Raw genomic sequence first — 115,343 nt, forward strand, 5'->3', positions numbered from 1 at the left:
TCTTTCGTTAAAGTAAAGGTGAGATCCTGTGTAGATAGAATCTGAGCGTTATCTACATTGTTCAAAAGCTGCACGAGTGAATAAAAAATTGTTAATTACTTTTGGTTTTCTTTAGTAGGCTATTATTCAGTTTAAGCCCAAAAGGCTGGGGTTGAACTCCGGTGTTTTTATGTGTTGAAATTTCAATTTGGCGACAAAACCATAAAATCGAGTATTAATCTCAAACTATACTATGTTTAGCAACATGCGTACCCTTACTCATATTATGCGTAATAACTTCCCTTTTCGTTTGACGATATTCTTGTAATCCCACTGAATTACCTTTGATTTTTTTAGCCAGCGTTTTAGATCAGTTGTATTTATCTGCATTGCCTCTGTATAACGAATAGAAGCATCTTTAAATTTTCCTGTCCCTTGTTCGAGCTTAGGTTCGTCAAAGTCTATACCGCTCCAGAACATCAGGCGAATACAGTCTTTGAGTTTACTGTATCCTACAATTGGATTGCCCTCTAAAAACCATACAGGGTGGCCATGCCAAATCTTACTTTCAGCTTTTGTCAGGCCATTATCAATTAGCTGTCGTAAAGTATCGCATATCAGCAGCTCTTCACCGACCTGTGCTGAATTAAAATCATCGATCGTTTCATATTTCATGGTTATCAATCTTTCAACCTCGTCCAGCTCTAACGCCGATTTCAGATATGTCTAGAGTAGCGGTGTTGAGGTATTTTTTATAAGTGGTATATACATATTAAAAAAATGTTAGATACTATCATCCTTAAGCATCTATTCTAGCATCTAGAGCTTGGTTTAGAGGGTGAAATCTGAACCAATGTTGATCAGTCGTTATCTATCATCTGTCAAGGGTAAAAATATTTGCCCCTTGTATCACCTGATTCTTAGTATCTTAAGTCCCAAAACATATCGTTACACTTATCGAGATTACCGGAGTCACAAATATACGGGGCTTGGTACAGGGTGCGTCAATCCACAAAGTAAATAAAGAGCCAGTTGCTCCACGCTTGATACAATCCCAAGGTATTATGGTATCTATCGCAATAGATCAAATAAAACCTAATTTCTAAATCTGGGGAGAGTGAATTTTCTAGGCGATGATGGCATTACGAATATTCGAATTGTAGTTGGTGATGGTACCAGTAATAGTTTTCGCTGACCAATCACGATAGTTCTCTAGTTTTTGACCTCCAGCAGTTCTTGAGTGATTTGTTGGCAGAATAGCGTGGTGATATGGTGGTTTTCGCAGCTGGAATCGAAAGGATGGTGGAAAATCCTTACTTGGTAATATTTGAGCTACTTTGGTCTTCAGGCCTCTCTGAAAGCCATTGTTCTGTCATGATCTATCTACAATGTGCATCTTATCGCTTTATTCGGTTTGTTTGACGCATTATCTAGAGCTAATGGTTGTGCTTTGTTTAAGGGCATAGTGAAAATAGTGGCACAAATTAGGAGGATCTAATAATGATAAAAACAACAGCCAAGTGGGTTGGCGGGATACTATTGCTTGGGATGGTTGCAATCTCGGTCTTTGCCGTCAATGCAATTTATTTTAAACCATGGTCTATCAATGTATATTTTGAGCGAGCCTTTATAAAAATTCAAAGTACCAGCCCGGAAACACTTTCAATTTTCCGCATACTGGAACGATTTGGGATTGATGGCCATAATGCCCATCTTGATGATGTTTCTGAAAAGATGAAGCAACATGAGATACAGATAGTTAAGGATGAACTATCTACTTTAAGGAGCTATGACAGATCTAGTCTCAATGACCGGCAGGCAATTTCCTATGATATTCTGGAGTACTACCTGGAAAGTCTAGTAGAAGGGGAGCGCTGGAGGCATCATAATTACCCTCTCAATCAAATGTTTGGTGTGCAAAATACTCTTCCGGAGTTTCTTGTTGAGTTGCATCAAATTAACAATGTCAAAGAAGCGGATTATTATCTCTCCCGCTTAAGTGAAGTAGATAGAAAATTTTCTCAAGTATTGGATGGGTTGAAAATTCGGGAACAGAAAAAGATCCTGCCTCCACGCTTTGTAATTGATCGTGTGTTAAGCGAAATGCAAGGGTTTATTAACGTTCCGGCGCATGAAAACATACTTTATACCTCTCTGGAAAATCGCTTGGATACTCTTGAAACTTTACCAGATCAAGAGCGTACACGTATCCTTGATAGAGGAAAAATATTAATTGAAACAGATGTCTATCCTGCGTACGCAAGCTTGATCGCTTACTATCAAGAATTACAGTATAAGGTTTCAGAGAATAATGGCGTTTGGGCTCTCCCGGAAGGTGATGAATTTTATGCCTATCAAATACGTATTCATACCACTACAAATCTGACTCCCGATGAACTGCACAATACGGGCTTGATGGAAGTAGAACGTATAGAAGACGAAATGAAACAGATCTTTGCTTCTGTAGGTCTTGATACGGGAAGCATTAACTCCCGTTTCTCCGCTATAAATAATGATCCTCGGTTTCTTTATGAAAATTCAGATAAGGGCCGTGAGCAAATTATCAAAGACTATCAATTGATTATCGATGAGATTAACGCAGGTATTGACGATTATTTCAACATAAAACCAACTGCGGGCGTTGAAGTTAAGCGAATTGCAGGGTTCAAAGAACAAGGCGCACCGAAAGCATACTATATGCCCCCGGCAATTGATGGGTCTCGCGGAGGGGTGTTTTATGTAAACCTGCGCGATGTCCATGAAACAAAGAAATTTACCATGCGAACTTTAGCTTATCATGAGGCAATTCCAGGGCACCATTTTCAAGAGGCAATTGCAAAAGATTTAGAGGGATTGCCTACTTTTCTTAAAGCCGTATCAAATACAGCTTATGCGGACGGCTGGGCTCTTTATACAGAGAAGCTAGCCAAGGAGATTGGTTTTCAAGATGATCCCTATGATGATCTTGGGCGATTACAAGATGAGATGCTTCGTGCTGTTCGTTTAGTGGTAGATACCGGTATACATCACAAGCGCTGGAGTCGAGAAGAGGCAATTGAATATATGGTGAAAACGACCGGTTTTCCGAGAACTGAAGTCACCACTGAGGTTGAGCGCTACTTCGTGATGCCGGGTCAGGCTGTAGCTTATAAAACTGGTATGTTAAAGATATTGGAGTTGCGAGAACGTGCTCGTCAAAAGTTAGGGAGTAAATTTGATATACGTGAATTCCATGATGTGGTACTAACTAATGGTGCCGTACCGCTGATGCTGTTAGAGCAACTTGTTGACCGCTGGATTGCTACTAAGAAAGTCTAAGAGAGTTAATAAAGAGGCATTTCAAGCGGTATCATTTGCTATTAAGAGTGAGCTCGCGTTAATTGTAATAGAGATCAACAAGATCATTGTAGCGCCTGAAAGGGGGTTGAGTTCAACTCATACCCCACTACTGAATCCAAACAGATAATGGCCTGCTTTCTGCGGGTCATTTTTTATTTATCCCTTAGAATCTCCATCGCAGCATTATGCCCAGGCACTCCAGTAACGCCGCCTCCCGGGTGGCTACCGGAACCACAGAGATACAGGCCCTGAATCGGCGTGCGGTAATCCGCAAAGCCCATAAAAGGGCGGTTGCTCCACAGTTGGTCCAGGCCTAAGGCACCATGGAAGATATCGCCACCCATCAAGCCAAACTTGCGCTCTAAATCCAGCGGTGAGTGGATTTGTTGGGCGATGATGGAATCACGGAAATTGGGTGCATAGTTGTTGACGGTATCGATAATGGTCTGAGCTGCCTGCTCACGGTAGTTGTCCCAGCTCTTACCCTCCGGCAGTTCTGGAGCAAATTGTTGGCAGAATAGGCTGGCGACATGTTGGCCCTCGGGGGACAGGGAGGGATCGATGGTGGAGGGGATCAATATCTCGACAATGGGTTGCTTTGACCAGCCGTATTGAGCCGCATCTATATAGGCCTGCTCCAGGTAATCCATGGTAGGGCCAATGACGATTCCCGACTTGTGGTGCGGTTGTACGTGAGTACCGGGTTTGCATGTAAAGTCTGGCAGTTCAGACAGTGCGACATTCATACGGAAAGTGCCGGACCCCACTCTAAAACCACGTACTCTGCGGTGAAATTCCGGCTCCAGATGTTGTTCGTCAATCATCTGGGAATAGAGCAGTTTAGGGCCGACATTGGCGATTACTTTATTAGCTGCAATAGTTTCCCCGCTACTTAGCCGTGCTCCGGTAGCGCGACCACCATCGATAAGCACCTCTTTAACTTCAGCGTCTGTGCGAATAGAGACCCCAAGGCACTCTGCCTCTTTACGCATGGCTTGAGTGATAGCACCCATACCACCCATAGCATGGCCCCAAGCGCCTTTCTCACCGTTTACCTCGCCAAACACATGGTGCAAGAGCACATAGGCGGAACCGGGAGTGCTGGGAGCGGCATAGTTGCCGACAATAGAGTCAAAGGCGAACGCAGCTTTTACATGGTCATTTTCGAACCAGGCATCCAGCACGTTGGTAGCACTCTTGGTGAACAGGTCCAGAGCGTCTCGGCGTGATGCCATACTTAACTTTTTCGCTCTAAGCCCAAATCCACCAGCGCGAACCAGGTCTATAAGGCCACCACCCACGTTGGGGGGAGCGCGCAGTAGCTCTTCGCGTAAAATATCCGCAACGGTTTCCAGCATGGCATAAAAGTCAGGTAAGGTAGCTGCGTCTCTCTCAGAGAAACGTGCTACCTCTGCCTGTGTATCTGCAAGATTCTTATGGAAGGAAAGACTATTGGCTTCTGAAAGTGGGAAGAAGTTTGATTGCGGCCGTAATTTGATTTCCAGGCCATGCTCTCGTAGATGGAGGTCTTCGATGATCTTGGGGTTAAGCAGACTCACGGTGTAGCTTGCCACAGAGTTTTGGAAGCCTGGGTAGAATTCTTCAGTAACCGCAGCACCACCAACAATCGACCGGCGCTCAAGAATCGTTACATTTTTTCCAGCTTTAGCCAAATAGCAGGCACAGACAAGGCCATTATGGCCACCGCCTATAATCAAAAAATCCTTCATTATTATTCTCTGAGTAGGAAAAGGTTAGGATCAATTGTCGTCAAAAACCGCAGAAAAATAAAGAGTCCAAAATCAGATTATTATCGATACCATTTTGTCTATTGCTAGATCTAAAGTTTTAAAGATAAATTAAGGTGGGAGAAATGCTTGTACAAAACTCTATATTATTTCCGCTTTAGTGCAAAATTAGTGTTTACTGTATCCTTGATTAAAACTATGCGGCTTCAAAAAAACTGTCCAGTTAAATATACTGAGCTCAAGGAGCCTAAAGGGGAGCACCCGTAGTATTATTGGTGAAGCGTTAATCTATATCACTTCTTATTAGATTTTCTCTGAAATTAATTTGTGTACTGCCGTCATGTACGCAGATATTCTGGGAGGCGTATTGGCAACTATCTATAACGAAGGTTTATATCGGGTTTTTAAATAACCCTGTCCTTTTGGTAGGCTGAAGCCAAGTTGAGTTTAACTCAATACACGAGAAGTATGAATTCAGTTTCGTAGATTAATTTCCTGGTTGATGCTAAAAAGTAAAAAAATATTGCAGCTATTAAGTGTGAAATGTATGAACAAAATCACTTTTCAATGCTAAATTTTCTTTGTTATTACCTCCTATAGGAATTACTTTAGTTAGCATAGACATGCCTTATAGAGATGATATTTCGTGTCCAGTGAAAACCTTTCCAGAGTGTTAGGTGCTCAAGAAGCAATATTCACAGAATTAGCCAGGAGGACCTGTGGAGGTACTTTAGTTATTTCCTTCATTAAAGTTCTTACACCACTAAGCGTTGAGCAATTAAAGTCTGGGTTTGCATCTATTCATAAAATTTATCCTCTATTACAAGCACGTGTGGAGTCTGGAGAGCAACTTCGTTGGCGTTGCGATGTATCATTCGATTCTATCCCTTTCGAAGTTGTGAAATTAGATGGGCCTCTTGATTTTGAAGAGGAGTTTACGCGTAGAGGCGAGGCTGGACTTGATGTTGAAAAATGTACTTATACGCTCTCGTTCTATATAAATTCCCAGGATAAAGTTGACTGGATATCCCTGGTAAGCAGCCATGCAGCCCTGGATGGCCGGTCAGTAATGACTCTTTTTTGTGTTTTAGATATATATTTTAGGGAGCCTGAGACATTCAAATTAGGAAGGCAACCCTTGTATGAAGCGGTTGAGAGCTACTTTCGCTCCTCCAAATACTTCGCAAGACAGGAGTCATGTAACGCTAAAGATGATTTATTTAAATGGCCAGTTGAAGAGTCAGCCTTTGCTGCAGAGCGTGAGGGGCACGCTATTTATAGACAATTTCCTATGGAGGATCTTTCAAGTATTGTAAAGCAGGGGAAGAGCTACAAAGTTAGACCTAGTGCACTTTTTTGTGCTGTTGCTATTAAGGCCTCAAAAATTTTACCTAATCATAGGGACTGGATTAAAATTCTCTTACCTTTAGATGTTCGAGATTTATGTGGATCGGAAATCGGTTTAAGCGCAGTGGGTGCATTTTCAGCAGTAACCACTTTAGAAGTAATACCTAATATTGATACTAGTAATATTTGGCAGCTAGCAAGATACTTGCAAGTTGAGCTTGATCGCCAAGCCGCGGAGGGAGAATCATGTAAGTTCGCCTTTCCTAAAAATTATATCCTAGGGGATATTATCGGTTGGGCTCAAGAGTATGAAAATAATAAACCAGTTTTTTCTGAAGGGTTATGTATTTCAAATGTTGGAAGCATGAAAGCTTTGGGCACGCACATGAAATCTTTTGAAATTGTAACAGCTATTCCTTTCCAGACACATGGTGCTCACCCAATATCACTGTTAACCTATTCAACGGTTAGGAACTCAGTATTTATTTTCTCTTACTGTTCTCCCCTTACTAAGAAAGATAATGTTTTAAACTTCGCGGAAAAGTTTATCAATACGCTTAGGGATCTTGTCAGTAACACTTGAATAATTTAAAGTCTACAGTCTGCTCAACTAAAAGAACTCTGATTGGATAGGTCACATTATATTTTACATGTAAAGTAATTTTGAGGATGTCTGGTTGCTTTATTTAGATTTATGTCTCTAATAATAATTTGTAACCAAGGTATGGCTTTGCAGGGCTATCTAAGTCTTTAAATTCATAATGGTGTATACAAATCTTCCTGAAAGATCGGTATAACAAACTCTGAACGGCATAATTATGCTATTAAAGATTTTCCGAAGGGTTTTGGCTATTCGCGAAGTACTGCCTCTAACCTCTGTACCCTTACAACCTCTATAATATTTTTCTACCTGCTCGAACCTATACTTGAGCTCTTTGAGTAATTTTATTCTGGTGGGGTATTATTTGTCTTCCTGCTGAGATATGTATGATTTATACATTAAGTGAGATTTGGCGAATCAAAATATACATTAAAACTCTTGGGATAATTTTCTATCTCAGTTGAATGTTCACATTTTATAGAAGAGGCTGAAATTTCTGGTGTTTCCTTGTTAAAGATAGGGGCAGAGAGACGCTACTTACGTATACACTGAGAGCTGTATTGTCATTGAATGCATTTTTTAAAATACTAGAGATCCGACCTGTTGGTATCCAATTCCACAAAAAAATAGAAGAAGTCTGATCCTAAACAACGGAATACAAAAAAATCAGGTATATTGGAGTAAAGTTGTATGTTGATTTATAGGGTTCTGGCGGACTAATATATAGCGTCGAAACAATAGCTGCCAATAAGTACGAGATATAAGTTTCTGTATGATCAGGTAAACCCTGACTAGGCATGTTCTGATTCTACTAGTGTAGAAAAACATGATGAATTAGAATCTATAGAAGTGAAGTGGAACACCATAAAGAAACCAGGTCGCTTTAAGCGTAAGTAAAGTCGTGTAGGGTAGGCAGGGTAAGGGGAAGAATGTTGGCACCAAAGTAAGAAGTTATTGCGTCATTAAGAAATACTCAGCACATGGATATGTTCGATTTTTCTAACTTATTGGTTGTGGGAAGTCTGCAGTTCATGGTGTTAGTCACTTTCCCTAAAAAGTAGATTTTGTACAATACAAAAGAGGGAAATACATGTTAGAGCCTGGTTTCGACTAATGAAGTGTAGGCTCTTTATTGCGTGAAATTTAACACTTATTTAGTGGGCGACTACTCATAGGTATTCTCGAATCATTGGTATGAATGCTAATGTTAAATATGGGTTTCATTACTAATAATAACCGTGGCTTTAGACTCCCTTTGTGTATTAGGGCAAGTTTGATCATGATTACTTAATATTTCATAATAATTGTGATATAAAAAATCAACATCCTCTTGGTATATGCCGGATTGTCCTTTAAGGGGTAAGAATGTGAACCCCTAAATTCTTGAGATGCAATCTATAGTTGAAAGGCGAAATATTGGTTTCTGTATTCATGGATATAACACTAGTGAATATCTATAGGTTGTGATCTGAATTGATCTGTGTACAAGCCCGACTCTATTGTAGATCGCTAGCTGTCAAGCTGCATGAATTTCATCTTGAGTAGGCAAATATTATGTTTATACTACTGCACAAGTAAGATCCCAATGAATAATATTGTTTAAGAAGTTGACACCTTGATAATCATTAGGCGTACACGGATGATAGGCGAGAATGGGAGCTTACCCATAAGGTAAATCTCTGAATTACAGCTACAGGGAGGAAGTTAAATTTGCTTAAATATTTTATTGAGCATTATGTAGTGAAAGTGAACTTAATGGTAGCAAGGGAACGATTGATATTATGAAGTCTAGATTTAGCATAATCGCCCCTTGTTATAATAATTCGGGTCTCTTGCGCAACATGCTGAAAGGGTTCTCTGTCCAAAATTATCCAAAAGAAGATTTCGAAGTTATTGTTGTCGATAACAATTCAAGTGATTCAGGTATTTATTCTTGTTATAAGGAATACAAAGACAAGTTGAATTTAACCTTACTTTATCGCCAGATCTTAGATAATCCTTTTGCCCTTAATTCTGCTCGAAATTTAGGGGTAAGGATTTCTAAATATGACTGGTGTGTTTTTACAGATAGCGACTGCATTCCATCCTCCAATTACCTAATGCTGATTAATAATATAATTAATAAAAAGGGAAAGAACATCTGTATGACTGGGTTGAGGGAGTTCATTCACTTCAAGGACGTTGAGGTTGATATGATCGACGGCACTGATACACATCTAAGTGCCTGCCCCAGATTTAAAAGCCCATCGAATTATGGGTTAACAAAAGATAGAAGGATAGGTAAGATAGAAGGCTTACCTGATACGGAGCAACCCTGGGGCCATTTCTATGGTTGTAATATGATTTATAAAAAAGAAGATATTATCAAAGTGGGAATGTTTGACGAATTTTATGATGGTACATGGGGGTATGATGATATTGATATGGCTTACAGAATTATCAGTGAATTAAATGTTGAACCAATTTTTGCAGATAAAGCCGTTGTTTATCATCAAGATGAGGTTGCACCGGCTGAGAAAAATGACAAGTCAGTCTCAAAGACTGAAAAGCTAAATAACCCAAACTACCAGTACATTTGCCAGAAAATTAACGGATACTATGAATTTAGTACTCGTGAGTTCAGGCGATTTGGATTAACTGATTTTTAATTGGCTGAGGTGGTTATAATTCTTCCTGAGATATTTTTATTGGAATCTAGAATTATATCAAAATAGAAATTTACTGGTTCTTATTAAGATATGATTCACAATATCCGTGAAAAATACGCCTCCAGCCATTAGATGTCCGCCACATTACATTCAAGTGAGAATTGCCTTAAGAAAAAGATTATTTTTTTATGTCAAAGGCCGCTTTATTGGCTGTGGTGTTTATCCAATACCCCTTGTCACATTTATTGATAGTAAAATTCAAAGTATCTCTAGCGACTGCATAGACTGCAATGCAGTCATCATCGTCAATGGGTAAGTAACTCAGCATAAAATCTACTTTTTCCGGCTGGTCAGATCTTTTCTTCACTCCAAGAACATCAAGTAAAACCATTCCGTAGTAGGCTATATCATATTTCTGCAATAGATGAATCTGCTGACGCGCAGATTTATTGAGTGTGCTGAAGGAAAATTTAAACCCGCAAGCAGTATTGCCGATTTTTTTCTGAATGATGTGTTGTTTGGGTAAATTTTGTGTAAATTCCTGTGTTATTATTATATTTGCCTTTTTCCTGCCCATAAATTCTGTAAAACAAACGAGTAACTTTTCGGTGATATCCTCAAGAGAAGGTTCTTCAGCTCTCACTTTAGCCGATATCATTACAATATCGTCAACGTCTCCTTTTGTATTTCTATACCCCTTCAAATGAAAAGGATTTTTTTTAGGATCCCTCCTGTTGTACAAAATTAGTCCAGAAATGATAAATAAGGCCTTGAGAAAATCTATTGAGTACTTCAAAAGTGAGCGATTTCTACTCCCATGGTAGAGTCTTTTTAACTTTAAATAATATTTTTCGGATCTGGCTTTTTCTCCTTGTAATATATATTTTGCACATTTAACAACCAGCAGCCCCGTATATCCTGAGAAGAATTCGTGATTAATAATGAAGTAGGTGCTGTCCTCGCTGAAATGAATGTAAATTGGGATCCTCATCTTTTCTAGGTTTCTATAAAAAAAATTTCTACTTGAATTTTTGGTTGCCTGATTTTGTAATTCTTTTATTTGAGAAAGATAATAAGGCTTAGAGCGAGGAGCAGAAGTTAGCTCTACTAGGTCATAAAGTATGCTCAAGCAACTCGTAATTTCTTCCTTTCCATATTTTTTAAAGCGATAAACCATTAATGTTGTTACAGTATCATTCTCTTTTAAAAACTGCTGTACAAAACTTTTTGGAGTTTTTACTGGAGTAAATACATTGGTCAATATTTTGGTAAAAAGTTGCATTAGATCTCTCTGCGAGTGCGAGCTAATATCTCAGTTATAAGAAAACCATATTTTAAAGCTCTAAATAAGCTTAGTTTGTCATTAGAAGAATTGGAGGTCTCCTTATAGATCATTATTAAATTTATAACATTCAATGTGGAAAAAATTTCATCGAGTATTTCATTTAGCCTGTGTGTCAGATATTGTATTTAAATAGGTGTCGATAACTCTTATTCCAAAAAGCTATTTCCAAGTTTCTTAAATCTCTTTTAGTTATTTATAATGATATCTTTGATTATTGAGAGCTATTACATAATTTGAAATTGGTTGGCCTCACGTAATCACAAAAAAATAAGACCGACAATTAAGAGCCGATTCATGTCAAGATTAACAGGTGATCATTGGCAATGATCAAACCTTGCCTTTCTGCGCTTAAAAGAGGCACAAAGCCCACTGATCGGCTAGAAAGCATGTTATGAATTTTTCCCTCCTGAGCCCAATGGAAACGTCTTCTTTTATACTATCCCCATCGAGCACTTGCTGGCAAAGGTACTAACTATAGGAAGAGCAAGGTACTTGTTTAGGGGGGCGGTGAAAGTTTCTGGGACAACTTAATCAAAGGTTTCTGTTTGAAATGGGGCATCATTTCCGATTACAGATTTTCTACAGCAAGAAAAGGAGGGCTGAAGTTGGGAATCTATTCGGAGTTAGGGTACAAATTAGATGGTAGTAGTCGGCTGCGAAGACATTTTATTACGGGTTACCGTTACCTCATTAGCTGAAGTAAATTTATTGCATTCAATAATTCATATTACGCATTGAAGTACAGAAATTGGTCGCTTTTTAAATTTTAAAGTGACCGACCATAACTTTCGTCGAGATTATTTAGTGGGTTATGAATTGTATCTTACTTGCCGGCAGAGGAGAAATAGGAAACAGCACAAGACAGGATGGTGAAAAGCTCAGAAGTTATTAGATAGCTTCGTAGTCTATCTGTTGGTTGGCTATATCGTGTTTATGCTTTTGATAGGAAATCCTCTTCTTCTCCAATAATTTTTTGGGGATGTGCCATTTAGCAATAAAATGTACTACTTTTGTGCAAGGTTTTACATAATTATTTGTTGCTGTAACATTTATCTTAATAAATTTCTCGATAGCTGTAGTTTTAGATTCTTTAACAATGTTTGAAATCTAATGCTCAACAAAAGTAAGGGGTTCTGTTTTTTAGTTTGTGTGTATAGGTATTTCATTTCCTTGAAATATTAAGCTAGGGAAGATGTTTGAATGGAAGTTGAATCAATCCTTGATTGATATTAATTGGTTGAAAAATAACTTAATAATTTTTCAGAGGAAACCTTACAATACTTCACTGTCTTGCATAATCAATTTAAGGTGGTGATCGTACAATTTTTTAAAACCAAAAGATGAACTTGTATGCCGATCTATTGAAACAGTTGCAGATAGTTAAATTAATAGTATTACATTGCCATATGAGCTGCCGGTTTTTTTAGTTTTATAATTATTAAGATGATGGCTATATTTTGTTGATACTTACTTAAAGTCTTGAATCCAATGTTAGCCAATACAGGTGAGTTCCCCAAAAGTTATTTGCTATCAATTGTGACCCTAATACGTTTGCAATATGTTTGTACCAGTATAGATATTTTAATCAAATATATTTTTCTTATTGGGTAGGCTAAAGGTAGATAGAAAATATAAATATATCAGTAGATAAATGACGAATTCTATGCCTTTTAGAGGTATTACACGACGAATGATCCTTATTTGATGTCGGTTGATAGTTAAACAGTATACTAGGTGCTTCAATTAATCGGTATTGAATTTGTTAACCACAGAATATCTAGGGTCAATAGTTAAATATTAGGCTTTAAAACTTCTTAGAGGTTATGAATCTGGTAATTTTATATAAGGTCGAAAAAAACTATTGGACGCTACGAACTGTAGATAAGTAGATGCAAAAGCTTGTGTGTATTTTTTTGATCAGATGGGTGAATAAGAACTATTGATATTCTTCGATTCGTAAAATGGTGATCTACTCAAAATATAAATTATAAAAATCTACCAAATATGCATCATAAGAAGGGTGGTAAGAAAAAAGCGACGCTGCTAAGCGCAACATTGCTCAGTGCAACTTGCATGATAGGCTCGGGCTGGCTGTTTAGCGCCCAATTAACGGCTAGATATGCAGGTAACTGGGCATTTGTAGCATGGATACTCGCAGCAGTTTTAGTTTTGATGGTAGGTTTGTGTCTTGCGCGTGTCGTGTCGATTTATCCGGTCCGAGGTGCACTAGCTCAAGCCTGTGCTTTTTCTTATAACAGTATTTTTGGTATGCCTTTTTCCTTTGCCAATTGGTTTGGCATTCTAATGGTAGTTGCAACGGAGGCTCAGGCTACTACACAATATCTTTCTTCTGCTATTGGCTCTTCTTTACTGATTGAAAGTCATAGTCTTACCATTTGGGGAAAGTTACTTGCCCTTAGCATCTTAGCGCTATATCTACTGATTAATTTTTATGGTATTCGTTGGCTAACTAAAATCAATAATATTGTAACTGTACTCAAGATTTTTACTCCACTATTTGCTCTGACAGTATTACTCATTGTAGTTTTTACCCGAAATCACATAGGCTCAAATTTTTCTCTTCCTTCCAGTCAGGAGTTTGAGTTCCATAGTGCCTTTTCAGCCATTATTGGTGCAGGTTTGATCTATTCCTACAATGGATTTCAAGTAAGTGTTGCTTTTGCTAGTGAAATCAAAAATCCTAAACGCAATATCCCTTTGGCGATAACACTATCGATAGTAATCATTACTTTGGTTTATTTGTCATTGCAATTTGCTTTTATGGAGGCCGTTCCACATCAGGTGTTGATAGAGAATGGTGGCTGGCAGGGGTTGAATTTTGCTTCACCACTGTTAGATCTAGCCACTCTGCTTGGCCTGCACTTTTTGGCGTTAATATTACTTGCAGATAGTATCACTAGCCCCTCAGCTTCTGGATATACGTACCTTGGAGCTTCATCAAGGATTTTATTTGCGATGGCCAAGGTAGGGCAAATGCCTCGCTGGCTAGCGGTGCTAGATCCAGTGCACAATATTTCCAGACGATCCATTCTAGTTAACTGGGTATTGGCAGCTATTGTTTTGGCTAATGCGGATAGTTGGGCAGCACTTATGGTAATAGTAACAGGGTACCATATTGTTAGTTATATGGCTGCGCCTATCAGTATGGGAGCCCTTGAGCCTAACACCCGTTGGTTTGGGCTGATAGTTTTTATCCTACTGGGTTTATTAATGCAGACATTACAGTCTTCTTCGCTGCTTTTAGTATGTGCATCTTTATCAGTTTTGGTCTCTATATATGCAGGGCTTCATATAACAAAAGCTGGTATTCATAAGCTAATTATATTTACTTTTCCATTTTTGGCATACTTATGGAGCTTGTACCTTATATCAAATGTTTGGTTGATAATAAGCGCATCTACATCTTTTTATCTGTTGATATCTTCGCGTTATTATGTTGAATTCTGCAAAAGTTATAAGGCAAGAGATTGAGGATAAAAGATGTTTTCATAAAGTGGGCATCTTCATAAAAATTGGGTCTGAAAGGTTTGACCTGACAGCAGTGGTGAGATATCTGCCAGGTCAAATTTTGAAGGTCAAAACATAGAATTAATCATCTTGTTGGCTTTCGAGTTGCCTGAACCATGATTGAGATCATCCCAGGTTACTTTTCCGCTGGCGAGATCTAACTTAACACCCTGATGTCCAACATAATTTCCACCTTGACGTAAAGTCATCTCAGTGAAAACTCCCTGGGTAGTGAAATTAAATCTTTCAGTATTCGTAATGTTAAAATTAACATCAAACATGCGATTAAATTCCAACACGCCACGTACGGTATCAACTAACGCTCGTGTGTGTGTCAAGCTAGATCCATTTCCAAGCATGGTTTGATGTGAAGAGCTACCATTGAGTGATACGCCACCAAATACCCATCCCCGCCACTTTCTACCCGGTGCAATAGGGCAGACTGCTGCCATTATCTCAAGGGCATCATTTCTTACCTGCGGAGCTTGCATTGATCCTGAAAAATGAGCGACTACACCAATCTTTCTAGGGGCGCCGCTATAGAGTACTAGACCTACACAGGAACCATAACCGTCAGAACGCAGCTCTCCTGCATTGGTGCCTGTCACCCAAGTACATTCCGGTCTGAATCGATAAGCAGCATAATTACCACCTAGCTGAACTGCCATAACATTGCCTCCATATCGGATAATTATCAATTATGTGACTGTTTGGTCACTGTCAATATAACCGTACATCACGCAGTGACCTTGATCAATATCAGTTAATTACAAATTGAAAGAGAAATATTGCTTGGGATTTTGCTGGTGAGTTCTTTCAGTTTTTAAAGGTGGAGATCATGTCCTTCCTGTTCGAAAGTATAGGCGTGTGGTTTCAGTTAGTGGTTTTGGGTTTTTCACTTAGAAGGCAGAGTTCTCAGGGTACAATTGACGTTATATAGATCTATTTATTTACACTTGCAGACTTTCAACTATACGTAGATGCGCTTGCTCAGATTTTATTTTATTTCCCAGTTCGAATTGGACCGAAGTAGAGTTGTGAAATATCTTTTGTGCGCGGTTTGCCTGTCAGTCACCAGGATTTATTGTACTTGAGGGCAGAAGATAACTATTGATGGGCCTCCACATGCGGATATTTTACAGCGTAATTGTGCAGGAAATATGGAAAACATGGCTACTGCTCCTTGTTTTTTATTGGCTTGTTTTTTTGCGCCACTAATCTGGCCGTAATTGTCGTTAGTGTTCATTAATTTTATCCAGGCATTGTGAATTCGAATCATAATTTCAGTTTTTTATGCTCTCTTGGCTTTTTTAAGTGGTTTTATATTGCTTTTAATGAATTTTAGTGAGAGCAGGGTTCTATTTTCAATCTAAATGGTTTTTTGCTTGGTTTCTAGGAACCGTGTTAATCAGTGGCGGTCCATAGCTTTGTCGCTAACGCTACTTCTGAAGTAAAACCTGCTTCGGTAAGTGAAGGATCTAGCTTAACTGGGGAAGGACGTCGGACAAGATTGAATAACAGGCAAAGATATGATTTACCGAAAAACCAAACTAGCTTCTGTATTTAAACAACCTTTTTTTAGTCATACATTAATGGCTGTAGTTTTAACTGGAATTAGCTCTAATGTACTTGGCCATGGTTATGTAGAAGCTGCTGATGGCGGGGTTGCATCCGCACGTGGGACACTATGTAAATATCCTCTCGACTCTGGAGAGATGAATATAAACTGCGGTGCAGTTCAGTGGGAACCACAAAGTGTAGAGGGTAATGAAGGTTTCCCGGAAAGTGGACCCGCTGATGGGCAGATTGCCAGTGCGGGGAATAGCTCCTGGTCAGAGCTAAATGAACAGTCTTCTGATCGCTGGGTTAAGAATTATATCAGTTCTGGTTGGCAAACCTTTAAATGGCACTTCACTGCGAACCATGTAAGCAGAGATTGGAAATACTATATTACCAAAGAAAACTGGAATCCTAACGCGTCGTTAGCCCGTGATCAGTTTGATCTTGATCCCTTCTGTGTAGTGGATGGAAACTATGAGCAACCTCCAACAAATATGACACATGAGTGTCAGGTTCCAGATCGTGAGGGTTACCATGTCATCCTCGCTGTTTGGGATGTTGGTGATACAGTGAATGCTTTTTATAACGTCATCGATGTTGAGTTTGATGGTGATAATGTTACCAACACTGCGTGGAGTGCTGTAGGCACAATTAATCCAACACAAGACTTAAATATTGGAGACAAAGTATATACCCGTGTGTTTGATAGCTCCGGAGAAAATAGCTCTTATTCTACACTTCTGGAGATTATGTCAAGTGAGCAAGGGATCGCAGAAAATTGGTCTCACGACTTGGCTGAATTAATTAACCGAGAGCAAACCAGTATAAGAGCTGGTGATTATGATGGTAGCAGCAGCTTTGAACCCTTGTACGGTATTAATAGTATTTATCTGCTAGAAAATAGTGGCCTGAGAAACGTTGAGATTGGGTACGAACTTAGTGCTGATCAGGGGGATGGTACTTCAGATACCAATGACAACGATTCAGATGATACTGGAAACACCGAAGGTAGTGGGAATACTGGGACTACCTCTTGTGCAGTATTTGAGCAGCCCTACGCTGGTGATCCGGGTTACGCGATTGGGGATATCGTTATTTTTGATGGTATCGCTTACGAATCCAAACACGAGCCCAATTGGTGGTCTCCAAGCTCGGCGCCATCACTTTGGATTGAAACCACTTGTGAAACGGCAGGGGGTGAATCAAACAGCGATTCTGATACGGGATCAGGTAATATCTCTAATAACAATTCTGATGACATTACCAGTACAGAGGGCGACTCGGCAGCTTCCTGTCCGGAATTTCAGCAGCCCTACGCAGGCGATGAGGCCTATCAGTCTGGTGATCGTGTAACTTTTGAGGGCGAGGTATATACTTCCACCTACGGGCCAAACTGGTGGTCTCCCACTGCTGCACCCCAGTACTGGGAGCAGAGTTCATGTCAGTAACATAAATATTCTCAACCGCTTCCATATAATGAGAGGGAGGCGGTTGAATATAGGTGGCCCATTTCCTTAGTATTGACAGCATGAAATACTGCTTTCCAAGTCATTTCTTACCAGCCTCTTTGGCCGGTTATTACATGTAAATTCATTACGTACATAAAGGTGGCAACCGATGGCAACCTTCGTTTTGGTACATGGCGCTTGGCAGGGAGGTTGGTGTTGGCGGCGGGTTGCAGATCGCTTGCGTAATTTTGGCCATTTAGTATTTGCTCCCACATTAACAGGTCTAGGAGAGAGAGTTCACCTTTTAAATGATAAGATTGACCTGGACACACATATTCAGGATGTTCTTGCTGTCATTGAATCGGAAGAACTCTCTAACATCATTTTATGTGGTCATAGCTATGGGGGAGTGGTCATTACCGGTGTTGCTGATAAGGTACCCAGCAATGTCCGCACTCTTGTTTATCTTGATGCCTTGGTACCGGAGAGCGGGCTATGCACTTTAGAACTCTTACCTAAGGAAATAGGTTCTACCTTACTTGAAAGTGCGAGATCTACAGATAAAGGCTTTCTGGTAGCCCCAGATCAGGCTAAAAACTTTGGAGTAAATATTCATGATCAGGCCTGGGTTAATAGGCGCAGTGTAGACCAGCCCCTCAAGACCTTTGAGCAACCAATCTTTTTAGAGGGGGCTTGGAAACTAATTCCTGATCGCATTTATATCTATGCAACAGGGTGGGCTCCGGGAATTGGTAAGCCATTTTATGAAATAGCACAGCGGGATAGCGGATGGCAGTCCAGCTCTATTCAATGTGGACATGATGTAATGATTGATAAGCCAGAGGAGTTAACGCAGATGCTAATAGATTGTATTTAAATATCGTTGTCAGGTTACTACTTTAGAAACTTTGGACTTGTTTTTATAGCCTAAGTCACAAATGTTAAAGGGATTGATATGATAAGAAGTGCACAGGTTTTAACTTCCAGGATCACCTGCCCTTTATGTGGTCATAATCATACGGAAACTATGCCGATTGATGCCTGCCAATGGTTCTATCAGTGCAAGAGTTGTGGAGAGCTATTAAGCCCCAAGAAAGGCGATTGCTGTGTATTTTGCTCTTATGGAACGGTTGCATGCCCACCGGTTCAAAAAGATGGAAAATCCTGTTGCTCCTCGTAAGGGGCAGCCATAATTTTAGTGGTAAGAAAATATAAATAGGTAGGCTTGTTGGCTCAAGCGGGGTCGAAATTATAGGCGTTTAGCCCATTCTATTCTGATCTCTCCTTTAGGTGTTCAGTGGCTTGATCAATTTCCGGCTTATTTTCTTCTATTAATCTATCTGCATGAATTTTTCATGAATGGATTGATTCGTAGTCAAAAATTCCGACTTTGGGATTGTTTACTTTTACGTTTAAGTAGTCAAATTCTATCCTCCCTTTTGGAGATAATAATTTTGCAATTCTTAGAGCGTAGAGCTGCTGCGTATCCATAGATCGTTGTACATCTGTGATGATGTCAGGAAACCATTGCAGTCGCCTCCAGTTTTTTATGTCTTGATAACTGTCCTTTGCGCTACGCAGAGGCGGGGTGCCCGATCCCATTATAAGTATGTAATAATTTTTATTTGGATATTTTTCAACAATGTTCAGTAATATCATGCTGGTCGGATCATTTTCTGATACCGCTGCATCCGCAAAATATCGATGACTGAGGTCCCTGCTTGATGTTATAAAGTCTACAGGAGGGAATACCCCTTCCGCGCTGGATGCAGCAACCACTAGCTGATAGACACTGTTTGAAGGGAGTTCAGCAATTTCTTCACCATAATTTTTAAAAAGATGTACCCTTCCAGTGTAGATATCAAGAGAAGGCACAATGACTGGCTTTTCTAAATCAGTAAATTTTAAGCTTTCTGAGTAATGAAATTTTAAAACTTGATGGAGTCGATCTCCCATGAACCTCGGTGAAAACATTCCAGCTCCAGTCAATATTTTATGATACCAGGGTGTTGAGAATAAATATTTACTTTCAGATTTGTAAAGTTTTATCAGTAGGTCTATTTTTGAGCCGTAGTCACCATATTGTTCACGTAGTTGTTTCATGGGAATGTTGATTCCTGTAGCAATAATAGCTCCGGTGGATACTCCACTGAAAACATCAAATATTTCATTTATAGGCTTGCCTACTTGGCGTTCAATATATTGAAGAACATATAGTGGGATAAGACCTCGAACCCCTCCACCATCCAAAATTAGGATGTTGATTGTTTCTTTATCCTTGAGGGGGGCTTCATAGATAATGGCTTCTTCAGTAATCGGTATCCTATGGAACTTAGTTTTTTCAGTAAAGCGGTTATTGTAGATATAAATTGTGATGCCAATTGTGGCTAACAATAGAAGTGTAAAGAGTGTAAGTTGCCAGGTCTTCATTGTGTCACCCAAGTAGCCTGCCGACAATTCAGGCATAATTTGAGCAATAATATTTATTTCCAAGTGGTTTTTAGTGAAGTTTTTGATTTAATTTTTATTTTTCTTATTCATAAATTATATTGTTGGTAGGGTTGTTGGTGTTTTGGTCGGAGTGGCTGAGATGGCTATTCCCTCTGGAATTCTATCGAAATGCATATATTGCAGAAGAGTATATAATCTGGTTGGTCTTGTGATATCTACATAGTCAATATTCTGACTGTCTATTAACGTTTTGCACAGGTATTGAGAACAACTACCTTTCAAAAAGATGATATTTAGGATAACCTCCTAGACTCACTGTATTCTGCTGATCGAATTATGACTTATGCTAAGATAGTGTCATTATAGATGTGTACCGAACCCTAGATATAGACCCACTGGTTTTGTAAAGAATTCTAAGCTGTGAGCTCTAGGCTAATAATTATGTTTAAATATTTTTTAGTGGCCCTTTTGTTGTTGATTTTGGCTTCATGTGGCAGGCCCGAGTCACTTTCAGTTGAATCTGGGGGGGAAGCTAGGCTTGGTACTGAAGAGGTCGTTGAGGGGACGCTGGAGCAGGAAAAACAATTACAGGACTTTGTTAGTTCCTCTGAGCTATCTAAAGATGATATTTCAAGTGTAGAAGATCACACTGAAACTCCTGATAACCAACATGGCCCTCAAAGCGCTCTCGCCACTGAAAAAAGCGCTAGGCCGATAGATATCAGTGCAGCTTTCGAGAAGGGCGTATCTTCAGTTGAGAAGTATGATTTCTCCAGAAAAAGCACATTGCCTAATCTTTTTGAGACGCAGCAAAAGGCTGAGAATGTCTCTTTTAGTGGTAAGCTAATAAACGATCCTGAAAATCCTGATTACCTTCAGTCATTGGAGGGGGTGGAATTCTCAATAGAAATTAAAACACGATAGAATAAAATAGAAAGGCAATTCGCTGTATCTAAGGTGGTTGCTTTAATATATCAATATAATTGGTTTCTTCAGTGTCTGTTTGAGTTTTGCCTCTCTTTGATTAACGATTTTTTCTCTATAGGTTAGATGCAGCCGCTAATGTCTTGTGTTACTTTATTTCGGATAGTGCGCTCTTTATCTTCCTGGGCTAATATTTTATTTGCAGGAGCGGGGCTCAGAGTTTAATACAAGGAGTGTATCCAGAATGTCAGGAAGTTATCCAGATGGAATTAAGCAGCTACCTCTTTATGATGGTCGGTTTGATGCCTACAAGTTGGAGGCAAAAGGAAGTGATGTTCTTTTTGCATCATATCCGGCGGGAACGGTTATTCCAGATCATACGCATGCGACTGATAATTATGGGGTAATTACGAAAGGCGAGTTGATACTAAGTATGAATGGTGCTGTTCAGCGCTTTGGAATTGGCGATTGGTACCATGTTCCGGCAAATACTGAACATGCTGCTTCATTTGAAGAGGATACAGATGAAATCGAGTTTTGGTTTCAAGCTAAAGATAAAGATAAAGAGTAAAGCCTTTAATTTCTCCAGAAAAATCTATTGAGTTCAAACAGATTGAATAACCCGAATACGGTCATTCATGGCTCTAATGGAGATTGGGATTGTAGGTGCAAATACCTCCCATGCGTGATTAACGCCTGGACGCAAGTGGAACTCTGTACTTACCTCGTCATTGGCGAGTAAGCGTGCATATTCAATATTTTCATTGCGAAAAATGTCCAATTCCCCAATTTCAATATATGCGGAGGGCAATCCTTCCGCGTTTTTTAGGTGAGCTGGAGCGGCAACAGCGGTTACTTTACTTGTACCCATTGTTTCTCCGAGATAAGCCTGCCAAGCGGTAAGGTTGTCATCATTAGTCCAAAGTACATAGGGAGCCAGCTTTGGGTCCTCCACAGTATTCCGGTCATCAAGCATTGGATATATAAGAATTTGTTTTGCTAAAGAAGGGCCATTCCTGTCCCTTGCTAGGATGGTCAGTGCCGCAGACAGCCCTCCACCAGCACTATCGCCCATAACAGCTAACCTGTTGGGGTCTACTTGCAGCAATTTGGCATTCTTATGGAGCCAGCACAATGCCGAGTAACAATCCTCAATGGGGGTTGGAAAAGGATATTCTGGCGCTTTGCGGTAATCCACTGAGAGAAATGGCACCCCACTCTTTGAGACATAGTTTTCGACTAATCGGTCGTATATTCCTACATCATTGAAGATCAAGCCCCCACCATGTAAGTAGAGTACCGCTGACCCCGGCGTTGAGTTTTGTTTACAGTACCACCGCAATAAGATGCTGGATTCATCGGGCAGCTTTACCAGAAAATCTTCTATTGATACATCGGTTGGCATGGGGTGGGTTTGAAATACCTCTCTGAGAACATGCTCACCAACCTCACGTCTTGTGGCCACATCACCTACTGCTATTGGCTCTATGGATTCCAGTAAAGCCCTAAATTGCTCGATTGCTTGGCTGAATTGGCTGTCAACGGTATAGGCCATGATTTTTCCGTATCTTGTGGCTTGGTACTGACGGTAGGGTATTTCTATTGGAAAAGGTTGGACACTTATAGCTTCGTCTATTTTTTCATCCATGTGTTGGAAATGCTGCCTGAATCCAGTGTTGCCTCGGGGGGTAACATTCATCCAGATGGGACGTTCAGAAGTAAAAGTGAAACTTTACAATCATACCTAAATGATAGCGTTCAGCGATAATTCATTTGTGCCTATTGTGAAATTTTATGAAAAATAGCTTTATAGATTGACTGTGAGCAGCTACTAGGTGTGTGAAGTAATAGTTAAAAAATAAGAAAGACCCAGAGTAATAATTTTCAAATTACCTCTCAACCCTCCTATCCAAAAATGTGTATGCATTATGGAATGGTTAAGTAACGTTAAGGATTCACTTTTACTGCGGTCTTTTAGGGTAATTTTCCTATTGAATCGCCAGCGCTAGCCAACCTCCGAAAAACTGGAGTGACACTCTGTATTTTTTGTTTTCACTATCAAACGATCTGTCAGGGATAAATAATGCTAAGAATAATTAACTCGTTATCTATTTTTTTACCGGGAATCTCAGTATCGATGATGGCTGCTGGAGAAATTGATTCAGGGGATGCAAAGGTGCATCGGTTGGATTTGCAGGGACAAATTGATACTAGGGCACCGTTGTCAAAAACGCTATGGGCAGGGGCACATAATGCCTATGCTTCTTTCCAGTGGGATCAAGGAGTATATACCGATGTTAATCAATGGTATGCCCCTGAGAAGCTGTTCCATCGTGGTATCCGCCTAGTGGAGTACGATAGCTACCCTTCATCCACGTTTAGTTCTACTCCACACATGTGTCATATGGGACTTGAAGAGGCCACTATGTGCATATACATGGTAGGCACAGCGGCAACTCTCGGGGATGGCTTTGATGAGATCACGGATTTTCTTGAGGATAATCAGGATGAAGTGTTATTTATAAAATTCGAAGCTTATGATTCAGATTATCATCAGAATTTTAGGAACAAAATTGGTGAAAAGATTGAGAGTCGCCTGGGGGACTATGTTTTCAAGCCAACTGACTGGGGTTACGCGGAAGGGGATTGCGCTTCATTGCCAGTGCAAACTTTAAGCAAGCAAGATGTGCTGGATGCAGGGCGAAACATTATTTTTTTTACTCAGGTACCTAGAGAGTATCCGCACACAGGGGATAATAATCTTTGTGATTATCACGATGAATCCAAAACAAGCAAGTATTTAAGGAATGTCTGGATTGGCGTAGATGAAATGGATGCTGCTGGCAATCTAACCTCCAATGAACCTTTGGCTAAAAATTCCAGCCAGTTGACAGCGGATTCTGATGGTAATAGCAGCGCTACCACCCACTATAAAATGGAAATTTCAGTGTCGCACTGGATGCGACTACGGAGTACAGTAAGAGTGATATCAAAATTTATGGTGATACCGTCCAAGAAAAAGCACAGGCAGGTTACCAGCTGATAGAGTTGGCTTTGGTTGAAGCCAATGCAACAACCATTGGAGCATCTAAAGCTCCACAAATTGAAGATTACCTTTGGTCTTGGCGAGATGACTCACCGGGTACCGAGCACAGTTGTAGTTGGCTAACTAATGATGGGGAGATTAGAGATTATGATTGCTCTACGATCCGTGTATTTGCGTGTGTAGATGCTAATAGAAATTGGCACATCAGTGAGTCCACCGGTGTCTGGATTGATGGCTATAGCGCTTGTGCTGCAGAGGGCTATCAATACGGTATGCCTTATAATGCCCTTGAAAGTACTGAACTCTATGCTGAAAGAAATACTAAGGGCATAACAACTTCGGTTTGGGTAAATTATTATAAGGTATTTGAGGATTTTTGGCTTGCCAGCCAGGATGCTTACTCTGATTATGGTTACCTCAAAAAGGATGCGATTGGTGGCACTGGTGGTGCTGCATTTGATTCCATCGATTTAATCAAGCGTAAATTGCTTGGTAGCGGCACTATGAATTTGAAATCGGTACAAATTCGCTCTGGAAGTCGTATTGATGGGTTAAAGGCTTGTTATGAATTCCAGCAGGCTGTCAGCCATGCAAATGCGAGCGATCATGAACTTTGCATTGAGTATGGTGACGGAGATGGTGGCTCAATGGGCTCTGTCCTTAGTATTGACTCCGCCAGTGGTGAATACTCGATGATGTTAAAATCTGCTGGGATGATGAAAAGTACAGTTCCGGTAGTATTTATTATTTAAAACTGACTTCCAGTACAGGGGAGACAGCTTCAGGTGGCATGCAGCAGGGTTCCTGTAAAAGCTATTCTTCTACCTCTACCCAGCAGATATTTGCTTTCCATGGGCGCCAGGGGGATGAAGTTATTGCTTTGGGTGTGCACAAGCTTTCCAGTTCTTTGATCAATGCTGGCTATTACGCAACGGAATGGCTCAATAATGACAACCCCTCCTCTGGTGGCATTGACTACGAAAGCTTTAATGAACACAAAGCGGCAGGTAATATCTCACAATACCTGTGACGTGAAAGATGTCGTAAATGTTGTTGCTCGCTTGGCTGATTCCAAACTGGATTACAGGTTTACAGGAGAGAGTATATTAGTGGGGAATCTCGGTTCTAATTATCGTTTCTTCTGTGCAACAGAGAATTGTAGTGATTACGAGGTAAAATACTTCTTTACTACGCCTTCTTGTTTGCCCTAGGTGGCGGAGGTGAGGGCGGGTTGGGAGGCCCAATCCGCAATTACTCTAAAACCTTATTGAATATTTATGGGCACATTTGCTTGCTTCTTTTTGCTCAATTTCACTTTATCCCACTTTATGACTCCCGCAATGAGCCCAGAAATGATCAATAAGCTTGAACAGATTTTCACTATCCCCAGAGGCTCTTGATAAACAAGCCAGCTAGCTAGGAGACCAAAAATTGGTACCAGCAAGGTAAGAGGAGCGATAGTCGATAAAGGGTAAATGACAACCAAACGATTCCAAATCCAATAGCCTAGTAAGGTGGTGGGCCAAGCCTGAAATAGAATTGAGGCTAGGGTAAGCTTATCAATTTTAATAAGGTTGTTTAAAACCTCTTTACCTTCCAGAGCCAACGCAAGAACCAGTAAAGGGATGGGAGCAAACAGAAGGCTCCAAACAATAAAAGCGAAAACCTCCTTGGTATTGGCCGCTTTGACAATCAGACCACTGATACCCCAGCAAGTTGCTGCCAGAATCACTAGCACCACCCCGAGGGGGCTGACACTGCCATCCTCAATAAGGAAAGCAATCCATAATCCTAAGATTGCCAGGCTGGCTCCCAATATTTTTTGTGCACTGACCGTCTCTTTAAGGATCAGCCAGCCAAGTAATACGCTAATTGCTGCATTGAGCTGGAGCAGCAGTGATGCCATACCTGGAGAGAGCCCAGCAGTAAGTGAGCAAGTAGCAAGTCCCCAGATGCCTGTGCCAAAGACCAGGCTATAGCTGAGGATATAGCGCCAGGCAACGGGCGGCTTGGGAATAAAGAAAATGGCCGGTATTGCTGCAAGAGTGAAGCGCAGCGCGGTAACTAGTAGTGGATTGAGATTAGTCGTACTCACTTTAATGGCAATAAAGTTGACTCCCCAAATAGCCATCACGAAAATTCCAAGGCTCAAATCTTTGTATCTCATAACTACTGTCCCATTGATATCGGGATAGTTTCTGTGCATTCTGAGGTTAGGGACAGATACAGATTTCAATTAAAAAAAGTATACAGTTTGTTACTTTCTGCCCAATAAGGGGCTGGAAGGTTAATTGAGTTTGGGGAGTATGATGCGGTACAAGAAAATGGCTGATCATTTAGTGGAAGATATTCGCCAGGGAAAGGTGCAGCCAGGACAAAAGCTTCCTTCTCTACGTCAGCTTGCTAGGGTGAATGAGGTTAGCCTGACTACCGCATTGAATTGTTATCGTTATCTGGAGGAGACGGGATGGATTCAGGCTTTACCGCAGTCAGGTTTTTATGTAAGAAAACCTTTGGATGTTTCTGGGCCTCCTGAGATGCCCGCTTTTTCTTGCCAGACTACGACACCGATTGCGGATCATTTCTTTCATTCGGAGGAGCCAGGCCCACTGGGAATAACTCAGCTATCTGTAGAGTTGCAGCCTGTTTCTAAGTTAGAGCGAAGCTTACGTCGCGCTTCACGTAGTCAGGGGAGCGGGGTGTGTCTTTATCCTAATGTGCAAGGAGAATTGCCTTTGCGTCGTTCTCTCAGTGAGCACTTTGGCGCTTCGGGTTTCCATTTCCAAGCTTCTGATCTGGTGATAACCAATGGCTGTCTTGATGCTGTACGTACAGCACTGGAAGTAACGACAAAACCTGGGGATGCAGTAGCGGTCAGCTCTCCTTGCTATAGCGGTTTACTTCAGCTCCTGGGGGGAATGGGGCGGACTGTCGTAGAGATACCATCCACAATGGATGGTTTAGATTTGCGACAGATGGAGTTACAGATGCAAAAAGGCGGTGTTCGGGCTGGGCTTTTTACCTCTAGCCATATGAACCCAACCGGTATTAGTCTCAGTGTCGAACAGAAACAGCAGCTGGCTGGGTTAGCGAATAAATACCGAATCCCGATTATCGAGGACGACGTCTACCATGAGTTAGATCACCGGGGAGCCCCTCCACTCCCTGCATACCATTGGGATACCGGGGGATACTTATTATGGTGTGGATCTATATCAAAAACACTGAGTGCTGGTTATCGACTGGGTTGGTGTTTGCCTGGACGATATTTAAATGATTACAGGCAGCAACGTCAACTCGAGAGCTTGGGGGTAAATTCACCACTCCAATTGAGCTTGGCTGATTTTATCAGTAGTGGGCAATATGCTAAGCACCTGGCGACATTGAGACCCCGGTTGCGGGAGCAAGTTGATCAGTATCGTAATTTCCTGGCCGACCATCTCATCCCAAAGGTGCGGATTAGCATGCCAACAGGAGGATTGGTTTTATGGCTTCAAGTTCCCGGGTTAAATGAGGATGAATTCGCGATTCTTTTAAAGAGGCAACTCTTGGATATCCGAACCGGAGTATGCTTTAGTACCTTGAATTACTATAAAGACTGCTTGAGGATTAATTGTGGTTTTCCATTGATGGATAATAATGGTGAGTATTCCCAGGCAAAAAAACAGCTGGAGCAGTTGGTCGAACTGATCAATCGAAGTGTTGCTGCATAAGCTATACAGCTTAGTCCGGAAGGCATTCGTAAGTTTATTGTTATGTGCCTGCACCAAGTAGCTACTGACTTCAGAGGGATCAACTTTAGTTAGCAATGGCTGCTCTGTCACCATATTACAAAAATGTTTCATTCGATTGCTTCCCTTTGCTAGAATCCGCGACGATTTTGAGAGAGTAAGTTCATGGAGGATTTCGAATGAAAACCATTGCATCCTTATCTGTAGTAGCTATGGCTGTTGCTGCTGCTATTCCTGCACAGGCCAACACAACGTTTGATTTGCCGAATTTTAGCCAATGCTCCGAGGCTGCGACTCAGAGCAATACAAATGACCGTGAGGTGTATCGCATTTTTTCAGATTTCTACTATGAAATTGAAGATAAGCGCGAGTATGCCGTTACCGCGGTGAAAAACTGGGCAAAAAACTTTGCCTCTAGCTGTATCACTTCGACCACTCAAATCACATTAGATGATGTACAGTGTGATGATTTTATCGGTGGTGCGCCAGTTTGCCGTATAGAAAGTGATGAAGGTGACTATGTTGTTGTAAAAGACTACGTTGATTCCACCAATGTAGTCCTTTCCAAGCATGACCAGCAAAACTGGCCTGCAGTTCACACCTCTAATGACATGGACATGCTGTGGATGGCCAATCCTGCGAAGTGTTACTCAGACCTTCTAAAGTCTGGTGTGGATTCCCAGGCGTATTACCTGGATACCTATAATTACCGTTACTTTGGTGATTATCGATTTGTGTTGGCTAGAACTACACGTGATCTGGTGCAAAATCTGGCGGGACAATCTAATCAATGTGCCTATGAAACGATAGGTATTGAAGCCAATAAAATGGAGTGTTCTGAGACCTCTGGCGGTACTAAAATATGTGCTTCCAGGCATACCAATGCAGGTTATTTCGTATTTGTTAGTGATGACAACCACGGAATGCATGTGGTATTTAATCGCTGGGACTGATAAGTATTGATGGTTGTGAAAGCTCCTCAAGTGGGAGCTTTTTTTGTGTCTTTGTGATATTTCCCTGTTTTCCTTGGCCCAATAAGATAGGCTTGTTATTCGCTAATACACCTGACTGTCCCTGGTCCCATTTCAAAGTATTCTCTAACTTTTTAAGCTGAGGGAATAAACAACTGGTTTCAGCTACTCAGTATGAAGGTAATTCCTGAGAAGCTTTGGCTACCGCCTCTCCCCTTGTTCTGAAAAATACCCCTTTTGCTGAATATAGATTTTAGGGACAGTATTTTGTTTCCCCTTGCTATAAGTGCTTTAGGCTGATAGCCTGAAAATGTGATCACATTTTCAGGCTTTTGAAGGTTCTTATTTTTTGATACATAAATTCAGGGAGTAGAAGTATGCAGGGTGAAATAATAACTGCCACGCCAAAGCATGCCGATACAGTAGCGCATCTAGTTGCCAAACTATTAATGGCTTTGGTGGGGTATAAGCGTGAAATCAAGCCTGATCAACTCATTGAGGCAAGTAACAAGCTGCTGGTAAGGGAGAGTGCTTATAATGCTTTTCTTTATAGAGTTGAGGGTGAGATTGTTGCTGTTATAACAGTTTCTAGGTCTACAGCTATTTATGCTGGAGGGTATTATGGCGTAATTGAAGAGTTTTACGTAGAACCTGAATACCGAAGTCAGTCGATTGGTAATAAAATGCTGGACCGATTGGTTCAGTTTGCAAGAGAGCAGGGGTGGCCACGTTTGGAGGTGAGTACACCAGAGAAAGACAAGTGGAGCAGGACGGTAGATTTTTATCGTCGGGAAGGATTTTCAGATAACTCTAATGGGGAGAGGTTGAAGCTGGAATTATAGTCCTTATTTTTCTGTAAAGTTCGGTACCTTCTGCATGTCTATTTTCCTTGCGGTTTTTATTGATTGTATCGGGCCCTATATAGGCTGAGAAATCGATGTGTATTAAGGTGGGAAGGTTTATATTAATTCGCTCTCATCCTTTAAATTTAGGACTTTGTAAGGGTGCCTCAACAAGCTTTCTGCAAATAATACTTCTATAACATTGAGCGTTGAGAGTGGACGGGGAATATATGCTATGCCGATTAATGTAAATATTTGTTTGGTGGTGAAAAACTCCCTGTTTTAGTCTTTAAGGTTGAATGAATCGTTGTGGCGTCATTAAGTTGCACGATTTTTTAGTGGTGAATATTTAGGGGTTTATGGTGGTTGTAATAAAAATAGAGTTTGGCTCTTTGAGATTTTCTAACCTAGACGTTCGGAATTACAATAAGTACTGAAAAAGATTCTCATTTCCGTCTGAGTTAACGCTCGGAAATATGATTTAGTAGATGTTTTATTGATATTATTTTGCCTGACTGTTTAGTTCTGTGGGGCGCTTATGCTTTACGGAAAAACTGGTTAACAGTGTCATCATCTCGTTCTTGATTTTTGCGGTTTAATATAATTAACTGCCGCTCAGGTTTAAATATTTTCACCTTTGGTGTGCTCGCCAAGCTGGGAAATGATAAATAAATATCGCTTGGTGAAAAGGGTGTTAAAAGTCAAATATGAATACATTGCGCTAAATTTATAAACATAAGGTCAGTTAAAGCAGTCGGCCGTTTTTATTACAAGGAAAATAATGAAACGTCGCGATCTTCTGAAAGCCGCAGGTGCTCTTTCGGCACTGCCACTGGCTGGTATGACCAGTTCTACAGCTCAGGCAAGTAATCGCCTAGAGGATTCCATCTTCCCAAAGTCGATTATGGATGGCAGCCTGCAGGATTCTTCCGGTTTCCTTAAGGTGGTTCAAGGTAACTTGCCTGATGATGTTACCGGTCATTTATTGATGGCCGAGGGGATTCCTCTCGCTCCTAACCATTTGACTCCAAATGGAAAAGGTGCGCTTACCCGGTTGGATTTCAGTGGTAGAGCCAGTAATGGCAGTGTGGCTTATACGCGAAAAATGATCAGAACCGCCTCTGCAATTATGCAGGAGCAAGATTTGAGTGGTTTCGATAAGTTTAATTTGCTGGGGGGAACTATCTATTCCAGCCCAAATCTTGGCTTTATGAATTATTGCAATACGGCCCCCAATTATATGGGGGAAAACCGCTTTGCGATGAGCTATGAGGGGGGGGTGCCCTATGAGTTCGATGCTACCACTCTGGAAATGATAACCCCTATTGGTGAGGTGGGAGAGTGGGAATCCAGTCTTCCTCCTCTGTTGGATAACCTAACGCCAAAGAAGTGGTTGTTCCCACAAATTCGCACTACTGGTCACCCCTTCTTTGATTTGGCGTCCGGTGAGTGCATTACCATCAATTATGGTGGCAATATGGGTGACTCCGGTCGCTCGGGCTTTATTCGCTTGATTTCCTGGGATCAGCGGGGGGCTTTCAAAAGCTGGAATATTCGTGATCGCCAGGGAAATAACGCTTATATCGCGGCCAGTTCCCACTCCCTGGGGGTTACTCGTAACCATGTCATTATTTTTGAGACCGCGGCGAGGGTCGAATCCACTCGTATTCTCGGTACCCATATTGTGCTGCCGCAGGAACACAAAACCCGCTGTTGGGTGATACGCAAGTCGGATATGGTACCTGGGCGTGAGGATATTATTGCTGACTACCTGGAGCTGGGCTTTGATACCTCCGATATTGTTTGCAACTATGACGACAGTGCCGGTGAAATCACTCTCTATGGCCAGTATATGGGAGCCATGGACAAGTCTGAACAGCTGTTCCGCTATGAAATATTCCAAGAGGGTGGGCTAGTGCCCAAGTGGTTGTCCGGCTATCCGGCGGCGCCTGTGGATGTTGGAGGTCTGGTGCGGGCTAGAATTCAGGTGACGTCTGACTTTGCACGGGAGATCAAAGACGATTACCGGGTTATCCGCGATGAAAACCTCCTTTGGGATATGAATGACCCAGCTTATCGAGGGCACTTTCAGTTTCCAGAGACATTTGAGCATCTGTATTGGGCTGCGGTGGGCTACCGCCCAGATTTGGTTTCTATGCGCGTTTCCTGGGCATACCGCAATTACCCAGAACGTTTTTATAGTTATTGGGATATGCCCGAGCAAAGTAAGCCATCTGCTTTGGTGCATATGGATTGCACCCGCATGCAAATTGCCGATGCTTATCAGTTCCCCGATGACTGTGTGATGCGGACTCCGCAGTTTATGGCGCGGCCTGGATCCACCGCGCAGAATGATGGTTATCTAATTGCTGCGGTTGTTCGGAAAAATCCGAGTAGTGCGCAATCCAACGGTAAAGAGTTCTGGATATTTGATGCTGCCGCACTCAGCCGGGGGCCACTCTGTATCCTCGCCAGTGAGTCTTTGGAATTTGCTACCACTAACCATGCCCTGTGGGTGCCCTCTATAGGTCGCCGTCCAGCTATGGCTTACCGTTCTGGATATGGGGATTTCCTGCGCAGTAAAGCGCCTGATCACAGTCGCAATGTTCAGGAAATAATCGATCGGGAGCTATTACCTAGATTTGGTTAATTTTTTCATTAATTGAAATACAACAACTCAGTAATGCAACAACAAGGAAGCAAAGGCATGTACCATCCACTTCTCTCCGGGCGAAGCCATTTGTTGCGCCGGGCTACCAATTTCTTGTGTGCGGCAGGTTTGTTTTTTGCTGCGGGGGCTTCGGCGGAGCAGTTACCTCCCCCCATTGATGTACCTGAGGTTTTGAAAAACTATCAGGACACCCAGGATTGTTTTCCCGGTGTTATTCATGACCCTTCAACAATCGCTGAGGTACAGTCGATAGTGCGCGATGCTGCCGCTCAGGGGCGCAAGGTCATGACCGGTACCCGGCGCTTTAACAGCCAGATAGACGCGGCTTGTGCGGGCAACGGCGAAGTGCAAATCACTCTGGAAAATATGAACCAAGTGGTTAGCCTGGATAAAGAAAACCGCTTGGTAACTGTTCAAGCTGGTATGCGTTTTAATGATCTAGCAGCCTATTTGCGTGAGCATGAACTCAGTGTACCGATGGTTACTGAGCTGGCGATCTTCTCGATTGGCGGGATGCTTGGCAGCGGCACTCATGGATCCACCTTTACTCAGAAAAGCAATATGATTTCTGACTATGTCACCGAGATAAAGCTCGTTGATGGCAAGGGGAATCTGCGTGTAATCACTGGTGAACTACTCAATGCTGCGCGGGTTAACCTTGGTGTTTTGGGGGTTGTGGTGGAAGTGACTATTGAAGCCGAACCCGGCTACAAGGTACAAGCCAAAGTGAAGGGACACCGGGATGACAGCGATCTGGAGAATGTAATTTTGGGCTTGGCTCGGGATAACCACTCCGCAAATATTGCCTGGTTCCCAGGTCTCGGCCGCTATACGGTTACTACTTATAATAAGGTTCCTTTGGACACCCGAGGCAATGCTTATAACGCTCAAGCTGATGTCTCGGATTTTTCCGAGTATCTCTTTGGCCTGATTTTTGATAGCTTGCATGAAGCCGACAGTGCTGCCCTGCAGTGCTTTGCCGCATCTCTGCGCTATACGGCCCGCTCCAGTTCTTATTTCCGCGATGTAAATACCGGTCTAAAGAAATTCATCAAGCCCACGGGGCACGCGGATCTGATGCAGCATTTTGTCTGTAAAGAGCCGAACAATTGTGTCTGGGATAAGTTGCCGATTGCCTTGCAGGAAGTGGCCATACCTTTTGAGGAGCTGCCCAACTGGATTGCCGATGTGCGCCAGATTATTGCCCACAGTGAGCGCACCTGTTTCCCCTTGAACGGTATTTACTTCCGCTTTGGTAAGGCCTCCGATAGCTATCTGGGAATGAGTGCTGGGCGCGACACCGCTTTTGTAGGTATCGAGTATACTCTGCGCCAGCGCGGTGAGGCCGTGCCTAAAAACTACTTTGTAAACCTGGAAATTGAGCAGATGTCGCTGCGCAAATATGGCGCCAGACCGCACTGGGGTAAGAATTCGGTGGCTATTTTTGAGGATATGCCCTCGCGCTTCCCGAAATGGTCTCAGTTCCTTGATGCCAAGGCGGAATTGGATCCTGAGAATGTCTTTACCAATCCATTCTGGCAGCGGGTTAGTGGCCAAGACCCTCTTGAGAATTACCTAACGCCCCAATGTAATGCTGACGGTCAGTGCTATTGCAGAACCGATGCACATTGTGAGCAAGGGGCAACTTGCCAAGCAGGTAATTGGTATTCCGAGGCGCGGATATGTAAGAAAGATTAGGCTTGTATTGATACAAAAGGAGTGGTGGTTTCACCACTCCTTTTTATTTTATTGATGATTGAATGTTAATTCTTTGAAAGGTGCTCTTTAATATACAGGCAAAACTTTTCTGGATTTTCTATTGGCAACATGTGATTTTCTGAAGCCGCTTGCAATAATTTAGATGAAGGCGTGTGACTGGCAGCAGATTTGGATACTATCTGAAAGAGATTTCTGGTATTACTGCCGTATCCAATCGTAGTGGGGATTTGGATTTTCGACAGGTGCTCTTTATCCAGGCAGGGCTTTTCAGTTTGAGAGAGTTGTAAGGGCAGGGTGTGAGCATTCTCCAGTTGCTGGGCCCGAAGTACTGGTGCTTGTGAAGAGAAATAGCCAGCTCTGTTCCCGGAACCATCAATAAGAAACGCCACAGCCTCCTCAAGCTTACCATTGTCAACCGCTTCGAATACCTTGCCAAACATGGCTTCGGCATCCTGCATAAACGCCTCCATTTTCTTGGCATCCAGATGTCCTGGATAGCCAGGCTCATAGATAAATAAGCTTTTGAACAATTTGGGGGCTTTTATTGCTGCGTTTAAGGCAACATCAGCACCATAAGACCATGCGATCAAGTGAATGGGGCCATCGCCAAGCGTGGCTGAGAAACTAATTAAATTATTGGCATGAGTTTCAATGCCAAAACTTCCACTCGAGCCTTTATTATCAACACCAAAATGTCTTTGGGTGAGAGAAACAACCCTGTATTCTTTTGCGAGTATACGATGGTGTGGTTCCCACATTCTTTCATCGGCAAGTGCACCATGAAGAAAGAGGACAGTTTCTTTAGGTTTTTCTAGTGAGTGCTTCATCTTTGGTATATAAGCTTTATTATTTATTCCTAACTTTTCACTCTCTGAATTAGAGAGCGCTAATAGCTTGGGCCTGCGCTTCTATGCCTTAAAGTTTTACTCTTTGTAAAGTCTGATAAGGGCCAAGAAGCTGATAGCGGCCAAGTTTACTCCAATCCCCCAAGTTTGTTCACTTAATGGGGAGAGTGAGTATTCAGCACCGATACTCAGGCGATATGTATCACTGAAGGGTGGATATATCAATAAAAAGGATGCGCCTACTCCGGTGGCAAGTTTAAAACTCAGAATAGGAGATGTGATCCAGGGGATCTGTGCAATAAAAACCCGCTCAAGGTGCTTAATGCTTGAAGGGAATCTCAAAAATTTTATGCCCGCGTATACTGAGTATACAAAAAAGGCAAATACTAGGCTGTTACCAATTACTTTATTGAATGTTAATTCTCGTGAAATCATGGTATCTGCTGCAACCATAATGCTTCCTATAGAGCCGCCTGCAATTGACGTGGCCAGTAAGATCTTTCTGATTATTGCTTTCAATGACTTCCCTTAAAATACCAGTTATTCATATTCTTTTTTGCCGATAGCTTTTCCCAGACCAAGTACATTGATAATTCAATGATCTATGAGAGCCTGTCTCTCAATGAGTTAGCCTGATCGGCCCCATTAACAAGAGTAAGATTGATTAATAAATGATCTGCATCGCGAGAGCGCCCGGGTATAACTCAGGCGCTTTAAACTGGAGGATTGCCTTAAAAATTTATCAGGACAGTGGCAGGAGGGTATTTCTATCTAATTTATTTTTCCAACAACTGATCCAACGGTAATTCAGTGCGGTAACGTACCTGTTTTAGGGAAAAGCTACTCTTAATATGATCAATACCCGGTAACTCCGTCAGTTTTTTATCGAGAAATTCCTGGTAAGCCTGTAGGTTGGGAACAACCACGCGGAGCAGGTAGTCGAAGTCACCGGTCATTAAGTAACATTCCATAACCTCCGGCCATTGGCCGATAACAGATTCAAAATCCTGTAGCTCTTTTTTCACTTGGTGGTTTAGGGTTACCTGAATAAAGACACTAACTGGAAGGCCTACTTTTTCGGGCTCCAAAAGGGTCACGGCGCGCTTGATAAATCCCTGTTCATTGAGATTTTTGACCCGCCGCGAGCATGGCGAGGGGGAAAGGCAGACTTTTTCTGCCAGCTCAATATTGGGAATAGTGGCATCCTCCTGGAGGATCTCCAGGATTTTTTTATCGATGGCATCCAGTAAATAGGCCATGGTTTTTTCCGTATCTCTTCTCTCTGAACGAACACCGGATTATCCGGCTGCTTCACTGCCATGCCGGTATGACAAAACATCCCGGTTGAGTCCTTTCTGGGCAATTATCCTGTTTTATGACTGCGCCGTGAAACCGTTTATTCTTTGTTATCAATATCCGCTCACTAGATCTGTGCTGAGTGACTAGCCACCACCTACTCGTTCACTCAGCTTTCCTGTAACCGACTTGCAAACTAGGAAGGTGGTTACGTGTAGGGGTAGATTCTGCGTCTCTTACAGTGGCGCCCCCGTGTAGGGCCTATTCGATGAATCCCTAAAAAACTGACTTTTTGAGTGAATTGTTGCTGGTAGTTTGTGATCTTTAGCGAGTTGTGTCCGTATTATGCCCTAGCCAGGCTTATTTTGGTATGACCTGCCCGGCCGGGCGGTGTTAATTTTAGCGGCAAGTAAGCAGATGCTTCGGTTTGGCTTTGAGCTGTTTCAGTTTGTGCCGAGAGAAATGTGGCACCGTTGCTATCGTCATCAAACCGGGCAAAAGAAAAGCAATAATGAATTAATAGGTGGTACCCATGGCAATGGTCGAAGGCGATCAGGAGCTGGGCTTTGATACCGAGTATTCTCTCAAAGCCGCATTTACCCGTGATTCTGGCCGAGTCTTTCTGACTGGTATTGATGCGCTGGTGCGCCTGCCGCTCATGCAGAAACGTATGGATGAGCTGGCTGGCCTGAATACTGCGGGCTTTATTTCCGGCTATCGGGGCTCCCCTCTCGGCGGTTACGACCAAGCGCTCTGGCGTCATAAGAAGCTACTCGCTGGGCACGATATCCACTTTGAACCGGGTATTAACGAAGACCTTGGGGCCACCAACATTTGGGGTACCCAGCTAGTCGATCACTACCGAGAGCAGGCTACCCGCGATGGGGTCTTTTCCATTTGGTATGGCAAGGGCCACGGGGTGGATCGCACTGCGGATGTATTTCGCCAGGCGAATATCCAGGGTACCGCCAAACTCGGCGGTGTGCTGGCATTGTGTGGCGATGACCACACCGCTGAGTCCTCCATGTTTTCCCACAACACCGATCAGATTTTTGAATCGGTAATGATGCCGTTGCTGTTTCCCGCCAGTATCGACGAGTATCTCACTCTCGGTCTCGCTGGTATTGCACTTTCGCGCTTTTCCGGTCTGTGGGTAGGGTTCAAGGCCATTACCGAAACGGTAGAGGCCGGTGCCTCTCTGGTGGTTCCAAGCTTGCCACAGTTCACTATTCCGGCGGACTTCCCCATTCCTGCCCATGGCTTGAATTATGACCCACACCTGAATTGGCCCGCTGAGCGCCTGGAGTACGAGCGCCGTATGCTGGAGGAGCGTTTGCCGGCGGCGCAGGCCTTTGCCTATGTCAATCGCCTGGATAAAACAACGCATGAAAGCGAGCGCAAGCGCTTTGGAATCGTGACTGTGGGCAAGGCCCATGGGGACCTGCTGGAAGCGTTACAACTGCTCAACCTGAGCGAGGAAGATCTGCGCCAGGCGGGCATTGCCATTTATAAGGTGGCGATGTCATGGCCCCTGGAGCCTCGCGGTATCAGTGAGTTTGCCGACGGTATGGAACGGCTGCTGGTGGTGGAGGAAAAACGCCCGCTGGTGGAAGACCAGTTGAAGAACCTACTGTATGGCTGGGAGGACAACCGCCGCCCGAAAGTGGTCGGTAAGAAGGACCTCAATGGTGAAGATCTGCTGCCGGCGATCTGGGGTTTTGGACCAGATCAGGTGGCCAAGGCGATTACCCGCTGGCTGGCAGATACTGACCTCGCACAGCGTTTGATCCCCCTGGCAGAAAAATTGGGAGGCAATGTACCTCAGCGAGCACAAGGCCTGTTGGCGCGGGAGCCAATTTTCTGCGCTGGCTGCCCCCACAATACTTCCACCAAACTGCCGGAGGGCAGCCTCGGCAGCGCCGGCATTGGCTGTCATATCATGGCGCTGGGCAAGGGGCTGCGCACCGATACTTACTCCCATATGGGCGGTGAAGGCGGCCATTGGGTGGGGTTGCACCGCTTCTCGAATGCCGAGCATATTTTCCAAAATATGGGAGATGGTACCTATAACCACTCCGGTTTATTGGCGATTCGCCAGGCAGTCGCCAGTAAGGTCAATATCACTTACAAAATCCTTCTCAACGATGCGGTGGCTATGACCGGTGGCCAGCCTGCCGATGGCGAGGTAAACGCTCCAAGTCTGGCCGCGCAGCTGCTGGCAGAAGGCGTTGGGGTGGTGGTTCTGCTCAGTGAAAACCCCGATCACTGGCATCAGCACCGCGGCCAGTTGCCGGCGAAAGTGGAAGTGTTAGACCGCTCAGAGCTGGATGCCGTCCAGCGCCGTCTGCGTGAAACGCCGGGTGTCACCGCCATTATTTACGAGCAGGTGTGCGCCGCAGAAAAACGCCGGCGCCGCAAGAAAAAACTGATGGTGGATCCGCCCAAGCGCCTGCTGATTAACCAGCGCGTGTGCGAGGGTTGTGGTGATTGTAGTGTGCAGTCGAGCTGTATCGCCGTGGAGCCCCTGGAAACCCCCTATGGCCGCAAGCGTCAGATCAATCAGTCCAGCTGTAACAAAGATATGCGCTGTGCCGATGGCTTCTGTCCCAGTTTTGTCACCATCGAGGGTGGTGAGCTGAAAAAACCGCCGGTTCAGTCTCTGGCCGAGTCCCTGGATTCTGCCATTGTCGATTTGCCGCCAGCGCCGGTGGCAGCCCTGGAACAACCTATTAGCATCTTGGTGGCCGGCATCGGCGGCAGCGGTGTACTCACTGTGGCGGCACTTTTGGGTATGGCTGCGCACCTGGAAGACAAGGGCAGTACCACGCTGTATTTCACCGGCCTATCACAGAAAAATGGTGCGGTGGTCGCCCACGTAAAAGTGGGTGCACGCCCGGAAGCCATTACTACTGCGCGTATCCGCGATGGCGCCGCTGAGCTGCTGCTCGGTTGCGATATGGTCACCGCTGCGGGCCAGCGCCCGAAATTTGCCACGGGCAAAATGCGTGCGCTGGTGAATACGGCCGAGGTGCCGGTGGCGGCCTTTGTGCGAGACAACGAACTAGCTTTCCCGGCGGATGCCACCCAACAGAGTATTGAGTCCCTTTGTGCTGAGTATTTCGCCTTCGATGCGAATAAGTACGCACAGGCACTGTTTGGCGATACGGTTGCCAGCAACCTGATGATTATGGGCTTCGCCTGTCAGAAGGGACTGCTGCCAATTGGTGAGGCGGCACTGGAGCGGGCCATCGAACTGAATGGTGTGGCGGTGGAAAATAACCTTCGCGCATTCCGTGCAGGGCGCTTGTTGGCGACGGATCCGAGGGCGATAGAAAAGCTGGCGGTACCGGCGCAGCCCGTAAAAATGATCGAGCCGCAGGAATCTGTGGAGCAATTGATCGCGCGTTTGAGCCGCGAGCTGGTTGAATATCAAAATGCCGCTTACGCTCACCAGTTCACACAGGGTATCGAGCATTTATACCGAGCGGAGCTGGCTCTTGCCGGCACGACGGGGGAATTGACCCGCACTGCAGCCAACAGCTTGTTCAAAGCCATGGCCTATAAGGATGAGTACGAGGTAGCGCGCCTGTACAGCGGCGAGGATTTCCAGCGTCAGTTGCGCGAGACTTTTAGCGGTGATTATTCCCTCAAGTTCCATATGGCCCCGCCATTGCTGGCACGTCCCGATGCCAGTGGCCGGGTGCGCAAGATGCAGTTTGGCCCTTGGATGGGCCGCTTAATGCCATTGTTGGCGCGTGGTAAAGCGTTGCGTGGTTCCGTGCTGGATGTGTTTGGCTACACCGAAGAGCGCCGCGCCGAACGGGACTGGGCACGCCAGGTGGCGCGAGCGGTACAATCGGTAGCGGCTCAGCTGAGCGCTGACAATCTTGCCGAAGCCCAGGAATTGCTGGCAATTCCTATGCAAGTGCGCGGTTACGGGCATGTGCGTGAGCAGAAATTTGCCCAGGTACAGGAGCGCTGGCAGCAGTTATTCAGCCAGTTTACCGCGGGGAACAAGGAGCAGGCGCCGGTGGCGGTTTCCTGAGCCCCTGGGTAAGCAACGGAAAGAGTGCATCGGAAATAAGTAAGGAATGGATGTATGGCAGGGACGCCAGTGATATTTTTTACCGTGTGCCTGGAGGCAAAATCTATCGGGTCTAACCCGGCCGAAAGGGGATCAGCGGATTGAGAAACAGACCGCGGACTCCAGTGAGTGAAACCGGAGCTTCTACTGCGGAAAAACACAGGCAGTCCATGTCCTGAGTGGCGATGGGCCTGTGTACCTGCCCCGGTTCGCGCAGGACGAAATCCCCCCGCCCATAGATACCATTGTGATCGGAAAAGCTGCCGTGCAGTACCAGGGCAAATTCCCGCCCGCGGTGATCGTGTTTCGGTAGTCCGCTGCCGCTGCGCAGGCTGTGAAAAGCCACTTCATACTCTCTCTGTCCAGACTTGAGCCGGCATATTTGCAGGTTGCGAGTCAGGGTCTTCCAGCGCCTGTTTGGATTGCTGGCCAATAATTTATTTAACACTTTGGGTAAGTGCTCCATAGCCGGTTCCCTGCTGACCGGGGCCGGGGTGGAGCTTTCTTCACTTTTTTGGAGGATTTTCTCCGGGATCTGGCTGATACGTTCCATCAGGCGCTCGAAGGCGTTGGCTTGCAATGGCTGCGCCGGGCTCCCATTTAGGAGGGAGCCACCGAGATTGTTCAGGGTATGCAATTGGGATCGGCAATCAGCACACATCTGCACATGGGCTGCAACAACCAGGCTGGGGCCCCTGGCCAAGCTGCCTGAGGCGTATTCCAACAGAAGGTTTTCATCCGGGTGATGGCGAATCATTGGATGTTTACCTGACGAACCGAGCTTGCAATTTCTTCATGGCCAGGCGCACCCTGGATTTGACCGTGCCCAAGGGGAGGCGTAATTCTTCGGAGATCTCGCTGTGGGATTTTCCCTCCATATAGGCCTTTTCCAAAATGTGGCACTGCTCAGCGGGCAGGGCGCTGAGGCCATCGGCAATATCGCGCTCGTTGCGCTTGTGTTGTAAGAACAGCAGCGGCTGGCTTTCCAGGTTCTCATCCCAAATATCGGCCACATCAACATCGTTGTCGCGATTTTGATGGCGCTGGTTGCGGCGCAGCATGTCAATACGGCAATTGCGCATAATAGTGAATATCCAGGTGCTGGCCGAGGCCTTGCCCTGGTCAAAGCGGGGGGCTTTATGCCATACCTTGAGCATAACTTCCTGTACCAGCTCATCGGCTGCTTCGGCGTTGAGTGCCTGGGTACTGCGGCTGTGGTGGAAGCCCTTAATGAGCGGGGCAAAATGTCGGAAAACACGCTCAAACGCCTGGCGGTCGCGCTGAGCGCCAACCTGCGTTAGCAGCCTGCTCCAGTCATCCTTGTAGTCCTGGGAAGCTTTCACCGCAATTCCATTGCCGTTTTGTCTTTGCCTATGCGCCATATTAGCGCTCTCTAATGTTGTGTCGATCCTTACTACGCATCTGCGCACTAAATGGATTGGGTTATTTTTATTTTGGCGCTGTGATCTGCCATTGGCAGGCTAACGTAAATCAGAGGGGTAGCGCCGCGGAATACAGTGGAAGGGAAAATGAGCAGCCGCACATTGGTAAAAGAAGTCCAGTCTTATTATCGGGATTTTTTGGTTAGAGATCCGGCGGAACTGTCAAATATGTACAGTGACAAAATTGTGTTTCGCGATCCTCTGCACCGAATCGAGGGGCTCCCCGCCCTCAAGGCCTATTTCTCTGATATGAGCCACGGCCTTACCCAGTGTCGCTTTCGCTTTGAGGAGGCTTCCATTACCCGTGATAGTGCTTGCTTGCCCTGGTATATGCACTATGCGCACCAGTCTTTGAAGGGCGGCCGGCCGCTGCGTTTACGCGGTTGTAGTTTGGTGCGCTTTTCCGACAAAGTGTTTTATCACGAAGATTTCTATGACATGGGGGCAATGGTGTACGAGCAGGTGCCCCTGCTGGGCTCACTGTTGCGCAGGATTAAGTTGCGTCTGGAGCGGGGCTGACTGGTGACGGAGATTCGCAACAGGACACTATGGGTTACTGGAGCCAGTTCCGGCATTGGCCGCGCCCTGGTCTTGCGCCTTGCCGAGCATAATAACTTTGTAATTGCCAGTGGGCGCCGGCGTGAAGCGCTAGAAGAGCTGCAACAGCTCGCTCCCACACATATTCGCATACTCGACTGCGATGTGGCCGACGACAGCGGTATGGCCTCTACCTTCGAGCGCCTCAAGGATTTAACCGATCATCTGGATACGGTAATTGCCTGTGCTGGCACTTGTGAGTACGACGATGATTTACAGCTTGATACCACAATGTACCGGCGGGTTTTTGATGCCAATTTCTTTGGTGTAGTGAATACATTGCATTGTGCTTTACCGCTGCTGGCTGTCAGTGCTTCTCCGGTTTTTGCCGCATTGGGCAGCTTATCTTCGCTAGTGCCATTTCCCAGGGCAGAGGCTTATGGCAGCTCCAAAGCCGCGCTGGATTATTTTCTGGCATCGGTACGTGGGGATGTCTGTCATACCAATCTCAAGGTCGTGTTGATCCGCCCTGGTTTTGTCGACACCCCGCTCACCGCGCAGAACGACTTTGACATGCCTTTTTTGATTAGCGCGGAGCAAGCAGCGGAGTATATTGAGGTGGGGTTGGCTCGCAGAAAATCCATAATCGATTTTCCTTTGCGCTTGAGCCTGCCACTGCGTTTTCTCGGATTTTTCCGTTCTCTTTGGTTTCGTTTTTGCACACCAAAAATAAGTAGGATTCGTACCTTAAGGAAGAGTTGATGCGTATTGCCATCGTCGGGAGTGGAATTGCCGGCATGACGGCGGCTTATCTTTTGAGCCGCAAGCACGAGATTACCTTGTTTGAATCACAGGACCGCCTGGGGGGACATACTGCGACTATTGATGTAGAGGAAGAAGGCAAACGAACCCTGGCTATTGATACCGGCTTTATCGTGTATAACGACTGGACCTACCCGAACTTTATTCGTTTACTCAATGAGCTGGGTGTCGAATCCCATCCAACCTCTATGGGTTTCAGTGTGCGCTGTGATCGGGAGGGCTATGAGTATGCCGGCAACAATCTCAATACATTATTTTCCCAGCGCTCCAATCTTCTCAGTGCCGGCCACTGGCGCATGTTATGGGATATAGTGCGGTTTAATCGCACTGCTATGCGAGATTGGTGCGAGGGGCGTCTTCACGAGGGCCTGACCCTGGGTGAGTATTTACCGGCAAATGGCTATTCGGCCGAATTTGCCAACCGTTATCTGGTGCCCATGGGTTCGGCAATTTGGTCGGCCAGTGTGTCGCAGATGCTGGAATTCTCGGTGAGCTTTTTTGTGCGCTTCTTTTTCAATCACGGGCTGCTCAATCTGCTGCGGCGGCCACAGTGGCGCGTGATTAAAGGGGGCTCTCGCTCTTATATTCCTGCGCTGAGTGCGCCCTATGCCGACAGGATTCGGCTCTCCACTAAAGTGAAATCCCTCTGGCGCAAGGAGCAAAGCGTAGAGCTAGTGACCAGTAAGGGGGAGCAGCTGGCGTTTGATCAGGTAATCCTTGCCTGCCACTCGGATCAAGCGCTGGAATGCCTTAAAGATACCTCTAATCTGGAGCGACAACTGCTCAGTGCCATCCCCTACGCGTGTAATAGTGTGGCTCTACATACCGATTCCACTTTATTACCACAGCACAGGCGCAGTTGGTCCAGCTGGAATTACCGCTTACGTGCCGAAAGCGATGAGCTGCCGGTACTCACTTACAACATGAATATCCTGCAGGGATTGGCAACGGATAAAACCTATTGTGTCACCCTGAATGCTGAGGAGCGTATCAACCCCAAAAAAATTCTCGCTCGCTTTGAATACGCGCATCCCCAGTTTTCTGTGGCGGGTAATCGTGCCCAACAGCAGTGGGAGAGGATAAACGGAGTGAATCGTACCTGGTTTTGTGGCGCTTACTGGGCCAACGGATTTCATGAAGATGGGGTATGCAGTGCGCTGAGGGTTGCCAAAGGGCTTGGGGTTGATTGGTGAAGGAAAAGCCAAAGGCTATCGTTGCGGGCGCGGCCATGAAGAGCGCTATTTATACTGGTTGGGTTCAGCACCGTCGTTTTGCGCCCCGTCAAAATCAGTTCCGCTACAAAGTGTTTATGGTTTATTTAGACTTGGCGGAGCTGGATGATTTTTGCTCGTTATCGCGCTGGTGGTCCAAAAAGCCCTGGGCACCGGCTCGATTTCGTCGCGAGGATTTTTTTGGCGATCCGAAACTCAGTGTCGAAGAGGCTGTATGTCTCAGGGTTGAGCGGGTTGCGGGAGAGCGCCCGCAAGGGCCCATACGCGTGCTCGCTAATTGGCGCTACTTTGGCTATAACATGAATCCCATCAGTATTTATTACTGTTTTGATGCCGAGGGCAGGGAAGTGCATTGGCTATTACTGGATGTTCATAATACTCCCTGGAAGGAGCGTCATAGCTATGTACTCGATTGCCGCTCTGGGGCTCGTGTACAGAAAGTAGCTTTTGCAAAGACTTTTCACGTCTCCCCATTTATGCCGATTTCCCAGGGATATCGCTGGAGAAGTATTACTCCCGGCGATCGCCTAACCGCTTATTTACAGAATTTTGATTTAAGCGATGAGGCGCAGGAAGAGCGTCCCTTATTTGATGCCATTCTCAGTCTGCGCCGCAGTGAGCTGAGTGGTGGCCTGCTCAATCGTATCCTGATCCAGTATCCATTTATGACCGTAAAAGTGATTGCCACAATTTATTGGCAGGCGCTGAAATTATGGTTCAAGCGCACACCTGTCTATGCCCATCCCGGTGGCAGGGGTGAAGTCCAGGGAGGGGAGAAGCGTTTATGAATGCAAAAGAATCTTCACAGGTTATTGTCGAAGGAGAGAGCCAGTCCTGGTTGATCAGGCTCGCCCGCAAGCTGGTTTTGGGCAAGATGCAAGTGATAGAGCGCGGCCATCTATTGATTGAAGAAGGGGATAGCCATTACCGTTTTGGTCAACCAATCGAACAGGCAAAAGTTCGGGCGCATATTCGCGTGCGGGATCCCATTGCCTATGTACAGGTATTGTTAAACGGCACTATTGGTTCCGGTGAAGCCTATATGGAAAAGGTTTGGGACTCCCCGTGCTTATTGGATGTCATTCGCCTGATGGTTGACAATATGTCCCTGATTGAAAGTATGGATAGCCGCTGGAGTAAATTGCCCCGTGTGCTGCTGCGTGCCCTGCATCGTCTCAACAGTAACAACCGCCGTGGCTCGCGTAAAAACATTGCTGCACATTACGATCAGGGAAATGATTTTTTTCAGTTATTCCTCGATAAAACCATGCTCTATTCCTCGGCGATATTTCCCTCAGAGCAGACAACCTTGTACCAGGCTTCCATCCATAAAATGGAGCATATTTGCCAAAAACTGCAATTAAAGCCCGGAGACCACTTGCTAGAAATAGGCACTGGTTGGGGGGGCATGGCCATTTATGCGGCAAAACACTACGGCTGCCAGGTAACCACTGCGACTATTTCTGAAAAACAATATCAATACGCTCGCCAATGGGTGGAGCGTGAAGGACTGCAAGATAAAGTACACGTGCTGCTACAGGACTACCGGGATTTAGAGGGACGCTTTGATAAACTGGTCTCTATTGAAATGGTTGAGGCAGTAGGGCACGAATACCACCACAAATTTTTCTCAATTTGTGGGCGCCTGCTTAAAGAGGATGGCCTGATGTTGATGCAGGCCATTACCATTTCGGATCAACGCTACCATCAATATCGCAAAGACATTGATTTTATCCAGCACTATATTTTTCCCGGCGGCTGTCTGCCATCTAATCAAGTCATTGCTCAGCAGATTGCCACGGCTACCGATATGCAGATTGTGGGGTTAGAGGATATTACTGCAGACTATGCGCGTACCTTGCAACATTGGCGCAAAGCATTTTTGAATCAGCTGCCGCAAGTGCGCAATTTGGGCTTTGACGATCGCTTTATCCGCATGTGGGAATTCTATTTGTGTTACTGCGAGGGTGGCTTTATGCAGCGGGTGATCAGTACTGCTCAGTTCGTCTTCGCCAAGCCACGCGCTCTTATCGGCTGATATGTGGCGGTTGATAGTCAACGCTTTATTATTTGATATTGCCTGGCCTCTCTGTGTGATTGTCGCACGCCCCTGGATTGTTGTGCCCTTCACCTTGATCAATTTGCTCATCCACTTAACTTTTGTGGCAAACCTGCGTAGGGAGCCTTTGTGGTTGGGGGGTGTTTTTCTATTTGGTGTGGGGGTGGATTCCGTTCTCTTCCATTTAGGTATCTTGCAAAATCTCAGCGGTATTTCTTGGCCACCCATTTGGCTGGTGTGTTTATGGTTAAACTTTGCGATGACGTTGCGTTACAGCTTGGTGTTTTTGCAGCGTAATTTGTGGTTGGCAGTGTTACTGGGTGGTTTTTTTGGTCCTTTTAGCTATTACACCGGCGCTTTTCTGAATGGCACCGTAGAGCTGGGTCAGCCCCTGTGGCAATCACTGATGATCCTGTCTCTAATTTGGGCATTGATATTGCCGGGATTTAGTTACCTGGCTCGCGCTATTAACCCCGCCTATCGGTGAATGGCCGTGCAGCCGTGCAAGCTGGCGCAAAGCTTGTATTCAGCGGCCTCGCCACCTATACATGCCCTACTCAATTAAAAATGTAATTTCTGGTTCAGTCACCTTATTCATCAACGCCACCAAGGAGCCAGCCATGAAAGCTTACCTCGTGCGGGCCCTGATCTTGGTCGGGGTTCTGGAGGCATTCAATTCCAGGTGCCTATCGGAGGAAGTGGTCGTCGACGAGCGAGGTGAATTTAGCGAGATCGACGCGGGAGACGAGAATGGTGAGGGCGATAAGAATGGCGAGGATGACGGGTTTGGTACTGTCGCCGGTAGCCTGGTAATTGCTTCTGATTATATGTTCCGCAGTATCTCGAACTCGAATAATGGTCCTACCGTCCAGGGCGATCTCAACTGGACCCACGATATTGGTTTCTATATCGGCGTCTGGACAACCAATACGGACTTTGGCGGTCCCGGCAACAGTATGGAATTTGATCCCTATGTAGGGTGGTCGGGAGATCTGCCTGAAACCGAGATCAACTTGAATATTGGCTATTGGTCCTACAACTATCCGAAGTCGGAATTTGATTTCGACTATGCCGAAACCTATCTGACCCTTAGTTTTACAGTGGATAAATTAACGATCAGCCCGAGCCTCTGGTATTCAAATAACTATTTTGGCAGAGACTTTCTCAATAATGTCGATTCTCTGGCCTATGAAGCGACCTTTAGCTTGGAGTTGGCCAGCTACATGGATATTTCTGTGCATCTTGGCGAGCAAACTTTTGAATCTTCCTACGACCATCTCAATTATGGTTATTACGATGCCGGTATAGACTGGAAAATCAGTGATTACACCCTGGGTTTACGTTGGTACGATACCGATGGTGTCGATCCATTCCTGGCTGCCAAGAATCTAACTGATGGGCGCTTTGTTTTTAAAGTTACTCGCAGCTTTTAGAGTAAGTCGTAAATGCTTTTTGCCTGATCTGTGTCGGCGAAAATTTTGCTTCGAATCTTCCCGATAGCCATTGTAATCCTGGGTAAAGCCGTAGCCCGCCTGAGTACCGGCCTCAATAAAGGCGCGGTAAAGCGGGTTTTTCATATTGTTGCCGTTGCACGCGGTGATAGGGCCCTGGTCGCCGCGATAGGCGTCACTGCCATAGATACAGGTTTCGGCCCGGCGGAAGTAGGGCAGGACATCCGCGTAGCCCCAGCCGGATGCGCCGTGCTCCACCCACTCCTCGTAGTCTCCAGCGCAGCCCCGAGCAAATGCCATACCGTTGATAGAAGAGGAACCGCCAATAACCTTGCCGCGGGCCTGATGGATTCGCCGTCCATGCAACCCCGGCTCCGGTTCGGTATAAAATTCCCAATCGTATTTAGGCATGTTCAGCGGAATGGAAAACGCTGAGGGCATACGGATATAAATGGAATTATCCTTGCCGCCAAATTCCAACAGTAAAAGGCTGTTTTTGCTGTCCGCGGTCAACCGGTTGGCTAGCACAGCGCCGGCTGAACCCGCCCCCACCACGATATAGCCAACAGTCTGATCAAAGTCCTGATTACTCATCTGTTTGCCCTAGGCTGGCCCTGGTTCTCCCTCTTTACCGGCACTGCGTGCCGCGCGCTCACGGCGCATGTGCAGGTACTGTAGATGTACTTCGAAGTGGTCGACGATGTCACTGATAACCTGTTCGCGGGTGTACCCCATAAGATCGTAAGTCAGCCCGCCTTCCCGCAGATGTGGTTCCAGACGGTAGTAGCTTGAGCGGGGTTGCTCTGCCCGCAGGGTAAACGCTGGCATCGAGCACTGCCGCGGCCACACCTGATAGGTGAAGTCCACTTCACTGCCGAGGTCCACGTTGAGCTCCAGGTGCAGTTTATCGCCTTCGTTGCCAGCGATACTGACCGGGTATCCTTCCTCTTCGAGCTTCTGTTTCATCGCCTCGAACGCGGGCTGTATGGTGCGTTGTATAAATGTTTCCACCTGCTTGAACGTTGGAAAGCTGATCGCGCGCGACAGCCGCTGGGCCCAATTGGTATGCCCTTCCCGCGATATAGTTCTGCCTGAAAGATGCCCGGATAAAGACTCCTGCATGCTCGCGGATTTCAGCTTCTCAAGCTGCAACGCCTTGTACAGCCCCAGCATGATCAGCAGCAGGACGATGGCAAAGGGCAGTCCCATGATCACCACCGCACCCTGCAGGGCGGAAAGGCCACCTGTCATCAGTAGGGCAATGGTCACAATACCAATGATTGCAGCCCACAAAATCCGCATCCAGGGTTCCGCATCCTGATTGGGATCTTCGAGCCGGATAGTGAGATTGGAAAGCACCAGCGAGCCCGAGTCTCCAGAGGTGACAAAGAACACGATCGACAGGATGGTTACCGCAATTGTGGTTAGCAGGCTCCAGGGCAGCTGCTCGAGAAACAGGAAGATGGCCGACCCGGGTTTCTCTACTGCCTGCGTGCCAAACTCTGTGGCGCCGCCCATTACCATATCGATGGCTGAGTTGCCCATGATGGCCATCCAGGCGGCCATAAATGTGAAGGGCAGAATCAAGGTGCCGATAACAAATGCACGAATGGTGCGGCCACGGGAAATTCGCGCCAGGAACAGGCCGACGAAGGGCCCCCAGGCAATCCACCATGCCCAGAAAAATAGTGTCCAGGCATTGAGCCAATCCGTGGGCGGGGCGAAAGCATAGGTATTGAAGGACAAGCCGATAAAGTTCTGTAAGTAATCACCAATGTTGGTGACGAAGGCGTCGAGCAAAAATCGTGTCTTGCCGGTAATCAACACATACAGCATCAGTGCTATTGCCAGCAACATGTTGAATTCTGACAGTCGCCGAATTCCCCGCTCTACACCGGTAGCGGCAGAGAATGCGGCGAACACCACAATCATAAGTGCCAGCAGTGATTGCGTGAATATGCCCTCCGGTATACCAAACATGTACTGTAAGCCGTAGTTCAGCTGGATGATCCCGATTCCCAGGCTGGTGGCAACGCCAAACACCGTGCCCAAGACCGCGGCAATATCCACGGTATTACCGAGAGAGCCGTAGATACGTTTACCGAACAACGGATAAAGTGCTGAGCGAATGGTAAGGGGCAGCCCATGCCGGTAGCTGAAGAAAGCCAGGGACATACCTACCAGGGTATAAACTCCCCAGCCGGACAGACCCCAGTGCAAAAAAGTTAGCGCCATGGCATGGCGTGCCGCTTCGATACTGCCTCCCTCGCCAGCAGGAGGCTCCATAAATTGGGTCACGGGTTCTACGATGCAGTAGAAAATTAGGTCGATGCCGATTCCGGCGCTGAAAAGCATGGCAGCCCAGGTCACGATATTGAAATCGGGTTCTGAGTGATCGGGTCCGAGTTTGATATCCCCGAAGTTGGAAATGGCCACCAGGATCACGAAGATGAGGTAGGCAACGATAGCGAGAAAGTAAAACCAGCCGAAACTGCCAGATATCCAACTGAGGGCACCGTTAATAACGCCGATCGCCTGCTCGGTAAAGATCATCGCCCAGAGGGAGAACAGCACAATACCCACGACAGAGCCATAAAATACCAGTGGTTTTATTCGCGCCTCTGGGGGGCTTGCTTTAGATGTGTCTTCCGATGATTTGGTGCTGTGCATGCCTTCCCTGCGAAAAAAGGCCGACTATCCCATCAGAGTAGGCTATGCCTGACGGTCGCCGGGTGTCTTCACGGAGGTTGGGGCTACTTCAGAGCAGGTTTTGAAAATTTCACTCTCAGAAATCAGCATCTCTCACAGGCTTGTTGTAATAGCCGTTATTACTCTTCATTGAATCAATACTCTGCGCATAGAGGGGATTTCTATTCACTGACCTTTGCCCGATGGGGCCTTTTTAATGACTTTTTAGTCGTCCTTTTTCTTGCTTTTCCCTTCTCTCGACTGGCGCCATCTTCAACCAACAGCTAAACCTAAAGATGAAAAGCGTGACATATACGCAATCTCTAGGCTCAGGCTGTAAGAGGTGACCGATGAAAACTGGTATTAGCGCAACTGCAGGATTTTGCATAGCTCTATTAGCTGGCTGTGCTGCTCAACCGGAACAGGTACCTGGTGCCGGTGGCATTGTGATTGATACCTGGGGCGTCAATATGAACCAGTATCAAATCGACCTCTCTGAGTGTAAGGGGATTGCTTATTCCACCTACAGCGACCAGGGGCGCCGGGGGTTAACCGGTGCTGCGGGCGGAGCTGTAGTGGGCGGCGCGCTGGGCGCTATTGTTGGTGATAGCAGTCGTGCAGCGGCGGCAGGTGCTGGAGCGGGCGCTCTGGTGGGTGGCCTCTCTGGTGCTGGCAGTGCCGGTGCAGAAGCCCAGCAGATTATCAAGAACTGTCTGCGCGGGCGCGGATATCGCGTGCTCAATTAATTCCCCTCACAGGAGTTAGCCAGGTTTTCTCGTGGGTCCTCTGATATTCGGCAACCTCACAGGACTTGGCTTGGGCCGGGAAACCCCCGGCTCTTTTTTTTTCACTCTTCTTATCCGCGGCTTTTTAGGCCGAATGAACAGGGTTAATCTTCAGTGAATACCACGGGAGTAGGTTATGACCAGTGGGACTACCATCAATGCCTATGGGGTTATGCAAGCCGGCGGGCCCTTTAAACCCTATCAGGTAGAAGTGGGGGATCTGGGAGCGACAGAGGTGGAGTTGGAGGTGCTCTACTGTGGTATTTGCCACAGTGATCTCAGCATGATTGAGGATGAGTGGGGGGTGTCCAAGTTCCCCATAGTTGCGGGTCATGAAGTGATTGGACGGGTGTTGGCTGCGGGAGAGCAGGCCGGGCACTTTAAGCCCGGTACGGTTGTCGGCCTGGGTTGGAATTCCGGCTATTGTGAGACCTGCCACTACTGCCGGCGGGGCGATCAAAATTTGTGTGCCGAAGCTCGCTTTACCACCCTTACCGGCGGGGGCTTTGCCGATAAAGTTCGTGCAGATATGGGTAGCCTGGTGGTTATTCCAGAGGGAGTAGACCTAGTTTCGGCTGGGCCTCTCCTGTGTGGCGGCATTACGGTATTTAACCCTCTGATACAGTTTGATATTCAACCGACGGCTAAAGTGGGGGTGATTGGTATAGGAGGCCTGGGGCATTTGGCCTTGATGTTTTTGAATGCCTGGGGTTGTGAGGTAACGGCATTTACTTCCAGTGAGCATAAGCGCACCGAAGCTTTGTCTCTCGGTGCTCACAATACATTGAATTCACGTGATCCGGAGGAAATTAAATCAGCCTCCATGAGTTTCGATTTCATAATCTCCACGGTCAATGTCAATCTGGATTGGGATTTATATATTCAGGCTTTAAAACCAAAAGGGCGCCTGCATTTTGTCGGTGCTGTTGTGGATCCAATCCAGTTTACCCTCTTCCCCATGATATTTGGCCAGCGCGATATCTCCGCTTCTCCAGTGGGCAGCCCTGCAGCCATTGAAACGATGCTTGACTTTGTCGCACACCATCAGATCAGGCCGCAGGTGGAAATTTATCCTATGAGCCAGATAGAAGAAGCTTTTAAGCATTTGAAGTCGGGCAATCCCAAGTATCGTATCGTGCTGTCCAGGGAGTAATAGGAGGGATTGGGGTGCTATTAGGATCATTGCGGTCAATGGCGATCTTCTCAAACCTTTCGATACGCGGGGTCTGATTTTATTTTCTTTATTTGTTCTTAGTAAGCTGTAAATAAACCGCTTAATCTTGATGGCACTTAAGGTGCCTTTTTTCTGGTTGTTATTCCTCTCTGTGAACATTTTCGAAATGCAGGTAGGCATGCATGTACCATTTATTTGAATACTCAATGAGAGTGAATCATTTTCTAGTAAATTTTTAACTGTGGGTGCAGTCGTATAAATTTCTTTGGCAATAAAAAAATATAAGGTGATTATAGTAAGATTGAGCTGCAGGGTTGCGAGGGAAGGGGTTTAGGTGCTTGTTTATCAAGTTTTCCCTGAAAGATAACTCAACAATTTACTTGGTAGAGCTTTTGTCTGCGTAGCGTTTGTTTGTTGGTTTAGAGTTCCTGGCGGTACTTATTTAAAAGATGAAGCTTTGGTGTAAGCTAAAAACCTCTCTAAATAGAGAATTTAGTATCAGTTTGAGTGTTACACTTTTTGTAAGGTTCAAATAAATATTTGTACTTGTGTGTTTGGTTTTAAATTTAGGGGAGCTCTAAATAGTAAGAAACTTGACCAAGTTTGAAAGACATTAATTTGCATTGAAAGTTAATTTCCAGATCTTTAATAAAGATAAAAGGTAAGATTCTGTGAGTAGTCCAGTTAAAAACTCCAAAATAAGATCCCAGTTCAATATTTCAGTCTGCCACTTGATTGCACAGCAAATGAAAGCAGCACCTCATCGCATAGCGATTATTGATGGGGAGGTCAGAGTGAGCTACGAGTGCCTGCTGCAGCGGGCCGGCGCGATTGCGGCGGAGCTTGAGCGCCGGGATATTCAACCCGGCGCCTTGGTAGGGGTATGCATGAAGCGCTCCTGGGAGCTTGTGGCAGCTTTAATTGGCGTAATGCGAGCAGGGTGTGCCTATGTACCTTTGGACCCAGCTTACCCTCAAGATCGTGTGGGTTACATGCTGGAACATTCAGGTGCTGTTGCAGCTATCGTGGATAGTGATAGCTCTGCGGACCTATGTCGCGAAGCAGGCACGTTAATCTGGCTCAACAGAGTGAGTGCTCAAGGCAAAGAATTTTCAGCTGATTCTGCGGGACCATCAGCCAGTGACTTGGCCTATGTGATCTATACCTCTGGCTCTACCGGCAAACCAAAAGGTGTTGCAGTTGAGCATCGGTGTATTGTGGCCATGTGCCACTCTATGGATGAATTGTTCAGTGAGGAAGAACTCCGGGGGGTCTTTGCAGGGGCCTCAGTCTGTTTCGATACTTCTGTAATGGAAATCTTCGGTACCTTGTCACTTGGGGGCACAGTAATACTGGGTAAGAATATTCTGGAATTACCAAACCATCCGGCAGCAGATCAAGTCAGAACTTGCGTATCTGTCGCCTCCGCAATGCAGACATTATTAGCTTCCGAGAAGTTGCCAGCTGGACTTCAGTGTCTTGTATTTGGTGGAGAGGCATTAAAGCGGTCTCTGGTTGATCAAGTATACACCTTGAGGCCAGGGCTGCGGTTGTTTAACGCCTATGGTCCTACCGAAGATACCGTGTACTCGACCATTGCCGAAATTAAGCCTGGCACTAAGTCGATCACAATTGGAAAATCAGTACCAGGCTCCCGTGCCTATATTTTAAATGAGTCCATGCAACCCGTTTCTTCAGGAGAAGCCGGTGAGTTGTATCTTGCAGGAGGTAAGCTGGCAAGAGGTTATTTATATGACGAAGCCCTCACTAAAGAGCGTTTCATCAAAATAGAATCTAGTGACCTCATCCAAGATAGCCGCTTATATAAAACTGGGGACCTGTGTCAGTGGGTGGAAAATGGAGAGATCGAATTTCTTGGCCGAATCGACCAGCAGGTTAAGGTCAGGGGGTTCCGCATTGAGCTTGGGGAGATAGAGTCGACGCTTGAGACTATGCCGGGTATTGATGCTGCTGCAGCGGCCGCTATAGATGGTGGTATTGGCCAGAAAATGCTCGCGGTCTATATTGTTAACCAGGATAAAACGGTAACAGATACAGCCGTTAAAGAGTTCCTGGCACAGCGACTTCCAAAATATATGGTCCCGCAAATTGTGAGGCACCTAGAGGTATTACCTATGCTCCCCAACGATAAGCTCGATCGCAAAAAGCTTATGGAGCTAGAGGAGGGCTATGCTGGTTTGGAATTAAGTGTTGATGCAGTGAGTAATTCCAGAGACTTGATGCAGCGCCTGATTGGTTCCAGCTCAGAGCAGCAAACCATCTTATTATCGATTATTCAAAGAGAGGTGGCCGTTCTCCTGAATTTTCCTGATCCGAAAGAAGTATCTCCAGAACAGCCTTTCTCTGGTCTCGGCCTCGATTCCCTCACAACTCTGGAATTGGCCAGACGTTTGAGCAACAACTTGGGTCGCTCGGTTGCTTCCCAAGCGATTATTAATTACGCCACTCCTAATGCCCTAGCGAACTACATCCTCGGCACTTTGAGTGATGGCGAAGCCAAGGGTTCGGATGAAAAAGTGAACCGCACTGCATCGGATTCACTTGCCAGCTTCCAATCGCATATCCAGTCCAGCCATCCTACATTCCAGGCTGCAAAAGCGCCGTCCTGGTCTGCACTGGATAAGAGCAAGCTGGTGCAGGAAGTCATGTATATGGTGAACGACCAGCGAAGAAATCCCTATAGCAAAGTCTTACGAACAGGTAGTGCCACTCATGGCACAGTGAGTGATGTTTATAACGATGAAGAACAGGAAGCAATAATCTGGACCACCAATCTATATCTTGGCCTGAACCGAGATAAGAAAGTTATGCAGGAGGCCGCTTCCGCAGTAGCGAAATTTGGTACTGGTATGGGGACCTCTGCGGCAGCATCAGGCCTTACAGATCTTCACCTGGAGTTCGAGACTGAGTTTGCACAGCTGGTCGGAAAGCCGAGCGCTTGCCTGTTCCCAACAGGTTATACCGCTAATGTTGGAGTGGTTGCAGGGCTTCTTGGTAAAGACGATGTAGTGGTTATCGACCAGCTTTGTCATGCATCTATTGTGGATGGTGCTCGTCTTTGTGGTGCCACGATTAGGACCTTTAAACATAATGATGTGGCCGACCTGGAGTCTGTGCTTGAGTCGGAGGTATCCCCATACCGAACGGTCCTGGTTGTTCTGGAGGGCGTATACAGCATGGGAGAGGGCGCCGCACCGGTAGCCAAAATTGTCCGCGCGGCCAAGAAATATGACGCGCTTGTCTTGGTAGATGAGGCACATTCTTTCGGTTTTTATGGTGAAGGTGGAGCGGGCATTTGTGCCGCTCAGGGAGTTACCGATCAAGTAGACTTTGTTATGACAACGCTCAGTAAGGCACTTGGTAGCCTCGGTGGCGTTATTGCGGCGAAGGAAGAATATGTAGATCTTTTGAGATCATCATCCAGAGCTTACATTTTCCAGGCTTCGATCAGTCCTGCAGATATTGCCGCGGCATTGACTGCTTTGCGCAGGCTCAGCACTGATGATGGTTTACGGGAGCGGCTCTGGGATACGACACGCTATATGCGGCAGCGCTTTGAACAAGCTGGCTATGATTTGGGAACAGGGGATGGGCCTATTGTCACGCCGCACTTTAGTAACAAAGACAAGCTGTTTGCGATAGTACAGGAATTATATAAACGTGGTGTTCAGACATCAGCGGTTACCTATCCCATAGTGGAGAGTGGGCGTGGTCGACTCCGACTTATTTGCTCGGCAGCTCACACGAAAGAGGATGTCGATAAAACTGTTGAAGCTTTGATTGAGGCGGAGCGGGAAGTTGATAGCTCATTGGTGGCTAGTAAAGAGCAATCGATGGATTCAAACTCTGCACAGTCTGAAGTAGAAGCTTGGGCTCATAGTTTTTCCAGCTATCTTAAACGATCACTGGCCAAGCGCTCTGGTCCAACGCCAAACTTGTCTTTATCCATTCGTGTTTCTGACCAGTCAGAGCCAGTAAGGATTTTGTATTACGACGGCAATATCACTTTGAGCGATCATGAAATTTCCGGTCTGCCCACGTGTTCAATACTTCTTAAAAGCAGCGGGGCTGTTTCCGCCTTGCACTGCTCCGATGTACAAAGTCTGCTTAAGAGTATCTGCGAAGGAGGCTGTGTGTTAAATGGCCAAGTGGAAGCGTTTATTTGGTTCATCGCGCGCATGGTTGATCTGCGGCGAGGCTCTAAAGAGTCGGCGCGCAGCGAGTTGCGCCGCGAGCAAGCCGTTTGCTAGTTGAGGTGAAGAAATAACTTAGCGCTAAAAAGGCTCTAGATGTTTGGCCCCTAGGCAAATGCTGCGGGGCCTCTATCCAAATTAAGATAGCAGCGGGGAGGCTCAGATAAGAGTATCTACAGAAGCAGAGGAGTTACAGGGTTTCTACAGTTGTGCTTCTACTCTGTAGAGCTGCGCTCCTTGCAGACTTTACTATTTTGCTTATCTATCAGCAGAGTTGTCGAAGGTTTTGATTGATTTCGACTGTCCAGCTTTCAGAAACCCCTGCGTGTTCAGCAAAGCCTTGCCACTGCTTCACGGCTGCTGCTACCTCTTCAATAATATCCATGGGCCGTTTAATACTGATTGCTCTTCCCACGGCAAGCAAATCCTCAAGTTGGAAGTGGTCGCGTTTGCCGTTGATACTCATCTGGTGCTGGCTGGTCCAGGCGCCGCCCGGATTGTGGGCATAGGTTACATCGAATGCCGGCGATAGAGACCATTCGCCTTTGGGGTTCATCAGGAACGCAATATTCTTTGTATGATCATCCTGGTTTCTGGCTAAAACATTGAATACCATTCGGCGATATTGCTGAATCGCCTCATTCTTGGGCAGGTAAAGTTCACGCATAACGCTAAAGGCTTGTTCGTATGAATGGGCACCAGCCATGTTGAAATCCAGGTGCGCGATGCCGCAGAGAGACTGCATATGTAGTTTCTTGCCATTCACCCGATCGAAGCGCCGCGTCATAAAGTGCGCTCTGCCATTTTCTTGCAAGAGCTGGCAGTCTGCCATGTTAATACCGGCTTCGATGGCCATCAGATGATAAGCATATTCAATGCGTCCATACCCATCGGTTGTACCGAGCTCAAGGTCTCCGGCACCATCGAATTTAAGTAGCCAATAATCGTAATCACGGGATGTAGGAACTTGGCCTGAACGTATATCTCCTTTGTTATTGATGGCAATAACTGCTTTTGCTCTGGCGCCCCCAGCGCTAGTGCCCACTCTTAATATGTCCAGCAGGGCACCGGATTTCTCCGCATCGCTGTTGCCAAGTTGGGCGTTAAGGTCCGTCTGCTTATGAGTGATTGTTGCTGCTAGTTTTACCAGTTCTTCAATATTGAGATCGACGGAATCCCTAAAACTACCATCTACTGCAGGCTGAAATTCCAGTGCGCCCATTCCACGGGTACCGGTATAGCAAAGTCGTTCAATAGGGTTAAAGCTTTCCGGAGTTCTCCCCTGCCGGGCGAGCCAGGCATCAATAACGGCATTACCGAATTTGTCCGGCAGGCAGTCTGCAAGGAGCCCCGGTAAGCCCTTAAAGGTGTCCCGACTGAGAGTGCGGAACGTATAGGGCTCCTTTGAAGCTTCGATAGGCATAGTAATTGGAGCAATATCCAATCCACTCTGCAGAAATTCCGGTGCGTACTCAAAGGCTCCATACCCAGTACTATCCCAGTGGACGGCCCCAACTATCTCTCCCCATAATTGCACCACTGCAGTATTTGTTTGGCTTACCATTCTGGTTTACCTCTCTTTTTAATTTTGCTTGCGCGTGTCTTGGAGGGGCTTTCTGCAGAGGTCTCTTTAAGCGCTTTCTCAGCGTTAGAGGCTCTGGCTCTTTTTCGCTGTTTGCCGTGAAGAGCAAGTTGCATAGGGCTGACTGTTGGGGCCGGGAGAAAAGCTTCCAGTGCGTCCAATCGGCGTAGGACTCTCAGTGCGGCGACCAGGCTGTCTAGCCTGCCGCGACCAGCCTCTAAACCTTTGATGGTGGAGGTGGATAAGCCGGCACGTTCAGCCATATCATCCTGGGTGAGATTCATGCGCAAGCGATACTCTCTAAGCCGGTCGCCCAGTGTCGCAAGTATCTGCTTATCGGATTGTCCATGGAAGTTCATAATAGCTGTTTTTCAATCTCTTATGAGTGGATACCTACTTTAATAGGTGATTTTTTGTCTATTATAGCAAGATTATATGATATGTCATTAATAGGTACATTTATACCTTTTAAGCTTATTATTGCCTTTTACTGGGTAGAAAAGCACCTTTTAGAATAGTGTAGGGAGTCGCTAATTAAACTGTGAAGCGGATACCCCTCCCTCGCGGCAGGGATGAAATGGGTAGGTAGGGATATCCAGTTGGCCGGGAAGAGAGTTGCCGACAATGGTAAAGAGAGGCGAAATCTAATAGCTCACATTGCATTTCTTTGCGTAGAGTTTTCAGTATTGTTTCTAGGTTTTGATAAGTTCTGGATTTCCTTCACTTTTGATCCACCAAGATCCAATGTTCCACTTGAGGGTATGACTGGCAGTGAAGATAGTGGAAGTCCGCTTCTTATCAAAGAACAGTAGGAAGGGCAGTTCTCTGGTTTTGTTACTTGGAATTCCAGTGACAGAGATCTGCGCACCTGTTATCGTGAGCATTATGACAATGAGGAAATTATGTCTACATTTCTCATTATTTAGATTGAATCGAAACTCCTCTATCTGCAGAACATTAGAAGCTGAACTTAGGATTAGTAGGAGGCTAATGGTGAGTTGCTGAGGTGAACTATTGTGCGGCATATTTACACTACGCCGATACTATTACAAAAATGCCATGCTTAGTAAGCCGCTGGCGAACTTGGTAAGCGGTGCATGAACCACATTACTCAACTTGCTTTGGCAGGCTGCCAAGATGCCCACTTCATCAACTTCGGAGGAAGCCCCATTAATCTGCGGCTATGGCAAAGTCACCTCAGGGCCTGTAAGAAAAGCTCTCATTCCAAACGCGGATTTACCCGTAACCACAGCCTAATCTACAACTAGTTCCTTTATTGATTCCGCAAACTATCTGAACAAACCCCTGTTCTGATATCCCTGTTTTTGTTCAAGTGGATATTAAGTCTTTCATAGCCACTACGGGAAATCTGGGCGTATTATATTTTCCAATGGCATAAACTTGGTGATGTATAGTCCGGTGTTGTTAGTGAAAACCGATGCTCTTATGTGTCTGCAAATACGATGTGGCTTCGTTTAACATCACAGCCTGGGTTTAACATTAGCCGATCGATTTTCGAGAGCAGGCTGATGGCTGATACATTACACAAAGGTGCGACATCCGTTCATCTTTTTATTATTCGTAATAAAAAGGTCGATAAAGTTCGCATGCTTTACTGGGAAGATGATGGATTCTGGTTCCTTTATAACTGAAATGAGAATTCGAGGCTTGTCTTTCCTGGTATTTAAAATTACGTAATATAGTTGTCGACTCCGCAGTTACAGTGGCTGTTTCCGGATTGGATTTTACTCAGTACTAAGAACCAAAAATAGTATATTTTTCATGATTTTGTTGATGCCTGTTGAGCCTGGGGAGTGGTTTTCCTTGGTATAACCCACGCATAAATTAACATAGGGAAACACAATGGCTGCCGGTGATACGTTACAGTTCCCGATTGAATAGTTTACATGTGAAGTAAAACTCTCGTATTCAACTATGCAAGCAATTTGAAAAGGCTTACCGTCAGCTATTGTTTCAATTCAAATAGCTGCAGCATTCTCTCTTTGGCCGGTGCTCTGAGTGCACGAAGACCCTGAGGATCTACTGGGGTTGCTATTCTAAAGTGCAGAATTTTTGGGTGAAGGTTCCGTAGAGGAAAATGATGCTGATCCAGTTTTCGCGTTGTTGTTTGAGCAGGAGGACGGACAGCCAAAGACAACCATCTCTTATTGAAAAAAGGCATAAATTATGGCAGCAATAATCCAAACTCATAATGGCCACCTTCACATTCTGTCTCGATTAGAGCCACCCGCAAGTGCCACCAAAATCTTCACTGGGTAAGGGAATAAAGTACTGTCTGAAATATTGGTATGAGTTTTGTGTAATCATCCAATGATGGTCGCTTAGAGATTGGCAGCAATTTGACCGAGCAGGAAATCAAATCCTTTGTTATGGTTCAGAAGAACGTCTTGTTTGCATCTTCGCTCAATGACGCTGAAGCGCTGTGCTCACACTACATTTTGATTTGCACAGCCAAGTTCCACTTTCAGGTATTACGCGGAGGTACTTGAAGTAATTCCTCTCTGCTAATCTGTTGTACTGCTATCTTTTAATATCCAGCTTGGGTGTCTCAAATAGAATCCTTACTCATGACCAGGCAAGATCGCTTACAAAGCTAGACTTCCACAAACGAATAGTATCTTTGAGCGCTTCCATAAAACCATTTCACAAGAATTTTTTCAGCTTTCATTGGATTGTAAGATCTATGAATCCATAGAAGAGCTACAAAAGGAACTGGTCCAATGACTGACATATTATAATAATAGCCGCACAAATCAGGCTAAAAAGTGTTGTGGTAGTATACCGATGACACCCCTTAGAAAGGATAAAAAGACCAGAAAGGAAAATATTCGTAAGCTAAACTTGACCTGATAGAGTACCTTCTGAAAAACTGGTAATTGTCAGGTCAAGTCTGAACTACTACGGCTTAGCCTAGTGCCATGTCTGATCAGACATCATTTATTAATTGAAAATCAGCGAAGGTCTGCTTCTCTTGTTATTGTCTCAACTATCACAATTTTTCGAGGAAACATTTTAAAGTGAAAAAAAATTGTATCACATTCAGATTCGCTAAAATTTTCTTGTGTCAATTGCTGGCATCTGCTTTTTTGTTTTGTCAAGTATCTCACGGCAGAGATTACACTGAGATAAATGTAAAAAATGGTACAGGAGTTCTGTTTCCAGTCTTTGATACTTATATACGCGGCGGAAACTATGCTAGCGACACCTACTACTCGGAACCTGTTCTGATGGCAAAGTGGGCATCATCTGATGAATTTCAAAGAGAAATATATTTAAAATTTAAATTTTCAGAGACTAATTATCCAGTAGAAAAAGCCGAACTGAAGATATATGTTTCTAGTGCAGGAGTCGGGACTGAAAAGTATATTGAACTCTACAAAAGTAACTTCGACAAGCTTGATGAAAATTCAAGCTGGGATAATCTAGGCAGAGAAGCCTCCTATTTTCGTAATAGATTACATGTAGATAAAGCAAAGAAGTGGTACTCCTTTGATGTGACCGAAGAAATAAATTGGCAAATTGAAAATACCAAAACAAACGAGGTCGTTCTTAGGCTTAAGCTAAATGAAATTAGTGGATCTACTGCGAACCATTGGGTGCATATAGCTTCACTGGAAGCTGGAACGAGTGAATTTAAACCTAAACTTAATATCAAGCTAGGTGATAATAATGTAATTCATGAATTAGTTACCCGCGATCAATCCAGTCTGAAGTTTAAAGAGGATTTAATTGTACAGGACTTTTCATATGCCGGATATAAGCGGGGTTTAAATATTCCCACAAGAGTCGTGAAAGATCTAGACTCCGATGTTCTTAATGTAAATGACTATCGTGGCATTGGCGATGAGCAGGACGATACAATAGCCATTCAAAAAGCGATTGATCATGCAATTATTCTAGCGCGTACTACGGGTCAACAGCATTATGTCTATCTTCCCGCCAAGAGTAACAGTGAACCATATCAAGTGAGTCTTAAAGAGGCTCAAAAGTATTTTAAAAATGCGAGACATTTTTGGAATGAAAATGTAGTGACTAAAGACCCAGCCTGGATAAGTCACTATGAAAACTCCGGAGTAATATCTTTAAATCAAGTGATTTGGATATGGGGTGATGACATTGTATTAAAAGGAGATGGGGTAAATAAAACTAAGATTTTGGGCACTCAATCAGCTATTGGTAACCTAGAAGAAGACTACTCCATGAGAAGGAGAAGTATAATTGGTGTAAAGCCAAAAAATGGAAATCAATACTGGGCAAGCCTTAATCAACAGTTAGGTGAAGAAAGGATAATAGTCGATACTAGACCGATTCCACTAGCAAAAAGTGTTTTTGGAGTTAAAAACACAATCGAACTAGAAGGAACTTACAATCCAGATGATGGTTCCCTGAATTATAATGGAAACTCCTTGAAAAGGGGTGACTTTATCGTTGTTAGATCTTTTGCAACACGGGATTTCATAAACTCACATGCAGCTGCCTCTTGGTGGAGATTTTGGGGGGCAGATGAAAATGGAGACTACACACAATATCGGGCAAAAATAGAGTTGACACCACAAAGGTCATACGAATATCACTATTGGGTTCAAGGTGTCGGCTTTTTAAGGCGTATAGAAAACATACAGGGAAACTCCGTAACACTAGACAGTCCTATCCGCTATTCATTAGCTGTAAGTTCTGGTGCGATTGCATATAAAGCTAAGGCCCATATTAAAAATATTGGAATTGAGGACCTATCAATTAGTAATATGCCATTACAAGACGATCAGGGGGTCAGTTATGTTTATCAAAAAAGTGAAGGATTTAAAAATGATGATTACAATACTAAGGGTAATCCAGCTTATTATGTTCACAATTCAAGCTTGATTAATTTAAATTATTTAATTGATGGATGGGTAAAATCAGTCAGTACATTTGACCCCGTGCTCGACGGAGAATCATTTAATTATCTTTCTAATGGGATAGTTATTAATAGTTCTAAAAACATAACTATTAAAGATGTGAAAATAAATAATTCTCAATATCTAGGAGAGGGTGGAAATGGCTATGCTTTCACTTTAATGAATGCTAATGATTGCTTGCTGAGTAATGTAGAGGCTAAAAATTATCGACATGGTTTTAGCATCTCAAAAAGTTTTAGTTCAGGCAATGTTATATATAACAGTAAATTCGGAGCAGTTGCTAGCGGAAGTTATTATAGGGATGGCTCTGAGATGCATGATTTCCAGTTGGGCAATGATTTTCATATGTGGTTTAGCCAGTCCAATTTGGTGGACTCTGTAAGTTTAACAAATGATTTTCTAATTTCGATAGCACGTTCTGCATCTGGAGGACCTGGCCGCGAAGCTGGAAGAACTTCTGTGCAATCAATCTTTTGGAATATTGAAGGCAAACAGTATAGGCAGGATACTTTTTGGTTTAATAAGGCGAGTAAAGATCCTTATCAAATGCGTTGGCAAAATTCACCTTGGATCGTGCTTTCAGATTCTTTAAATGGTTTGGGCGCGATTGTAGGAACAAGGGGAGAAGGAAACGTTGGCCGGTATAATAGTGAGAAATATTTCGGGAGTCACGAAGTTAAAGACCTTATTCTCATGGAGAATAGGGCAGATGAATTAGCGATAGATTCTTTATACCAATTTCAGCTTGAACGAAGACGTCACAATAATTAAAAAGCCTAGATTCAACTTGCAACTTCAATAAATCCAAGGAGCCTCTGGTAACTTTGCCTTTGGCTCTGAAGAATCTTCCATACAGTAAGAAAAGACTATATTTCAATTAAACGTTAAGGTTTTACTTGCTTTTGATCGGGCTGAGTATCGCCCGGTCTGTGGTGGAATTTTTAGTAATCATTGAAACAATTTCCTATGTATTGTGTTTTGGTCTTCGGGCTTGGAGGACTACCATTCTCTAAGTTCACGAATTTATATTAATTTATTTGTTTTCAATCTTGGCCGATAAGCTAGAATAAATATCGGCTGGGATTGTCTCTAATGAGAAAACTCTAGTTAGGATCCATCAATGGCCATTTGTACCGAACTTGACACACAACACTGATGAAAATCCGATTTCGAAATTTTAATCGTGGAGAGGATCAGTATCCCTGGATTAAAAATATATCCGGTGAGCTGATACGGAAGCCGAAATATTTAGTAGCTTGGGAGTTTTTGCAGTTCTTACTTGCCGTACTAGGGAGCGCTATGGTGTATTTTTATGCGGCCTCGTGGGAGCATTGGGTGCTCATTGGCATACCTGCTAGTTATTTGGCGGCCGCTTTATTACTGGCTTTTGATAATCCTTTGTATAGAGCTGTATCACTTCTCTCTGTGCTGGCTAGTATAGTGTTTTTACTATATCTGGGTTCTCAGGAAGGGAATACCACCCTCTTATTAATTCCTGGGGGCTTTCTGGCTTGTTGGTGCAGCAGTATGTATTTGGGACGCAATGCAAAATCCTATTATGCTTGGTGTAAAGCGAAACGTTTATGATTTTGGTTTAGGGGAGAGACTAGTTATCCATTAGCCAAGTTCCTTGGCATAAATGTATCACCCAGAGAGTAATCGAAGGTTGGATTTGGAGTACTGAAATGTATGAGATGCTAGTAGGTTTGGATGTCAGTAATGATGATGTCTACCAAGTATATCGTAACGCTATGAGGCCTATATTGAAGTCTTATGGTGGTTCGTTTGGCTATGATTTTAGGGTGTCAGAGGTGTTGAAGTCTGAGAGTAATTTTAAAATAAATCGTGTGTTTACAATCAGGTTTCCATCTGAGCAGATAATGAATGACTTTTTCTCCAGTCCTAAATATACGGCTGTAAAGAAAAAGTATTTTGAGTTGTCGGTTCTTAGTACAACGATTATAGCTGGCTATGAAAAGCATACTTAGTGGAGTGCGAAGTGTGGGGTGCATTGTTAATTCCTGCCAGGGTTCAGATTTTTGGCCCCCAGCTTTTCTGGGCTTCTTTTACATTTTCAGTTTATATTCCCTGTATGTCAGCCGATAAATTTTTAGGGTCTGGGCCCACTTTATGATCCAATGTCATTAGTGATGCGGGGCTATATTCGTTAGCAATTTTCCACTTGGTATCCTTGTGCTATTTGTGTTGCATAGACAAATGGTACTTGAGGATTTTGGTTTGTGCTTCTGAGATTTACCTGATCATAAATTTTATCAAAATCCACATGGCAGGCTTTAGGGGGAGAAGGGGTTCAATAGAAAAAAGTGTGAGCCTCTTCTAGTTGCCCTAATAAAAATCATTAAGGATGTTGACATTCGAAGGTAAGCAAGTAATCTCGAAAAAGGTTACATTTGTCAATTCTGACATGTTGTGGCTATACCTAGCTCTTCACAAAAGCTACTGGTTTGGTGATTGGTCAGGGCAATATTATTTGGTACTGGTGTTCAGGTTCTTGTGGCAGAACCCATATGAAAGGAATGGGCTCTTGTGGAGCGGGAAACTATTGGCCTCGGCATTTAATACATAAGGTGGCCGCACTATCTGGAATTTTTCCCTTATAGATTTAAAGGACTATATATGTATATCGAAAGTGATTTCAAAAAAGAGATCGAGGGGCTTTTGAATCCGGCCGATCGTACCGCGCAACATATCGAAGCTTGCTGGCAGGTTTACAATAATGCTGCCACCACTAAGGATGGAAAGATCGTCGCTGGTAGTATTGAAAATTTGCATGAGGCATTAAAGGTTTTTGGGCCAACCAATTCAAGAGATAACGGCTCGGTGTTGAGAACAAAAACCTGGTCAATTATTTTGAATGACGCATGGATATTGGGAGCCGTACACGCCAAAGCTGAGGTGGAACTGGTTTCCCGGCCGACTTCCTCGACTATTGCTAATAAAGACTTTAAGAGTGGTGATCCTCTGGATCGTATTTTTAGGGTGACCGGTAGAGAGCTAATCGGACTAAAAAGTTTTGGTTATTCTGTGGTTCAGGGGCCCCTGATCTACAAGAGCCACACTGCTAAGGTTATTAATATGATGAGCTGTATAGATCATCGCTTGGCTGAAAGTGCCACCTTCAGCAAGTACAAAGAGACGATTATACGTCAGGCGGGGGTTATGGCTTATAAAGGTATTACAGCCATTAATAGCTTTCTGGATGCTTAGAGCGTTTTTAGGGAGGCTGATGTTTAACTATTAGCTTCCCGGCTTTATATTTTTCTACCGTTCCGCTGTTAAAAATAGAGTTGTATTCTTTCTCTTATATCTGCACTAATAGCGCTGTAAAAATTGCTTTCCTTGCGGCCAGTTTGTTGGGTTGGGCAGGTAGTCTTGATTGCCGATTATATTTTTTATTGCTTCTTGATGAGGTTTAGCTTGTGAGTTTTGTTTTTCGTGAGGGGGCCAGTGGCAAAGAAAAAGTTTATACCCTGGTATCCATGACGATAGTGCTTTTATTGATGGGTTCTGCCAGCGTTGGTAGATACCAGTTCTATGAGAATCCAGGCTATGGTGGTGTAATTGTTGGGCTTTTGGCTGCGATTTGGGTTCTACCTGCTCTCCTGGATAAGCACCCCTCAAACAAGATAATCCGCTCGAATATTGTTATTCGGGGTATTTACTGGGTTCTGTGGTATTTAATTTCTTATGGGCTGACTTGGGGAACGGTGTATTATGCTATCCCCGCATACTATACAAATACGTTTGGCGAAGAGGCTAGCTTTGAGCAGGTTGTTACCCGTAAAGGGGTGAGGACAGGTCGCTTGGGGCATACTTGCTATAGTATTGATTATGGTCAGCCTTACTCTACATGTGTAAATCAACGTTTTTTTGACTCGGTTGAGGCGGGAGATACTATAAGGCTTAATGTGTTAGAAAGTCACTCTGGTTACTTTGTGCGCTCTGTCCAAAAGTTGAACTCTAAAAATGCTTCAGGAGAACTGATTGGAATATTGCAATTTTAAAGTGGTTTATTGCCTGGGTGTGCAGGGGCAGTGTAAGGCATCAGGGGTTTGAGAATGTTGGTTCTTTAATTTCTCTATTTAATCCCTCTTATCTCTATATCTTGAGATCTGCCCCAGAATCAATCATTAATACCAGCGGTTGCGCCTATGGAGTCGCTTTAGGTAGTCCCGCTCGCGATAATAGAGATCATCGTCATAGCAAATAAAATCACAGAATCTCTTGTCGCTAACACAGTCGGCTGGAATCTCCCGGTTATTTTTAAGGCACCGATAGTAAACATGCTTGCAGGTTCGCAGGCATCTTTTGCGGGCCTCCTGCTCATTGAGACTCCTCGCCAAGGAGAGTGAGGAGGCTCCTAAAAACACTAGGAGCATGCATATTACCAGCGTCAATTTTCCAGTTGCCATACTGATTGTCGCATCTGTGAATGTCTCACCGGGAAACAGTAATGTTGACCGTGATGAAAAGCAAACTATACCTGTGTGGAAGGTGTTTTAGAGTAATAATTACCCATTCTGCTTGAGGTTACTGATTACCTGATCAATCTCTACTTGGTTTTCACTGATCAGTCTATCGGCGAGAATTTTTAGTTTATCGATTGATTTGTAGTCAAATGGATCGACATATGGGTCGATAATTTCCACGTTTAAATAGTTATAACTGATTCTTCCTTTAGGACTTAGAGAGCTTGCAATCTCCAGAGTATATAGTTGTTGGTCATCCATGGACCTTTGCACACCGGATATAAGATCTTGAAGCCAGTTAATTTTCCCCCAACTTTTTAGGTTCCTGTAATTGGTCTCCATTGTGGCCAATGGTGATGTGCCGGATCCGAGAATCAACACATAGTAGTTTTTCCCCGGAAATTCTTTAATGATATCGCGTAATATAATACTGGTGGGGTTGTTTGCGTATATAGCGGCATCAGCGTAATAGCGGTGACGAATATCCCGCCCAGTAGTTATAAAATCGACAGGAGGGTATAGGGTCTCTGCGCTAGCTGCGGCGGTGACCAGTTGATACAGTGTGTCCGTTGGCAGTTTGTTAACCGTTTCGCCACGGTTTTTGAACAGATGTAACTGGCCTGTATGTATATTGAAAGAAGGTATAATGATGTAATTTTTTAGATCAGTGAAATTTATTTCATCGGTATAGTGTTTCTCGATGGTGTTGCGTAGGCGCTCTCCGCTAAAGCGAGGCGAGAAAAAACCATTCCCGCTCATTAATTTGTGATACCAGGGTGATGAAAATAGGTATCTGCTTTCATTTTTATAAATATCGATTACTTTCTCAGTTTTAGTTCTTGAGTCTATTTTTTCTGGGATACCTTCTTGATTTGGTATCTGGGTGACATTGAGCCCTGTGGCAATGATGGCGCCAGTTGATACTCCGCTAAAAACATCAAATAGTTCATCAATAGGCTTGCCAGTCTGTTGTTCTATAAATTGGATAACATAGAGTGGTATTAATCCACGTATACCCCCTCCGTCTATAATCAGAATTTTAATAGTATCTTTGTCTTTGAGAGAGTCATTGCTATTAATAAACTCGTCTGTAACCGGGTAAGCGTTAAATTTAATGCTCTGGGTTAAGCGATAATTGTAGAAATACAATAGCCCCACAAAAGCAATGATAACAACGACCAGGATGGTCGATATGTGGCTGGTTTTCATGGGGCGACCTGTGCTCTTTAATCCATATCATAGAGAGTGCAGGTGGTAGGATTAGTTTTATTATTTTGAGTGATTTATGGAACGCTTCTTAGCTGCATATTTATTGTATTTTCTCAACCCTTGCTGTTAGATATTTTCTTCTATGGGAAGAAATATATCTGTAATGATTTTACTCTCAGGTACTTCGGGAAAAAAATTTATCCGCTCAAAAAAGATCGGGAAATCACGAACTGCAAAAGTTGAATGATCCAACCAATGAAAGTATAGATGCTGAACAGCCGCTCCAATGGTATCGTCACTGCCTAAGTGCCTTATGACTGCGCATTTCCCTGCCGGAATTACTTTGTTGACTATATTCCTTTCACTGGCATCAATGGGGTATTGCACGGTACAGCAGACATCAAATCTGTATTGATCAGGGGGCGTGGTTACTGGGTCATCATAAACCAGGTTGAAAGTTCTGCTATTACGTGGTGAAAGCCCTTGAGCCTTCCGCCATTGGATAAACTGTTTGATAGTAGCACCCAGGTGGTGGGCTGGGCCTCTATGTTCCATGGCGGCGAGTTGAGTCTTGGGGAATTCAATAATGGTTACTTCGTATTTCGCTGTATTTCTCATAAAGTGACTCCTAAGTGCTGTAACTGGTTCATAGTGCTTATGCCAAACTTCCCAGTCTGGAGCGCGGCGAAATTCTGAGGGGCTCTTGCCAAAGAGTTTCTTAAAGGCTCGTGCAAAGGCCTCGTGGCTGTCGTAGCCACTCTCCAGGGCGATATCCACCACCTTTTTGTCTCTATAGGTGAGTTGATAGGCCGCCCTTTTTAATCTCAATCGCCTGATTAGGGCTATTACCGGCATTCCAAAAAAGGCGGAGCATTGCCGGTGAAAATGATATTTAGACAAGTTGGTGTATTGGCAGAGTTTGTCGATATCGAGTTCGGAGTTGAGGTTTTCCTCAATATAGTGCAGTACCTGCACAAACCTATCCCTATACTCTGCCATAGCTGTCACCTCTTCTAATGAAAGTATTCTAGGACTTGTGTGTGTCTGGCACTTGACCAAAATTGCTGGATATCGCCTCAGAAGGGACTGTTAGGTTTGGGTGCGGGGAGTGGACGCGATGGCGGGGGCATAGGCCCCCAAATTTGCTACTAGGGGCTAACAGGGGGTAGAAGACCCTTTGAAGGTGTTCACCATAACCTTTGCTTCTTTGAGGCGTAATAAGTAGTCTTTTAGAGATTTAACCCCCGCCTTAACGCCAAGGGAAATCAGTTTCATCATGAGGGAAAATGCAAGTTCTGATTTCAGGTGGGGAGTAAATGCCAGGAAGGCTTTGAAAATGGAGCAGTGGATTCTTTTGAGCAGGTCTTGAATATCTTTGTTGCCGGTGGATATCTTCTCGGCTTTTTTCTCAAAGGCTTTGAGTTCATCCAGGTACTCGATAAACAGGCGGTAGTTAAAGACAACGGTTCTGTGTTCTTTGTAGCCGGCTATGATGCTGCTCAGCGCATCATTGATCTTCCTGAGGGCAATATAATCTGTTCTGGAGAGATTCTCATAGGAATTAGAGAGATACGAGATCGTATCTCTCCGCAGCTGACAAAACTCGAACAGGTGTTGGTCGTGCTTTCTTATCTCATGAAGCCGGTATAACTGAATTGCAATGAAGAGAAGAGCGATCGCGAGCAATATGGAGAGCACTACTCAAACTCCTTTTCATTAACTGGCTTTTTTGGGGCCACTTTTCTGGTGGGCGGAGAATAGGAAAAAGCATTATCCATCAGCTTGAGGAACCTATCCCGATACTCCTTATTATCTGCCGCTAGTCGATCAATTTCAACTTGACGATCTTTCAATCGCCCACTGTACATCCAGAACAATAAATAGTGTGCAAAGATGAAAAAAATGACAAACAAGCCATTTTTTAGGCCCATTTCCTGTACGAAGTGGAGTATATCTTTGAGGGTATCGGTCATGCAGTCCCTTAAAGCCAATTTCATTGAATCTTGCGCATTTTTAACTATTGAGACGGTTGAAGCAAATTACTTCGCTGGAGATGGGAAGTGGTAAGAACTTTTTTTGTGCCTTTTGTAGAGATTTTGTGGGCCTGTTTTTTGTTATTTAGGTGTAGCCAGCCAGATGGCATGGTTTTTTGTATGGGAGAGAAGGGCGCGTTGGTACAAAAGTTCCAGAGAGGACTTGTCGCTTTCAGGTTTCCCGCCCTGAATTGAGGGCGGGAAGGTAGAGAGCTATTGCGCTTCAGTCTGGCCGGCTTCCGGCAGCTTTGCAGGTGCTTCAGTCGGCTGTTTGCTGGGGTTTTTGATTACGCCTTTTTGCAGAATTAAAGTGTTTGGGTAAGTAATTAATTCTTCGCCGCGCCTGATGAGAACATGGAATAGTGTGATCTCCTCAATAGTGCCGGAGATATCATCGTCTTTATCCATCACCCGAATCTGGTCGCCAACCCGGTAGGGAAAGCCAAAGAAAATAATCAGGCTGGCGGTAATATTACTCAGTATCGACCACTGAGCAAAAAGTGCTACGCCAATTACTGCGAACACGGAGGAGAGAAAAATGGAAACCTGGGTGTATTCAAAACCCAGGGCACTGATCAGCAGCACCAGATGGAATACCAAGACGGCAATACTGATAGTCTTGGAGATATATTTGAGGCGATAGGGCTTCACCGCCCTGGCCTGCCCGAACCGGTTGATAGCGGAGGAGCTAAGCCTCATGCAGATAAAATAGGAGGCCACGATCAGTGCCGCTATAGCCAAATTCATTTTTTGTCTCGTCTCCGTACTGTGTTCACTCGGGTGGGGGCTGTTGCCTTTTTAGGGCAGGCCTTGTCATCGATCATTACCCGCCTGTTGCGCGGATCATAATTCCAGGCAGCTATGCTGCCAAGCGGCCACTTGGAGGGAGATTGTGGTCCATTGCCTGGTTTTACCCAAGAGTGCACTGGGTTCACAACATATTCGAATAGCTCGTAGAAGGTATTTACACCTTGCGGGTCCCTGCTACAGGGTACCCGTTTTAGTGTGTGCTGTGCTTTTGTAGCCTTGCTATGGGCCTGTAGCGAGCACGGCTGGCGGCTCGCTGGTCAGCCATCGTTCTTGCCGGAATTGGCGAACTCCCCCTAAACTGTATGTACATACAGTATCGAGTGAAATCCTATGAAACTAGCGACTCTCTACAGTCACGGTGTGGCCGCGGGCTTTCCATCCCCGGCGGATGACCACAAAGAGAAAAGCCTCAGCCTCGATCAGCATTTGATCACTCATCCGGCGGCCACGTTTATGGCTCGTGCCAATGGCGATTCCATGCAGGGCTTGGGGATCTTCGACCGCGACCTTTTGATTGTTGACCGCTCACTAACGCCAGTACACGGCGATGTGGTGGTTGTGGCTTTGGATGGTCAACTTACCTGCAAAGTACTGGATCGCCACCATGGGCGGTTGCTGTCGGCCAACGATCGTTACCCGCCGATACCGGTTTGGGAAGGACAGGAACTGATTGTTGAAGGGGTGGTTAAAGCCTCTATTCGTTATCACCGTCCTCTCTGAATGCTGGCACTGGTGGATTGCAACAGCTGCTATGCCAGCTGTGAACAGATATTCCGGCCCGACTTAAGGGGGAGGCCGGTGGTGGTGCTCTCTAATAATGATGGTTTTGTGGTGGCGCGCTCAAAAGAGGCCAAGGCGCTGGGGATTGGCGATTTGCAGCCCTTCTTTAAGATTGAACATCTGTTGCGGCGGCACAATGTGGCCATCTTCTCCAGCAACTATCCACTGTACGGCGATATTTCCCACCGGGTTATGGAGACCCTGAAGGGCTTTAGCCCAGAGGTGGAGGTGTACAGTATCGATGAGATGTTTCTGAATCTGTATGGTTTACAGGAGGAGTGGTTGGATTACGGCCAGCGGATTCGCACAACTCTGTGGCGCGATGTACGTATGCCGGTGGGTGTGGGGATTGCTCCGAGTAAGACTCTGGCCAAGCTCGCCAATCGGGCAGCGAAAAAAATTGCCAAGTGCAACGGGGTTTGTGCCCTGGATACTCCACAGAAATGGCAATGGCTGCAGAAACGCATGGCGGTCGATAAAGTCTGGGGAGTCGGCAGGCGTCTTGCCAAGCGATTGGGGCGCTTGGGTATAGAGACCGCCTATGACCTGGCCCAGGCCAATCCTAAAATCTTGCGCCGACACACCAATATCAATATTGAACGAACCATTGAGGAATTAAATGGGGTGTCATGCCTGAATCTGGAGGAGCAGCCGCCGGCAAAAAAACAGATTTATTGCACGCGCTCTTTTGGCGAGAAATTGAGTGAACTACAGCCCATTCTGCAGGCAGTTAGTCTCTATGCCAGCCGGGCGGCAGAAAAGCTGCGCGGGCAGGAGTGCTTGGTGGCTTCGATACATGTCTTTCTGCACACCTCGCCCCACGAGCCCCACTATTACAGTCGCAGTACGCTGGTACAGTGCCCCTATGCCACTAATGACACCCGCTTGATTGCGAGCCTGGCCAAGGGGGCCATAACCGAGCTTTACCGCCCTGGTCATCGTTTTATGAAAGCCGGTGTGGGCCTGGTGGAGCTGGTGCCCAGCTCCCTGGGGCAAGGGGATATGTTTACCGCCGGCCAGCCGGCCCGTGCTGCGGAGATGATGCAGGCCCTCGATAGAGTCAACCAACGCTTTGGCCGCGGCACTCTTTTTCTAGGGGCTGAGGGGGTGCATAAGCACTGGAAGATGCGTCAAGCTTATCGCTCACCCGCCTACACCACACGCTGGGAGGCCCTGCCATTAGTACATGTTTAAGAAGGTGTGTTTTTAATAAGGGTCTCGCTGGCCCTGCTTTGGAATATCGAGATTTAGCGCTCCGCAGCTGCTGCAGTTTTTGAAGAGAATTGGAATATTGTCCAGCTGAGTATTGCAAAAGAAACAGTGGCCGCTCTTTAAGGTCTTGTGGCCTGCGAATTGCTTCACCGCCATCATGGGGAGGCCAATGGTTGGTTTTAAAGTTTTGATCAGCTTTGCGCTAATTCTGCTATCGGGAAAAGCGCGGAGGATTTCCTGTATTGAAATAAGCGCTGAATCCTCGATATTCCAGAGTTGGCCGCAATGATCACAATAAAGTTGCATCGGGTGGTTAGGATTGGTTACCGATCGATAAATCTAGTCTAGCTATAAGCCGTGAGCGAGGGGAGGGAACGAGGGAGGGTAGCGAGATAAGTAAGCGTGGAGAGAGCAGGCCCCTCGGTGGGTCTTAACCCGCTGCTCTTTAGTATTTCAAATCCAGATCCAGCAGGGATACCGGCTTACCATCTTTACTCACCAAATCTATCTGAACAGGCTCCCCGGTTCTTTTATCAATCACACGGGACCAGCGCACATTGGCTTTCTCAGACCAGTGTGCGCTCCAGTCAATCAGAGAAACCAAAACGGGAACGAGCGCGAGGCATTTTGGGGTAGGGCTGTACAGCATACGCCGTGCTCCGGGCTTAATGGGCGCCTTAACCAGAATGCCGGCTTCTTCCAGGTTGGAGAGTCTTTGTGTGAGGATATTTCGGGATATCTGCAAGCTGTCCTGAAGTGAGTCGAACCGATTAACGCCTCTCAGTACATCGCGGACAACGAGCAGACTCCAGCGGTCGCCGATTACAGAAAGTGCCTCTTCGATCCCGCATTGAACAGCGGGTTTACTCTCACTCATAGCAGTCCCAGGGTTGCTCAAGGCGCCATGGTCTCACAAGCCAGTTCCAAAACAAAACTTCCTGGAAGCCGCTTCGGGCCGTCATATTGCCATAGGTTATTGAGAGATCGGCCGATAGCCTGTCAATTTTAGTTGTATTTTGGAACTTAATGGCATTAAATTGGTTCCAAAATGAAACTTATCTGGAGGTGAAATGCATTTTAAACCTATCGTGTTATGCGCTCTGGTCGAGGGCTCGCAAGCAAGTTTCAACAAGGCTGCGTTGGAACAGGTGATACGGCGGGCTTACCGGGGTCACCTGGACCAGTCCGTCACTCCCAGGCTGGTGTGGATGGAGGTTCCGCCAGATCAGGCCTTTATGAACGGAGAGAAATCTTCGGTGGCTACCCTGATGGCTCCCGTGCCTGATGGGACATCAAACGAACTGCGTCACCCGTTTTTATACGAACTGCTGGAGCAGTGGTGTGTCACCACTGGGATCAATAAAAACGAGGTCGTTATTACTGCACCTGACCAGTCTCTCAGCAGGAAATTTCTAAGTGCAAATCGCAAACGTATGCCGCCGCTGCGGCAAATTGCCTACCTAGCCAAAACACTGGTGCGTTTAGTGAGATCCAAAAGCACCACGGGGCACTTCAACACTCATATCAATCTATAAGAGGCCGCAAATGCCGCTTTACACGATTTCCACCCAGCGTCCACTATCCGGCTCCGAGCAGCAAGCTCTTGTCTCCGGGGTCACAGAAGCTCACTGCACAATAACCGGCGCGCCCGCGCAATTTGTACAGGTTGTATTTAGTCGAGGCATTCATTTGCGTTCAAAGAGTAGTCTTCATATTCTGGGTTCCATTCGCTCAGGCCGTAGCGATAAAATCAAGTCAGCTCTAGCTAATAGCTTTATAAAAATGGCCTCTCAGCTTTTGGGTTGTTCATCAGCTCGTTGTGAGGTGGATCTTATTGATGTTCCCGCCAGTTGGGTGATTGAGGGCGGGGCAGTTATGCCGGAGCCCGGAGACGAGCAGGAGTGGCTCGCACAGCAATCCAGCTAGGTTCGCTTTGCTTTCTATCTATCAAAATAAAAAATAATTTAATACAGCCACATTCTGATTGGCTATCAGGGAGTAATATTATGTCCACTTCAACTTTGAAAGATATTGAGGCTTTGGAAAATTACTTGCTAACGGGCAAGCAACCAGAGGGGGAAGATTTCTCCAACCTTAAAGCGCTTACTGAAAAATTCAGCGGCAACACTTTTGAAGCAATAATGGCTGCGTGCAAGTGTTACTCCCAGCAAACAGCGATTTCTTTTTTTCTCTCAGGCAAAGATTATAGAAAGCCAGTAAAGATCAGCTATCAAACACTGGCTGAACGTATTATTCAAACTGCTAATTTATTGAATAGTGTTGGCATTCAAGAACATGATACGGTTGCATTTGTACTGCCAAATTTACCAGAAACGCACTATGTACTCTGGGGGGCAGAGGCGGCCGCTAAAGTATTGGCCATTAATCCGCTACTGGAGGCCAGGCAGATAGAAGAGCTGATTCGGCATAGCCAGGCAAAGGCTATCGTTACCTTGAGCCCTTTTCCTGGTACCGATATCTGTGAAAAAATTGAAAGTATCTTGCCAAATTTGCCTGAAGTTAAAAATATCTTCTATGTGGACCCAGCTTATCATGCAGGTGGTTTTAAAGGTATTGCGGCTAGTGCGATACAGTATCAATACCGCAGACGGCTACCCCCGCTGCAAGGTAAAAAGCGGATAGCCTACCAGTCGGCACTTAAGCAGCAACCATCTAGCCACTTGAATTTCAAACGCAGTATCCACAGTGATGATACCGCCTCTCTATTTTGTACCGGGGGCACAACAGGCCTACCAAAAATTGCTACCCATACACACGGGAATGAACTGGCCAATGCAAAAAGTATAGGTCTGGTAGCTGGCGACATTATGGGGCCAGGAAAAGTTATCTTGTGTGGCCTGCCACTTTTTCATGTGAATGCGGCAATTGTGACGGGGCTAGCAGCCTTTATTAATGGTTGCGAAGTGGTATTAATGACCCCTCAAGGTTACCGAGGTGAGGATGTCTTCAGTAATTTTTGGAAAATTATTGAGTTCTACCGCGTGAACAGCTTCAGCGCTGTGCCCACAGTTTATTCCACTTTGCTGCAGCAGCCAGTAAATCAGTGCGATATCTCCTCCCTACAAATGGCTTTGTGTGGCGCGGCGCCTATGCCGGTAGAGGTTTTTAATGCTTTTGAGCGTATAACCGGTGTGCAAATCGTAGAGGGATATGGTTTAACGGAAGGCACTTGCGCTAGCAGTCTCACGCCACCACATGGCGTTAAGAAGGTGGGCTCAATCGGACTGCGTTTACCGCTGCAAGAGATGAGAAGTGCCCAACTGGATGAGCAAGGCAATTTCATTCGGTATAGCCAGACCAATGAAATCGGTAATCTGCTGATTCATGGGAATAATGTATTTAATGGTTACCTTAACCCTGAGCATAACCAGGGGATATGGGTAAAAGATGCTCAAGGGCGGCGCTGGTTTAACACCGGGGATTTGGGCAGGCAGGATGAAGATGGCTATTTTTGGCTCACAGGCCGAAAAAAAGAGTTGATAGTACGTGGAGGGCATAATATTGAGCCCAAATTGATAGAAGAGGTGCTTTGCCAGCATCCTTCCGTTGCCATGGCCGCAGCGGTAGGTACACCAGATGCCCACGCGGGAGAGGTTCCTGTCGCCTACGTCAAGTTATCAGAGGAAGCGATTAGTCCCCTGATAATCAAAGGGCATGAGGTTGTAATGGACGATTTGGCCAAAGCCCTGCTTGAAGCAATTACTACCTATGCCAAAGGAAATATTACTGAGCGAGCGGCCATTCCCAGAAGAATTGTGCTCCGTGCCGAACTCCCTACTACAGCGGTTGGCAAGATTTTCAAGCCCGCTTTGGAAATGGAAGAGATTCGTTTGTGTGTTCAGGGGATTATTGATCAGTTGGTGAGGGGAACAGAAATGGTCACTGCCAGCAACCAGGTAAAGGTGGAGCAGGATAAGGTACTTGGCACTATTGCCAGGGTTACCACAGGAGGGAACCCTAGCTTGGAGGGCGCCCTTGCGGAACAGCTTGCGCCCTACACCTTTAAATATGAAATTGTTTAATCTTTCTCTGAGGGCTCTCTCTTTGAGAGCATCGAGATCAAGTCTACTCAATCTTTGGGAGCCTGATCGGTTTGTCCAGGGGCTTTTCCAGCCCTAATAATCTACCATATAAGGAGTTGCATATAAGCCCAGCCATAATCAGCGCAAAGCCATATAATTTCTATGGTCTGTAACTTTTCGTCCAGGATAATACTAGAAGTGATAATACCTACTACTGGAATCAATAGAGCAAAAGGGGTAACCGCTACAGCGGGATGTGATCTAAGGAGCCTGCCCCAAATTGCGAAAGCAATTAGGGTGGAGATGTAACTGACAAAGGCAAGGGATAGCCAGGTTTTCTGATTGGCACTAATAATTAGAGTTAACGGGTCTTGGCTCTCCAGGAAATAGGAGAGAACAAAAAATAGATGCTCAAATGTTCGAACTTGTCATGAGCTTCTATTGAGAAGATGTTCCATCAGGCTGGCTGAGCCGCTCGATAATTCTTTGTATGTCCTGTTGATTTTCTTCAATCAAGCGGTCGGCATAAATTTTTAAATGGTGTAGGGAATCGTAGTCAAAGATATCGACGAATGGATCAGCAATTTCGATATTGAGATAATCGTATTCCAGACGGTCGCTATCGGAGAAATGTTGGGCGAGATCAAGAGCGTATAATTGTTGAAGGTCCATATATCTCTGAATATTAGAAAAAGCATCTCGTATCCAGCGAATGCGCCCCCAATTTTTTAGCTCGCTATAATCTACCTCGCTACTGGCCAATGGTGGTGAACCTGCCCCCAATATTAGAACGTAGTAGTTTTTATTTGGGAACTCTTTAAGGATATCAAGTAACACCAGACTGGTGGGGTTATTCATGGCTAGACCTGCATCGGCAAAGTAACGGTGCACTCTGGTTTGCTCTGGTGTTTTGAAGACTACCGGGGGAAAGGCGGTCTCGGCACTGACTGCTGCCGTGATAAGTTGGTATAAGCTGTCGGTAGGTAATTGTTTGATTGCATCCCCACGATTTTTGAAAAGGTGTATTTCACCACTGTGAATGTCCAGTGCAGGAATAAGAACAAAGTTATTTAAGTCTGTAAAAGAAAGCGACTTTGTATAGTGGTTTTCCAGTACACGGTTGAGTCGTTCCCCCATGAAGGAGGGGGAAAAAAGCCCCCAGCCTGTCAATAGATCATGATACCAGGGTGAGGAAAACAAATAGTCACTTTCTTCTTTATAGAGTTGTATCAAGTACTCTGTGGCAGAATCATGCCCGGTGTAGTTTTTGGGAATAAATTTTTCAGGGATGTTGATGCCGCTGGCTACAATAGCACCACTGGATACACCACTATAAACATCAAAAACTTCGCTAATAGGTTTGTTTAGTTTGTTCTCGATATAGTTGAGCACATATAAGGGGATGAGCCCCCGGACACCGCCGCCATCTACAATCAAGATTTTGATGGTGTCTTTTTCTTTGAGGTAATCCAGGCTTTCAGATCGTTCGGGCTCGGAGGGGGAGCTTTTGAAGGTGGCAGACTGAGTAAAGTGCTTGTTGTAGACGTAAGCGGCAACAATATAAATTACAAGGATACAGAGCAGGGCTAAAATCGCACGCTTAAGCATAAGACTGTAGGCCACTCTTACTTAAAGAGTTGGTGAATGCTGCCGGGCCGAAGCCGAGATTACCTTAGGCTAGTGCGAAGTGTATGGTCGTATGCCTGCAATCGCTACTTGTGAATCTATCTACTAAAGAAATAAAAAAAGGGCTTGTATCCGGAGATGCAAGCCCTTTTGAAATGGCGCGCTCGGGAGGATTCGAACCTCCGACCGCCTGGTTCGTAGCCAGGTACTCTATCCAGCTGAGCTACGAGCGCGTCGTTGAGGGTGCGCACAATATAGACTTCTCCATGGAGCGTCAAGTACTTTTATGAAAAAGAGTACTTGAGGTTAAATATTGACCATCATGCAAAGGAGAGTAGTGGTCAGCTCCTACTCCGGTTGACCGAGAAGCGGGGTGGTTTAGCTATGGCATTACTTGGCATCAATACATAAGTAGCCTTGAGCTGTTTGAGGGGTCGTTAGCCGCTTAGTGGCGCGTCCGTTGTTGTTGGATAGGATCACGCTGGTAGTTTTATTCTTGCCATGGGTGTTTAGTGTTTAATCTCGGAGAGAAGCTTGGGGTTCTGGATCAGATTCCTTACACCGTGAGCATGATCTTCATTAAAGATATTGTCCTTGCACCAGTTGCCCACAGAAGTAATGTTGACCTTGGCAACGTTGGGGCGGACACTCCAGGTGACTTGATAAGGGGAGCCTTGTTCATTGTAATCTGGACCGGTGGTGGAACCTGAATACTGAATTGGCTTTCCAGTATTGCTGGGAATGCCCAAGGCTTGTTGAAAACCACTTTTTTCATCGTGGGCGGTTAATGTTGAAAAATCTAAAGCCGTGGAATCATTCACCAAGACATAAACTTGCGTTTCTACACGCAATTGTGGATTCTTAATCTCTTCATTAAAGCAGGAACCCAAGGTTGGGCCGGGTTTAATTTTGGCGGATGAGTGGACATAATGGACTTCAATGGTATCTCCAGGATGAAGACTGCCATGTTCGCTTGGGCACACTTCTTGATTAGGTGGGGCTAACTCGGTCTCGGTAAGGGTGCCGGAATACTTAAAACCTGACAGGAAGCCATGCCCATCACCGTTGCCCGCATACTGGGTAAATTCTCCACCTTTGTGCTCAGCATTTTTATGAAAATGGATGTTGCACAAATTCATAACTGTATGAGCTGGTGCGGCAGCGAAGAAAATCGTATGGTTTCCGGAAGTTGATTCAATATCTCGTGGTGATTGCGGGCCAAAGCTTCTCCCTGTGGTGTTCTTCTCTAAATTCGCGCGTTGATTTGCAATGGCTTCATCTGATACTGCGCCACCACTGTCTAGTGCATTAGTGTTGAAGGCTACGGTTGTCGTTGCAGTTAAAACAAAAAGAGATTTTATTTTCACGGTGATAACCTTCTGCGGTTTACTGTAGTTAAGAGATTGATTGTATTTATATGAATGTGTTGCGCTGATAATTGATTTCAATGCCTGTAGTAGTAACTTTAGATTACATCCAATAGGGCATCTGTTACTCTATCCGGCTTATATACACAGCTGCTAAATTACTGTTGCCATCCGCAACAATAAAGTCACTTTTACCGTCTTTGTTTAAATCTAAAAGTGCGACTCCCCACGGATTGGGAGTGTTCGTATTCCTAAATTTGATCGACTTGATTGTCGAGCCTCCAATTAAAACGAGAATTTCACCTGACCAGCTGCTGATTAAAGCGTCGTCAATATCATCGCCATTGAGATCTCCCGCTGCAATCTGTTTGGCGCCATTAGGTGCCTGGATTTCGATTTGTTTCTTTTTTAGAAAACTACCGCTACCATCTCCTGGGATTATAGTAATGATATTGCGATTGTTCGCTACAAGTAAATCCATGTTTCCGTCTCCGTTCACGTCTGCCGCCTCAACGCTAAATGGCACTTCGGATTGCGCAAGACTACTTAAGCTGAAAGAACCCTTGCCGGATTTATTATTTATTAATATGCCTATGTCATTCTGATTGGGTGTCACCAAATCGGAGTATCCGTCTTTATTTAAGTCTTTGATGGCAAACCCCCGGTAGGGGTCTCCTCCCACTTTGATAGTCTTACCTGGCAGTTTAAAATCACCATTCCCGTGTCCTTTGAGAACGAGTAAACCTTCGTGATTACGGTTGTCTACAATCAGGTCAACTTTGTTATCACCATCAAGGTCATTTAATCGGACGGCATGTGGGTGAGGTGTTACGTGCACGTTTAATGGTGAATTCGGTGCAGGATAAAAACCTCCTTTGCCATTTCCTAATAGCATGGTGACGTATGAGGTTTCGTGGTTGGCTATAACAACATCAACGTTCCCATCGCCATTGATGTCAGAGGTCGATAGACCTGAAGGGCTGTCACCGGCGGGGAAATCTCCCGCTAGTGTCAAAGTCCCATTGCCATTGGAAAGATAGGTTACTATGTTGTTGTCCGAATTGTTTGCAATAATTACATCTTGATTTCCGTCTGAATTAAGGTCAGTTACTGCAATTGCAGGTTGGCCGGCACCAACTTTAAGTATGGAAGCAGAGTAAGATATATTTTCTACTTTAATTGTGCCCGCGGAGTATAAAGCGCTAGACATAAAGCAGAGTGTTAGAAGAATATATTTAGTTAAGTTCATTTTCTTATGATTCTCTAAGGTTTATGTGAGTGCATAACAAGTTTTAAGGGGATGCTCTGGTCTAGACTTGACTAAGTTTAATTATCTCCGGCTTAGAACTTTATCTGGCTCTAGGCAATTAATCGAGACTGATTTGTTAACCTCTGGTTGATTTGGCAGCATCTGAATTTTGTGTGGGGCTAAATGGATGTTGTCATAACTTAATAACTTATCAATATTATGTGCAGTGCAAAATACCCGTGATCGACCTTAAGCGTTATTCTGCCTTTTCAGGGAAAATTCTTTTTTTGATGTCAGAGCTCTAAGGTGGAGGGTTCTTCAAGCTGTTCTTGATTGTGCTTGTGCAGTTAAAATAAAGCCTTGGGTTTTCCTGTATTATGGCTGCTTAAAAGAATCAGGCTGCTCTTTGTTGGCGCTTGAAAATATCTTTTGGTCCCTAGTAGTCACTATTAACCATGTATTGTCAAAATCTATTTAAATGCAGACTCAGTGTGTCAGGGTAGCTGCTGGTAAAGACCCCATACAGGTTGCGCGGCTCTTTTGTAAAAGAGATTTAAAGTTATATTGTATTCATGTCTCCATTATGCCCACAATTTTATGCCTGGGTTGTTATAACAAATACTACCCTTGGCAATAGTAAAGGGGCCCATTGGATGCAGGCTAGTTATTTTCAACATGGGTAAGCTGGGAATCTTACGGGAGCTGATGCCAACCAGTCGCCCTGAAAGAACGACATTAGATGGAAGTACTCAATGGGGAGAGCGAAAACACTAATTATCTACTGAGGTATTTCTTCTTGAAAAAATTACAAGCTGGCAAGATGCATAAAAATTCGAGGGCGTTTATGTGTTTTTGCTGGTAGGGGATCATCCCCTACCTATAGATTGGCATGGCCTGGGTTGCTAAAGCGGGCGGAAACGGAAAGCTCAAGGCCCGAGAGCCATGCTATGGCAATACCCACTATATATTTGTAACCGGCATTAACCCATTTTTCGTGACAGTCACTCCGGCCTATTCAACAAATCAAACACCAGCCGGGAAAACTGCTTGATTTTTTCTGGATCAGATAGAAGCTGCATCATCTGATTCTGGTGGGCATCATTGCTTTCCAGGATGGCGTCGTCCACGGCTTTGCTAAAGCCCCCTAGCAGGGCCTGCTCAGCAGTGTTATTCGCCAGCTGCTCCATCACCTGCTGGTTCTCACTGACTTTGTCTCTCACGGTATAGGCATAATTCACCAGATCCCCATCGGTGAGCTGATCGGTGATAAATAATTCATTGAGCCTTTCGATCAGTTGGGAGAGAAACTCTTCTTTGGGATCTTTGGGTTTGGCGGTGCCCAATCCATCGCCGGGTACCAGCTTGTATTCGGGGCTATCCTGTTTTAGCTCCAGGTGTTGTTGGCGGATTTTGGAGAGTCGATAGTGGCTGAGAGCAATATTGCTGAGGTCGATGTTGTCTTCTTCGATAACCGCTTCGCGCAACATGGGGCGCAGATTGCGGGCGTAGAGACTGAGCTTTTCCAGGTCTTTATCATCGTAATCGACAATCTGTGACATAAACTCGTAGAAGCGTACGAAGCTGCCCAGGTCCTTCTTAAAAATCTCCAGTGCGTCCTTTTCCTGCTTGCACGCCTTAAAGCTGTTTTCCATATTGGCGATGAGTACCGCATCACCCGCACGTTTGCTGCGCTCAAACATTTCCTTGGCCTGTTTATAGGCGGCTAGGGCGGATTTGTAGCGGCTCTGCCAGCGCTCAACCGCCGGCTTACAGATATTGGCAATCGCTGCGTTGCTCTTACTCTTGATAAAAAAGGCCGTGCAGAACTGTTCTACTTCCGGCCAGGTAAAAATGCCCGTTGCGCGCAGCTTGTCGAACAGATCAAAAATCAGGTCTGGGTCGGTGACGTTGGCCAGTTCGGCGGTCTGGTAGTAGGGCTGGAAAGCGGCGAGAATATCTTCAGGGTCATTGTAGAAATCCAGTACATAGGTGCCGCTCTCCGCCTTGCCGGGGAAGGTGCGGTTGAGCCGCGACAGGGTCTGCACGCACTCCACCCCGCCCAACTTCTTGTCCACATACATGGCGCAGAGCTTGGGCTGGTCAAAACCAGTCTGGAATTTATTTGCCACAATCATCAGCTGATAGTCATCGCTATCGAAAGCCTTGCGCATATCGCGGCCCTTGAGGCCCGGATTCATGGCGTGCTCGGTGAATTTCTCCCCGATAATGCCGGCCGAACCGGGATCGGTTTCGCTAAACTCCACCTCGCCGGAAAAGGCCACCATAGCACGGATTTTCTGGTAGCCCCTATCGGCAATATACTTGTCAAAGGCCAGCTTATAGCGCACCGCCTCCTTGCGCGAGCCGGTTACTACCATGGCTTTGGCTTGGCCGCCCAGCAGTCCCATAATATTGTCTTTAAAGTGCTCAACAATCACCTGCACTTTCTGGCTGATATTGTAATCGTGCAGCCGCACCCACTGGTTGAGCTTCACCTTGGCTTTCTTACTTTCGACCTCCTGATCACCGCCTTCAATTTTCATGGCCAGGTTATAGGCCACCTTGTAGTTGGTATAGTTTTTCAGTACGTCGAGGATAAAGCCCTCCTCAATAGCCTGGCGCATGCTGTAGACATGGTAGGCCTCGGGCTTATTGGTTTTGGACGGCGCCTCATTGGGGCGGGGTAGGCGGCCAAATATTTCCAGGGTTTTGGTCTTGGGGGTTGCGGTAAAGGCCAGGTAGCTGAGGTTATTCGACGCGCGGCGGGAGGCCACGGCGGCGTCGAGGAGGTCATCGCTGCTCAGCGCCTCTTCCCCGTCCTCCTTGGCATCGATCATCAGCACTTCTTTTAACTGGCGCGCGGTGGCGCCGGTTTGGGAGCTGTGGGCTTCATCGGCGATAATGGCATAGTTGCGCGTTTTCAGGCTGACACTGTTTTCGATCGCCTTTAGTACATAGGGGAAGGTCTGGATGGTCACGATAATAATCGGCTGGGAACCTTCCAGGGCAGCTGCCAGTTTTTCCGACTTACTGCCATCCCCCTCCTTGTTATTGATCCGCCCTACCACGCCATCGGTGTGTTCAAACTGGTAGATAGTGTCCTGTAGCTGGGCATCCAGCACAGTGCGATCGGTAACCACAATCACCGAATCGAACTGCTTGTGGCCCTGGTCGTCGTGCAGCGATGACAGCTGGTGGGCGCACCAAGCAATAGAGTTGGATTTGCCGGAGCCGGCGCTGTGTTGGATCAGGTACTTGTGGCCGGGGCCCTCCTCGCGGGCCGCAGCCACCAGTTTGCTCACCACATCCCACTGGTGGTAGCGGGGGAAGATCATGGTTTCTTTCTTGTACTTGCGCCCCTCCCAGTCTTCCTTCTCCTCAATTTGCAGGTGAACAAAGCGCGCGAGGATATTCAGTAAATTATCCGGCAGCAGTACCTGGTTCCACAGGTAATCGGTGGCGTAGCGGTTGATATCTGCGGGTACATCGTTGCCGGCGCCGCCGGCTTTGGTGCCCTTATTGAAAGGCAGGAAGATGGTGTTCTGCCCCTCCAGCCGTGTGGCCATATAGACCTCGTACTGGCTCACGGCAAAGTGCACCAGGGCACCGCGCTTAAAGCTCAGCAGGGGTTCCGGCTTTTTGGTATCGGGATCTATGGCCAGGCGGGTGGTCTTGTACTGTTTTATGGCATTTTGCACCGCCTGCTTAAACTCGGATTTAAGTTCCAGGGTGGCGATGGGCAGGCCGTTGACGAACAGTACCAGGTCGATACGCCAGCGCTTAGCGCGAGCGCCGCTGTCGTTTTCATGTTCACTGCTCGCCCAGGGGCTGTACACCAGTTCGGGCACCAGGCGCAGGCGATTTTTTTGGTAGCGGGCCAGGGTATCCGGGTTAAGATTGTGATCGGGCTTGAACTGGCAGAGGCTAAAGCGGGTGCTGCGATCGCGCAGTTCGTGGCGCAGTACGCCCAGGGTACCGAAGGTGCGCAGTTCTTTATTGGCGGCATTGGGGTCGGCTTTGTTTAGCTGCGAGGCGACGCGGGCCAGGAACTTTTCTTCCGTATCATTCGGGTACAAGTCGCAGTACTTCTGCCACTGCTGTGGCTGGGTTTCCTGTATAAAAGCCAGCAGATCCTCCGGGTAGAGGGCCAGCTCGCGGTTGTAGTGCTCCGAATGGCCCAGCAACCAGCCGTTGGCCAGCAGTTGTTGAATGATATCGTTTTGAAAGGTGTGTTCGTTGGCTTTTTCCACAGCGGTATTTCTCTACTGTCCATTGTGCGACTGAATCCGGTCAATCGCGATCCATTGTGAATATTGTTTTTTTTAAAGGTGGGCGGAAAGAATACGAGGCCCAATCGGAATCGTGTTTAGTTGCGTTCATAACTGAGCGCGATCAGCTCCTTGGCCTTGTCCAGTTCGCTGGGTTGACGCACATTCAGCTCCAGATCCCCCGTGCCCCAGTGGCCGATATTGCTGACATCGCGGCAGAGTTCCGCCCCCTCCGCCATGCTGCCAGGCAGTTTTAAATAAATCTGCAATTTGGGATCTTTTTTACCGGGCATAATCACGATAGAGGCGAAATTTTTAATGCGCTTAAAGGCGGTGTAGAGTTTTAACTCCTTGCGCTGCACCTCGTCCCCCAGCTGATCGGCAAAGTGGCACAGCTCCTCAAACAGGGCGGTGAGTTCCGGGGAGGCATCGGCCAGGCGCTCCTGCTGGGATTTATCGCCAGAGCTCTTTATGTCTTTAACGGCCGCGTTCGCCGGCACTGGGTTGTGCTGCCCTTGAAGGGGCTGTGCAGCGGCCATATCCGTTTTAAACTGGCTGTTGGCGCTTTGGGCATTGACAAGTTCCAGCAACAGTAGCTCTTCACCAAAATATCGATAGCGCATCAGTTCAATATTGCGGTTGATCTGCTGTACCGCGTGCTCATCGTACTTATTAAAATCGGCGGCGATACAGATTAGGCGGGTGCCGCCCCATTCAATATTCTCTGCCGTTTCGACCCCCAGTACCTTCATTACCAGCAGTTGAAATTCTGCCTGGTGATCCAGCAGCCAATCCAGATAGAACAGGCCCTGGTTAATCACATTTTCATTCTGGGCGCGCTTGTACTCGATAATCACCGGGCAGCCGTTTTCATCCAGGCCGAGGGAATCGATACGCCCTTTGTGGGTTTTGCCGGTACTGTATTCACTGGCCAGAAAGCGCACACCGAGAAAGGTGGGCATATGGGCTTCGATCTGCTGTTGCAGTTTGCGCTCCAGCACCGCAATAGCACCGCTCAGTTCATCAACCCGGTTATCCCTAAAAGAAAAGAGTTTGATATCACTCATGCGGCGGCTTCCCGATCGGCGGCTTTAGGGGCCTGCCAGTTTCTCACATCGATTTTTCCAGTAACGGCGGCGGAGATTAGTGCGGTGCGGCGTTCTTGTAATAGTTCTATTTGTCTTTCTGCTTTTATAGAAAGCGTATTAAAACGATTAAGGGAGTCTTGCACAAATTCTGCTATTTCTTTTTGCTCCTTGTCTGGAGGAACAGGGAAAACAAACTCTACAGCATCTGCAACATTAAACTGCTTTTGTGCAGCACCATAAGAAACCAAATCGACTTGTTGTCTACCAACCCAAGTGTTCATGGCTGCGCAAAGCCAGTCAGAATTATACGCTCCTCGACGAGTAATAATTACAGATGCGCAATTAGAGCCTTCCAGTTCTGCGGGGACAACGGCGCTTACACCAGGGTACCCCACGCGAATAGATATAATGTCTCGATGATTCAGTCTTGATGATAGTAAGTTGTCGCTGTCTTGTTGTGACATTCTCCGTGTATTAGATAAATCGAAGTAATATTCTTTTACATCGCCACCGAATATAAAATAGACCCCTTCATCTCTTGTGTAAGTGGAGGGGTTTATAACAAGTCCGACTCCAACTTTTGGAGATATATGCTTTAAGCGCTTGACCACCCAATGCTCCGGCACCTCACCCAGCCATTCGACACCGGAGTCGCGCATAGGGGCATCGGGGTTGAGGCCCTTGGTGACGGCATGACTGATCACCGCCTGGCGCTTTTCTTTTAGTAATTGGATCAGCTGTTGCTGCTTTTCGATTAGGGTATCGATTTTTGCGGTTTCGTGGTCGAGGAAGTTGGCGATTTTTTTTTGTTCATCATTAGGAATAATCGGCAACCAAATTTGGGAAAAGTTTTCAAATCTTAACGCCTGACCATCACGAACTAAATTTGACGTGCTTTGGAGCGCTTGAATATATTGTCTGCATTTAAACAGATAAGCAAAAAATTCCGGCACAACATGTTTTATAGGTATTAAGCCAATATAGGCAGAGCTAACGCAGCCTGATTGTTTGCACCATTCAAGTCCGCCCTGGAAGCTACGCATGCTAATAACAAAATCATTAGGCTCAATATGCTTCAGTATTTCAGAACCTGTTAATACTTGTACAACTCGCTGATTTTCAAGCTCCATGAACTTTTTCTGAGATATAATTCCGTACTTCTGCGAGGCTGTTAGCTGTTCATCACCTTCACGCATTCGCTCCTTTCTTTGTTCAAATAGGCGACGGCTTTGGACTACTTTCCAGTGTGAAGGAATTTCCCCAAGCCACTGCAGCCTACTATCAGAGTAGTTTTCATATCTTGCGTAGCTCACGAATGCACCTCCTGCAAAAGCTGCATAATTTCCGCCGATACCGCATCCAAATCTGCATCAATCGCTTCCAGTGCTCGCGGCGGTTGGTACTGGTAGAAGTGGCGGTTAAAGGGGATTTCATAGCCCACGATGCCCACTTCGCCATCCTGGGGATCGCGCTTGCTGCCATCGATCCAGGCGTCGGGCACATGGGGTTTGACCTCGCGCTGGAAATACGCTTCGTTGATGGTATTCACCGGGCGGCTGGGGTCGAGATCCACATTCTCAAAGTCGCGCAGGTCGCCATCGGTTTTATATTCCACCGCCTTATTGGCGTCGTCTTCGATTGCGAACAGGCCGTAGTCGGGATTGGGCTGGGTATTTTTGTGAACTTTTTTAATCACCTTCTCGGCGGCGGGGTTTTTCCAGCTTACCGCCGCTTCCAGCGCCTTCTTGGCCTTGGTGTCCAGACTGATACCCAGGGTTTTACAGGCCGCCTTTAACCGGGGCTCGTAGGTGTTTTTATCGTCGCACTGCTCGCTGCCAAATACCGTTTGCAGCTGGCGGGCCTGCTTTAGCCGTTGCTTCTGTGCCCGCCAGATGTTGGGGTTGAGCAGGTCTTTAATGTGCTTTTCTTTAAGCTCGGCAAAATGGCTCTTAATATGCTTGCGAATCGCCGGCTCGTAGGGGGCCAGGTTGCCGTAGTGTTCGCAGCCCTCGTCGTCACACCAGGGATTTTCACTGAAACGGCCAAAATGTGTGTAAGCCCATTGCATCGCCGCCTTGAGGGGCTTATTGGCAAAGCGCAGTTCATCGATACGCTTATCGCTGAATTGGTAGGACTCCCGCAGGGGGCGCTCGATGGTAATACGGCGGTAGCCAAACTGGTGGGTGGCAAAAATTTTGCTGGCGAACGACTTGGGCGCTTCGGCCTTGGGGTTGGCGGCCTGGCGCCCACGGCTGCTCTTGGCCTCGACGGGCTTGTTGAGCTCTACGGCCTCCACCGCGGCAAAGTGGCCGAAGCAGCGGGTAATCGTGGCGATATCCTCAGCGCTCATTATATTGCGCTTGCTGCCCAGGGATTTGCGCATCTTGCCAAACAGGTTTACCCCGTTGATCAGCTGCACCTTGCCCCGGCGCTTGGGTTGGCCCTGGCGCTCGGCTTCCTCGTCGGAGAGCTTGTGGTTCGACAGTATCCAGATATAAGTGGCGATACCGGTGTTGTAAAACATATCCGTGGGCAGGGCGACAATGGCTTCGAGCAGGTCGGCCTCTAAGATATAGCGGCGGATCTCGGACTCACCGGAGCCAGCACCGCCGGTAAACAGCGGTGAGCCATTGAGAATAATGCCGATACGGCCACCGCCGTCGCTGCTATCTCTCAGCTTGCTGAGCAGGTGCAGCAAAAACAGCAGCGAGCCATCGGAAACCCGCGGCAGGCCGGGGCCGAAACGGCCGTCGAAACCTTTCAGGGTATGTTCGTCTTTGATGGTCTCTTCGATTTTTTTCCAGTCTACGCCAAAGGGCGGGTTGGACAGCATATAGTCAAATTTATCGGCGTAGAGCTGGTCGTTGGAAAGGGTGTTGCCCAGCTTGATATTGCTGACATCCTGGCCTTTGATCAGCATATCCGCCTTGCAGATGGCGTAGCTCTCCGGGTTCAGCTCCTGGCCAAAAGCGCGCAATACCGCTGCGGGGTTTAGCTCGTGCACATACTCCATCCCCGAAGACAGAAAGCCGCCGGTACCGGCGGTGGGGTCGTAGATGGTGCGGATAATGCCGGGTTTGGTGAGGGCGTCGTTGTCCTCCATAAATGCCAGCGAGGTAGTCAGTTCGACGATATCGCGGGGCGTAAAGTGTTCACCGGCGGTCTCGTTACTGCTCTCGGCAAAGCGGCGGATCAACTCTTCAAACGCCAGGCCCATATCGTGATTGCTGATGTTTTTGGGGCTTAAGTCCGTCATACGGACTTTCTGTACCACTTTATACAGCAGGTTGGCGTCGTTGAGCTGGGCGATAAACTCGGCAAACTTGAAGTGCTCAAAGATCTCGCGGGCATCTTTACTGAAGCCCAGGATATAGCTTTCCAGGTTGGCTTTGATATTAGTCTCGCCCAGCTTAAAGAGGTCCATCTTGCTGGTGTTAAAAAAGCTCAGACCGCCGGTTGCCCGCAGTAGCAGTTTTTCCTGGGCCTCCTCCGGCAGGTTCATCTCCTGAATTTCTGCGTACTTTGCCAGCACCGCCGGCTTGGTCTCCTCCAGCACCGCTTCCAGGCGGCGCAGCAGGGTAAAGGGCAAGATAATACGGCCGTACTGGGACTGCTTAAAATCACCGCGCAAAAGGTCGGCAATGGACCAGCAATAGGCGGCGAGATTGTTGGGTGTTTTTTGCTCGGGAAGTTGGGGCTCAGCTCGGCTCATGCAGAGGGTTCCGTGTAGAAATCTATCGCTAATAATGACGCTATACTACACGATCCAGTGGGGTTTTTATGCTTGCGGTCTGCTCCGAAACTTGTGGCTTTAAGTTCTGGTTTCTATCAGTGTGATTTTCAAATTAACTATTTTAAGGCTCGGTTATTTACGGTCTTCTTTTGGCGTAAGTGGTGATTTTTCTTGGTTGGGAAAAATTTCTATTTGGAGCAACTACTTTTTGCATTCCCAAGGGTAGGGCTTGCTGCAGTGAGGAGGGAGCTGCTCGGGTATTGGCTGATTGCGTCGGGGGGGGCGGGTAGAAGGGGCCGCTGTTTGGCTTGGTAAGGGAAGGGGGTCTATGAAGAGCAATCTCCAGAAGCGACAAAGGGGCTGCAGTTTCCTGCAGCCCCTTTGTTTTGTATGGCGCGCTCGGGAGGATTCGAACCTCCGACCGCCTGGTTCGTAGCCAGGTACTCTATCCAGCTGAGCTACGAGCGCGTTACGGGTGCGGATATTATAGAGACGCTTTACCCAAGTCAACTGTTTTCTTAAAAAAATCGTTACAAATCATTGTCTTACCCCATACATAGTGATCTTCCCAAGCGCTACACCAAATAGCGGGCCAGGGTGTCCCAGTCGAAGCGCCGTGTCTTACCATCGCTGAACTGCACTTCCACACGCTGATCCTCCCATTTTAAAACCCGCCCTTGGCCGAGCTTGTTGTGGTGCAGGACTTCGCCTTGGGTGGGCTTGCGTATGGGGGCGGCGGGTGCGCTGAGTGTTGGGTTGTAGCCGCAGGCCTCTAGGTAGCGCAGGGCTTGGCGGGAGACCGGGATATCGGTATGGATATGCTCGGGACGCTCGTGCAGGCATTGCGCCATCAGCTGGCTGAGGGGCAATTGCATTTCGTCGATAAACAGCGAGGGCTGTGCGGCCTCGGGATCTTTGCGTTTGGCCTCCTCGGTGGGGGCCAGCAGAAATAGTTTGGACTTTGCCCGTGTCATGGCCACATACATTAGGCGGCGCTCACTTTCGAGGGAGGCGGGGGTGCTGAAATCCCGCTGGGACTGGTAGGGCATATTGTGCTGGGTGAGGGTGGGAATAATGATCTGATCCCACTCCAGCCCTTTGGCCTGGTGCATGGTGGTAATTTGGATAGCCTCCGCCGCAGTCTGCTCGCCTTCGCGGTGTTGCCGTTGTAGTTCTTGCAGGTGCGCCAAGGCTTCTGCTGGAGGTTGCTTGAGGGTATCCAGATATTGGCAGAAGGCCAGAATGGTCTGCTGCCTCTCCTCACCCTGCTGGCGGGTGAAGGCGTCTTCGGCAATACCGCTGAGAAGTTCCAGCTCACCGATATGCCGGCGCAACAGCTCGCCGGCGTGGCCACGCCAGCTCTCTATTTGTATCAAAAGCTCCGCTCTTTGGCGCAGCCGCTTGGCCTGCGGTTTGCTCAGGGTCTCTGGCAGTTGCGCAAGCAGCTGTTTGCCCCAGCCTTTCTCTTGTGTGGCGAGGGTGGCACAGAGGGGTTCAAGTACTTTGCGTGGGATGCGCACATGCGGCGCGGTGAGCCATTCGTACAATCCTTGCTGGCGCCGTTTGGGAGAGAGTTCGCTAAAACGGCCCGAGGCGATATTCAGGCTCCAGAACAGTGGCCGCAGTTCGCGGCGCGATAGCACTGTGTTGCGGCTGGCGGAATGGTAGGGGATGCTGTTGGCCAGCAGCGCCAGTTCCAGTGGTGCGGCAATGGACCAGAGGCGCACCAATATAGCGATACCGGCTAAAGATTGGCCCTGCTGTTGGCAGCGGCGCAAGTGTTCTACCAGCCAGTGGCCTTCCTTGTCGGTGTTTATTTGTTCAATTGGAGTTTGCCGCTCGCCATCTGCGGAAATACAAAAAATCTCGGCGCGGTCGCGGTTGTTCTCAATAAAGTGGTTAGCGGCCAGGGACAGCTGATGCCCGTAGCGAAAAGTACGGCTCAAGTGGTAAATGTGAGACGGTGGAAAATCCTGGTCGAATAATTTGAGCAGGAATTCCGGCTTGGAGCCGCGCCACTCATAAATGGTCTGGTCGGGGTCGCCAATGGCGATCACATTGCCATTGCCGCCGTGCAGCACTCGCAACAGAAAGTGCTGTATCTCATTGATGTCCTGGTACTCGTCCACCAGGATATCTTCAAAATTTCCACCGTATTGTTGTGCCAGCTCCGGCTTTTCATGGAGTAATTTTGCCGGGTCGTAAATTAAGTCGGCGTAGGTCACGGCCGCCTGGCTGCGGCGCCAATCTTCAAAGGTGCGGAATACCTGTAAAAAATAACCGTATTCGTCGCCGAGTTTTAGTTCCTTGAGCGCGCTGTGTTCGCCGCAGAGAAGGGTTTTACTGTAGTCGATAAAAAATTCTGCGGCCTCGATTTCCGATTGTTTGCGCTCGCGAATTTCTTCCAGCTCATGGGTGGGAGCACACTCCTCGATGGCCTTCCAGATTTGTAGCTGTACACTGGATTGTGACAGGGGGCTGAGATTCGCTGCGACGATATGGCCGCTGGCAATCATGCGCTGGTAGAGGCGGTAGCCGATGCTGTGAAAGGTGTGCACTGCCGGGGTATGGTTGCTGGCCAGCTGGCCCATACGGCGTTCGAAATCTTCCCGCGCGCTGCGGTTGTACATCAATACCAGCAGCTGGGCGGCAGGAGTGCCGGCATCCAGGCGATTTTTTACATAGTGCAGCAGGGCGGTGGTTTTGCCGGAGCCGGCCACGGCAATAATTTTGGCATGGCCACCGGAGTGATCCGCAATGGCCTGCTGTTCCTGTGTCAGTGTATCGCCAGCCATGGTGTCCTTCGCCCAAATACTGGATATTTTGCCAGTGATTGATGGTGGCAGACAAGTTTACCAAATTGTGGGTTAGCTGGGGTCGGCGGGGGAGGACGGTGTGTTGGCTTGGCCGTCGTCATGAATATTGTGATGACGCAGGGCCAGCTCGGCGATATAGGCGGAGAGAAAAACCCGGCCGGTTAATTCCTGTAGCAGCCTGGAGCGCCCCAACCGGTCCAGAACAGGGCCCTTCACCTCTGCCAGGTGCAGGCGGATATTGCGCTCGAGCAAATCTTGGTTGACCTGTTGCAAGCGCTCAATGGCGGTGCTGTCGATACGGTTGACCGAAGAAAGGATCAATACCAGGTCGTGCAGGCTTTTCTGCCGCTGTACTTCCGCAAACAGGCGGTCTTCAATCGCGCTGATATTGCTGAAAAACAAGTTTTCATCGATGCGCAGGAAGAGGATATCCGGTTGGGTTTTTACCGTGTAACGCAGCACATTGCGAAAGTGCTCGGTGCCGGGAACGCGCCCCACCACGGCGATATGGGGGCGGCTGGCGCGCCAGATTAGGGTGGCGAAAGAGAGCCCCACGCCCAGTCCGATACCGGCCTCAACACCAAACAATATAACGCCCAGCAGGGTGCCCCCCATGGCCAGACCATCGGTGCGGTCGTAGTGCCAGTGGTGTGCCAGCGCACGCAAATCGATCAGATTGGCTGCCGCGACAATAATCGTTGCAGCCAAAACGCACACCGGTAGTTCGGTGAATACCTTGGTGGCGTAAAGCAGTACCAGGGCAATAAATATTGCGGCGATAACGCCACTCAGTGGTGATCTCGCCCCAGCCTCATCGTTCACTGCGGTGCGCGCAAAGCTGCCGGTTACCGCAAATCCACCGGAAAAAGCGCTGAGGAGATTGGCGGTGCCGAGGCCACGTAATTCTGCATTGGCGTCGAGCTTCTCCCCCCGCCGCAGGGCGATGGTATGGGCTACCGAGAGGCTTTCGACAAAGCCGATCAAGGCGATAATCAGGGCCGGCAGCAGCAGCTGATAAATCATGGTGGGGTTAAAAACCGGCAGCGTGAAGTCCGGTAGCCCCGCGGGAATTTCGCCCACCACGGGTAAATCCTGCTCCCAGTGAAAGATGGCGGTAAGGGCGATGGAGAGCAGTACAACCAGCATGGGCGCCAGGCGCGATAGAAGCTTTGCCCGTGTGCGCTCAACGCCCAGTGTGCGCAGTAACAGGGGGAGCCCGAGGCGGGCGATAACCAGGCTGAACAGAGCGATCAGCCCCATTAATGCTGCATCCGGGTCGCTCATGGGGCTGTTATCTATGGTGCTCAATAGAATTTCCAGGGCCGTGTGGCCCTCACTCTTGGTGCCGAGCAGGGGAGCTATTTGCCCAGCAATGATCAGCACCGCGGCGCCAGAGACGAAGCCGTTGACTACAGGCAGGCTCAGCAGGTTGGAGAGGCTGCCGAGGCCGAGAAAGCCCATTAGTAGCAGCATGATCCCGCTGAGCAGGGCCAGCAGTATGGCCCCGTTGATATATTCGGCGCTGCCGGGCGTGGCGATGGGGGTGAGGGCGGACGCGGTCATCAGGGCCAGTATTGCCACGGGCCCTACAGAGAGTACCGAGCTGGAGCCAAACAGGGCATAGCCCACCAGGGGTAACAGGCCCGCATAGAGGCCCAGGTAGGGGGGCAGGCCGGCCAGGGCCGCATAGGCCAGGGCCTGGGGAACCAGCATCATGCTGGCAAGGATTGCGGCCACGGCATCCCCTATCAGCCACTTGGGCTGGTAGTTTTTCAGCCAGGAGGGGATCAGCTGGTGCGCACGCATACCTTTATCTTTTGGGTATCGGCACCCGCTGTGCGAGCGCCCTGAAACAACAAGATAGACCGCTGCGGCGGCGCGGGTTATTCGTAGCAGTCGCCGCCCACAGTCTTTGGCCTTAACCTTGCGCCGGGACCATCTTGCGGGCACTGAGTCTGAAAATCCCCATACCGGCCAGCATAGCCAGGGTGAATATCAGAGCTTTTTCCTGCCCGGCACCACTCGCCACAATGGCCGGGCCGGGGCAGAAGCCCGCCAGCCCCCAGCCGGCACCAAACATCAGGCCGCCAAGCAGCAGGCGGCGATCAATATGATTATTTGTCGGCAGCTGTATGGTTTGCTTCAACAGGGATTGGCTGCGGCCTTTAAATAATTGGAAGGCGGGCAGGCTCACGGCGATGGCACCAGCCATCACCAAAGCCAGGGAGGGGTCCCAAGCGCCGGCAATATCCAAAAATCCGAGGACTTTTTCCGGGTTGGCCATGCCGGATAACAGTAGCCCCAGGCCAAAGATCAAACCCGCCAGCAATGCAGTCAAAGTGGTTTTCACAATTCGATCCTCGCTTAAGCGGCCAGCAGGTGGCGTACAACGTAAACAGTGACAAAACCCGCTGCCATAAATACCAGCGTGGCGACCAGAGAGCGCGGGGAGAGGCGGGAAAGACCGCAGACCCCGTGGCCGCTGGTGCAGCCAGAGCCCAAGCGGGTGCCAAATCCCACCAGTAGACCGGCGGCGATCAGGATGGGGTAGCCGGCTTCAATCTCTATGGGCGGCAGGGCAAAAAATAATTGCCAGGCCAGCGGCGCAGCCAACAATCCGATAACAAAAGCCAGGCGCCAGCCGATACCGGGATTGCCCTCCAGCAGGCCGCCCAAAACGCCAGAGATACCGGCGATGCGGCCGTTAAACATCAGTAACAGAATGCTGGCTAGGCCGATAAGAGCGCCGCCGGCGAGTGCTGTGGCTGGGGTGAAAGCAGTCCAGTCGATGGTCATGGGGTTACTCCGCGCAGTAGAGTTGGTAGAGAGTTTGTAAAAGGGCCATTACCCGTGGATCGGCTACCCGGTAATAGACGTGTTTGCCCTCCCGGCGGGTATCTACCAGCCCCTCGCGGCGCAGGACCCCCAACTGTTGGGAAAGACTGGGTTGGCGAAGCCCCAGACGCTCCTCAAGTTCGCCTACATTTAGTTCTTCCTGGCTGAGCTGGCACAGCAGCAGCAAGCGGTCTTGGTTGGCCAGGGAGCGCAGCATGGCCGCGGCTTGGCCGGCGGAATCACGCATCTTGTCTAAGTCGAGGTTTGTGGTATCGGGCATGAACTTGGCCTGGCAATAATTTACAGATCAATAATATATTGTTTTATATATTATCAAAATGTATATTGTTCTGGTAGTGAAATTTGGAGGGCATAAAATGTCGCAGTTAGAGCAAGGCACCCAGGTGCAGCCATTCCTAGACAAGGAGACCGAAACCTGGAGCTATGTGGTGTATGACAGGGACGGCGGCTCGGCCGCGGTGGTGGATGCCGTGCTTAACTTTAACGCGGCATCTGGGCGCACCAGCAGCAAGGGTGCTCAGGCGATAGTGTCGTTTATCCGCGAAAAGAACCTCACCCTGGAGTGGATACTGGAAACCCACGCCCATGCCGATCATCTCTCTGCGGCACCTTTCCTGCGGGAGCAATTGGGCGGGCGCATCGCCATTGGTGAGCAGATTTGCCAGGTACAGAAGATTTTTCGTGAGGTCTTTAATCTGGAGCGGGAGTTCCTTGCCGATGGCAGTCAGTTCGATCACCTATTCAAAGATGGTGAAACTTTTCAGGTGGGTGCACTAGAGGCACGGGTGATTTATAGCCCCGGCCACACGCCGGCGGATATGGCCTGGCTGATCGGCGATGCCCTGTTTGTGGGGGACACCCTGTTTATGCCCGACGTGGGCAGTGCCCGTTGTGATTTTCCCGGTGGCGATGCCGCGCAGTTGTATTTGTCGGTGAAAAAAATATTATCCCTGCCGGACGAAACCCGCATGTTCATGTGTCACGATTATCCGCCGCAAGACGAGCGAGACTATCAGTGTGAAACCACGGTGGGTGCCCAGCGCCGCGAGAATATCCACCTGCGCGACGGCATTAGTGAAAGCGAATTTGTGGCAATCCGTAAAAAGCGCGATGCCAGCCTGCCTATGCCGCGGCTGATTATTCCCTCGGTGCAGGTCAACATCCGTGCAGGGCAACTTCCCCCGGCGGAATCCAATGGCACTGTTTATTTAAAAGTGCCGCTGAATCAGCTGTAAAAAACCAGTTAATCCCAGCGCTGTAGTTCTATTTTAATGAGGACTGCTGTCATTTCGAGACGACTATGAATATTAAAAAGTTAGATGAACAGGTGAGTGTTTCTGAACATATTACCTGTGAGGCAATGGCACCGTTGGCACAGAGTGGTGTACAGGTGGTGGTTTGCAATTGCCCGGAGGGAGAGAGTGAAGTACATCCCGGTTACAAGGCTATGGAGCGGGCCGCCCAGGACGCCGGCTTGCGTTTTATTGCGATCCCTTTTACCCGTGGGCGAATGACGCGGGAACACTGTGAGGCCTTTCGTGATGTATTGCAGGGCGGTGAAAAAATCCATGCATTTTGTCTTACCGGCAATCGTTCCAGCCAGGTGTGGGCTGGCGCCAAAGTTTTAATGGGCGCAGATAAAAAACATTTGTTCGGCCAAGCGCAGATGGCCGGTTTCGATGTCAGTGCCGCGCTGGTTGCTATTGAGCCCTAATAAAGACATTTCAATGGCCGGCTAGGTCATACCCAGAATTGCGGCACAGTTGTGAAAGTGTGCCGCAGTTAAATGCCCGTGATGTGTCGTGATAAAGCGGGAGATACCGGCGTTGTTAAACAACAGAGTGGAAGGTGAACCAAGGTTATGCAGCAACTCTCCCGATGGTTTCCCATCCTCACTACTTTTCAATCCTATAACCGCCGCACCTTAAACCGCGATCTGCTCGCCGCCGCAATTGTCACAGTGCTACTGATTCCCCAATCTCTTGCCTATGCCCTGTTGGCGGGTCTGCCGGCGGAAGTCGGCCTCTATGCGAGCATGGTACCGCTAGTGGTTTATGGTATTTTTGGCTCCAGTAGTACGTTGTCTGTAGGGCCGGTCGCGGTGATCTCACTAATGAGCGCCGCCGCCCTGGGAGAGGTCACCGCCACGGGCGAGGTGGACTATCTTAGCGCCGCCGCTGCGCTGGCACTGCTTTCCGGGGGAATACTTTTTCTGCTGGGTACATTACGCCTCGGTATGCTGGCGAACTTTCTCTCCCACCCAGTGATCTCTGGTTTTATTACTGCTTCGGCATTACTGATTGCCCTCAGCCAGTTGCGGCATTTATTGGGGGTGGCCGCCCAGGGTGATACCGCACCGGAGCTGCTGCTATCACTATGGCAGAACCTGAACAGTATCAATAGCCTTGCTTTGATCACCGGAGTAGGGGTGCTGATTTTTCTCTACTGGAGTAGGGCCCTTGCTGCAAAATGGCTGGAGAAAATGGGCTTGTCTAGCAGCAATGCCGAACTGTTTGCCAAGGCGGCCCCGGTAGTGGGTGTACTGGTAACCATTGCCTTATCCGTCGCCATAAATTTTGAAGCGCAACAAGTGGCCTTGGTAGGCGCTATTCCTGCCGGTTTACCGCCCCTATCACTGCCGCACCTCTCACTGCCGCTGCTGCAATCTTTATTTGTGCCCGCACTAATGATTGCCATTATTGGCTATGTAGAATCCATATCGGTGGCCAAAACCTTGGCCGCCAAGCGCAGGCAAAGAATTGATAGCAACCAGGAATTGGTTGCCCTAGGCATGGCCAATATAAGCTCAGGTATTTCTGGCGGATTTCCGGTGAGTGGTGGTTTCTCTCGCTCGGTGGTGAATGATTCAGCGGGGGCGCAGACACAATTTGCCAGCCTGTTTACCGCATTGGGTATCGCTCTGGCTGCACTCTTTTTAACTCCTTCTTTATATTACTTACCGAAAACCACACTAGCCGCCACCATTATTGTTGCGGTTCTCTCCTTGGTGGATTTCTCCATCCTGCGTAAAACCTGGCACTTTGCTAAAGCAGACTTTATTGCCGTTACCCTGACCATCGCCGTTACCCTGCTAATGGGCGTCGAACCCGGTGTGGCCTGTGGTGTTGGCGCATCCTTATTATTATTTATTTATCGTGCTTCCAAGCCCCATATCGCCGAAGTGGGCCTGGTGGAGGGTACCGAGCACTTCCGTAATATTCAGCGGCACCAGGTAAAAACCGTTCCCGAGATTCTCACCTTCCGCGTAGATGGCCGCTTAATCTTCTCCAATATCGGCGTATTGGAAGACCGTATCTATACCGGCCTTGCCAATAACTCACAGGTAAAACATGTCATTTTGATGTGCAGTGCAGTGAATGAAATAGATTGGAGTGCTTTGGAGGTTCTGGAATCTATGAATGCGAACCTGGCTGATAGAGGGGTTCGTTTTCATCTCTCCGAAGTTAAAGGGCCGGTGATGGACTGTCTGGAGAGAAGTAGTTTTTTACAGAAGCTCTCTGGGCGGGTGTTTTTGAGTCAGTATCAGGCGTTTGTGCAATTGGACTAGGGTATGATTCAGGTAAGATTATTGAGTGTGAAGCCGATGATTTAAGTTAACCCCTTTGAAGGCTGATTTTCTCCCTGCCTCTTTGTAATGTATATGCCAGTGCAGGAAGTCAGCTCTACAAATGTTCAAGGTTTGGGTGGTTATCCCCTCATGGATAAGCGTCCGTAAGAGTTGGTTGTCTTTTAATCTGATACCGTTTGATTGCCCGCTTAGTCGGTGTGCTGACTTATTGCGAGAAAATCGCTCATTTGAATAAATTAATATAGAAAGCGATGGGTAAACTTTTACGAGTTAGGTTCCTGGACAATTTATTGTAACCTGTCTTTTTAGTATCGAAAAAACCATATTTTTTAATGTGATTGGCTAAGTGTTAATGCATGGATATACTCGTGCGCTCTGCTTCTGGTGGCACAGGCAGTGAATCATTTTTTTTGTGGTTTTATATTGAGTTGAGGAATTTTAGTGCTCAGGTTTTTTGGATTGATTTTGGGGCTCTCGATTTCCTTGCAAACTTTGGCCTCGGTATCTGGACCCAGTACCAATTCCACAGGACAATTCACGGTCAACTATAGTGCGGCACCAAGCTCCCACAATCAGGCGGAGTTGCGGATAACACAAAACGGCATTGAAAAAAGGTCCTATAGCATAGGTACTTCTAAGGGAAGCAAAGTAGTTACTGTCAGTTCACCGGGGACTTATACCGTAACGCACTGGACCATGAAGGAAGCCGAATGCCTACAGCAGGGTAGGTTTGGGTGTACGGAACCAGGGTTCGGGGAGCCATGGGGAGCGAGGGGCGGTTTTTCTATAGTCGTGTCTATCCCAAAACCTGGAAATATTTCTCTTTCCACAAAAAATACAACGGGTAGTTACACCATTAGTTGGGGGGCAGCTTCAGGGGCTCCAAGTAAGTATCAACTTCAGCAGCGTAAAGATAGTGGAGGGTGGAGCACTATTTATGATGGTTCCGCACGTAGTAAATCCCTGTCTGCTCAAAGCACAGGTATCTATCGTTATCGTATTAGGGCTTGTTACACCGCTTGTAGTTATTACACAGCGGAGAAAGCTATCACAGTTGTTCGCACACCGGGGGCTATAACTGTCCCAAGCACCTCTACTAATGGCAGCATAGCTATTTCCTGGCCCTCTGTTTCTGGCGCGGCCAGTTATGTGGTACAGGAACAAAAAAATAGTGGATCCTGGTACCAGGTTTATGCGGGCACACAACGCAGCAAAACTATCACAGGGCGGGGAAACGGCGTTTATCGCTATCGGGTTGCCGCAGTAGAAAATGGTCATACCGGTAGTTATCGCAATTCGAGCAATGTCACTGTTTCCCGTGCGCCGTCTGTACCGAGTGGACTCTCTTTGCCGGCTACAACTACCAGTGGTTCTTATACTATCAGTTGGAAAAGTACACCCGGTGCACAAAAGTATGTGATAGAGGAAACGGGCACCAGAAGTGGTAGTTGGACGCTATCGGGAACTTCGAAGAGTTTTAGTAAGGCATTAAACGGCTCATATTTATATCGTGTACGCGCTTGTAGTACGTATCAGGGGGTTAATGCCTGTAGCGGCTACACGGCTAAGAAAACCGTGCAGGTAAGTCACCCACCTTTGAAAGTGAAATCCATCTCTCCATATGGATCGGTAAGCTTGTTATTTAATACCGGTTGGGGAAAGGCCGAATATTGTGAGCTCAAGCGGGGCAACACCACCCTCGCCCGAAACATTATGAATGACGGAGCTATTTTTGTTGACACGGTGATTGGTGGTGGAACCTATCGTTATGACTACCATTGCGAAGAATGCTTAATTGGTAGTTTCCCAGATTGTTCAGAACCGGAAACGGTTGGCTGGACAGGTGTTAGTGCAAATGTTGTTATTGTGCCCAGTCAGCCCCGCTTGTCAGTGAGTGGCAATACTCACTCCAAAAATGGTTCTGCTGCGTTTACTTCTGTAAGTACAGGCCCTATTCAAAAGGTGCGTTGGCAGAAGCGAGTTAGTAGCAGCGCTTGGCCTGCAGACACCAGCTTTACCGAATACGTGACAACGGATGGTAACTTCCAGGTAACCGGTCTGGCAGATGGAAACTGGGAAATCCGCAGTAAAAATTGCAATAGTGCCGGGTGTAGTGATAACTGGAGCAATGGTGCCATTGTATCGGTATTGCACAGCCCGCAGGCAAGTTTCAGTATTTCCTTTACCGGTGATTTTGATAAAGGAAGCTACAGTGTCAATTGGTCCCCTGCCAGCGGCACAGTTGACCACTATTACCTAAGAGAAAGTAAGAATGGTTTCTGGGGTGAATGGTTGGATAGGGGGACCTCTCAGAACTACAAGCCAGATCCGCAACCAGATGGCAGCTACGAGTATGAAGTCAAAGCGTGCAACAGCAGTGGCTGCAGTAATTCAGTTAGATCGGAAAAGCTGACCATCGAGCATCCGGCACCAGCCGCTCCGAGTAATCTTGTCGCTACGCGGGTCAATCAGGAAATACAGTTGGCTTGGGATAAGGTAACAGGTGGTTTTGATGATGAATATGAATTTCGTTTGAATGGGGAAGGCTGGCGCTCGGCAAATACTTCATTAACAGCTACCCAGCCTATAGGTAGCTACGGCCCTTATACTTTTGATGTTCGCGCATGTAACCATACCCCTGGTGATCGCAAGTGCTCTAGCTTTACAACCACCACTTATACGGTTCCCGACCCAGATCCTACTGCACCTGGTTGGGCCAAGCCGATTGGCAGCCTGGCTCTGCTAGACGCTGGCTATTCCCCGGTACAGTTAAGTACACATCAAGAAACGCTGGGTGTAATCAAGGGTGCTGGTGGCTCATCTGGTGGGGCTGCTTCTTATCAGCTGCCCATCGAGTTGCCACCGGGCCGTGCTGGTATGCAGCCAGAAATCTCCCTAAGTTATTCTAGCCGTGCGGGGAATGGTGTGCTTGGTAAAGGCTGGTCACTCGCTGCCGGCTCTCAAATAACGCGCTGCCCACAAACTTTTGCGCAGGATGGTCAGGCGATACCTGTCCTTTACAAAAACACAGACCGGCTTTGTTTAGATGGCCAGAGGCTGGTTGTGATCTCTGGAAGCTATGGGGCTTCAGGGGCTGTCTATCAAACTGAGCAAGATACACAAACAAGGGTTAGGCAATACGGTGGCATTAATGGTGGGAGCACTTGGTTTGAAGTTGAGCTAAAAAATGGCCGAATTCGCCGGTATGGAGACAATGCGGATTCTCGCCATATTGCTCAGGGCGTAAACACCATTAAATCGTGGGGTATCTCTTTCGAGCAGGACCGCGCCGCTCCAAATAGCAATTCCATTAACTATGTATATAAGAATTTCGGGCGAGGGGAATATCACCTCTCCGATATCTATTACACTGGTGCCGCTCAGCAGAATGGTGATCGCCGTGTCAGTTTTGAGTATGGCAATGGCGTAAGACCAGATATTGAATCTGGTTATTTGGCTGGAGGACTAACACGCTTATCAAAGCGCCTTAGTGAGATAACTGTTTACTCTCAGGGTGATAAGGTGCGTGAATACCGTTTTGACTACCAATTGAGTGACGCTACAAAGAGTAGTTTGCTAAAAACCATAACTCTCTGTTCTGGGGATGGTATTTGTTTTGCCCCTACCGCTCTTGAGTGGGCTGATACCGAAGAGAGTAAGCAAACTGAAATTTTAGGGGCTGCCGCTTATAGTGGGGCCAACCACTTGAATACTGACAGAACGATTAGTGCGCTCTTCCCGGAGGCGAAGAGTATTGATCGACTAGCTCCGAGGGGAGACTTTAATGGGGATGGTGTTAGGGACTGGCCTGGGCATTTTATCAGCGCCGAAGGGCAGTTGACTGGCAGCTTTAATGCCAACACAGAGGGTTGTACGCCATATCCTGGGAGTCTTCGTTGCGTAGAGCTGGATGCAAACAATGACGGTAGAAGTGATACTTGGAGAATAGCTTCAGGAAAACTGCAAATTGGTATCAGTGATGGAGATGGTAGCTTTTCCTGGGTTGCAACTCCGATTGCCTTGCCCGGTTTGGACCACATCCTCGATGCCAGAGATTACAACGGAGATGGCTGGGTAGACTTGCAAATTCGCCGGGGTGAATCTCTAACAAATAATGAGCTGTACCTATACATTCATACAGGCAATGTTCAAGCTCCCTATAAAGATAGCGGCCAATATGTAACCTCATTTTTATATGATAAAACGAAATGGACCCATCGTAACTCCGTAGAGTTTGTAGGAGATATCACGGGTAATGGATTACCAGATATCTTGCTTTACAGCACTACCGTTCAAGTGGGTGATGTTGGTGAGGTTACATCACCCCAGCCTGTACCCTCCCTCTTTCTATTTGCTACTCGTAGCGGCAATGGGGTTAGCTTCGTACCATCTTTGACCAGTTTTTCAAAATATAGCTCTAATAATTTCCACTCTTATCATCTTCTAGATATCAATGGAGATGGTTTGCAAGATTGGGTGAGTTGGCAAGGGGACCAGCAAGGCTTCCACTACCGTTTAAATAAAGGTGGTATTTTTACAGATTGGGATTTTGCGTCATTGCAAGATTCTATTGCCACTAGAACTTATCGTTACAATTTGAAAGGTGATGGTGATAGAAGTTATCAGGATCTAACAGGCCTGAAATATGTTAATGCCTTCAAAGGATATGATCGTGGATCTGATGGAAAAATTACCCTTATTTACCCAGGAAAGAGATTGGTAGAAAGCTGCATTAAGGCTCGAGACGGAGGTAGCTTAAGGCAGTTCTGTGGTGGTGAGCTCTACGGAGCTTACAATTCTATGACTCCAGGCAATCCCATTTTTGAAAACTTTGATGTCTCCAAAGTAGATAACAGTCTATACGCTTTTGAAGGCTTACAATTTGTTGAGCAGGCAGATGGTAGCTACAAGATAGAGCAATATGATCCTCAAATTGTAGGCACAGCTTATAACTCTGCGGTCATAGATGCATTCGGCAATGGGTTGCAGGACTTTGTCTATTCCTACGGTTGTGTCAATTATCCTGATAGTTGCTCTGTCCCCAATGCCCAAGGGCATTCGGAAGGGGTATATATTCAAAGGAACCGGGGATCAGCACAGGCTAACGAGCTATACGAACCCACCGATATGCTTGTTGCCGTAGAAAACGGTTTCGGTGCCCGCGATGAGTGGCACTACCGCCCCTTATCGTCCCGAGATGATCGCTACCATTCCAGTGCAAAACCCTTTTATGAGCGTGGGGGATATCTCGATAGCTTATCTTCTTCTGTAAAGGATGATCATTTCGAATTTACCTCCAGCATGTATGTGGTGGCAGAGCACCGTCAGTCCAATGGCGTAGGCGGCCTGAACAAAAAGCAGTACCGCTACAAGGGGGCGGTATTTAACAACAAAGGCCGTGGTTTCCAGGGCTTCCACACCATTATTGAGGAAGACCTGGCTGCAGATATCGAAACCCAGTCTGACTTCCACCAGATATTCCCACTCGCCGGTAAGCTGCATAAACAGCGTAAATGGGAGCTGGGGGATCGCTCTTCTGATACCAGTGGTGTGAATGCCTTTGAAGAATCCAGTTTTCACTGGCAGTTCTGGGCGAAGGGTGGGCATTCATCACCGAAAGTGGTAGATGCCCTTACGGATTCGTGGAGTGTTTCAGCCAATGACCCCTATTTTGTTGGCCCTAAAAAGCAGAGTTCGATTCATCGGACTTTAAATAGGTCAGGCAATAGCCGCACGCATCTGTACACCCAGAGCCAAACCACAAGCTTTGATGCCTGGGGCAATGTGTTACTGGCGGAAAACCGCTATGAGGAGGCGAACAGTTCTCATATTGTGGTTTCCACTACCAACACCCAGTATGCCGCTGCGGATCAAACTAACTGGTGGATCAATAAACCCTCAAAGCAGACGGTGACCAAAAAATCCATCCAAAGCCGCAAAGGGGTTTCTATTGCCGCGAATACCGATACCCAGCAATCGGTAGTGGTGGATTTCCTGCAGTGGGATAGCAATGTTCGTAAACCCAAGCGAGTAAAAACCACGCCCTCCGATGGTAAGTGGACCCAGGTGGATACCGTTTACAACAGTCACGGCCTGCCCACCAAGGTCACCATGTCAGCAGAAGAGGAGGCAAAGACGCGGGTGGTAGAGACTACTGCGTTTAGTGCAGATGGTTACTTCCCCAAAACGGTTAAAAATGCTCTGGGCCATACGGTTACTACCGAGACCAACGCCAAGTTCGGCCAACCGGACTCTGTCACCGATGCCAATGGTTTAACGACTCGTTACAGTTACGATACCTTTGGCCGTGCCGTTAAGGTTACTGCGCCTTCTGCGCTTGGTCTCAAGGCTGCACCGGATGGGCATACTGCTCTGCAATGGTGTAGTTCCGGCTGTAGCCGGGCACCGGGTGCAGTGTTTAAAACTATTCAGCAACAGGCCGGTACGCCAGAGCAGATTACCTACCATGATCAGCTTGGCCGGGTGATTCGCACCGAAGTGCAAGCCTTCGACGGCAGCGACTGGATTGCACGAACGGTAACCTATAACGCTCTGGGCCAGACCACCTTCGAATCGGTACCGCACTATGCCAGCAGTGGCACCAGCTACGGCACCCGCTACCTGGACTACGACACCTTCGGCCGCGCCCTGCGCAAGACGGTGCACCAGACCAACGGCCAGCAGCTGGATGTGACCTACACCCACGAGCAGGCCAGTGGATTTACCACCGATATTCTGGTGAACGGCCGCACCATGAGCCGCACCTACAACGGCCTGCAGCAGCTCATTGAAACTGTCGATGCTCTAAGTGGCACCACCCGCTATGCCTATGACGGTGCCGGTAATCCCATTGTCTTGCAGGACGCCAGCAGCAATCGCATCACCGCCAAGTACAACGCCCTCGGTCAAAAGGAATGGGTGGACGACCCCAATATGGGTTCCAAATCGTTTACCTATACCGGCTTTGGCGAGGTGGAAACGGAGATTGATGGCAACCTGGATATCACCAGCTTTACCTACGACCGCCTCGGCCGCATGGAAAGCCGCAGTGTCAATGGCACAGAGGAAGCCAGCTGGATATACGACAGCGCCGCCAACGGCAAGGGCCTGCCCGCGAGGGAGAGCCGCAGCGATGCCAGCTATGCGCGCAGCTACAGCTACGACGCCCTCAGCCGCCCCTACAAAGTCACCACGGCTATCGATGGCGAAGACTTTATTACTGTCAACCACTACGACAGTAATTTCGGCCGTTTAAAAGGCCTCAGCTATCCCTCAGGGCTGACCCTGAAATACGGCTATAACAGCAGCGGTTACCAGTTCCGTACCAGTAATGCCGCCAGTGGCTACACCTATCGGGAAATCACCCAGATGGATGCCTGGGGTGAATGGGAGTTTGCCAATATCGCCGCCGGAAACTACACCATCGGCCGCAGCTTCTATTCAGAAACCGGGCAGATGGCCGGCACCACCTTTGACAGCCTGGTGCAAAACCACCAGGGCATTGCCTACAGCTACGACAGCTTCGGCAACTTGACAGAACAGGTTGTGCAGCTGCCCTCAAAAACTCCGGCACTCAATGTAGAAAATCACACCTACGATGCCCTCAACCGTCTCGATTACAGCTCTCGTACCGATGGCCCTAGTATCGATTACGACTACGATGCCATCGGCAACCTGCTGAAAAAAGACGACTTCGCCAGCAGTTACAGCTACACCGGTGGCAGCAGTGGCGGCCCTAGCGCAGTGAAGAGCGTTAGTCTGATCAACGGTGGTACCAAGACCTATGGCTACGACCAGAACGGCAACCGCACCCATGAAAATGGTGCGCAGCAGATCTGGTACAACGCCTTTAACAAGCCTACCCGCATCAACCGCAACGGTGCCAACCTGTATTTCTACTACGGCGCCGACCAGATGCGCTACAAGCAGGTGAACCAAACCAGCGGCAAGACCACCCTATATATCGACAAGCTGTTCGAAAAGATTACCGGCGGTGGTGAAACCCAGTACCGCCACTTTATCGGCGATATCGCCGTGCTCACTACCACCGATAACGGCAGTGAGACCACCCACAAAATCGGCTTCAGCCACCGCGATCGCCTCGGCTCTGCTGCTGCCGTGGGAGACGAAGCCGGTAACCTAAAAGAAAGCCACAGCTTCGATCCCTTCGGCAAACCGCGCCAGGGCAATATTCTCGATAAAGATACCGCAATCCTGGAAAGCGCCTACAGCACCCGAGGCTTTACCGATCACGAGCATCTGGATGATGTGGCATTGATCCATATGAATGGGCGGGCTTATGATTATAATCTCGGGCGGTTCCTCTCTGTGGACCCGATCATACAAAGTCCAGGCAACAGCCAGAGCTTGAACCCCTACAGCTATATTATGAATAACCCGCTGGCGGGGACTGATCCGAGTGGGTATGCGGCCTCCTGCACAGGCAGTGAAGATGGGGCGACCACTTGTACCGAAACGGTAGAGGTTGCTGAAACTGGTTCTCGCATAAAGCGGTCGGAAACTCGCTCCGTAACCATGCATGCCAATGGGATGGTTTCAGGTAGTGTCACCAGTAATGGAGTAACACAGAACTATGCGTTGACCAAAAATGGTTGGCAGGAAATGTACTCTCCATCAGATATTGGAAGTCAATCTTCCAGGGGGAATATTGATCAGTCCTATGGTGATGATTCTAATGAGCCGGGTCTCCTGTCAAAAGCTATTTCTAATACAGTTGGTGTCTTAGCGGGACCGGCAATTGAAGGGATGCAAAATTGTTATGCCTGCAAGATTAATTCAGAAACTATGGATTCAGAGCAGGCAGAGCTATATGCAAAACTTTTAGAAATCCTTCCAGGTGAAGGAGTTGCTGTTAAGCTCGTGGGGACTAAGGCTGCAGCCTTACTATTTGCAGGCAATGCTGAGTCTTTTGTAGCAAGAATTCCAGCGAATTTAGTAGAGCAGCTAGCTTTAGATCCAAATACCCAGAGAGCACTTTTAAGATTTGCATTGAACTCCAGAGGAACTGGTAAGGCTGCACACCATGTAATCCCCCTTGAGGCAATTAAAGCCTTTCCAGAGCTCATGCAAAAGGCTGCTAGAGGAGGATTCAATATAAATGGAGCCAATAATGGAGCATTGCTTATTCAGAATGTGGAACATGTAGGAGGCCATCTTGGGTATAATCAAGCTGTATTTCAGCAGTTGAAAGATATACCATCCAATTTGAGTGCCGCGGAAACAGCTGCATCTGTACAGTCAATTGCAAACAAGTTACAGGGTGCAATTAAAGAGAAAAGCTTTTTTCCAGATTTTTAAAGTGGATTAGATAATGAAAGACTTATATTCATTAAATTTAAGCGATAGAGTAAAAAAGCAAAAAAATCCTTTTACCGGTGAGGTTGTAGATTCTCCTTTAGACTTTGGCTTTGATGTCTCTGAGAAAAAAGATTTAAGTAGTTATTTTAAAAGCATTGGCGCAGACTTGGTTGATGCAGATGGATTTCGGCGCGCTAATCTCAACGGTATAAATATTGGGTTTAGAGACTATGGCGGGTTAGATCGGCAGGGGGAGCTGTTGGCCATCGCTTTTGAATATGATGAGGTTAATGAGTCTGTTGCAAATTTATTATTTACTATACTTTCAAATTTTAATTTAGTTGTTCGTTCAGGAGTGAATGATGTTGCGCATGCAAAAAGCATGCTGCCTGAATTGGCTTTGATAAGATGGAAAAACATAAAAAAGGTAAATTCGGCAAAAGACTTGCTTAGGTGGCTGGAGGATCAGCCTGAATACTATTAGAGTATTGAAAGCAGTGATTCAGGGCTCCCATAGATTGAATGGTACATAAAAATCGGTTAAAAGAGCATATTTATACTTATTTGTGGTCAAAATAAAGTGGGCAGGGATGTTCGTACTGAATATTTAAGTGATTTTAGATCTATTCAGTATTCAGGAGAGCTAGACGTCGGTGTGTGGCTTTGAGAAGCCTCAAGTTGGCTGAAATTAGGGAGGGGAAGAAACTCTTGGCAATCGCGCAAACCGCCAAGTATAGGATTTTAATTGTGATTAAAAAATCATATGATCTTTACGGTATTGATTGTAACGGTTTAGAAAATGCTAAAGCGTTAATTCAGAATTTTTTAGATGTGACTTTGTCGACTCATGAGAGTGGGTTTCGCTGTGGAGAGTACTACCGTCTTCATGATGTAGGTCAAGAGCACTTTATTCTGCAGAAAAATTATGATGATATTGATGAGGGGTGGATAGAAGAGGAATTTTTGGGCAGTCCTTTAATCTTCTACGTAAATGAAACTGATAGATCGAGTGTTTTGCAAGCAGTTTTACTCAAGGATAAAAGAATTACTTTGTTAAGGCATGAAGAGCTTTAAGGAGATAAATTCAAGACGGTCAAAGGTTGGGCGGAGGTAATAGCAGTAGGGATAATCCAGAAAAGCGGTAGATGACAATATTTCAGGACAGCCATAGATTGGAGGAGTGCTAGCGGTGATCCTGGTATTCAACTTGCGGATATTTCTTTTTGATTTGATGCTCAGACATAATGAAAGGATCAAGAATTACGCCTTGGACTCGAAAATTGTGGTTTTAGCTAAAAACCGGAAGGAATGATGGCAGTGAGGGATGGACTCAGAACTGGCAGGATGTTGCAGAAAGGAAGCGTCGGCAATCGCCGATGCCGTGTATCCACCGTTTATCAAGCTGGATGCAAGCTTGTCGAACGGTCTCTGCTGATCCAACCAGGCCTTTAAAGCGGCTTTCAAAGTTGCGACTGGGATAGAGCCAGTGTTTTGGTAGTATACCTAGTCGCTTGAAGAGAGGGGGAGCCTTTTCAGAAATCGCGCCGTGCTTTCAGGGTTCTAAATGTCGAGCACTCTATTCCATTAGCTCCAAATAGTGATTTAATTGAAAGGCTAACCCCTTCGACATATTAAGGCGCTCACCGCTCACAAACAGTAGCTGGTCTTTAGGCTGTTCGCCTGAGACTGCAGTATGAAAGGATAGATAGAGCACCTTCGACTATACTTTCAACGATTTCCAGTGCTCACTTCCTGTTTCTTTTTGATACGCACATAAATCTCTTCGCGGTGAACGGATAGAGATTTGGGTGCATTTATTCCTATCTTTACTTGATTGCCCTTAACCTCTAATACTGTAACTGAGATATTTTTTCCAATTCTTAAGTTTTCGCCCGTCCGGCGCTTTAAAATCAACATACAGATTTCCTACTAATGCTCAAACTGTGGGGCTTTCGCGATGATGGGAAAGCTTGGAAGATTACGTTTGCAGGAATGTGGGGTGGGGCACGAGAACGGTAGGCGTAGAAGAAGAAAAGACGGACGCAACACTTCCAGAGCTTGAAGAATCTCTTCAAGCCTCTGAATCTACTCCACTTTATTGAAGACGAGCGGGTTTCTAGCGTATTATCCACTGAGCCACTTTGATAGGTGATTATCAATTTGGTTAGCTGGCCCCTGGTGTTGGTAGCACCTTGGGTCAGCGCCTTTTACTTACTCTTACGTCACGCTACCGTTCTCCTTTGAGGGGATGGATCTTTTAGGAAATCCTTGGTTCTCTTGATTTTTTGGCCGCTAGCCTATTCAGGCTTATTCTATTGCGACCAAAATATCGATAAATATCTACCAATTTTACGCAGCTTTGACATGAAAACAAACTTAATAAAATCCAATAAGATTATTTTCGTGCCTATATTTTTATGCGTTGCTACTTAGAAAATCCCTAGTTGCCTATTAAGAATTGCTGTTCAAATTGGTGCGTTTCTGTGATTTTTACAGCTAAGTTTTAAATAAAAACTTTTTAAAGCTAACCTTCCTAAGGGCCTCTGTATACAGATCAAAATAATTTTTCAATAACATAAATATCCCATCAATTTTGGAAAACCTGCCGAGATTTTTATATCCATTACCTATCACGATCAGCTTGGCCGCGTAATCCGCACCGAAGTGCAAGCCTTCGACGGCAGCGACTGGATTGCACGAACGGTAACCTATAACGCTCTGGGCCAGACCACCTTCGAATCGGTACCGCACTATGCCAGCAGTGGCACCAGCTACGGCACCCGCTACCTGGATTACGACACTTTCGGCCGCGCCTTGCGCAAGACGGTGAACCAGACCAACGGCCAGCAGCTGGATGTGACCTACACCCACGAGCAGGCCAGTGGATTTACCACTGATATCCTGGTGAACGGCCGCACCATGAGCCGCACCTACAACGGCCTGCAGCAGCTCACTGAAACTGTCGATGCTCTAAGTGGCACCACCCGCTATGCCTATGACGGTGCCGCTAATCCCATTGTCTTGCAGGACGCCAGCAGTAATCGCATCACCGCCAAGTACAATGCCCTCGGCCAGAAAGAATGGGTAGACGATCCCAATATGGGTTCCAAATCGTTTACCTATACCGGCTTTGGCGAGGTGGAAACGGAGATTGACGGCAACCTGGATGTCACCAGCTTTACCTACGACCGCCTCGGCCGTATGGAAAGCCGCAGTGTCAATGGCACAGAGGAAGCCAGCTGGATATACGACAGCGCCGCCAACGGCAAGGGCCTGCCCGCGAGGGAGAGCCGCAGCGATGCCAGCTATGCGCGCAACTACAGCTACGACGCCCTGAGCCGCCCCTACAAAGTCACCACGGCTATCGATGGAGAAGACTTTGTTACGCAAAGTCATTTCGACAGCAACTACGGCCGTTTAAAAGGCCTCAGCTATCCCTCCGGGCTGACCCTCCAATACGGCTATAACAATGCCGGCTACCAATTCCGCACCAGCAATGCCGCCAGTGGTTATACCTATCGGGAAATCACCCAGATGGATGCCTGGGGTGAATGGGAGTTTGCCAATATCGCCGCCGGAAACTACACCATCGGCCGTAGCTTCTATTCAGAAACCGGGCAGATGGCCGGCACCACCTTTGACAGCTTGGTGCAAAACCACCAGGGCATTGCCTACAGCTACGACAGCTTCGGCAACTTGACAGAACAGGTTGTGCAGCTGCCCTCAAAAACTCCGGCACTCAATGTAGAAAATCACACCTACGATGCCCTCAACCGTCTCGATTACAGCTCTCGTACCGATGGCCCCAGTATCGATTACGACTACGATGCCATCGGCAACCTGCTGAAAAAAGACGACTTTGCCAGCAGTTACAGCTACACCGGTGGCAGCAGTGGCGGCCCTAGCGCAGTGAAGAGCGTCAGCCTGATCAACGGTGGTACCAAGACCTATGGCTACGACCAGAACGGCAACCGCACCTATGAAAACGGCGCGCAGCAGATCTGGTACAACGCCTTTAACAAGCCCACCCGCATCAACCGCAACGGTGCCAACCTGTACTTCTATTACGGCGCCGATCAGATGCGCTACAAACAGGTGAACCAAACCAGCGGTAAGACTACCCTGTATATCGACAAGCTGTTCGAAAAGATTACCGGCGGCGGTGAAACCCAATACCGCCACTTTATCGGCGATATCGCCGTGCTCACTACCACCGATAACGGCAGTGAGACCACCCACAAAATCGGCTTCAGCCACCGCGATCGCCTCGGCTCTGCCGCTGCCGTGGGAGACGAAGCCGGTAACCTAAAAGAAAGCCACAGCTTTGATCCTTTCGGAAAGCCGAGACAGGGCAATATCATCGATAAAGATACCCCTATCTTAGAGAGCGTTTATAGCACCCGCGGTTTTACCGATCATGAGCATCTGGACGATGTAGAGTTGATCCATATGAATGGGCGGGCGTATGATTATAATCTTGGGCGGTTCCTGAGTGTTGATCCAATAATCCAGAGTCCAGGCAACAGCCAGAGTCTGAATCCCTACAGCTACATCATGAATAATCCGCTAGCGGGGACAGATCCGAGTGGGTATGTTTGCGCGGCATCTCGTCTTGAAAATGTTTGTGGAAGCCTCCCTAGCCACTGGGGTGGTAATGGTGGAGGGAAAGCCAAAAAGCAGAATAACGGATTTAACCAGGCTGCTTTTAATCTTGATCTTAGTTCAGCAGTGGCAAGGGAACTCGGGACTTCTGACTTACAGGCGGCGGATATTGGGAGCCAGGATAGTCGGAGAAATTCTCAGGGGGGCAGGGTGCTACCGATTCTGTGGAAAGTAATGATCTTACTGATGCAGTTGAGAGTAACAGTGCTTTTATGCTTGTAAGTAATGACAATGAAGTTGTTATGCAGGCGGCAATATCCAGTGAGAAAAAGCAGCAGAGTTTACGAGCTGCACAAAAGGGATCTAGGACCGCTTATGTTGGCGGTTTTATGGATGATAAAAATGAATTTGTTAAAAGCATGTATGAAGCTTATGGCAAAGAAGGAGATATATATTTCGAGCATCATCAGAAGAAAGAATTAGCTGCTTGGATTAATGAAAATAATTCTGAATATTCGCTAACAGTAATTGGTCATAGTTATGGTGGTAATTCTGCAGCAAGAGTAATCGCTGCTGGCCATCGTGTAGATCACCTAATTACAGTTGATCCTGTTGGTCGATTTAAACCTAATTTTACGAATGTAGCTATATACTCGGAAACATGGACAAATTACGTGGCTACCGGTGGTGGTATGAATAGGAATAACCTTGTCGCTAGAGCTGGCGGTTGGTATGGGCATAAGCCGGAATGGTATGCAGATGCTCATATTCCAATTAATAAAGATCATGTGGAAATATGCTTCCAGTATTGTAGGCCTTAGTATGAAATTAGTTATTCATTGTCTAGTGGTTTTGGTTGTAGTTTATCCTCTAGTAGGTTGTGGTGAAAAACAAATTGAACTATCAAACATTCGTATGGAGAAAATTGATCGCTTAGAAGCAAAAAAACTAATTCCTGACGGTCAAAGATTACCTTTTAATGTTAGGCAGTCTGTTTCAATTTCAATTGTTGAATTCGATTTTGACAAAAAAACGCTAGAAGTCCTCCCTGAAGAGGGAGGGGTGCTTAAGGTGGAATTGCTTAGGTGCTTGGATGGTGAGCAGCGAGCAACATCATTTATTTATGCTAGAAAAATAAATGTCTCTCTGAGTACTAATAAACGGGAAGCACTTCTGCCGGTGGGTGAAGCGTACTTTTTTGTAGATAGTTCTTTGGCAGAAGATAC

84 protein-coding genes, 2 tRNA genes and 1 pseudogene (1 of these 87 running past the window's edge) are annotated in these 115,343 nt (G+C 46.8%); 48 read left to right on the forward strand and 39 right to left on the reverse strand.

Annotated elements, in window-relative coordinates:
• Window positions 1-258 precede the first annotated feature (258 nt).
• A complete protein-coding gene (locus ACJJIV_RS18205) occupies window positions 259-654 on the reverse strand; it encodes a DUF1801 domain-containing protein (RefSeq protein ID WP_444889849.1) in 396 nt (131 codons plus the stop codon).
• A gap of 825 nt (window positions 655-1,479) precedes the next feature.
• Here ACJJIV_RS18205 and ACJJIV_RS18210 point away from each other — a divergent pair.
• Window positions 1,480-3,297 (forward strand): DUF885 domain-containing protein, encoded by a 1,818-nt coding sequence (locus ACJJIV_RS18210; RefSeq protein ID WP_444889850.1) that lies wholly within the window; start codon window positions 1,480-1,482, stop codon window positions 3,295-3,297.
• 173 nt (window positions 3,298-3,470) lie between these two features.
• Here the strand turns inward: ACJJIV_RS18210 and ACJJIV_RS18215 are convergent, their stop codons facing one another.
• The gene (locus tag ACJJIV_RS18215; protein WP_444889851.1) at window positions 3,471-5,048 is read right to left on the reverse strand and encodes a phytoene desaturase family protein; all 1,578 of its coding nucleotides are present in this window, start codon (window positions 5,046-5,048) and stop codon (window positions 3,471-3,473) included.
• 664 nt (window positions 5,049-5,712) lie between these two features.
• On the opposite strand from ACJJIV_RS18215, the gene ACJJIV_RS18220 reads away from it, so the two are divergent.
• Window positions 5,713-6,996, forward strand: coding sequence for a hypothetical protein (locus tag ACJJIV_RS18220; protein ID WP_444889852.1), 1,284 nt, complete (start codon window positions 5,713-5,715; stop codon window positions 6,994-6,996).
• A gap of 1,799 nt (window positions 6,997-8,795) precedes the next feature.
• Window positions 8,796-9,662 carry a glycosyltransferase family 2 protein gene (locus ACJJIV_RS18225; protein WP_444889853.1) on the forward strand — a complete coding sequence of 289 codons (867 nt, stop codon included), beginning with the start codon at window positions 8,796-8,798 and terminating at the stop codon, window positions 9,660-9,662.
• Between the two features lie 178 nt (window positions 9,663-9,840).
• Here the strand turns inward: ACJJIV_RS18225 and ACJJIV_RS18230 are convergent, their stop codons facing one another.
• Complete coding sequence (locus ACJJIV_RS18230) at window positions 9,841-10,944, reverse strand: hypothetical protein (protein WP_444889854.1); 1,104 nt, start codon at window positions 10,942-10,944, stop codon at window positions 9,841-9,843.
• A gap of 2,067 nt (window positions 10,945-13,011) precedes the next feature.
• Here ACJJIV_RS18230 and ACJJIV_RS18235 point away from each other — a divergent pair.
• Complete coding sequence (locus ACJJIV_RS18235; RefSeq protein WP_444889855.1) at window positions 13,012-14,499, forward strand: APC family permease; 1,488 nt, start codon at window positions 13,012-13,014, stop codon at window positions 14,497-14,499.
• A gap of 104 nt (window positions 14,500-14,603) precedes the next feature.
• Here the strand turns inward: ACJJIV_RS18235 and ACJJIV_RS18240 are convergent, their stop codons facing one another.
• Together ACJJIV_RS18240 and ACJJIV_RS18245 are read right to left on the reverse strand one after the other, a co-directional pair.
• Window positions 14,604-15,203: a hypothetical protein gene (locus ACJJIV_RS18240; protein ID WP_444884315.1), complete on the reverse strand. Its 600-nt coding sequence runs from the start codon at window positions 15,201-15,203 to the stop codon at window positions 14,604-14,606.
• A 413-nt stretch (window positions 15,204-15,616) separates the two neighbouring features.
• On the reverse strand, window positions 15,617-15,781 hold the full coding sequence (locus ACJJIV_RS18245) for a hypothetical protein (protein ID WP_444889856.1): 165 nt from the start codon (window positions 15,779-15,781) through the stop codon (window positions 15,617-15,619).
• A 283-nt stretch (window positions 15,782-16,064) separates the two neighbouring features.
• On the opposite strand from ACJJIV_RS18245, the gene ACJJIV_RS18250 reads away from it, so the two are divergent.
• The 3 genes from ACJJIV_RS18250 (at window position 16,065) to ACJJIV_RS18260 (ending at window position 18,723) form a co-directional block, all read left to right on the forward strand.
• Window positions 16,065-17,543 carry a lytic polysaccharide monooxygenase gene (locus ACJJIV_RS18250; protein WP_444889857.1) on the forward strand — a complete coding sequence of 493 codons (1,479 nt, stop codon included), beginning with the start codon at window positions 16,065-16,067 and terminating at the stop codon, window positions 17,541-17,543.
• Window positions 17,544-17,712: 169 nt separating this feature from the next.
• A complete protein-coding gene (locus tag ACJJIV_RS18255; protein WP_444889858.1) occupies window positions 17,713-18,420 on the forward strand; it encodes an alpha/beta fold hydrolase in 708 nt (235 codons plus the stop codon).
• 78 nt (window positions 18,421-18,498) lie between these two features.
• The gene (locus ACJJIV_RS18260) at window positions 18,499-18,723 is read left to right on the forward strand and encodes a GDCCVxC domain-containing (seleno)protein (RefSeq protein ID WP_444889859.1); all 225 of its coding nucleotides are present in this window, start codon (window positions 18,499-18,501) and stop codon (window positions 18,721-18,723) included.
• Between the two features lie 173 nt (window positions 18,724-18,896).
• Here the strand turns inward: ACJJIV_RS18260 and ACJJIV_RS18265 are convergent, their stop codons facing one another.
• Window positions 18,897-19,973, reverse strand: coding sequence for a patatin-like phospholipase family protein (locus ACJJIV_RS18265; RefSeq protein WP_444889860.1), 1,077 nt, complete (start codon window positions 19,971-19,973; stop codon window positions 18,897-18,899).
• Window positions 19,974-20,435: 462 nt separating this feature from the next.
• Between ACJJIV_RS18265 and ACJJIV_RS18270 the strand changes: the two genes are divergently transcribed.
• Together ACJJIV_RS18270 and ACJJIV_RS18275 are read left to right on the forward strand one after the other, a co-directional pair.
• Window positions 20,436-20,918 carry a hypothetical protein gene (locus ACJJIV_RS18270; protein ID WP_444889861.1) on the forward strand — a complete coding sequence of 161 codons (483 nt, stop codon included), beginning with the start codon at window positions 20,436-20,438 and terminating at the stop codon, window positions 20,916-20,918.
• Between the two features lie 244 nt (window positions 20,919-21,162).
• Window positions 21,163-21,489 (forward strand): cupin domain-containing protein, encoded by a 327-nt coding sequence (locus tag ACJJIV_RS18275; protein WP_444889862.1) that lies wholly within the window; start codon window positions 21,163-21,165, stop codon window positions 21,487-21,489.
• 33 nt (window positions 21,490-21,522) lie between these two features.
• On the opposite strand, the gene ACJJIV_RS18280 is transcribed toward ACJJIV_RS18275, so the two are convergent.
• A complete protein-coding gene (locus ACJJIV_RS18280) occupies window positions 21,523-22,566 on the reverse strand; it encodes an alpha/beta hydrolase (RefSeq protein WP_444889863.1) in 1,044 nt (347 codons plus the stop codon).
• A 435-nt stretch (window positions 22,567-23,001) separates the two neighbouring features.
• Here ACJJIV_RS18280 and ACJJIV_RS18285 point away from each other — a divergent pair, with 435 nt between their 5' ends.
• Genes ACJJIV_RS18285 through ACJJIV_RS18295 form a run of 3 tightly spaced genes read left to right on the forward strand, consistent with a single transcriptional unit; the run spans window position 23,002 to window position 24,994 of the window.
• A complete protein-coding gene (locus tag ACJJIV_RS18285) occupies window positions 23,002-23,961 on the forward strand; it encodes a PI-PLC domain-containing protein (protein WP_444889864.1) in 960 nt (319 codons plus the stop codon).
• An 11-nt stretch (window positions 23,962-23,972) separates the two neighbouring features.
• Entirely contained in the window at window positions 23,973-24,716 is a 744-nt protein-coding gene (locus ACJJIV_RS18290; protein ID WP_444889865.1) for a hypothetical protein, read from the forward strand.
• The gene (locus ACJJIV_RS18295; protein ID WP_444891727.1) at window positions 24,704-24,994 is read left to right on the forward strand and encodes a jacalin-like lectin; all 291 of its coding nucleotides are present in this window, start codon (window positions 24,704-24,706) and stop codon (window positions 24,992-24,994) included. The genes ACJJIV_RS18290 and ACJJIV_RS18295 overlap by 13 nt, the downstream gene beginning before the upstream one ends.
• A 234-nt stretch (window positions 24,995-25,228) precedes the next feature.
• Here the strand turns inward: ACJJIV_RS18295 and ACJJIV_RS18300 are convergent, their stop codons facing one another.
• Window positions 25,229-26,170, reverse strand: a complete 942-nt coding sequence (locus tag ACJJIV_RS18300) for an EamA family transporter (RefSeq protein ID WP_444889866.1) — start codon at window positions 26,168-26,170, stop codon at window positions 25,229-25,231.
• Window positions 26,171-26,288: 118 nt separating this feature from the next.
• Here ACJJIV_RS18300 and ACJJIV_RS18305 point away from each other — a divergent pair, with 118 nt between their 5' ends.
• From ACJJIV_RS18305 to ACJJIV_RS18325, 5 genes are all read left to right on the forward strand, one after another.
• Window positions 26,289-27,677, forward strand: coding sequence for an aminotransferase-like domain-containing protein (locus ACJJIV_RS18305; protein ID WP_444889867.1), 1,389 nt, complete (start codon window positions 26,289-26,291; stop codon window positions 27,675-27,677).
• 197 nt (window positions 27,678-27,874) lie between these two features.
• Window positions 27,875-28,648, forward strand: coding sequence for a hypothetical protein (locus tag ACJJIV_RS18310; protein WP_444889868.1), 774 nt, complete (start codon window positions 27,875-27,877; stop codon window positions 28,646-28,648).
• 395 nt (window positions 28,649-29,043) lie between these two features.
• Entirely contained in the window at window positions 29,044-29,508 is a 465-nt protein-coding gene (locus ACJJIV_RS18315; protein ID WP_444889869.1) for a GNAT family N-acetyltransferase, read from the forward strand.
• Window positions 29,509-30,289: 781 nt separating this feature from the next.
• Window positions 30,290-32,158 carry a carotenoid oxygenase family protein gene (locus ACJJIV_RS18320; protein ID WP_444889870.1) on the forward strand — a complete coding sequence of 623 codons (1,869 nt, stop codon included), beginning with the start codon at window positions 30,290-30,292 and terminating at the stop codon, window positions 32,156-32,158.
• A 57-nt stretch (window positions 32,159-32,215) separates the two neighbouring features.
• Window positions 32,216-33,877 carry a D-arabinono-1,4-lactone oxidase gene (locus ACJJIV_RS18325; protein ID WP_252082302.1) on the forward strand — a complete coding sequence of 554 codons (1,662 nt, stop codon included), beginning with the start codon at window positions 32,216-32,218 and terminating at the stop codon, window positions 33,875-33,877.
• A gap of 65 nt (window positions 33,878-33,942) precedes the next feature.
• Here the strand turns inward: ACJJIV_RS18325 and ACJJIV_RS18330 are convergent, their stop codons facing one another.
• The 3 genes from ACJJIV_RS18330 to ACJJIV_RS18340 form a co-directional block, all read right to left on the reverse strand.
• Window positions 33,943-34,725 (reverse strand): alpha/beta fold hydrolase, encoded by a 783-nt coding sequence (locus ACJJIV_RS18330; protein ID WP_444889871.1) that lies wholly within the window; start codon window positions 34,723-34,725, stop codon window positions 33,943-33,945.
• A gap of 96 nt (window positions 34,726-34,821) precedes the next feature.
• On the reverse strand, window positions 34,822-35,262 hold the full coding sequence (locus ACJJIV_RS18335; protein ID WP_444889872.1) for a hypothetical protein: 441 nt from the start codon (window positions 35,260-35,262) through the stop codon (window positions 34,822-34,824).
• A gap of 257 nt (window positions 35,263-35,519) precedes the next feature.
• The gene (locus ACJJIV_RS18340; protein WP_152456185.1) at window positions 35,520-36,002 is read right to left on the reverse strand and encodes an Lrp/AsnC family transcriptional regulator; all 483 of its coding nucleotides are present in this window, start codon (window positions 36,000-36,002) and stop codon (window positions 35,520-35,522) included.
• A gap of 569 nt (window positions 36,003-36,571) precedes the next feature.
• On the opposite strand from ACJJIV_RS18340, the gene ACJJIV_RS18345 reads away from it, so the two are divergent.
• On the forward strand, window positions 36,572-40,084 hold the full coding sequence (locus ACJJIV_RS18345) for an indolepyruvate ferredoxin oxidoreductase family protein (protein ID WP_444889873.1): 3,513 nt from the start codon (window positions 36,572-36,574) through the stop codon (window positions 40,082-40,084).
• Between the two features lie 112 nt (window positions 40,085-40,196).
• Here ACJJIV_RS18345 and ACJJIV_RS18350 read toward each other — a convergent pair whose 3' ends face one another.
• A complete protein-coding gene (locus ACJJIV_RS18350) occupies window positions 40,197-40,880 on the reverse strand; it encodes a ChrR family anti-sigma-E factor (protein WP_444889874.1) in 684 nt (227 codons plus the stop codon).
• A gap of 7 nt (window positions 40,881-40,887) precedes the next feature.
• Entirely contained in the window at window positions 40,888-41,505 is a 618-nt protein-coding gene (locus ACJJIV_RS18355) for a sigma-70 family RNA polymerase sigma factor (protein ID WP_252082293.1), read from the reverse strand.
• Window positions 41,506-41,652: 147 nt separating this feature from the next.
• On the opposite strand from ACJJIV_RS18355, the gene ACJJIV_RS18360 reads away from it, so the two are divergent.
• The 7 genes from ACJJIV_RS18360 to ACJJIV_RS18390 all read left to right on the forward strand — a co-directional run bounded on the left by ACJJIV_RS18360 (window position 41,653) and on the right by ACJJIV_RS18390 (window position 47,648).
• A complete protein-coding gene (locus ACJJIV_RS18360) occupies window positions 41,653-42,084 on the forward strand; it encodes a nuclear transport factor 2 family protein (protein WP_252082292.1) in 432 nt (143 codons plus the stop codon).
• 3 nt (window positions 42,085-42,087) lie between these two features.
• Window positions 42,088-42,864, forward strand: a complete 777-nt coding sequence (locus ACJJIV_RS18365; protein WP_444886651.1) for an SDR family NAD(P)-dependent oxidoreductase — start codon at window positions 42,088-42,090, stop codon at window positions 42,862-42,864.
• A complete protein-coding gene (locus tag ACJJIV_RS18370) occupies window positions 42,864-44,117 on the forward strand; it encodes an NAD(P)/FAD-dependent oxidoreductase (RefSeq protein WP_444889875.1) in 1,254 nt (417 codons plus the stop codon). Before ACJJIV_RS18365 ends, ACJJIV_RS18370 begins: the two co-directional genes overlap by 1 nt.
• Window positions 44,114-44,944, forward strand: a complete 831-nt coding sequence (locus tag ACJJIV_RS18375; RefSeq protein WP_444889876.1) for a DUF1365 domain-containing protein — start codon at window positions 44,114-44,116, stop codon at window positions 44,942-44,944. The genes ACJJIV_RS18370 and ACJJIV_RS18375 overlap by 4 nt, the downstream gene beginning before the upstream one ends.
• Entirely contained in the window at window positions 44,941-46,194 is a 1,254-nt protein-coding gene (locus tag ACJJIV_RS18380; RefSeq protein ID WP_444889877.1) for a class I SAM-dependent methyltransferase, read from the forward strand. The genes ACJJIV_RS18375 and ACJJIV_RS18380 overlap by 4 nt, the downstream gene beginning before the upstream one ends.
• 1 nt (window position 46,195) lies before the next feature.
• Window positions 46,196-46,702: a DUF2878 domain-containing protein gene (locus tag ACJJIV_RS18385; RefSeq protein WP_444889878.1), complete on the forward strand. Its 507-nt coding sequence runs from the start codon at window positions 46,196-46,198 to the stop codon at window positions 46,700-46,702.
• Window positions 46,703-46,835: 133 nt separating this feature from the next.
• Window positions 46,836-47,648 carry a TorF family putative porin gene (locus tag ACJJIV_RS18390; RefSeq protein ID WP_444889879.1) on the forward strand — a complete coding sequence of 271 codons (813 nt, stop codon included), beginning with the start codon at window positions 46,836-46,838 and terminating at the stop codon, window positions 47,646-47,648.
• Here the strand turns inward: ACJJIV_RS18390 and ACJJIV_RS18395 are convergent.
• Complete coding sequence (locus tag ACJJIV_RS18395) at window positions 47,604-48,260, reverse strand: GMC family oxidoreductase N-terminal domain-containing protein (protein ID WP_444889880.1); 657 nt, start codon at window positions 48,258-48,260, stop codon at window positions 47,604-47,606. The two genes, ACJJIV_RS18390 and ACJJIV_RS18395, sit on opposite strands and share 45 nt — an antisense overlap.
• A gap of 9 nt (window positions 48,261-48,269) precedes the next feature.
• The gene (gene betT, locus ACJJIV_RS18400; RefSeq protein ID WP_444889881.1) at window positions 48,270-50,336 is read right to left on the reverse strand and encodes a choline BCCT transporter BetT; all 2,067 of its coding nucleotides are present in this window, start codon (window positions 50,334-50,336) and stop codon (window positions 48,270-48,272) included.
• A 368-nt stretch (window positions 50,337-50,704) separates the two neighbouring features.
• Here betT and ACJJIV_RS18405 point away from each other — a divergent pair, with 368 nt between their 5' ends.
• From ACJJIV_RS18405 to ACJJIV_RS18415, 3 genes are all read left to right on the forward strand, one after another.
• The gene (locus ACJJIV_RS18405) at window positions 50,705-51,100 is read left to right on the forward strand and encodes a YMGG-like glycine zipper-containing protein (RefSeq protein WP_252082282.1); all 396 of its coding nucleotides are present in this window, start codon (window positions 50,705-50,707) and stop codon (window positions 51,098-51,100) included.
• Between the two features lie 175 nt (window positions 51,101-51,275).
• Window positions 51,276-52,292 (forward strand): NADPH-dependent aldehyde reductase Ahr, encoded by a 1,017-nt coding sequence (gene ahr / locus ACJJIV_RS18410; protein ID WP_444889882.1) that lies wholly within the window; start codon window positions 51,276-51,278, stop codon window positions 52,290-52,292.
• Window positions 52,293-53,059: 767 nt separating this feature from the next.
• Window positions 53,060-56,584, forward strand: coding sequence for an amino acid adenylation domain-containing protein (locus ACJJIV_RS18415; RefSeq protein ID WP_444889883.1), 3,525 nt, complete (start codon window positions 53,060-53,062; stop codon window positions 56,582-56,584).
• Between the two features lie 208 nt (window positions 56,585-56,792).
• On the opposite strand, the gene ACJJIV_RS18420 is transcribed toward ACJJIV_RS18415, so the two are convergent.
• Together ACJJIV_RS18420 and ACJJIV_RS18425 are read right to left on the reverse strand one after the other, a co-directional pair.
• Complete coding sequence (locus ACJJIV_RS18420; RefSeq protein WP_444889884.1) at window positions 56,793-58,091, reverse strand: type II toxin-antitoxin system HipA family toxin; 1,299 nt, start codon at window positions 58,089-58,091, stop codon at window positions 56,793-56,795.
• Window positions 58,085-58,468: a helix-turn-helix transcriptional regulator gene (locus ACJJIV_RS18425; protein ID WP_444886643.1), complete on the reverse strand. Its 384-nt coding sequence runs from the start codon at window positions 58,466-58,468 to the stop codon at window positions 58,085-58,087. The genes ACJJIV_RS18420 and ACJJIV_RS18425 overlap by 7 nt, the downstream gene beginning before the upstream one ends.
• A gap of 1,170 nt (window positions 58,469-59,638) precedes the next feature.
• Between ACJJIV_RS18425 and tnpB the strand changes: the two genes are divergently transcribed.
• The 6 genes and pseudogenes from tnpB (at window position 59,639) to ACJJIV_RS18455 (ending at window position 67,053) form a co-directional block, all read left to right on the forward strand.
• On the forward strand, window positions 59,639-59,761 hold the full coding sequence (gene tnpB / locus ACJJIV_RS18430; RefSeq protein WP_444889885.1) for an IS66 family insertion sequence element accessory protein TnpB: 123 nt from the start codon (window positions 59,639-59,641) through the stop codon (window positions 59,759-59,761).
• Between the two features lie 690 nt (window positions 59,762-60,451).
• Window positions 60,452-60,619, forward strand: a pseudogene (locus tag ACJJIV_RS18435) (hypothetical protein); the annotation flags it as partial.
• A gap of 528 nt (window positions 60,620-61,147) precedes the next feature.
• Window positions 61,148-63,799 (forward strand): CBM96 family carbohydrate-binding protein, encoded by a 2,652-nt coding sequence (locus ACJJIV_RS18440; protein WP_444889886.1) that lies wholly within the window; start codon window positions 61,148-61,150, stop codon window positions 63,797-63,799.
• A 914-nt stretch (window positions 63,800-64,713) separates the two neighbouring features.
• On the forward strand, window positions 64,714-65,016 hold the full coding sequence (locus tag ACJJIV_RS18445; protein ID WP_444889887.1) for a DUF1330 domain-containing protein: 303 nt from the start codon (window positions 64,714-64,716) through the stop codon (window positions 65,014-65,016).
• Window positions 65,017-65,665: 649 nt separating this feature from the next.
• A complete protein-coding gene (locus ACJJIV_RS18450; RefSeq protein ID WP_252082271.1) occupies window positions 65,666-66,256 on the forward strand; it encodes a hypothetical protein in 591 nt (196 codons plus the stop codon).
• A 212-nt stretch (window positions 66,257-66,468) separates the two neighbouring features.
• The gene (locus ACJJIV_RS18455) at window positions 66,469-67,053 is read left to right on the forward strand and encodes a hypothetical protein (protein WP_444886638.1); all 585 of its coding nucleotides are present in this window, start codon (window positions 66,469-66,471) and stop codon (window positions 67,051-67,053) included.
• A 507-nt stretch (window positions 67,054-67,560) separates the two neighbouring features.
• Here ACJJIV_RS18455 and ACJJIV_RS18460 read toward each other — a convergent pair.
• The 5 genes from ACJJIV_RS18460 to ACJJIV_RS18480 all read right to left on the reverse strand — a co-directional run bounded on the left by ACJJIV_RS18460 (window position 67,561) and on the right by ACJJIV_RS18480 (window position 71,507).
• The gene (locus ACJJIV_RS18460) at window positions 67,561-68,727 is read right to left on the reverse strand and encodes a patatin-like phospholipase family protein (protein ID WP_444884347.1); all 1,167 of its coding nucleotides are present in this window, start codon (window positions 68,725-68,727) and stop codon (window positions 67,561-67,563) included.
• A 126-nt stretch (window positions 68,728-68,853) separates the two neighbouring features.
• Window positions 68,854-69,726: an AraC family transcriptional regulator gene (locus ACJJIV_RS18465; RefSeq protein WP_252082266.1), complete on the reverse strand. Its 873-nt coding sequence runs from the start codon at window positions 69,724-69,726 to the stop codon at window positions 68,854-68,856.
• Window positions 69,727-69,882: 156 nt separating this feature from the next.
• On the reverse strand, window positions 69,883-70,425 hold the full coding sequence (locus tag ACJJIV_RS18470; RefSeq protein ID WP_252082265.1) for a hypothetical protein: 543 nt from the start codon (window positions 70,423-70,425) through the stop codon (window positions 69,883-69,885).
• Entirely contained in the window at window positions 70,425-70,700 is a 276-nt protein-coding gene (locus ACJJIV_RS18475; RefSeq protein ID WP_252082264.1) for a hypothetical protein, read from the reverse strand. Before ACJJIV_RS18475 ends, ACJJIV_RS18470 begins: the two co-directional genes overlap by 1 nt.
• A gap of 273 nt (window positions 70,701-70,973) precedes the next feature.
• On the reverse strand, window positions 70,974-71,507 hold the full coding sequence (locus tag ACJJIV_RS18480) for a mechanosensitive ion channel family protein (RefSeq protein WP_444889888.1): 534 nt from the start codon (window positions 71,505-71,507) through the stop codon (window positions 70,974-70,976).
• A gap of 393 nt (window positions 71,508-71,900) precedes the next feature.
• Here ACJJIV_RS18480 and ACJJIV_RS18485 point away from each other — a divergent pair, with 393 nt between their 5' ends.
• Window positions 71,901-72,290, forward strand: coding sequence for a LexA family protein (locus ACJJIV_RS18485; protein ID WP_444889889.1), 390 nt, complete (start codon window positions 71,901-71,903; stop codon window positions 72,288-72,290).
• Entirely contained in the window at window positions 72,291-73,544 is a 1,254-nt protein-coding gene (locus ACJJIV_RS18490) for a Y-family DNA polymerase (protein ID WP_444889890.1), read from the forward strand.
• A 463-nt stretch (window positions 73,545-74,007) separates the two neighbouring features.
• Here the strand turns inward: ACJJIV_RS18490 and ACJJIV_RS18495 are convergent, their stop codons facing one another.
• Entirely contained in the window at window positions 74,008-74,439 is a 432-nt protein-coding gene (locus tag ACJJIV_RS18495; protein ID WP_444886633.1) for a winged helix-turn-helix transcriptional regulator, read from the reverse strand.
• 193 nt (window positions 74,440-74,632) lie between these two features.
• On the opposite strand from ACJJIV_RS18495, the gene ACJJIV_RS18500 reads away from it, so the two are divergent.
• The 3 genes from ACJJIV_RS18500 to ACJJIV_RS18510 all read left to right on the forward strand — a co-directional run bounded on the left by ACJJIV_RS18500 (window position 74,633) and on the right by ACJJIV_RS18510 (window position 77,605).
• Window positions 74,633-75,097, forward strand: coding sequence for a hypothetical protein (locus ACJJIV_RS18500; RefSeq protein WP_444889891.1), 465 nt, complete (start codon window positions 74,633-74,635; stop codon window positions 75,095-75,097).
• Window positions 75,098-75,107: 10 nt separating this feature from the next.
• The gene (locus ACJJIV_RS18505; RefSeq protein WP_444886631.1) at window positions 75,108-75,488 is read left to right on the forward strand and encodes a tautomerase family protein; all 381 of its coding nucleotides are present in this window, start codon (window positions 75,108-75,110) and stop codon (window positions 75,486-75,488) included.
• 80 nt (window positions 75,489-75,568) lie between these two features.
• Window positions 75,569-77,605: an acyl-CoA synthetase gene (locus tag ACJJIV_RS18510; protein WP_444889892.1), complete on the forward strand. Its 2,037-nt coding sequence runs from the start codon at window positions 75,569-75,571 to the stop codon at window positions 77,603-77,605.
• Window positions 77,606-77,706: 101 nt separating this feature from the next.
• Here the strand turns inward: ACJJIV_RS18510 and ACJJIV_RS18515 are convergent, their stop codons facing one another.
• From ACJJIV_RS18515 to ACJJIV_RS18585, 15 genes are all read right to left on the reverse strand, one after another.
• Window positions 77,707-77,988 carry an EamA family transporter gene (locus ACJJIV_RS18515; RefSeq protein WP_444891728.1) on the reverse strand — a complete coding sequence of 94 codons (282 nt, stop codon included), beginning with the start codon at window positions 77,986-77,988 and terminating at the stop codon, window positions 77,707-77,709.
• A gap of 55 nt (window positions 77,989-78,043) precedes the next feature.
• Window positions 78,044-79,213 carry a patatin-like phospholipase family protein gene (locus ACJJIV_RS18520; RefSeq protein WP_444889893.1) on the reverse strand — a complete coding sequence of 390 codons (1,170 nt, stop codon included), beginning with the start codon at window positions 79,211-79,213 and terminating at the stop codon, window positions 78,044-78,046.
• Between the two features lie 174 nt (window positions 79,214-79,387).
• A tRNA-Arg gene (locus tag ACJJIV_RS18525) sits at window positions 79,388-79,464 on the reverse strand.
• A gap of 276 nt (window positions 79,465-79,740) precedes the next feature.
• Window positions 79,741-80,598, reverse strand: coding sequence for a delta-class carbonic anhydrase (locus tag ACJJIV_RS18530; RefSeq protein ID WP_444889894.1), 858 nt, complete (start codon window positions 80,596-80,598; stop codon window positions 79,741-79,743).
• 124 nt (window positions 80,599-80,722) lie between these two features.
• Window positions 80,723-81,847 carry an FG-GAP repeat domain-containing protein gene (locus ACJJIV_RS18535; protein ID WP_444889895.1) on the reverse strand — a complete coding sequence of 375 codons (1,125 nt, stop codon included), beginning with the start codon at window positions 81,845-81,847 and terminating at the stop codon, window positions 80,723-80,725.
• A 1,001-nt stretch (window positions 81,848-82,848) separates the two neighbouring features.
• Window positions 82,849-86,097 carry a type I restriction endonuclease subunit R gene (locus ACJJIV_RS18540; protein ID WP_444889896.1) on the reverse strand — a complete coding sequence of 1,083 codons (3,249 nt, stop codon included), beginning with the start codon at window positions 86,095-86,097 and terminating at the stop codon, window positions 82,849-82,851.
• A 116-nt stretch (window positions 86,098-86,213) separates the two neighbouring features.
• The gene (locus ACJJIV_RS18545) at window positions 86,214-87,182 is read right to left on the reverse strand and encodes a DUF5655 domain-containing protein (RefSeq protein WP_444889897.1); all 969 of its coding nucleotides are present in this window, start codon (window positions 87,180-87,182) and stop codon (window positions 86,214-86,216) included.
• Entirely contained in the window at window positions 87,179-88,516 is a 1,338-nt protein-coding gene (locus ACJJIV_RS18550; RefSeq protein ID WP_444889898.1) for a restriction endonuclease subunit S, read from the reverse strand. Before ACJJIV_RS18550 ends, ACJJIV_RS18545 begins: the two co-directional genes overlap by 4 nt.
• On the reverse strand, window positions 88,513-90,915 hold the full coding sequence (locus ACJJIV_RS18555; protein WP_444889899.1) for a type I restriction-modification system subunit M: 2,403 nt from the start codon (window positions 90,913-90,915) through the stop codon (window positions 88,513-88,515). Before ACJJIV_RS18555 ends, ACJJIV_RS18550 begins: the two co-directional genes overlap by 4 nt.
• A gap of 412 nt (window positions 90,916-91,327) precedes the next feature.
• A tRNA-Arg gene (locus tag ACJJIV_RS18560) sits at window positions 91,328-91,404 on the reverse strand.
• 107 nt (window positions 91,405-91,511) lie between these two features.
• Window positions 91,512-93,731 carry an ATP-dependent helicase gene (locus tag ACJJIV_RS18565; RefSeq protein ID WP_444889900.1) on the reverse strand — a complete coding sequence of 740 codons (2,220 nt, stop codon included), beginning with the start codon at window positions 93,729-93,731 and terminating at the stop codon, window positions 91,512-91,514.
• Between the two features lie 72 nt (window positions 93,732-93,803).
• The gene (locus ACJJIV_RS18570) at window positions 93,804-95,558 is read right to left on the reverse strand and encodes a SulP family inorganic anion transporter (RefSeq protein ID WP_444889901.1); all 1,755 of its coding nucleotides are present in this window, start codon (window positions 95,556-95,558) and stop codon (window positions 93,804-93,806) included.
• Window positions 95,559-95,670: 112 nt separating this feature from the next.
• Window positions 95,671-96,102 (reverse strand): DUF6691 family protein, encoded by a 432-nt coding sequence (locus ACJJIV_RS18575; protein WP_444889902.1) that lies wholly within the window; start codon window positions 96,100-96,102, stop codon window positions 95,671-95,673.
• A gap of 14 nt (window positions 96,103-96,116) precedes the next feature.
• Complete coding sequence (locus ACJJIV_RS18580) at window positions 96,117-96,548, reverse strand: YeeE/YedE family protein (RefSeq protein WP_444889903.1); 432 nt, start codon at window positions 96,546-96,548, stop codon at window positions 96,117-96,119.
• 4 nt (window positions 96,549-96,552) lie between these two features.
• The gene (locus ACJJIV_RS18585) at window positions 96,553-96,867 is read right to left on the reverse strand and encodes an ArsR/SmtB family transcription factor (protein WP_252082221.1); all 315 of its coding nucleotides are present in this window, start codon (window positions 96,865-96,867) and stop codon (window positions 96,553-96,555) included.
• 97 nt (window positions 96,868-96,964) lie between these two features.
• Between ACJJIV_RS18585 and ACJJIV_RS18590 the strand changes: the two genes are divergently transcribed.
• The 6 genes from ACJJIV_RS18590 to ACJJIV_RS18615 all read left to right on the forward strand — a co-directional run bounded on the left by ACJJIV_RS18590 (window position 96,965) and on the right by ACJJIV_RS18615 (window position 110,589).
• Entirely contained in the window at window positions 96,965-97,843 is an 879-nt protein-coding gene (locus ACJJIV_RS18590) for an MBL fold metallo-hydrolase (protein ID WP_252082219.1), read from the forward strand.
• A gap of 65 nt (window positions 97,844-97,908) precedes the next feature.
• Entirely contained in the window at window positions 97,909-98,322 is a 414-nt protein-coding gene (locus ACJJIV_RS18595) for a protein tyrosine phosphatase family protein (protein WP_444889904.1), read from the forward strand.
• A 147-nt stretch (window positions 98,323-98,469) separates the two neighbouring features.
• Window positions 98,470-100,176: a SulP family inorganic anion transporter gene (locus ACJJIV_RS18600; protein WP_444889905.1), complete on the forward strand. Its 1,707-nt coding sequence runs from the start codon at window positions 98,470-98,472 to the stop codon at window positions 100,174-100,176.
• An 813-nt stretch (window positions 100,177-100,989) separates the two neighbouring features.
• Window positions 100,990-109,515 carry an RHS repeat-associated core domain-containing protein gene (locus ACJJIV_RS18605; RefSeq protein ID WP_444889906.1) on the forward strand — a complete coding sequence of 2,842 codons (8,526 nt, stop codon included), beginning with the start codon at window positions 100,990-100,992 and terminating at the stop codon, window positions 109,513-109,515.
• A gap of 13 nt (window positions 109,516-109,528) precedes the next feature.
• Window positions 109,529-109,999 carry a hypothetical protein gene (locus tag ACJJIV_RS18610; RefSeq protein WP_444889907.1) on the forward strand — a complete coding sequence of 157 codons (471 nt, stop codon included), beginning with the start codon at window positions 109,529-109,531 and terminating at the stop codon, window positions 109,997-109,999.
• A gap of 194 nt (window positions 110,000-110,193) precedes the next feature.
• Window positions 110,194-110,589 carry a hypothetical protein gene (locus ACJJIV_RS18615; RefSeq protein WP_444889908.1) on the forward strand — a complete coding sequence of 132 codons (396 nt, stop codon included), beginning with the start codon at window positions 110,194-110,196 and terminating at the stop codon, window positions 110,587-110,589.
• Window positions 110,590-111,243: 654 nt separating this feature from the next.
• Here ACJJIV_RS18615 and csrA read toward each other — a convergent pair.
• Window positions 111,244-111,432, reverse strand: coding sequence for a carbon storage regulator CsrA (gene csrA, locus ACJJIV_RS18620; protein ID WP_444889909.1), 189 nt, complete (start codon window positions 111,430-111,432; stop codon window positions 111,244-111,246).
• Between the two features lie 747 nt (window positions 111,433-112,179).
• Here csrA and ACJJIV_RS18625 point away from each other — a divergent pair.
• The 3 genes in view from ACJJIV_RS18625 to ACJJIV_RS18635 are tightly spaced (at most 1 nt apart) and all read left to right on the forward strand, a layout consistent with a single transcriptional unit that may run on beyond the window.
• Window positions 112,180-114,399, forward strand: a complete 2,220-nt coding sequence (locus ACJJIV_RS18625) for an RHS repeat domain-containing protein (protein ID WP_444889910.1) — start codon at window positions 112,180-112,182, stop codon at window positions 114,397-114,399.
• Window positions 114,342-114,938 (forward strand): hypothetical protein, encoded by a 597-nt coding sequence (locus ACJJIV_RS18630; RefSeq protein ID WP_444889911.1) that lies wholly within the window; start codon window positions 114,342-114,344, stop codon window positions 114,936-114,938. Before ACJJIV_RS18625 ends, ACJJIV_RS18630 begins: the two co-directional genes overlap by 58 nt.
• Before the next feature lies 1 nt (window position 114,939).
• A protein-coding gene (locus tag ACJJIV_RS18635) for a hypothetical protein (RefSeq protein ID WP_444889912.1) crosses the window boundary here: on the forward strand, window positions 114,940-115,343 show its 5' portion. 67 nt of this gene lie beyond the right edge of the window; 404 of the gene's 471 nt are visible here — the first part of the coding sequence; it begins with the start codon at window positions 114,940-114,942; the stop codon falls past the right edge of the window.

Source organism: Microbulbifer mixtoriginis (SeqCode) (assembly GCF_052466765.1).

What these genes read in the sequence shown, in the direction of transcription:
- ACJJIV_RS18490 (WP_444889890.1), top strand. Translation starts at nt 72,291, where the DNA reads ATGCTGGCACTGGTGGATTGCAACAGCTGCTATGCCAGCTGTGAACAG.
- ACJJIV_RS18310 (WP_444889868.1), top strand. Translation starts at nt 27,875, where the DNA reads ATGAAAACCATTGCATCCTTATCTGTAGTAGCTATGGCTGTTGCTGCT.
- ACJJIV_RS18415 (WP_444889883.1), top strand. Translation starts at nt 53,060, where the DNA reads ATGAAAGCAGCACCTCATCGCATAGCGATTATTGATGGGGAGGTCAGA.
- ACJJIV_RS18325 (WP_252082302.1), top strand. Translation starts at nt 32,216, where the DNA reads ATGTACCATCCACTTCTCTCCGGGCGAAGCCATTTGTTGCGCCGGGCT.
- ACJJIV_RS18340 (WP_152456185.1), bottom strand. Translation starts at nt 36,002, where the DNA reads ATGGCCTATTTACTGGATGCCATCGATAAAAAAATCCTGGAGATCCTC.
- ACJJIV_RS18390 (WP_444889879.1), top strand. Translation starts at nt 46,836, where the DNA reads ATGAAAGCTTACCTCGTGCGGGCCCTGATCTTGGTCGGGGTTCTGGAG.
- ACJJIV_RS18280 (WP_444889863.1), bottom strand. Translation starts at nt 22,566, where the DNA reads ATGGATGAAAAAATAGACGAAGCTATAAGTGTCCAACCTTTTCCAATA.
- ACJJIV_RS18465 (WP_252082266.1), bottom strand. Translation starts at nt 69,726, where the DNA reads ATGGCAGAGTATAGGGATAGGTTTGTGCAGGTACTGCACTATATTGAG.
- ACJJIV_RS18285 (WP_444889864.1), top strand. Translation starts at nt 23,002, where the DNA reads ATGCTAAGAATAATTAACTCGTTATCTATTTTTTTACCGGGAATCTCA.
- ACJJIV_RS18565 (WP_444889900.1), bottom strand. Translation starts at nt 93,731, where the DNA reads ATGGCTGGCGATACACTGACACAGGAACAGCAGGCCATTGCGGATCAC.
- ACJJIV_RS18235 (WP_444889855.1), top strand. Translation starts at nt 13,012, where the DNA reads ATGCATCATAAGAAGGGTGGTAAGAAAAAAGCGACGCTGCTAAGCGCA.
- ACJJIV_RS18460 (WP_444884347.1), bottom strand. Translation starts at nt 68,727, where the DNA reads ATGAAAACCAGCCACATATCGACCATCCTGGTCGTTGTTATCATTGCT.
- ACJJIV_RS18345 (WP_444889873.1), top strand. Translation starts at nt 36,572, where the DNA reads ATGGCAATGGTCGAAGGCGATCAGGAGCTGGGCTTTGATACCGAGTAT.
- csrA (WP_444889909.1), bottom strand. Translation starts at nt 111,432, where the DNA reads ATGTTGATTTTAAAGCGCCGGACGGGCGAAAACTTAAGAATTGGAAAA.
- ACJJIV_RS18265 (WP_444889860.1), bottom strand. Translation starts at nt 19,973, where the DNA reads ATGAAGACCTGGCAACTTACACTCTTTACACTTCTATTGTTAGCCACA.
- ACJJIV_RS18300 (WP_444889866.1), bottom strand. Translation starts at nt 26,170, where the DNA reads ATGCACAGAAACTATCCCGATATCAATGGGACAGTAGTTATGAGATAC.
- ACJJIV_RS18275 (WP_444889862.1), top strand. Translation starts at nt 21,163, where the DNA reads ATGTCAGGAAGTTATCCAGATGGAATTAAGCAGCTACCTCTTTATGAT.
- ACJJIV_RS18580 (WP_444889903.1), bottom strand. Translation starts at nt 96,548, where the DNA reads ATGACCATCGACTGGACTGCTTTCACCCCAGCCACAGCACTCGCCGGC.
- ACJJIV_RS18545 (WP_444889897.1), bottom strand. Translation starts at nt 87,182, where the DNA reads ATGAGTGATATCAAACTCTTTTCTTTTAGGGATAACCGGGTTGATGAA.
- ACJJIV_RS18225 (WP_444889853.1), top strand. Translation starts at nt 8,796, where the DNA reads ATGAAGTCTAGATTTAGCATAATCGCCCCTTGTTATAATAATTCGGGT.
- ACJJIV_RS18205 (WP_444889849.1), bottom strand. Translation starts at nt 654, where the DNA reads ATGAAATATGAAACGATCGATGATTTTAATTCAGCACAGGTCGGTGAA.
- ACJJIV_RS18320 (WP_444889870.1), top strand. Translation starts at nt 30,290, where the DNA reads ATGAAACGTCGCGATCTTCTGAAAGCCGCAGGTGCTCTTTCGGCACTG.
- ACJJIV_RS18370 (WP_444889875.1), top strand. Translation starts at nt 42,864, where the DNA reads ATGCGTATTGCCATCGTCGGGAGTGGAATTGCCGGCATGACGGCGGCT.
- ACJJIV_RS18240 (WP_444884315.1), bottom strand. Translation starts at nt 15,203, where the DNA reads ATGGCAGTTCAGCTAGGTGGTAATTATGCTGCTTATCGATTCAGACCG.
- ACJJIV_RS18250 (WP_444889857.1), top strand. Translation starts at nt 16,065, where the DNA reads ATGATTTACCGAAAAACCAAACTAGCTTCTGTATTTAAACAACCTTTT.
- ACJJIV_RS18585 (WP_252082221.1), bottom strand. Translation starts at nt 96,867, where the DNA reads ATGCCCGATACCACAAACCTCGACTTAGACAAGATGCGTGATTCCGCC.
- ACJJIV_RS18555 (WP_444889899.1), bottom strand. Translation starts at nt 90,915, where the DNA reads ATGAGCCGAGCTGAGCCCCAACTTCCCGAGCAAAAAACACCCAACAAT.
- ACJJIV_RS18505 (WP_444886631.1), top strand. Translation starts at nt 75,108, where the DNA reads ATGCCGCTTTACACGATTTCCACCCAGCGTCCACTATCCGGCTCCGAG.
- ACJJIV_RS18270 (WP_444889861.1), top strand. Translation starts at nt 20,436, where the DNA reads ATGTTTAAATATTTTTTAGTGGCCCTTTTGTTGTTGATTTTGGCTTCA.
- ACJJIV_RS18255 (WP_444889858.1), top strand. Translation starts at nt 17,713, where the DNA reads ATGGCAACCTTCGTTTTGGTACATGGCGCTTGGCAGGGAGGTTGGTGT.
- ACJJIV_RS18570 (WP_444889901.1), bottom strand. Translation starts at nt 95,558, where the DNA reads ATGCGTGCGCACCAGCTGATCCCCTCCTGGCTGAAAAACTACCAGCCC.
- ACJJIV_RS18510 (WP_444889892.1), top strand. Translation starts at nt 75,569, where the DNA reads ATGTCCACTTCAACTTTGAAAGATATTGAGGCTTTGGAAAATTACTTG.
- ACJJIV_RS18395 (WP_444889880.1), bottom strand. Translation starts at nt 48,260, where the DNA reads ATGAGTAATCAGGACTTTGATCAGACTGTTGGCTATATCGTGGTGGGG.
- ACJJIV_RS18475 (WP_252082264.1), bottom strand. Translation starts at nt 70,700, where the DNA reads ATGACCGATACCCTCAAAGATATACTCCACTTCGTACAGGAAATGGGC.
- betT (WP_444889881.1), bottom strand. Translation starts at nt 50,336, where the DNA reads ATGCACAGCACCAAATCATCGGAAGACACATCTAAAGCAAGCCCCCCA.
- ACJJIV_RS18380 (WP_444889877.1), top strand. Translation starts at nt 44,941, where the DNA reads ATGAATGCAAAAGAATCTTCACAGGTTATTGTCGAAGGAGAGAGCCAG.
- ACJJIV_RS18450 (WP_252082271.1), top strand. Translation starts at nt 65,666, where the DNA reads ATGTATATCGAAAGTGATTTCAAAAAAGAGATCGAGGGGCTTTTGAAT.
- ACJJIV_RS18405 (WP_252082282.1), top strand. Translation starts at nt 50,705, where the DNA reads ATGAAAACTGGTATTAGCGCAACTGCAGGATTTTGCATAGCTCTATTA.
- ACJJIV_RS18485 (WP_444889889.1), top strand. Translation starts at nt 71,901, where the DNA reads ATGAAACTAGCGACTCTCTACAGTCACGGTGTGGCCGCGGGCTTTCCA.
- ACJJIV_RS18535 (WP_444889895.1), bottom strand. Translation starts at nt 81,847, where the DNA reads ATGAACTTAACTAAATATATTCTTCTAACACTCTGCTTTATGTCTAGC.
- ACJJIV_RS18305 (WP_444889867.1), top strand. Translation starts at nt 26,289, where the DNA reads ATGGCTGATCATTTAGTGGAAGATATTCGCCAGGGAAAGGTGCAGCCA.
- ACJJIV_RS18595 (WP_444889904.1), top strand. Translation starts at nt 97,909, where the DNA reads ATGAATATTAAAAAGTTAGATGAACAGGTGAGTGTTTCTGAACATATT.
- ACJJIV_RS18420 (WP_444889884.1), bottom strand. Translation starts at nt 58,091, where the DNA reads ATGGTAAGCCAAACAAATACTGCAGTGGTGCAATTATGGGGAGAGATA.
- ACJJIV_RS18260 (WP_444889859.1), top strand. Translation starts at nt 18,499, where the DNA reads ATGATAAGAAGTGCACAGGTTTTAACTTCCAGGATCACCTGCCCTTTA.
- ACJJIV_RS18350 (WP_444889874.1), bottom strand. Translation starts at nt 40,880, where the DNA reads ATGATTCGCCATCACCCGGATGAAAACCTTCTGTTGGAATACGCCTCA.
- ACJJIV_RS18245 (WP_444889856.1), bottom strand. Translation starts at nt 15,781, where the DNA reads ATGAACACTAACGACAATTACGGCCAGATTAGTGGCGCAAAAAAACAA.
- ACJJIV_RS18445 (WP_444889887.1), top strand. Translation starts at nt 64,714, where the DNA reads ATGTATGAGATGCTAGTAGGTTTGGATGTCAGTAATGATGATGTCTAC.
- ACJJIV_RS18425 (WP_444886643.1), bottom strand. Translation starts at nt 58,468, where the DNA reads ATGAACTTCCATGGACAATCCGATAAGCAGATACTTGCGACACTGGGC.
- ACJJIV_RS18600 (WP_444889905.1), top strand. Translation starts at nt 98,470, where the DNA reads ATGCAGCAACTCTCCCGATGGTTTCCCATCCTCACTACTTTTCAATCC.
- ACJJIV_RS18215 (WP_444889851.1), bottom strand. Translation starts at nt 5,048, where the DNA reads ATGAAGGATTTTTTGATTATAGGCGGTGGCCATAATGGCCTTGTCTGT.
- ACJJIV_RS18495 (WP_444886633.1), bottom strand. Translation starts at nt 74,439, where the DNA reads ATGAGTGAGAGTAAACCCGCTGTTCAATGCGGGATCGAAGAGGCACTT.
- tnpB (WP_444889885.1), top strand. Translation starts at nt 59,639, where the DNA reads ATGGCTGATACATTACACAAAGGTGCGACATCCGTTCATCTTTTTATT.
- ahr (WP_444889882.1), top strand. Translation starts at nt 51,276, where the DNA reads ATGACCAGTGGGACTACCATCAATGCCTATGGGGTTATGCAAGCCGGC.
- ACJJIV_RS18590 (WP_252082219.1), top strand. Translation starts at nt 96,965, where the DNA reads ATGTCGCAGTTAGAGCAAGGCACCCAGGTGCAGCCATTCCTAGACAAG.
- ACJJIV_RS18315 (WP_444889869.1), top strand. Translation starts at nt 29,044, where the DNA reads ATGCAGGGTGAAATAATAACTGCCACGCCAAAGCATGCCGATACAGTA.
- ACJJIV_RS18610 (WP_444889907.1), top strand. Translation starts at nt 109,529, where the DNA reads ATGAAAGACTTATATTCATTAAATTTAAGCGATAGAGTAAAAAAGCAA.
- ACJJIV_RS18500 (WP_444889891.1), top strand. Translation starts at nt 74,633, where the DNA reads ATGCATTTTAAACCTATCGTGTTATGCGCTCTGGTCGAGGGCTCGCAA.
- ACJJIV_RS18360 (WP_252082292.1), top strand. Translation starts at nt 41,653, where the DNA reads ATGAGCAGCCGCACATTGGTAAAAGAAGTCCAGTCTTATTATCGGGAT.
- ACJJIV_RS18230 (WP_444889854.1), bottom strand. Translation starts at nt 10,944, where the DNA reads ATGCAACTTTTTACCAAAATATTGACCAATGTATTTACTCCAGTAAAA.
- ACJJIV_RS18355 (WP_252082293.1), bottom strand. Translation starts at nt 41,505, where the DNA reads ATGGCGCATAGGCAAAGACAAAACGGCAATGGAATTGCGGTGAAAGCT.
- ACJJIV_RS18210 (WP_444889850.1), top strand. Translation starts at nt 1,480, where the DNA reads ATGATAAAAACAACAGCCAAGTGGGTTGGCGGGATACTATTGCTTGGG.
- ACJJIV_RS18330 (WP_444889871.1), bottom strand. Translation starts at nt 34,725, where the DNA reads ATGAAGCACTCACTAGAAAAACCTAAAGAAACTGTCCTCTTTCTTCAT.
- ACJJIV_RS18520 (WP_444889893.1), bottom strand. Translation starts at nt 79,213, where the DNA reads ATGCTTAAGCGTGCGATTTTAGCCCTGCTCTGTATCCTTGTAATTTAT.
- ACJJIV_RS18385 (WP_444889878.1), top strand. Translation starts at nt 46,196, where the DNA reads ATGTGGCGGTTGATAGTCAACGCTTTATTATTTGATATTGCCTGGCCT.
- ACJJIV_RS18480 (WP_444889888.1), bottom strand. Translation starts at nt 71,507, where the DNA reads ATGAATTTGGCTATAGCGGCACTGATCGTGGCCTCCTATTTTATCTGC.